The organism is Streptosporangium canum (assembly GCF_900113865.1).
Lineage (GTDB): Bacteria > Actinomycetota > Actinomycetes > Streptosporangiales > Streptosporangiaceae > Streptosporangium > Streptosporangium canum.
Map to the genome: position 1 here is coordinate 1 of NZ_FOQY01000022.1, position 110,429 is coordinate 110,429.

General features: G+C 69.3%; 110 protein-coding genes, 3 tRNA genes and 5 pseudogenes (1 of these 118 running past the window's edge). 67 read left to right on the forward strand and 51 right to left on the reverse strand.

Features of this window, described 5'->3' with window-relative positions; genetic code table 11:
- Positions 1–94: 94 nt before the first annotated feature.
- Together BM085_RS27370 and BM085_RS27380 are read left to right on the forward strand one after the other, a co-directional pair.
- Positions 95–991: an IS3 family transposase gene (locus BM085_RS27370; protein ID WP_093889771.1), complete on the forward strand. Its 897-nt coding sequence runs from the start codon at positions 95–97 to the stop codon at positions 989–991.
- Between the two features lie 353 nt (positions 992–1,344).
- Positions 1,345–1,644 carry a helix-turn-helix domain-containing protein gene (locus tag BM085_RS27380; protein WP_093889772.1) on the forward strand — a complete coding sequence of 100 codons (300 nt, stop codon included), beginning with the start codon at positions 1,345–1,347 and terminating at the stop codon, positions 1,642–1,644.
- Between the two features lie 323 nt (positions 1,645–1,967).
- Here the strand turns inward: BM085_RS27380 and BM085_RS27385 are convergent, their stop codons facing one another.
- On the reverse strand, positions 1,968–2,453 hold the full coding sequence (locus BM085_RS27385; protein ID WP_093889773.1) for a hypothetical protein: 486 nt from the start codon (positions 2,451–2,453) through the stop codon (positions 1,968–1,970).
- Positions 2,454–2,955: 502 nt separating this feature from the next.
- On the opposite strand from BM085_RS27385, the gene BM085_RS43455 reads away from it, so the two are divergent.
- Complete coding sequence (locus tag BM085_RS43455) at positions 2,956–4,335, forward strand: hypothetical protein (protein ID WP_143121092.1); 1,380 nt, start codon at positions 2,956–2,958, stop codon at positions 4,333–4,335.
- Between the two features lie 289 nt (positions 4,336–4,624).
- On the opposite strand, the gene BM085_RS27390 is transcribed toward BM085_RS43455, so the two are convergent.
- Positions 4,625–5,917 carry an NsdA family TPR-like regulatory protein gene (locus BM085_RS27390; RefSeq protein WP_093889774.1) on the reverse strand — a complete coding sequence of 431 codons (1,293 nt, stop codon included), beginning with the start codon at positions 5,915–5,917 and terminating at the stop codon, positions 4,625–4,627.
- Positions 5,918–6,264: 347 nt separating this feature from the next.
- Between BM085_RS27390 and BM085_RS27395 the strand changes: the two genes are divergently transcribed.
- Both BM085_RS27395 and BM085_RS27400 read left to right on the forward strand, forming a co-directional pair.
- Entirely contained in the window at positions 6,265–6,555 is a 291-nt protein-coding gene (locus BM085_RS27395) for a hypothetical protein (protein ID WP_093889775.1), read from the forward strand.
- A gap of 261 nt (positions 6,556–6,816) precedes the next feature.
- Positions 6,817–7,548, forward strand: coding sequence for a GntR family transcriptional regulator (locus BM085_RS27400; RefSeq protein ID WP_093889776.1), 732 nt, complete (start codon positions 6,817–6,819; stop codon positions 7,546–7,548).
- Here BM085_RS27400 and BM085_RS27405 read toward each other — a convergent pair.
- A complete protein-coding gene (locus BM085_RS27405; protein WP_177245296.1) occupies positions 7,545–8,051 on the reverse strand; it encodes a GNAT family N-acetyltransferase in 507 nt (168 codons plus the stop codon). The genes BM085_RS27400 and BM085_RS27405 overlap by 4 nt on opposite strands.
- 173 nt (positions 8,052–8,224) lie before the next feature.
- Between BM085_RS27405 and BM085_RS27410 the strand changes: the two genes are divergently transcribed.
- From BM085_RS27410 to BM085_RS27440, 8 genes and pseudogenes are all read left to right on the forward strand, one after another.
- Complete coding sequence (locus BM085_RS27410; protein WP_093889778.1) at positions 8,225–8,650, forward strand: plasmid replication, integration and excision activator; 426 nt, start codon at positions 8,225–8,227, stop codon at positions 8,648–8,650.
- On the forward strand, positions 8,650–8,922 hold the full coding sequence (locus BM085_RS27415) for a hypothetical protein (protein WP_093889779.1): 273 nt from the start codon (positions 8,650–8,652) through the stop codon (positions 8,920–8,922). Before BM085_RS27410 ends, BM085_RS27415 begins: the two co-directional genes overlap by 1 nt.
- Entirely contained in the window at positions 8,919–9,233 is a 315-nt protein-coding gene (locus tag BM085_RS27420; protein WP_093889780.1) for a hypothetical protein, read from the forward strand. Before BM085_RS27415 ends, BM085_RS27420 begins: the two co-directional genes overlap by 4 nt.
- Before the next feature lie 81 nt (positions 9,234–9,314).
- Positions 9,315–10,738, forward strand: a pseudogene (locus BM085_RS27425) (FtsK/SpoIIIE domain-containing protein).
- Positions 10,735–10,884 (forward strand): hypothetical protein, encoded by a 150-nt coding sequence (locus BM085_RS44665; RefSeq protein WP_177245297.1) that lies wholly within the window; start codon positions 10,735–10,737, stop codon positions 10,882–10,884. Before BM085_RS27425 ends, BM085_RS44665 begins: the two are co-directional and overlap by 4 nt.
- The gene (locus BM085_RS27430; RefSeq protein ID WP_093889781.1) at positions 10,881–12,542 is read left to right on the forward strand and encodes a replication initiator; all 1,662 of its coding nucleotides are present in this window, start codon (positions 10,881–10,883) and stop codon (positions 12,540–12,542) included. Before BM085_RS44665 ends, BM085_RS27430 begins: the two co-directional genes overlap by 4 nt.
- Positions 12,543–12,554: 12 nt before the next feature.
- Positions 12,555–12,761 carry a helix-turn-helix domain-containing protein gene (locus BM085_RS27435; protein ID WP_093889782.1) on the forward strand — a complete coding sequence of 69 codons (207 nt, stop codon included), beginning with the start codon at positions 12,555–12,557 and terminating at the stop codon, positions 12,759–12,761.
- Entirely contained in the window at positions 12,761–14,089 is a 1,329-nt protein-coding gene (locus BM085_RS27440; protein ID WP_093889783.1) for a tyrosine-type recombinase/integrase, read from the forward strand. Before BM085_RS27435 ends, BM085_RS27440 begins: the two co-directional genes overlap by 1 nt.
- A gap of 101 nt (positions 14,090–14,190) precedes the next feature.
- On the opposite strand, the gene BM085_RS27445 is transcribed toward BM085_RS27440, so the two are convergent.
- Positions 14,191–14,264: transfer RNA gene (locus BM085_RS27445), tRNA-Gly, on the reverse strand.
- A gap of 109 nt (positions 14,265–14,373) precedes the next feature.
- Here BM085_RS27445 and dcd point away from each other — a divergent pair.
- From dcd to BM085_RS27460, 3 genes are all read left to right on the forward strand, one after another.
- Positions 14,374–14,949, forward strand: coding sequence for a dCTP deaminase (gene dcd / locus BM085_RS27450; protein WP_093889784.1), 576 nt, complete (start codon positions 14,374–14,376; stop codon positions 14,947–14,949).
- 724 nt (positions 14,950–15,673) lie between these two features.
- Positions 15,674–16,291 (forward strand): DUF47 domain-containing protein, encoded by a 618-nt coding sequence (locus BM085_RS27455; protein WP_012887642.1) that lies wholly within the window; start codon positions 15,674–15,676, stop codon positions 16,289–16,291.
- Entirely contained in the window at positions 16,292–17,296 is a 1,005-nt protein-coding gene (locus tag BM085_RS27460; protein ID WP_093889785.1) for an inorganic phosphate transporter, read from the forward strand. It abuts the gene before it with no gap.
- Positions 17,297–17,487: 191 nt separating this feature from the next.
- On the opposite strand, the gene mshD is transcribed toward BM085_RS27460, so the two are convergent.
- Positions 17,488–18,513, reverse strand: coding sequence for a mycothiol synthase (mshD, locus tag BM085_RS27465; RefSeq protein WP_093889786.1), 1,026 nt, complete (start codon positions 18,511–18,513; stop codon positions 17,488–17,490).
- Between the two features lie 131 nt (positions 18,514–18,644).
- Between mshD and BM085_RS27470 the strand changes: the two genes are divergently transcribed.
- Positions 18,645–20,441: a bifunctional metallophosphatase/5'-nucleotidase gene (locus BM085_RS27470; RefSeq protein WP_093889887.1), complete on the forward strand. Its 1,797-nt coding sequence runs from the start codon at positions 18,645–18,647 to the stop codon at positions 20,439–20,441.
- 69 nt (positions 20,442–20,510) lie between these two features.
- Here BM085_RS27470 and BM085_RS27475 read toward each other — a convergent pair whose 3' ends face one another.
- Positions 20,511–21,224 (reverse strand): response regulator transcription factor, encoded by a 714-nt coding sequence (locus tag BM085_RS27475; RefSeq protein WP_093889787.1) that lies wholly within the window; start codon positions 21,222–21,224, stop codon positions 20,511–20,513.
- 206 nt (positions 21,225–21,430) lie between these two features.
- On the opposite strand from BM085_RS27475, the gene BM085_RS27480 reads away from it, so the two are divergent.
- The 9 genes from BM085_RS27480 to BM085_RS27515 all read left to right on the forward strand — a co-directional run bounded on the left by BM085_RS27480 (position 21,431) and on the right by BM085_RS27515 (position 26,329).
- On the forward strand, positions 21,431–21,682 hold the full coding sequence (locus BM085_RS27480; RefSeq protein WP_093889788.1) for a MoaD/ThiS family protein: 252 nt from the start codon (positions 21,431–21,433) through the stop codon (positions 21,680–21,682).
- A gap of 262 nt (positions 21,683–21,944) precedes the next feature.
- Positions 21,945–22,625 (forward strand): LmeA family phospholipid-binding protein, encoded by a 681-nt coding sequence (locus BM085_RS27485; protein WP_093889789.1) that lies wholly within the window; start codon positions 21,945–21,947, stop codon positions 22,623–22,625.
- 9 nt (positions 22,626–22,634) lie between these two features.
- Positions 22,635–23,186: a sigma-70 family RNA polymerase sigma factor gene (locus BM085_RS27490; RefSeq protein WP_177245299.1), complete on the forward strand. Its 552-nt coding sequence runs from the start codon at positions 22,635–22,637 to the stop codon at positions 23,184–23,186.
- Between the two features lie 2 nt (positions 23,187–23,188).
- A complete protein-coding gene (locus BM085_RS27495) occupies positions 23,189–23,953 on the forward strand; it encodes an anti-sigma factor family protein (protein WP_281249875.1) in 765 nt (254 codons plus the stop codon).
- A gap of 172 nt (positions 23,954–24,125) precedes the next feature.
- Positions 24,126–24,542 carry a TlpA family protein disulfide reductase gene (locus BM085_RS27500; protein ID WP_093889791.1) on the forward strand — a complete coding sequence of 139 codons (417 nt, stop codon included), beginning with the start codon at positions 24,126–24,128 and terminating at the stop codon, positions 24,540–24,542.
- Positions 24,543–24,633: 91 nt separating this feature from the next.
- Positions 24,634–24,717, forward strand: a complete 84-nt coding sequence (locus tag BM085_RS47505; protein ID WP_352036913.1) for a putative leader peptide — start codon at positions 24,634–24,636, stop codon at positions 24,715–24,717.
- Between the two features lie 63 nt (positions 24,718–24,780).
- Entirely contained in the window at positions 24,781–25,179 is a 399-nt protein-coding gene (locus BM085_RS27505) for a DUF4395 domain-containing protein (protein WP_093889792.1), read from the forward strand.
- Between the two features lie 14 nt (positions 25,180–25,193).
- Positions 25,194–26,033, forward strand: a complete 840-nt coding sequence (locus tag BM085_RS27510) for a sulfurtransferase (RefSeq protein ID WP_093889793.1) — start codon at positions 25,194–25,196, stop codon at positions 26,031–26,033.
- A complete protein-coding gene (locus tag BM085_RS27515) occupies positions 26,033–26,329 on the forward strand; it encodes a DUF1416 domain-containing protein (protein WP_086577614.1) in 297 nt (98 codons plus the stop codon). The genes BM085_RS27510 and BM085_RS27515 overlap by 1 nt, the downstream gene beginning before the upstream one ends.
- A 73-nt stretch (positions 26,330–26,402) precedes the next feature.
- Here the strand turns inward: BM085_RS27515 and BM085_RS27520 are convergent, their stop codons facing one another.
- Positions 26,403–27,407 carry a DsbA family protein gene (locus tag BM085_RS27520; RefSeq protein ID WP_093889794.1) on the reverse strand — a complete coding sequence of 335 codons (1,005 nt, stop codon included), beginning with the start codon at positions 27,405–27,407 and terminating at the stop codon, positions 26,403–26,405.
- Positions 27,408–27,467: 60 nt separating this feature from the next.
- Here BM085_RS27520 and BM085_RS27525 point away from each other — a divergent pair, with 60 nt between their 5' ends.
- Together BM085_RS27525 and BM085_RS44670 are read left to right on the forward strand one after the other, a co-directional pair.
- Positions 27,468–28,019 carry a TetR/AcrR family transcriptional regulator gene (locus BM085_RS27525; protein ID WP_093889795.1) on the forward strand — a complete coding sequence of 184 codons (552 nt, stop codon included), beginning with the start codon at positions 27,468–27,470 and terminating at the stop codon, positions 28,017–28,019.
- Positions 28,020–28,231: 212 nt separating this feature from the next.
- Positions 28,232–29,536 carry a hypothetical protein gene (locus BM085_RS44670; protein WP_177245301.1) on the forward strand — a complete coding sequence of 435 codons (1,305 nt, stop codon included), beginning with the start codon at positions 28,232–28,234 and terminating at the stop codon, positions 29,534–29,536.
- Here BM085_RS44670 and BM085_RS27535 read toward each other — a convergent pair.
- From BM085_RS27535 to BM085_RS27545, 3 genes are read right to left on the reverse strand one after another with little or no spacing between them, the layout of a single operon-like run.
- A complete protein-coding gene (locus BM085_RS27535) occupies positions 29,526–30,713 on the reverse strand; it encodes a hypothetical protein (protein WP_143121093.1) in 1,188 nt (395 codons plus the stop codon). The two genes, BM085_RS44670 and BM085_RS27535, sit on opposite strands and share 11 nt — an antisense overlap.
- The gene (locus BM085_RS27540; protein ID WP_093889798.1) at positions 30,710–31,366 is read right to left on the reverse strand and encodes a hypothetical protein; all 657 of its coding nucleotides are present in this window, start codon (positions 31,364–31,366) and stop codon (positions 30,710–30,712) included. Before BM085_RS27540 ends, BM085_RS27535 begins: the two co-directional genes overlap by 4 nt.
- Positions 31,366–32,013: a hypothetical protein gene (locus tag BM085_RS27545; RefSeq protein ID WP_093889799.1), complete on the reverse strand. Its 648-nt coding sequence runs from the start codon at positions 32,011–32,013 to the stop codon at positions 31,366–31,368. Before BM085_RS27545 ends, BM085_RS27540 begins: the two co-directional genes overlap by 1 nt.
- A 174-nt stretch (positions 32,014–32,187) precedes the next feature.
- Between BM085_RS27545 and BM085_RS46940 the strand changes: the two genes are divergently transcribed.
- The 4 genes from BM085_RS46940 (at position 32,188) to BM085_RS27565 (ending at position 39,486) form a co-directional block, all read left to right on the forward strand.
- Complete coding sequence (locus BM085_RS46940; protein ID WP_281249873.1) at positions 32,188–34,122, forward strand: hypothetical protein; 1,935 nt, start codon at positions 32,188–32,190, stop codon at positions 34,120–34,122.
- Between the two features lie 172 nt (positions 34,123–34,294).
- Entirely contained in the window at positions 34,295–37,264 is a 2,970-nt protein-coding gene (locus BM085_RS27555; RefSeq protein ID WP_093889801.1) for an ATP-binding protein, read from the forward strand.
- A 226-nt stretch (positions 37,265–37,490) separates the two neighbouring features.
- The gene (locus BM085_RS27560) at positions 37,491–38,780 is read left to right on the forward strand and encodes a MurT ligase domain-containing protein (protein ID WP_093889802.1); all 1,290 of its coding nucleotides are present in this window, start codon (positions 37,491–37,493) and stop codon (positions 38,778–38,780) included.
- Positions 38,770–39,486: a type 1 glutamine amidotransferase gene (locus BM085_RS27565; protein ID WP_093889803.1), complete on the forward strand. Its 717-nt coding sequence runs from the start codon at positions 38,770–38,772 to the stop codon at positions 39,484–39,486. Before BM085_RS27560 ends, BM085_RS27565 begins: the two co-directional genes overlap by 11 nt.
- A gap of 76 nt (positions 39,487–39,562) precedes the next feature.
- Here the strand turns inward: BM085_RS27565 and BM085_RS27570 are convergent, their stop codons facing one another.
- Positions 39,563–39,925 (reverse strand): DsrE family protein, encoded by a 363-nt coding sequence (locus BM085_RS27570; protein ID WP_086575956.1) that lies wholly within the window; start codon positions 39,923–39,925, stop codon positions 39,563–39,565.
- 67 nt (positions 39,926–39,992) lie between these two features.
- On the opposite strand from BM085_RS27570, the gene BM085_RS27575 reads away from it, so the two are divergent.
- The 3 genes from BM085_RS27575 (at position 39,993) to BM085_RS44675 (ending at position 41,362) form a co-directional block, all read left to right on the forward strand.
- Positions 39,993–40,502, forward strand: a complete 510-nt coding sequence (locus BM085_RS27575) for a heme-binding beta-barrel domain-containing protein (protein ID WP_093889804.1) — start codon at positions 39,993–39,995, stop codon at positions 40,500–40,502.
- Between the two features lie 14 nt (positions 40,503–40,516).
- Positions 40,517–40,822 (forward strand): DUF2470 domain-containing protein, encoded by a 306-nt coding sequence (locus BM085_RS27580; protein WP_093889805.1) that lies wholly within the window; start codon positions 40,517–40,519, stop codon positions 40,820–40,822.
- Between the two features lie 449 nt (positions 40,823–41,271).
- Positions 41,272–41,362: transfer RNA gene (locus tag BM085_RS44675), tRNA-OTHER, on the forward strand.
- Positions 41,363–41,448: 86 nt separating this feature from the next.
- On the opposite strand, the gene BM085_RS27585 is transcribed toward BM085_RS44675, so the two are convergent.
- A complete protein-coding gene (locus tag BM085_RS27585; protein ID WP_143121094.1) occupies positions 41,449–41,724 on the reverse strand; it encodes a hypothetical protein in 276 nt (91 codons plus the stop codon).
- Positions 41,725–41,844: 120 nt separating this feature from the next.
- On the reverse strand, positions 41,845–42,186 hold the full coding sequence (locus tag BM085_RS27590; protein WP_093889807.1) for a hypothetical protein: 342 nt from the start codon (positions 42,184–42,186) through the stop codon (positions 41,845–41,847).
- 854 nt (positions 42,187–43,040) lie between these two features.
- Between BM085_RS27590 and BM085_RS27595 the strand changes: the two genes are divergently transcribed.
- Together BM085_RS27595 and BM085_RS27600 are read left to right on the forward strand one after the other, a co-directional pair.
- On the forward strand, positions 43,041–47,150 hold the full coding sequence (locus tag BM085_RS27595; RefSeq protein WP_143121095.1) for an Ig-like domain-containing protein: 4,110 nt from the start codon (positions 43,041–43,043) through the stop codon (positions 47,148–47,150).
- Between the two features lie 77 nt (positions 47,151–47,227).
- On the forward strand, positions 47,228–48,271 hold the full coding sequence (locus BM085_RS27600; RefSeq protein WP_093889809.1) for a DUF6461 domain-containing protein: 1,044 nt from the start codon (positions 47,228–47,230) through the stop codon (positions 48,269–48,271).
- Between the two features lie 303 nt (positions 48,272–48,574).
- Here the strand turns inward: BM085_RS27600 and BM085_RS27610 are convergent, their stop codons facing one another.
- Together BM085_RS27610 and BM085_RS27615 are read right to left on the reverse strand one after the other, a co-directional pair.
- Positions 48,575–49,213 carry a maleylpyruvate isomerase N-terminal domain-containing protein gene (locus BM085_RS27610; RefSeq protein ID WP_093889811.1) on the reverse strand — a complete coding sequence of 213 codons (639 nt, stop codon included), beginning with the start codon at positions 49,211–49,213 and terminating at the stop codon, positions 48,575–48,577.
- Positions 49,214–49,333: 120 nt separating this feature from the next.
- Positions 49,334–49,843, reverse strand: a complete 510-nt coding sequence (locus BM085_RS27615; RefSeq protein WP_218158844.1) for a hypothetical protein — start codon at positions 49,841–49,843, stop codon at positions 49,334–49,336.
- 407 nt (positions 49,844–50,250) lie between these two features.
- Between BM085_RS27615 and BM085_RS27620 the strand changes: the two genes are divergently transcribed.
- Together BM085_RS27620 and ygfZ are read left to right on the forward strand one after the other, a co-directional pair.
- A complete protein-coding gene (locus BM085_RS27620; RefSeq protein WP_093889813.1) occupies positions 50,251–50,664 on the forward strand; it encodes a Fur family transcriptional regulator in 414 nt (137 codons plus the stop codon).
- Between the two features lie 20 nt (positions 50,665–50,684).
- Complete coding sequence (gene ygfZ, locus BM085_RS27625; RefSeq protein WP_093889814.1) at positions 50,685–51,671, forward strand: CAF17-like 4Fe-4S cluster assembly/insertion protein YgfZ; 987 nt, start codon at positions 50,685–50,687, stop codon at positions 51,669–51,671.
- A 123-nt stretch (positions 51,672–51,794) separates the two neighbouring features.
- On the opposite strand, the gene dtd is transcribed toward ygfZ, so the two are convergent.
- Positions 51,795–52,220 (reverse strand): D-aminoacyl-tRNA deacylase, encoded by a 426-nt coding sequence (gene dtd, locus BM085_RS27630; RefSeq protein ID WP_093889815.1) that lies wholly within the window; start codon positions 52,218–52,220, stop codon positions 51,795–51,797.
- Between the two features lie 58 nt (positions 52,221–52,278).
- Between dtd and BM085_RS27635 the strand changes: the two genes are divergently transcribed.
- A complete protein-coding gene (locus tag BM085_RS27635; RefSeq protein WP_093889816.1) occupies positions 52,279–53,220 on the forward strand; it encodes an asparaginase in 942 nt (313 codons plus the stop codon).
- Here BM085_RS27635 and BM085_RS27640 read toward each other — a convergent pair.
- On the reverse strand, positions 53,217–54,212 hold the full coding sequence (locus tag BM085_RS27640; protein WP_093889817.1) for a GlxA family transcriptional regulator: 996 nt from the start codon (positions 54,210–54,212) through the stop codon (positions 53,217–53,219). The genes BM085_RS27635 and BM085_RS27640 overlap by 4 nt on opposite strands.
- Before the next feature lie 112 nt (positions 54,213–54,324).
- Here BM085_RS27640 and BM085_RS27645 point away from each other — a divergent pair, with 112 nt between their 5' ends.
- Together BM085_RS27645 and BM085_RS46945 are read left to right on the forward strand one after the other, a co-directional pair.
- Complete coding sequence (locus tag BM085_RS27645; protein WP_093889818.1) at positions 54,325–55,200, forward strand: NAD(P)-dependent oxidoreductase; 876 nt, start codon at positions 54,325–54,327, stop codon at positions 55,198–55,200.
- 140 nt (positions 55,201–55,340) lie between these two features.
- Positions 55,341–55,667, forward strand: a pseudogene (locus BM085_RS46945) (transposase); the annotation flags it as partial.
- A 5-nt stretch (positions 55,668–55,672) separates the two neighbouring features.
- On the opposite strand, the pseudogene BM085_RS27655 reads toward BM085_RS46945, so the two are convergent.
- Positions 55,673–55,912, reverse strand: a pseudogene (locus tag BM085_RS27655) (IS5/IS1182 family transposase); the annotation flags it as partial.
- A 77-nt stretch (positions 55,913–55,989) separates the two neighbouring features.
- Positions 55,990–56,676, reverse strand: coding sequence for a hypothetical protein (locus tag BM085_RS27660; protein WP_093889820.1), 687 nt, complete (start codon positions 56,674–56,676; stop codon positions 55,990–55,992).
- A 75-nt stretch (positions 56,677–56,751) separates the two neighbouring features.
- Here BM085_RS27660 and BM085_RS27665 point away from each other — a divergent pair.
- Positions 56,752–56,979: pseudogene (locus BM085_RS27665) on the forward strand (IS5/IS1182 family transposase); the annotation flags it as partial.
- Positions 56,980–56,998: 19 nt separating this feature from the next.
- Here the strand turns inward: BM085_RS27665 and BM085_RS27670 are convergent.
- The gene (locus BM085_RS27670; protein WP_218158845.1) at positions 56,999–57,673 is read right to left on the reverse strand and encodes an ankyrin repeat domain-containing protein; all 675 of its coding nucleotides are present in this window, start codon (positions 57,671–57,673) and stop codon (positions 56,999–57,001) included.
- A 112-nt stretch (positions 57,674–57,785) separates the two neighbouring features.
- The gene (locus BM085_RS27675) at positions 57,786–58,337 is read right to left on the reverse strand and encodes a GlcG/HbpS family heme-binding protein (protein WP_093889821.1); all 552 of its coding nucleotides are present in this window, start codon (positions 58,335–58,337) and stop codon (positions 57,786–57,788) included.
- A 200-nt stretch (positions 58,338–58,537) separates the two neighbouring features.
- Here BM085_RS27675 and BM085_RS27680 point away from each other — a divergent pair, with 200 nt between their 5' ends.
- Both BM085_RS27680 and BM085_RS27685 read left to right on the forward strand, forming a co-directional pair.
- Positions 58,538–59,761 (forward strand): sensor histidine kinase, encoded by a 1,224-nt coding sequence (locus BM085_RS27680; RefSeq protein WP_093889822.1) that lies wholly within the window; start codon positions 58,538–58,540, stop codon positions 59,759–59,761.
- The gene (locus BM085_RS27685; protein WP_093889823.1) at positions 59,758–60,381 is read left to right on the forward strand and encodes a response regulator; all 624 of its coding nucleotides are present in this window, start codon (positions 59,758–59,760) and stop codon (positions 60,379–60,381) included. Before BM085_RS27680 ends, BM085_RS27685 begins: the two co-directional genes overlap by 4 nt.
- Before the next feature lie 87 nt (positions 60,382–60,468).
- Here the strand turns inward: BM085_RS27685 and BM085_RS27690 are convergent, their stop codons facing one another.
- Positions 60,469–62,103, reverse strand: coding sequence for a DUF2207 domain-containing protein (locus BM085_RS27690; protein ID WP_093889824.1), 1,635 nt, complete (start codon positions 62,101–62,103; stop codon positions 60,469–60,471).
- A gap of 215 nt (positions 62,104–62,318) precedes the next feature.
- Between BM085_RS27690 and BM085_RS27695 the strand changes: the two genes are divergently transcribed.
- Together BM085_RS27695 and BM085_RS27700 are read left to right on the forward strand one after the other, a co-directional pair.
- Positions 62,319–63,302 carry a neutral zinc metallopeptidase gene (locus tag BM085_RS27695; RefSeq protein WP_177245303.1) on the forward strand — a complete coding sequence of 328 codons (984 nt, stop codon included), beginning with the start codon at positions 62,319–62,321 and terminating at the stop codon, positions 63,300–63,302.
- Between the two features lie 305 nt (positions 63,303–63,607).
- A complete protein-coding gene (locus BM085_RS27700; RefSeq protein ID WP_177245304.1) occupies positions 63,608–64,234 on the forward strand; it encodes an SGNH/GDSL hydrolase family protein in 627 nt (208 codons plus the stop codon).
- 25 nt (positions 64,235–64,259) lie between these two features.
- Here BM085_RS27700 and BM085_RS27705 read toward each other — a convergent pair whose 3' ends face one another.
- From BM085_RS27705 to BM085_RS27750, 10 genes are all read right to left on the reverse strand, one after another.
- A complete protein-coding gene (locus tag BM085_RS27705) occupies positions 64,260–65,891 on the reverse strand; it encodes an endo-1,4-beta-xylanase (protein ID WP_093889827.1) in 1,632 nt (543 codons plus the stop codon).
- Between the two features lie 142 nt (positions 65,892–66,033).
- Positions 66,034–67,605 (reverse strand): cellulase family glycosylhydrolase, encoded by a 1,572-nt coding sequence (locus tag BM085_RS27710; RefSeq protein ID WP_093889828.1) that lies wholly within the window; start codon positions 67,603–67,605, stop codon positions 66,034–66,036.
- Positions 67,606–67,768: 163 nt separating this feature from the next.
- On the reverse strand, positions 67,769–70,285 hold the full coding sequence (locus BM085_RS27715) for a glycoside hydrolase family 9 protein (protein WP_177245305.1): 2,517 nt from the start codon (positions 70,283–70,285) through the stop codon (positions 67,769–67,771).
- A 185-nt stretch (positions 70,286–70,470) separates the two neighbouring features.
- Entirely contained in the window at positions 70,471–73,410 is a 2,940-nt protein-coding gene (locus tag BM085_RS27720; protein WP_093889830.1) for a glycoside hydrolase family 48 protein, read from the reverse strand.
- A gap of 318 nt (positions 73,411–73,728) precedes the next feature.
- Positions 73,729–74,154, reverse strand: a complete 426-nt coding sequence (locus BM085_RS27725; RefSeq protein WP_093889831.1) for a type II toxin-antitoxin system VapC family toxin — start codon at positions 74,152–74,154, stop codon at positions 73,729–73,731.
- Positions 74,151–74,396: a hypothetical protein gene (locus BM085_RS27730; protein ID WP_143121096.1), complete on the reverse strand. Its 246-nt coding sequence runs from the start codon at positions 74,394–74,396 to the stop codon at positions 74,151–74,153. Before BM085_RS27730 ends, BM085_RS27725 begins: the two co-directional genes overlap by 4 nt.
- Positions 74,397–74,630: 234 nt before the next feature.
- Positions 74,631–75,980, reverse strand: coding sequence for a serine/threonine-protein kinase (locus BM085_RS27735; RefSeq protein ID WP_093889833.1), 1,350 nt, complete (start codon positions 75,978–75,980; stop codon positions 74,631–74,633).
- A 25-nt stretch (positions 75,981–76,005) separates the two neighbouring features.
- Positions 76,006–77,010, reverse strand: a complete 1,005-nt coding sequence (locus tag BM085_RS27740; RefSeq protein WP_093889834.1) for a LacI family DNA-binding transcriptional regulator — start codon at positions 77,008–77,010, stop codon at positions 76,006–76,008.
- Positions 77,011–77,126: 116 nt separating this feature from the next.
- Positions 77,127–77,666: a GNAT family N-acetyltransferase gene (locus BM085_RS27745; RefSeq protein WP_093889890.1), complete on the reverse strand. Its 540-nt coding sequence runs from the start codon at positions 77,664–77,666 to the stop codon at positions 77,127–77,129.
- A gap of 61 nt (positions 77,667–77,727) precedes the next feature.
- Positions 77,728–78,054: a DUF2516 family protein gene (locus BM085_RS27750; RefSeq protein ID WP_031171517.1), complete on the reverse strand. Its 327-nt coding sequence runs from the start codon at positions 78,052–78,054 to the stop codon at positions 77,728–77,730.
- Positions 78,055–78,211: 157 nt separating this feature from the next.
- On the opposite strand from BM085_RS27750, the gene BM085_RS27755 reads away from it, so the two are divergent.
- Positions 78,212–78,922, forward strand: coding sequence for a VOC family protein (locus tag BM085_RS27755; RefSeq protein WP_093889835.1), 711 nt, complete (start codon positions 78,212–78,214; stop codon positions 78,920–78,922).
- Between the two features lie 150 nt (positions 78,923–79,072).
- On the opposite strand, the gene BM085_RS27760 is transcribed toward BM085_RS27755, so the two are convergent.
- The 4 genes from BM085_RS27760 to BM085_RS27775 form a co-directional block, all read right to left on the reverse strand.
- Positions 79,073–79,540: a hypothetical protein gene (locus BM085_RS27760; protein ID WP_093889836.1), complete on the reverse strand. Its 468-nt coding sequence runs from the start codon at positions 79,538–79,540 to the stop codon at positions 79,073–79,075.
- 3 nt (positions 79,541–79,543) lie between these two features.
- Complete coding sequence (locus tag BM085_RS46950; protein ID WP_093889837.1) at positions 79,544–80,071, reverse strand: helix-turn-helix domain-containing protein; 528 nt, start codon at positions 80,069–80,071, stop codon at positions 79,544–79,546.
- A gap of 64 nt (positions 80,072–80,135) precedes the next feature.
- Complete coding sequence (locus BM085_RS27770) at positions 80,136–81,062, reverse strand: M56 family metallopeptidase (RefSeq protein ID WP_093889838.1); 927 nt, start codon at positions 81,060–81,062, stop codon at positions 80,136–80,138.
- Entirely contained in the window at positions 81,059–81,415 is a 357-nt protein-coding gene (locus tag BM085_RS27775; RefSeq protein ID WP_081937863.1) for a BlaI/MecI/CopY family transcriptional regulator, read from the reverse strand. The genes BM085_RS27770 and BM085_RS27775 overlap by 4 nt, the downstream gene beginning before the upstream one ends.
- Positions 81,416–81,580: 165 nt before the next feature.
- On the opposite strand from BM085_RS27775, the gene BM085_RS27780 reads away from it, so the two are divergent.
- Positions 81,581–81,718, forward strand: coding sequence for a macro domain-containing protein (locus BM085_RS27780; RefSeq protein ID WP_218158846.1), 138 nt, complete (start codon positions 81,581–81,583; stop codon positions 81,716–81,718).
- Positions 81,719–81,728: 10 nt separating this feature from the next.
- Here BM085_RS27780 and BM085_RS27785 read toward each other — a convergent pair whose 3' ends face one another.
- The 3 genes from BM085_RS27785 to BM085_RS27795 are packed head-to-tail and all read right to left on the reverse strand — an operon-like array spanning position 81,729 to position 83,819.
- Positions 81,729–82,259, reverse strand: coding sequence for a GNAT family N-acetyltransferase (locus BM085_RS27785; RefSeq protein WP_093889839.1), 531 nt, complete (start codon positions 82,257–82,259; stop codon positions 81,729–81,731).
- A 10-nt stretch (positions 82,260–82,269) separates the two neighbouring features.
- Positions 82,270–83,079 (reverse strand): SAM-dependent methyltransferase, encoded by an 810-nt coding sequence (locus BM085_RS27790; RefSeq protein WP_093889840.1) that lies wholly within the window; start codon positions 83,077–83,079, stop codon positions 82,270–82,272.
- A 2-nt stretch (positions 83,080–83,081) separates the two neighbouring features.
- Positions 83,082–83,819, reverse strand: a complete 738-nt coding sequence (locus BM085_RS27795) for an SDR family oxidoreductase (RefSeq protein WP_093889841.1) — start codon at positions 83,817–83,819, stop codon at positions 83,082–83,084.
- Positions 83,820–83,918: 99 nt separating this feature from the next.
- Here BM085_RS27795 and mshA point away from each other — a divergent pair, with 99 nt between their 5' ends.
- The 3 genes from mshA to BM085_RS27810 are packed head-to-tail and all read left to right on the forward strand — an operon-like array spanning position 83,919 to position 86,461.
- Positions 83,919–85,202 (forward strand): D-inositol-3-phosphate glycosyltransferase, encoded by a 1,284-nt coding sequence (gene mshA / locus BM085_RS27800; protein ID WP_177245306.1) that lies wholly within the window; start codon positions 83,919–83,921, stop codon positions 85,200–85,202.
- A gap of 9 nt (positions 85,203–85,211) precedes the next feature.
- Positions 85,212–85,691 carry a type III secretion system chaperone family protein gene (locus tag BM085_RS27805; protein ID WP_093889843.1) on the forward strand — a complete coding sequence of 160 codons (480 nt, stop codon included), beginning with the start codon at positions 85,212–85,214 and terminating at the stop codon, positions 85,689–85,691.
- A gap of 26 nt (positions 85,692–85,717) precedes the next feature.
- A complete protein-coding gene (locus BM085_RS27810; protein WP_093889844.1) occupies positions 85,718–86,461 on the forward strand; it encodes a phosphoglyceromutase in 744 nt (247 codons plus the stop codon).
- Between the two features lie 175 nt (positions 86,462–86,636).
- Here the strand turns inward: BM085_RS27810 and phoU are convergent, their stop codons facing one another.
- Positions 86,637–87,296, reverse strand: a complete 660-nt coding sequence (phoU, locus tag BM085_RS27815) for a phosphate signaling complex protein PhoU (protein WP_031171493.1) — start codon at positions 87,294–87,296, stop codon at positions 86,637–86,639.
- Between the two features lie 158 nt (positions 87,297–87,454).
- On the opposite strand from phoU, the gene BM085_RS27820 reads away from it, so the two are divergent.
- The gene (locus BM085_RS27820) at positions 87,455–88,636 is read left to right on the forward strand and encodes a sensor histidine kinase (protein WP_093889891.1); all 1,182 of its coding nucleotides are present in this window, start codon (positions 87,455–87,457) and stop codon (positions 88,634–88,636) included.
- Entirely contained in the window at positions 88,633–89,322 is a 690-nt protein-coding gene (locus tag BM085_RS27825) for a response regulator transcription factor (RefSeq protein WP_093889845.1), read from the forward strand. The genes BM085_RS27820 and BM085_RS27825 overlap by 4 nt, the downstream gene beginning before the upstream one ends.
- A 147-nt stretch (positions 89,323–89,469) precedes the next feature.
- Here BM085_RS27825 and BM085_RS27830 read toward each other — a convergent pair whose 3' ends face one another.
- Positions 89,470–90,051, reverse strand: a complete 582-nt coding sequence (locus BM085_RS27830) for a copper chaperone PCu(A)C domain-containing protein (RefSeq protein WP_093889846.1) — start codon at positions 90,049–90,051, stop codon at positions 89,470–89,472.
- 262 nt (positions 90,052–90,313) lie between these two features.
- On the opposite strand from BM085_RS27830, the gene BM085_RS27835 reads away from it, so the two are divergent.
- The 4 genes from BM085_RS27835 (at position 90,314) to BM085_RS27850 (ending at position 92,091) form a co-directional block, all read left to right on the forward strand.
- Positions 90,314–90,796: a CarD family transcriptional regulator gene (locus tag BM085_RS27835; RefSeq protein WP_012887713.1), complete on the forward strand. Its 483-nt coding sequence runs from the start codon at positions 90,314–90,316 to the stop codon at positions 90,794–90,796.
- A gap of 17 nt (positions 90,797–90,813) precedes the next feature.
- Complete coding sequence (gene ispF / locus BM085_RS27840) at positions 90,814–91,293, forward strand: 2-C-methyl-D-erythritol 2,4-cyclodiphosphate synthase (RefSeq protein WP_086575889.1); 480 nt, start codon at positions 90,814–90,816, stop codon at positions 91,291–91,293.
- Positions 91,294–91,460: 167 nt separating this feature from the next.
- On the forward strand, positions 91,461–91,727 hold the full coding sequence (locus tag BM085_RS27845; RefSeq protein ID WP_093889847.1) for a GlsB/YeaQ/YmgE family stress response membrane protein: 267 nt from the start codon (positions 91,461–91,463) through the stop codon (positions 91,725–91,727).
- 97 nt (positions 91,728–91,824) lie between these two features.
- The gene (locus BM085_RS27850) at positions 91,825–92,091 is read left to right on the forward strand and encodes a GlsB/YeaQ/YmgE family stress response membrane protein (protein ID WP_093889848.1); all 267 of its coding nucleotides are present in this window, start codon (positions 91,825–91,827) and stop codon (positions 92,089–92,091) included.
- Here the strand turns inward: BM085_RS27850 and BM085_RS46955 are convergent.
- A complete protein-coding gene (locus BM085_RS46955) occupies positions 92,088–92,219 on the reverse strand; it encodes a hypothetical protein (RefSeq protein WP_281249874.1) in 132 nt (43 codons plus the stop codon). The two genes, BM085_RS27850 and BM085_RS46955, sit on opposite strands and share 4 nt — an antisense overlap.
- 319 nt (positions 92,220–92,538) lie before the next feature.
- A complete protein-coding gene (locus BM085_RS27860; RefSeq protein WP_093889850.1) occupies positions 92,539–93,867 on the reverse strand; it encodes a DUF2637 domain-containing protein in 1,329 nt (442 codons plus the stop codon).
- A gap of 116 nt (positions 93,868–93,983) precedes the next feature.
- Between BM085_RS27860 and BM085_RS27865 the strand changes: the two genes are divergently transcribed.
- From BM085_RS27865 to BM085_RS27880, 4 genes are all read left to right on the forward strand, one after another.
- Positions 93,984–94,373, forward strand: a complete 390-nt coding sequence (locus tag BM085_RS27865) for a PPOX class F420-dependent oxidoreductase (RefSeq protein WP_093889851.1) — start codon at positions 93,984–93,986, stop codon at positions 94,371–94,373.
- Positions 94,374–94,517: 144 nt separating this feature from the next.
- Positions 94,518–95,915: a cysteine--tRNA ligase gene (gene cysS / locus BM085_RS27870; protein WP_093889852.1), complete on the forward strand. Its 1,398-nt coding sequence runs from the start codon at positions 94,518–94,520 to the stop codon at positions 95,913–95,915.
- 23 nt (positions 95,916–95,938) lie between these two features.
- Positions 95,939–96,907: a 23S rRNA (guanosine(2251)-2'-O)-methyltransferase RlmB gene (rlmB, locus tag BM085_RS27875; protein ID WP_093889853.1), complete on the forward strand. Its 969-nt coding sequence runs from the start codon at positions 95,939–95,941 to the stop codon at positions 96,905–96,907.
- A 123-nt stretch (positions 96,908–97,030) separates the two neighbouring features.
- Positions 97,031–97,103 (forward strand) — tRNA-Thr (locus BM085_RS27880).
- A 655-nt stretch (positions 97,104–97,758) separates the two neighbouring features.
- Here BM085_RS27880 and BM085_RS27885 read toward each other — a convergent pair.
- From BM085_RS27885 to sigJ, 4 genes are all read right to left on the reverse strand, one after another.
- Positions 97,759–98,229 carry a hypothetical protein gene (locus BM085_RS27885; RefSeq protein WP_143121098.1) on the reverse strand — a complete coding sequence of 157 codons (471 nt, stop codon included), beginning with the start codon at positions 98,227–98,229 and terminating at the stop codon, positions 97,759–97,761.
- Between the two features lie 195 nt (positions 98,230–98,424).
- Positions 98,425–99,420, reverse strand: coding sequence for a hypothetical protein (locus tag BM085_RS27890; protein WP_093889855.1), 996 nt, complete (start codon positions 99,418–99,420; stop codon positions 98,425–98,427).
- Positions 99,417–99,956: an RNA polymerase sigma factor gene (locus BM085_RS27895; RefSeq protein ID WP_177245307.1), complete on the reverse strand. Its 540-nt coding sequence runs from the start codon at positions 99,954–99,956 to the stop codon at positions 99,417–99,419. The genes BM085_RS27890 and BM085_RS27895 overlap by 4 nt, the downstream gene beginning before the upstream one ends.
- Before the next feature lie 634 nt (positions 99,957–100,590).
- A complete protein-coding gene (sigJ, locus tag BM085_RS27900) occupies positions 100,591–101,529 on the reverse strand; it encodes an RNA polymerase sigma factor SigJ (RefSeq protein ID WP_093889857.1) in 939 nt (312 codons plus the stop codon).
- A gap of 419 nt (positions 101,530–101,948) precedes the next feature.
- On the opposite strand from sigJ, the gene BM085_RS27905 reads away from it, so the two are divergent.
- The 4 genes from BM085_RS27905 to BM085_RS27920 all read left to right on the forward strand — a co-directional run bounded on the left by BM085_RS27905 (position 101,949) and on the right by BM085_RS27920 (position 106,242).
- Positions 101,949–102,446, forward strand: coding sequence for a hypothetical protein (locus BM085_RS27905; RefSeq protein WP_177245308.1), 498 nt, complete (start codon positions 101,949–101,951; stop codon positions 102,444–102,446).
- Positions 102,439–104,067: a multicopper oxidase family protein gene (locus BM085_RS27910; RefSeq protein ID WP_093889858.1), complete on the forward strand. Its 1,629-nt coding sequence runs from the start codon at positions 102,439–102,441 to the stop codon at positions 104,065–104,067. Before BM085_RS27905 ends, BM085_RS27910 begins: the two co-directional genes overlap by 8 nt.
- Before the next feature lie 146 nt (positions 104,068–104,213).
- On the forward strand, positions 104,214–105,407 hold the full coding sequence (locus tag BM085_RS27915; protein WP_093889859.1) for an NAD(P)/FAD-dependent oxidoreductase: 1,194 nt from the start codon (positions 104,214–104,216) through the stop codon (positions 105,405–105,407).
- A gap of 157 nt (positions 105,408–105,564) precedes the next feature.
- The gene (locus tag BM085_RS27920) at positions 105,565–106,242 is read left to right on the forward strand and encodes a DoxX family protein (RefSeq protein ID WP_218158847.1); all 678 of its coding nucleotides are present in this window, start codon (positions 105,565–105,567) and stop codon (positions 106,240–106,242) included.
- Between the two features lie 118 nt (positions 106,243–106,360).
- Here the strand turns inward: BM085_RS27920 and BM085_RS27925 are convergent, their stop codons facing one another.
- On the reverse strand, positions 106,361–106,990 hold the full coding sequence (locus BM085_RS27925) for a TetR/AcrR family transcriptional regulator (protein ID WP_218158848.1): 630 nt from the start codon (positions 106,988–106,990) through the stop codon (positions 106,361–106,363).
- Between the two features lie 101 nt (positions 106,991–107,091).
- Here BM085_RS27925 and BM085_RS27930 point away from each other — a divergent pair, with 101 nt between their 5' ends.
- Positions 107,092–108,624: an FAD-dependent monooxygenase gene (locus BM085_RS27930; RefSeq protein ID WP_093889860.1), complete on the forward strand. Its 1,533-nt coding sequence runs from the start codon at positions 107,092–107,094 to the stop codon at positions 108,622–108,624.
- Positions 108,625–108,792: 168 nt separating this feature from the next.
- Here BM085_RS27930 and BM085_RS46215 read toward each other — a convergent pair.
- From BM085_RS46215 to BM085_RS27940, 3 genes and pseudogenes are all read right to left on the reverse strand, one after another.
- Positions 108,793–109,014: pseudogene (locus tag BM085_RS46215) on the reverse strand (transposase); the annotation flags it as partial.
- Positions 109,015–109,167: 153 nt separating this feature from the next.
- Positions 109,168–109,869 carry a hypothetical protein gene (locus BM085_RS27935; RefSeq protein WP_177245310.1) on the reverse strand — a complete coding sequence of 234 codons (702 nt, stop codon included), beginning with the start codon at positions 109,867–109,869 and terminating at the stop codon, positions 109,168–109,170.
- 298 nt (positions 109,870–110,167) lie between these two features.
- Positions 110,168–110,429: the 3' portion of a hypothetical protein gene (locus tag BM085_RS27940; RefSeq protein WP_093889861.1), read on the reverse strand. It continues 167 nt past the right edge of the window; the window shows 262 of its 429 coding nt (coding positions 168–429); its start codon lies beyond the right edge, outside the window; its stop codon occupies positions 110,168–110,170.

A 110,429-nucleotide genomic window follows, 5' to 3' on the forward strand; every position in this document is an offset into this window, starting at 1 on the left:
TGATCCGGCTGCGCCGAGAGGTCGCTGAGCTGGCGATGGAGCGTGATGTGCTCAAACGCTCGGTGGCCCTCTGGGTCAAGGACGCGATGGGCCGGTGAAGGTGGCCGCTTTCATCGCCGCTCAGAGGGCCGAGCACGGTGTTTCGCACGCGACCGCGTGCCGGGCGCTGGGGGTGTCGCAGGCGTGGTTCTATAAGTGGCGTGCGCGTGGGCTGTCGGCGCGTGCGGGGCGCCGGCAACGATTGGACGCCGCGGTCGCGGCGGTCTTCCGCCAGAGGGGCGGCCGGGACGGCTCCCCGCGGGTCACCGTGCGGCTGCGCCAGGCCGGATGGCGGGTGAGTGAGAACACCGTGGCCGCCTCGATGCGACGGCAGGCCCTGGCGGCTCGCCCGAAGCGGCGGCGTAAGAACACCACTCGGCCGGGCAAGGGGCGCTGGCGCGCGCCTGACCGGCTGGGGCGGAACTTCACCGCGATGGCGCCGGACATGCGCTGGTGCGCGGACGGCACCGAGATTCCCGCCGGTGAGGGCAAGCTGTATCTGGCTGCGGTCTCGGACCTGTTTTCCCGCCGGATCCTGGGTTATGCGATGAGCACCCATCATGACGCGGCGCTGGCTGTCGCGTCGCTGCAGATGGCCGTGGCCAGCCGTGGTGGCATGGTCGGCGGCGTCGTCTTGCACTCCGATCAGGGCAGTGAGTACACCGCCGGGCACTTCCGGGCAGCGTGTGAGCGGATGGGCGTCCTTCAGTCGATGGGCCGGGTCGGCTCCGCGCTGGACAACGCCGCCGCCGAATCGCTGTTTTCCAGCCTGGAATTTGAGCTGTTTCGCATCCTGGGCCCGTTCGCCACCCGTGAGCAGGCCCGCCGCGCGGTCGCGGTCTGGGTCGACGACTTCAACACGATGCGGCTGCACTCGACCAACGGAATGTGCTGCCCGGTGGAGTACGAACAACAGCAGGCCGCTACGCGGCCGACGAGGGAGGCGGCATGAGCCGCCACGACTTTCCAGCGAGCGCCTCGCAGCGTCCGGGGCCGCCTACTCCGGCGTCAAGGGGCGCTGACGCGATCGCTGCGCGACGGCCTTCGGCCGCCCTTGACCCCGGAGACCTCTGCGGCCCCGTGGGGCACGAGTGCGGGCAGGCCGGGGCCTGCCCCAGCGAGGACGCACGGCGCACTAGAAAGATCCTAAAAACGCAAGATCACCACATCGGAAGTCTCTACGGTTCGAGGGGATTGCCAGTTCCGCAAGCAGTGGATGCGCGAGTCCGCCGAGATCGAGCGTGCGTGGCGGGCCATGCAGCGGTGCATAGCTGAGGCCCGTACTGCAGATGAGGAGTGAGCGGCATGGGGGAGCGCAGGACCTGGGCCGACAAGAAGGCTGAGGTCATGAGCCGTCCTGGGGCCGGGGCGGCGTACGAGGCGGCCAGGATCCGGTTCGAGCTGGGTGAGGCGGTACGGCTGCGGTGTGAGCAGCTCGGGTTGACTCAAGCCGAGCTGGCCGAGCGCACTGGGCTGAAGCAGCCGGCGGTGGCACGGTTCGAAGCAGGGGGGACGATGCCGACCATCCCGATGCTGGAGCGGCTCGCAGAGGCTCTGGAGATGCGGCTGAGCGTCCAGTTCCAGCCGCTACGAGAGGCGAGCTGATCCGCTGGGGCGGCATTCAGGATCATGAGGCGTCGAAGTAGCGCCGAAAATGAGTAGGGCCCGGGCCGGGATCAAGCTTTTGGCCTGGGCCTTTGAAGTGGAGCGGGTGACGGGAATCGAACCCGCGCTGTCAGCTTGGGAAGCCTCTATCGCGACTGGACACTGACCTGGCGAAACGCTGACCTACGGGGGAGCGGGTCGAGTGACCGTGATTCCCCGTGAGTCCCTCTTGTTCTCCCTCCTGACGTGCACGCGACGGGCACGACATCCGGACTCGGAGTGCTCCGTGGTAGAGCTAGCTCTGTCCCTCTTATGACTGCCAATCAGCTCCCCTGCTGAAGGATCGGCCGCCAGAACTGGAACTTGTAGATATCGGCTCGGTAGATGTCGCGAGGAAAGTCGGTCTCCCGATCATTCTCCAATGTCTTGTGCTGTGCCCGAACGAGCCACGTGGCATCCCGGTGACCGAGGTCAAAAACCTCGTGCACGCCCCACTCCCCGTTGTAGAACCCCCTGAGCTGGATCTTTCCCGACCGGAAGAAGATCTCGCCGGTCCATGAGCGGTCCCAAGCCGATTTAGGTGCGGGAGGTTGATCGCTCCATAGTTCAAGCCGGACATGTGCTGTGATGTCCCGGGGAGTATCGCAGACCAGGGCATTGGGGCCGACCTCGATCCAGTCCTCATACCGCCCCCATTCCTGCTCCCACGGGGCCATCTCCTTGTGGTTGATGACCGCACCGTCGACCACCATCCAGCGCCCGGGATCGTCATGGACCTCCTCCAGCAGGTACGCGATGAGTTCTCCCATCGATCTCAGCCTCTTCTCGGTTTGATCCGTGTGGATCGATCGGTATGTCTCGACGTGGATTGAAGCAGGCGGGGACGACAGTTTCTGATCATCGATACGCGAGCCTGTACCGCCAGAGGATGAGGTATCCGGTGGGTCGGGGCTGAGGAACGAAGTCCCGGACCGTCGATCGCCCCCGACCCTGTACGGAGACCAGCCAGGATCAGGCGATCGGGAGGGCTGCATCCGGGCGGCGGTGCGGCCCTCAGTGCGGCGATGAATGGCCGAGTACGGCGGGTGGGCGGTGCGGCGGGCGGCCCGTGGTCCCGCAGCCGGCCGAGACCGGCGCCCACGCCGCACGCTCGGGCGGCGTTCGGGCGGCGGGCCGTGCGGCGGCGCGCCGCGCCGCCGCCTTGATACCTATGAGAACAATTCGGCAACAGACGTCGCTTCTGACACGCCTTTTGTCGATGATGTCCTGTAGTTGGATTGCTAACGCTTGATATAGGAAGCAGAGGGGTCAATGACTGAAGAGTCGGATTCACTAGACATGACTACGGATGATGCAGCATTTATGGAGGTAGAAGATCCACTTCCCTCAACCTCGAAACAAAAAGAGATGCTAACCGATGTGGAAAGTGAAATTAGTGCTGAACTAGCTAAGCGTGGGCTTGGGGCTATAGCGGTAAGTGGCGACGATATAGAATTGAAGCCTCTGAGCGGCGGCTTTGTTCCAAGGCGTACCATGCCGCGCTCGCACGTAGAGACACTTCGGGATCAATTAGGTTGGAGAATTGTCGACCATCCGCTTTACGTTGGATATTCAGTGCCAGATCTGGGGTTTCTTGAAGTTGCGCTAGATCTATATTCGGGAACAGGGGCAGGTCGTCAACTAAGTAAAATGATGCACAGCTCTTCGGAAGAGTGTCAGTACAGTGATGAAGCTCATCCGGTCCGAATACTCCCAGCAAGAACGCTTCATTTCTCGTCAGAATTCAAAAGTGTGCAGAGTCGATACGAAGATGCGCGGATACACCTATATGACAGGCGAGGGGATATCTGCATAGAGTTATCCAATCATACACCTTTGTTTTTAGCGCTAACGCTTAAATGGCGCAACAGAGTTAAGCTCACTCTAAAGGTTTATCTGAATGGACCTGCGGAACCTGAGGATATCGAAGCAGAGTGTGAACGCGTTCTTCACTCCTTCCTGTATGAGCTGAATACACGCAATGGCCTAGTATTTGCTATTCGGCGTCGCGAGTCTGATCAGGACGCTCGACGCCAAAAGTCCCGCCAACTAAAGTTGCAGGAGGAGGCGAGATTTCCCTCAATCACTCTTCAATCGGAAGTGGCAACGCTCTTCAATCTAGCGAGCCTCACTCCAGGTAACTATCCCCTCGCTTTCCTTTACTACTACCAAGCTCTTGAGTACTTTATGTCGAAGACTGTTAGACGTACCGCCATTAGAGACGTCCGACGCATATTGCTCGACCACCGTTTTAACGAGAGGGATGATGAGGAGATTAGCAAGTTGATTGGGGTGGTCGAAAGAGTAACAAACACGTCCGAAGGGAATCAATTTCGTGTTCTAATTTCCGAATGTGTGCGCGAAGATGAAGTTGTGGCGTTTCTGAAAAAGCCCTGGAATAATCACTTCGCCAATAAAGGGCCGATCGAAGCAGTTCCTGCTATACACCTCAACAATAAGACGTCAACAGTTCTTGAGCAAGTTGCAGACCGTGTATACAAGATACGAAATCGCATTGTTCACGCGAAAGACGATCCGCGTTTTGGGGACGCTCGCGTACTTCTTCCTCAAAGCGGTGAAGCTGAATCGCTGGGTCCCGATGTCGAACTGGTTCGACTGTTGGCAATGGAGGTGATTTTGGCGAATCAATGACTGGGTTCTTTTCTTACTGTCGTCACGGCCCGTGAAGGTCGACCTGGTCGGAGGGCGGGGAACACTCCAGGCGGACCTACGGCTCCACCCAGCCGAGCTACTCCACGTCGACTGTGTTCAGTACGCCTGGCGCGTTGGGGAGAAGCAGGCCCGCCAGCTCTAACTAAAATAACTTTTAATATAATTCCTGTCTTAGCTAATAAATCCGACGCCAATTAGAGACTGCTTACATAGAGGGCACATCTACAATTCTATTAATTATGATTGTTGTGACGCTGATATTTTAATATCAGTCGAGCAGTTCAGGGTGGCGCGTGCTAAGGATTCGACGGGCAGCGATGAAGCGCTCGTGAAATTCCTCAGCAAGTGCTTCGCGTCGGTAGCGTTGTCGTAGCACGCGGTCGAGGTCTCCGGCTCGATTGACAAGGTCGGTTAGAGATCGGCGTTCGATGTCGAACGCGGCCATGCCCTGTTCCACTGCAGCATCGAGGTCACCGCGTCGGGCGTGGACGATGCCGAGGTCTATGCGGGCGTCGGCCACGCGCATGGGGGCATTGGAGGTGCCGTCCGGACGAGTGTGCATCTGGATGGTCTCCAGAGCGTGTTCTTCGGCCCGGTCGTTGTCTTCGAGCCAGGTGTAGGCGGTGGCGGCGTAGAAGACCCACTTGGCGTGGTCGAACACGAAGTGGTGATCCGGGGTTCCGGGAAGTGGAAGCTTGGCGAGGGCATCAGCTCCGCGGGTGAGGGCCTTGTCGGCTTCGCGGCGGTCGCCGATTCGGGCCAGTCCGCGGGCCTCTTGCAGAGTGAGTTGAACCTGAGCGCTGGATTGGCCGGCGACGGCCTGGCCCATGCGGGCGGAGGTGACGACGTCCTCATAGCGGCCCTCGACCAGGGCGAACCACGCGGACATCTCGTAGGCCCAACCCATGAGTTCGCCGTGTCCGACCTGGCGGCCCATCTCGTAGGCGGCGCGGCGGGCGGTCTCGGCCTCCTCACGTTCTCCCAGGTCGTAGTGAACGCACCCGAGCAAGGCCGTCAGCCATCCCGTGATGACGAGGAGTTCGCGGTGCTGGGCGAGGGTGATCCGTCCACCAAGTAGGCCGTTGACCTGGGCGAGACGTTTCTGTGTGCGGTCGCGCAAGGTGGCGGCTGAAACGACGGGGTAGGCGCGGCAGAGTAGATCCACGGCCTCGGCGAGGGCTTCAAGCGTGCTGGTTCCGACGTCGGACGCCTGGAGCTGCTGGGCGAGTTCCATGGTGCCGTACAGGTCGGCCTCGGCTCGCAACGCGTCCATGGGAATGATGCTGGTGGCCTCGATGAGCTGGCCGGCTCCGCGCCTGTTCGGCCGGAATCCCAGGTCTTCGGGCTGAAGTCCGGTCAGCTGGGTGATGGCGATCCGGTACGGAGAATGGGGCCACCTGACCTCCCCGGCCTCCCAGCGTCGAATGCGTTCCTCATCGCACGCCAGGGACTCCTTGATACCGATCGGCGTCGTGTTGATCCGGTCGGCCAGTTCGGCGCGCGTCAGGCGGTGCTCATTGCGCCATGCTCGGAGTTGGACATTCGGGATGTTGTCTGGCATCTCGGGTCTTCCTCGCGGCTGGGGGCTCAAGAGGGGGAAAGAAGGGGGGCTTTTCGGGGGTCCTGCCATTCGTGAATTGCCGGTGGACTTGCCATCAAGCAACCACGGTACGTCAGCCCGCCTTCCGCCGCAGGGAGCGCGGATCAAAACGAGGAGATGGCGACGGTGACCCGGCCAGACGAGACCAGCGAGACACGCCCCTGCCCCGCGTGCCGGGGACGTGGAACCAAGCTGCGCAGCTCGCGCCGTGCCCTTCTCCTCGGCGAGAGCAGCGATGACCACGAGACGTACGGAGAACAGCAATGTCTCGACTGCCTCGCAAGCGGCCGGGCCGAAGGGAACGTGAGATGAATCCGATCATGCAGGCGGCTGCGGCCCATCTGTCCGAACGGCAGCAGCAGAGTGAGGCTCTTCTCCTCGCTCTCCTACGTGATGCGCTGCTGCCGCTCGGGGTCCGGGCGGAGCTGCGCGACAACGACAGCGCGCTGATGATCCCTCGGCCGCAGGTGGGGCTTCCGGTGTGGGTGTTCGTCGGTTACGGCGGCGCCTACTTCTCCTGGCAGTCCGCGGAGAAGCGCCACCCGGTGAGCGACGTGCCGGGCGCTGCTCAGATCTTGGCCGACTACGTCGGTCTGTAGGCGGGCGCGGCGGGGCGGTGAGCTTCCCGGTCAGGAGGGGTCCGGGGAGCGTTACCCCTGCCCCGTCGCGCCTTTCATCTCCCGGCAGGCAGACAGGCCGGTGCGTGCAGCCCGCCCCCGTAGCGCACGCCTTCCCCCGCTGTCTGCCTGCCGGGCCTCTTGTTTTCTCCGGTCTGCCTGTCGGCGGTGGCGTGACAGGTGAGGAAAGCCAAGTTACGCTCTAACTTGGTAAAACAACCTGTCGGGTGATGGACGGTCGTAATGTCGCTAGAGTCCGTACCGCCGAAGTACGCACAGCTCGTGCAGGCGCTGCAACGGCGCATCGAGTCGGGGGACTACCCTCCGGGTTCGCTGCTGCCCAGTGAGAACCAGCTCATCAACGAGTTCGGCGTCTCCCGGCCCACCGTCGTCGCCGCCCTCCGGGTCTTGCGGGAACAGGGCTGGATCGACTCCCAGCAGGGCAAGGGCCGGTTCGTGCGCGGCCGACCGGCGATGGCCTCGGCCGAACAACCCCGCCCCGGACAGGCCTACCTGACCGCCCCGGAGACCGCGTCGGCCGGTGAGGTGATCGAAGCGGCGGCCGTAGCCGCACCCAACCGCATCGCCGCCCTGCTCGGCCTCGCTCCGAAGACCAAGGCGTTCCTACGCCGGCGCCTGGTCAGCCGGGACGGCGAACCCACCGAGGTCGTCTCGGTGTGGATGCCGCTGGAGCTGTCCGAGGGCACCGACCTGACCAGCGCCGAACCGCTCCCGCAGGGCCTTCGCGAGCACCTCCAGTCCCGCAAGGGGGTGCGCTTCGACCACATCGTGGAGCAGATCACCGCCCGCATGCCCGCCACCGAGGAGGCCAGGCAACTCGGCATGCCGAAGAACACGCCGCTGCTGGCCGTCTACGGCGCGGTCCGAGACGCCTCCGGTCAGACCCTGGCTGTGGTGGAGGTCCTGCTCCCCGCTGACCGCCATGAGCTGGAGGATGCATACCCGCTGAGTTAGGCCAGTTCGGGCCGGGCCAACGCGAAGCCGAGCATGGGCCAAACCACGCCTTTGGCCTCTTGGCGACCGTCGCGCTGTGGATCACGCCGATAACCCGCGCGTAGGGCGACTTTCTGCGATGCCACGTTGTCTTGATGCGCGCGCAGGCGGAGTTCGGTCAACGTGGTGTTCTTGAAGATCCACGCAGTGAACAAGACCAGAGCTCGGGTCGCTACTCCCTGCCCCCGGGCCTCGGGCGCCAGCCAGTAAGACACCTCTCCTGCCTGCCCGTCATGGGTCAAGGCGATGTTGCCCAGAGGCGCGCCAGACGCCGCGTCACGGATGAGAAAGCCCTCTTCCTTGTCGGCGCTGCGCAGGCGATTGATAGCGGCTTGGACCTGTGCGGCGTCCAGAGTCGGCGAGTCGGTAGTGAAGCGCTGAATCTCTGGGTCGCACACAGTCTCCGCATACCAGGCCGCTTCCTCATCGCCCCACGGCTCCAAGCGCACAACCCCGTCGTCCACGGCTCCAGTTTTCCAGTGCGACGTCTGGGGCGGAAGGCTCTTGATGTACCTGTCGCAACAGTTAGAGGGGTGTTCCCTGCTCCTAGGCACTTGACCTAGCAAGTTTCGCGGCCTACTCTCAGAGCATCACTTGATAGGTTAAGTGCCTGTCACTCGGCAAGAGGAGTGCCATCATGGCTCTGCAAGGACCCATCCCCGTCAGCTTCGACCAGGTCTTCCCACACGGCTGCTACGTCGTGGGGGAGGTCGAGCCGGTCAAGGACTTCGACGCCTCCACCAACGGCCGGTTCGTCCAGGCCCGCGACAAGACCACCGGAGAGCTGGTGTGGCAGGTCGCGGTCATGGACGCCGACCCCACCGTCAAGCCCGGACAGAAGACCGTGGCCGTCAAGATCCTCGCCCCGGTCCAGCCGGTGCCCCCGGCCCCGATGCCGGGCCTGCCCTTCACTCCGGTCGAGTTCGACCACCTCACCGTCACCCCCTACGTCAACGGCACCGGACGCCTCGCCTACTCGATCAAGGTCCGCGCGATGCGCGCTCCCCGCACCGGTACCGCTCCCGCTAAGAACACCGCCACCCCCGCAAAGGACGTCGCCTGATGACCCGTCGCAGAAACCACCGCGTCAGCATCATCAACCTCAACACCGGTCGCGGTGCCCGCGCGACCAGCCACCCCTACCCAACCCGCACGCCGGTCCTGGCGCTCGACTTCGGAGCCGTCTCGGTCCTGGTCACTACCTCGGCCGGTGACTTGGTGACCGCCGCCGACGTCGATTTCGCCCGCCAACTCGCCCGCGAGGCCGACCAGTTCGCCCGCTCGGTCGAGCGCTCCTTTCACGGCCTGCCCAACGGACAGGGCGTGGCGGCATGAGCGAACGCAAGCCGTCCACCCACGTCACCGCAGCGATCCGAGAGGGCGTCACCCGGCTCGACATCGCCTTCTACACCCCATACCTCCAGGTCATGGTGCTGGGCGTCGACAGCACGCGGCCGACCTTGGACTTCTACAGCCCCGAGGGACAGGTGTCGATCTCCACCACCGGAGCCGGGCCGGTCACCGCAGAAGACGTGACCCTCGCCCGGGAGATCGCCGACGCCGCCGCACGCTACCTGGCCGAATGCGAACGCCTGCACACCGAACAGCCGACTCACCCCGACCAGGCCGACGAGAGCGCGGCCTGACATGAGACGGGGCCGCTGGAACTGGTCCTTCCGGCGGCCCCTCATCTCCCCGGATGCGAATCAAGAGAGGGCTCAAGCCTAATGTTCAAAAAACTGCCCGGCGACGAGGCACACCACCTCGTCTCCACCACCCCCGACACCGCCGTCGTCTTCCGCCCGGCTGTCCTCCAGACCCCGGCCATTCTCACCGTCGTCATTTTCGTCTGGCGGTTGTTGGCCGGCGCCGTACGGCTGCTCTGGCGCCACCCGATCGCCTCGGCCGTCGTCGCCGTTCCCGGCGTGATCTGGACCCTGTACGGCTGGCGCGTCGCCCTGGCCGTGACCACCCTCCCCGTCTCGACCCTCATCCCCTGGGCGTTCTTCGACCGGGCCTCGTTCAACCACTGGATCGGTTGGCGGCTGCTGGCCTGGTGGCGCCTGGTCTGGGTCTACCGCGGCACTGACAACCCGTAATGATCATCTCCGGTCTCGGACGGCACGTGCGCGGCCGGGACTACCTACCCCGCCTCGTCGGGGTCTCCTGCACCTCGTGGGCCGATGTGGTCGCGGTGAAGATGCTCAGCGGGCAGGCCGTCAAGGACTGGGCCGACCGGACCGAACACCTCGCGCACGGCTTCGGCGCCGTCTCCTGCCGGGTCACCGTGGCACGTGCCGGCCGGTTGCTGCTCACCTTTCCCCGGTGCGATCCGCTGGCCGTACCGCTTCCGGCCGTCTCCGTTCCCGAGACACCGTCAGTCGGCCCGGTGGAGATCGGCATGCAGGAGAACGGACAGCCATGGCGGCTCAAGGTTCACGGGACTCACGTCCTGGTCGCCGGGGCCACCGGGGCAGGCAAGGGGTCCGTCATCTGGTCGGCGATTCGTGGGCTCCTCCCCGCCGTCCGGGCCGGGCTGGTGGAGCTGTGGGCACTTGATCCCAAGCTCATGGAGCTGTCCTACGGCCGGGCCATCTTCGGTGGCCGGTACGCGGCCTCTCCCAAGGAGTGTGCCGACCTGCTCGACGAGGCGGTCTCGGTCATGCAGGAGAGAGCGGCCCGGTTCGCCGGGGTTCAGCGCAACCATGTCCCGACCGTGGAGGACCCGTTCGTCCTGGTGATCGTCGACGAGGTGGCGTTCCTGACCGCCTACCAGTCCGACAAGGGGTTACGGCAGCGCATCACGGCCGTGCTCGCCACCCTGACCACCCAAGGCCGGGCGGTCGGCGTCGGCGTCCTTGCGGCTCTGCAGGACCCGCGCAAGGAGGTCATGAACATCCGGAACCTGTTCCCCGACAAGATCGCGCTCCGGCTCGACGAGTCCGAACAGGTGGACATGGTCCTCGGCGACGGAGCACGCGACCGGGGAGCACTGGCCGATCTCATCTCGCCACGTCCTGAGGTCGGCGCCGGGGTCGGGTTCGTCCGCCTGGAAACCAGCCCCGACCCGATCCGGGTCCGCGCGGCCTACGTCTCCGACGAGGACATCCGGCATATGGCTCGCGCCTTCGTCGGGGGTGAGGCTGCATGACCCTGGCCCACTTCCTCGACAACCTGCGCTGCTCGGTCTGCGGCACCCTCAACGCGCTCTGGCTCGACCCCGTGCGGGGCCTGGTCGAGTGCCGGGAGTGCGGACAGCGGGCGCTCGCGTTCCCGGAGATCGGAGAGTGCGAATGACCGAAGCTCAGACCACGCTCCCGGAGTCCCCGGCTCGGCTGGTGAAGACCGTTCTACCTTCCGCCCTGGAGGTCCTGGAGGCAGTGGCCGTACAGAACGGCGTCTGCGTTCGGCCGGTGCCGCTCAAGCGGATCGACCTCGCGACCGGCAAGGCGGAGATCGTCGACGTGCCGTGTGGCGCGACCCTGGAGAGCAAGTGCCCGAGCTGCGCCAAGCGCAACCGGCAGCTCCGCATGGCCCAGTGCCGGGAGGGCTGGCACCTCGACAACGAGCCGGTCGTCGTCAAGAGCGGCCCCGACGAGGAACAGCGGCGGCTCGTCGAACAGCGGGCGGACCTCCAGGCGGCACGTGACCGGGTCGAGAAGGCCGGAGACTCCACCGCCGAGATCGACGCGGTCATCGCCGACCTGGACGCCCAGATCAGAGCAGTCGGGGTCCGGGGCGATGTCCTGCCCGACGACAGGCCCAAGCGCACGCGGTCCACACGACGTCGGCAGGATGCTCCCGACCTTCCCAAACGGCCCCATGAGGCGCGGACGGTGGGGCAGACCTACACGGCCCCGGACGGCACGACCTACCGGCCGTCGCTGTTCGTCACGCTCACCTTGCCCAGCTACGGCAGGGTGCGGAAAGACGGCACACCCGTCGACCCGAGCACCTATGACTACGTCCGGGCGGCACGGGACGCTCTGCACTTCTCCAAGCTCCTGGACCGCTTCGTGCAGAACCTCCGCCGTGTGGCGGGCTACGACGTGCAGTACTTCTCCTCCGTCGAACCACAGCGGCGGCTCGCCCCGCACCTTCACATGGCCGTCCGGGGAACCCTGCCGCGCAAGGAGGTCAAGGCCATCGCCGCCGCGACCTACCACCAGGTGTGGTGGCCCTCGGTCGAGACGGTCGTCTTCGAGGGCGATCACCTGCCCGTCTGGACGGACCGACCCGAGCACGCCGAGCCGTACCCGGACCGGCAGGCCGGCGACTACCTCGACCCGGTGACGGGGGAGCTGCTGCCCACTTGGGAACAGGCCCTCGACCGGCCCGACACCGACGAGGAGGCCGAACCGTTTCACGTGCTGCGCTTCGGCGTCCAAGTGGACGTTCAGGGCGTGCTGGCCGGGACCCCGGACGCCGACCAGTGCATCCGCTACCTCGGCAAGTACCTGACCAAGTCTGTCGGTGACTGCCACGCTCCCGAGACCGAGACCCAGCGTCGCCACGTGCAACGCCTGGCCGACGTCCTGCGCTACGAGCCGTGCTCGCCGACCTGTCCGAACTGGCTGCGGTACGGCGTGCAGCCGAAGAACGCCAAGGCGGGCATGAGGCCCGGTGCCTGCCGGTCCAAGGCTCACAAACCCGAACACCTCGGCTACGCGGGCCGTCGCGTCCTGGTCTCCCGCAAGTGGTCCGGCAAGACCCTCCGCGAGCACAAGCAGGACCGGCGGGCCTGGGTGATGGAAGTCCTCGGCCTCACCGACGAGCGGCCCGCCGACCAGTACGCGTGGCGGCCGGTCCAGGCCGGTGATCCCGACCTGTTACCCCGTGCCCGTCGTCTGCTCAACCAGATCGCCGAACGCCAGCGATGGCGCATGGCCATGCAGCAGGCAGAGGCGAGAGCGACAGGACAACCAGATCTTTCGGCAACTTCACTGGCCGCCTGACAGGAGAACGCATTGGACGAACTACTCAAGGCCCATGAGGCCGCCGCACTGCTCCACACCTCGGAACGCTTCGTCCGCCGCCTGATCGCGGAACGGCGGATCGAGTTCGTGAAGGTCGGCCGACACGTCCGCATCCGGGAGTCCGCGCTGCTCGCCTTCGTCGTCGCGGGGACGGTCGAGCCCCTGACGACCCACGATGTCACCGGAAAGGCGGCCTGATGGCCAACAGGGATGGTCACCGACGTTTCGGCAGTATCCGCAAGCTTCCGTCCGGACGCTTCCAGATCCGGTATCCCGGCCCGGACGGGCGGATGCGGACCGGCTCCGACACCTACGAGCGCAAGAGCGACGCCGAACGGGCGCTGTCGCTGATTGAAGCGCAGATCATCAAGGGGGAGTGGACAGACCCTGATCGCGGGAAGGTCAAGCTTCAGGACTACGCGGACACCTGGATCTCCCAGCGTGCGGGCCTGCGTCCACGCACTGTCGATCTCTACCGTTGGCTTCTCAAGAAGCACATCACGCCGTACCTGGGTGGGGTCCAGCTCGGCAAGCTCTCCACCGCGATGATTCGGCAGTGGCGGGCCGATCTGCTCGGCAACGGCGTCTCGGTCTCCATGGCGGCCAAGGCGTACCGGCTGTTGCGGGCTGTACTGATGACGGCTGCGGAAGAGGATCACATCATCTCGCGCAACCCGTGCCGGATCCGCGGGGCAGGCGACGAGCACGCCCAGGAGCGCCCGGTGCTCACCGTGGCCCAGGTCTTCGAGTTGGCCGACTTTGTGGGCCGTCGTCCGGTGGGCAACGTCCGCAAGCTCAAGGACAACGCCTACCGGCTGCGCTTCCAGCGGCACGGCGAGATGCGCACCCATCCCGAGGTCTTCCCCACGCGAGCAGAGGCCGAGCGGACGCTGTGGAAGATGGGGATGGACGGCCGGGCCGACTGCGTCCATGACCGGCGCTTCCGCGCCCTGGTGCTCCTGGCCACCTTCGCCAGTCTGCGATGGGGTGAGGTGAGCGCGCTCCGCCGCAGTGACATCGACCTCGGCGCTGGGACGGTGCGCATCCGGGCGGCCTTCGTCGAGCGCTCCACGGGTGAGCTGGTCCTCGGCCCGCCCAAGTCCAAGGCGGGCCGGCGTATCGTCGGCATTCCCCAGGGCGTCATTCCGGCGCTGCGGGAGCACCTGGCCACCTACGTCCAAGACGATCCCGGCGCGCTCGTCTTCCCCGGTGCCAAGGGCGGGCCGCTCCGGCGCAGCGGTTTCAACACCCGTACGCGCTGGGTGGACGTGGTCAAGGAGATGGGTCTCCCCGGTCTCCACCTCCATGATCTCCGCCACACGGGTAACATGCTCGCCGCAGAATCCGGTGCGGGGCTCAAGGATCTGATGGCCCGGATGGGACACGACAATGTGCGCGCGGCGATGATCTATCAGCACGCCGTACGGGGCGCCGACAGGACGATCACGGACGCGATTGACCGGCAGATCATCGAACATGGGGACGACGAGGACGGCCCGGCTGGAATGCTCACCCCGGTGAGCTGATCGAGAGCTAATGGCACGCTAATGGCACGCGAAGATCAACCATCCCAGAAAACAATCAAGGCCCGGGCCGGGAATCAATCCCTGACCTGGGCCTTCGAACATGGAGCGGGTGACGGGAATCGAACCCGCGCTGTCAGCTTGGGAAGCTGATGTTCTGCCATTGAACTACACCCGCAGCGGTCTGCCGCGTCCACCACTGTAGCGGAAACTCGGGCCACTCTCGCAGTCCGCGGAGCGGAGTTTCTCGGTCTGCCGGGGGGCGCGGCGTTGGTAGGTTGCCTCACGTGCTGCTTTCCGATCGTGACATCGTCGCCGAGATCGAGTCCGGCAGGGTCAGGCTTGACCCATTCCAGCCGGAGATGATCCAGCCTTCCAGCGTCGACGTGCGTCTGGACCGTTATTTCCGGGTCTTCGAGAACCACCGGTACCCGCACATCGACCCGTCGATCGAGCAGCCCGATCTCACGCGGATGGTCGAACCCGAGGGTGACGACCCGTTCATCCTGCATCCTGGGGAGTTCGTGCTGGCCAGCACCTACGAGGTCATCAGCCTTCCGGACGACATCGCCTCCCGGCTGGAGGGGAAGAGCTCGCTGGGGCGGCTCGGTCTGCTCACCCATTCCACCGCGGGCTTCATCGACCCGGGGTTCAGCGGGCATGTGACGCTTGAGCTCTCCAATGTCGCGACGCTGCCGATCAAGCTCTGGCCCGGTATGAAGATCGGTCAGTTGTGCATGTTCCGGCTCAGTTCGCCGGCCGAGCATCCCTATGGCTCGCAGAAGTACGGCTCGCGGTACCAGGGGCAGCGCGGACCCACGCCGAGCCGTTCCTACCTGAACTTCCATCGCACCCGCATCTGACGCACCCGCATCTGAGCGCACTCGGGCCCCAGGAGGCCCACAGAGGGCCTGTGGGAGACCCCGCTCACCTGAGCGGGCTTTCGGCTGTGAGGGCCGTGAGGGCCCATCTGGGGCGGGCGGGGGCCAATCCCGGGTCCGGGTTCAGGCCGGGTGAGGGTGGCGGCCGCCCCTCAAGTTCAGGGCGGGTGGATATGGCGGCCGCCCCTCAAGTTCAGGACAGGTGGATATGGCGGTCGCCCTTCGAGGTCGTCCAGGCCGTCCCCGGGCGTCGTGACGGAAATCACTGTGGCGTCTCGGGAGCCCGTCCTCGGCGGTGGTGTCGTATCCCGGGGGCCCGAGGTTTCCGGGCGGAGGGCGGCGTCCCGGGTCGCGGTGGGTCCGGAGACCGTCGCGGGCCCCGTGTCCAGCGATTCCTGGCATTTGGCGGGCCCTGGAGGTCGGCGGATGCGGCGAGGTACGGCGAGCGGGACGGGGCGGGGCCGGCGACACGTCGATCATCGCGCCGGGCAGGGGCTCATACGTGACCAGTTTCGGCATAACATGGCCAAAACCAGCAAAACGGTCATCGGAAAGATGCCGCCAAGGCTCCCTCAAGCTGAGTGTCGCAAGGTATATGCCGGGTAGCGACAACTGGAAGAGTAGGCGTCTAGCGGGTGAAGTTCGTATTTCCGCTGGTAACCCGTACCCTTCTCTGCGGACCATCCCCGCACATCTGGAGAACGACGTGCGCCTGCGTCTCACGCCTAGTGAGGACAGCTACTACGACTTGTTCGCCGACTCGGCGAACAACCTCGTCACAGCGTCCCGTCTGTTGGTAGAGATCATCAGCGACGGATCGGACAGGGAAGCCCTGGCCGAAAAGATGCGCGCCTGTGAGCACGCCGGTGACGAACGCACACACGCGATCATGAACCGGCTCAACGAGAGCTTCATCACGCCCTTCGACCGCGAGGACATCTACCGTCTCGCGTCGAACCTCGACGACGTGATGGACTACATGGAGGCCGCCGCCGACCTCATCGTCCTGTACCAGATCGACCACCTCCCCAAAGAGGTCGTCCGGCAGGTCGAGGTGCTGGAGCGGGCCGCCGAGCTGACCGCCGAGGCCATGCCCCGGCTGCGCTCGATGAGAAACCTGAACGAGTACTGGATCGAGATCAACCGGCTGGAGAACCAGGCTGACCAGGTTTACCGCCGCCTTCTCGCCAAGCTCTTCGGCGGGGAGTACGACGCGTTGACCGTCCTCAAGATGAAGGAGGTCATCGATCAGCTCGAGATGGCCGCCGACGCCTTCGAGCACGTGGCCAACACGATCGAGTCGATCGCGGTCAAGGAAAGCTAAGTGGACCTCACGCTCGCACTCGTCATCGGCGTGGTGGTCGTGGCGTTGGCGTTCGACTACACCAACGGCTTCCATGACGCCGCCAACGCGATCGCGACCTCGGTCTCGACGCGCGCGCTGACGCCGAGGGCCGCCCTCTTCATGGCCGCGGCCATGAACTTCCTGGGCGCCCATCTCGGCACGCAGGTGGCGGCGACCGTCGGCAAAGGCATCATCGACGCCCCGAAAGGCAGCCATGGGCTGGTGATCGTGGGTTCCGGCCTGATCGGCGCCATCGTCTGGAACCTCATCACCTGGTACTTCGGTCTGCCCTCCTCAAGCAGTCATGCGCTGATCGGCGGTCTGGTCGGCTCGGCGCTGGCCTCGTCGAGCGTCGTCCACTGGGACGGCGTGGTGGAGAAGGTCGTCATTCCGATGGTCCTCTCCCCGCTGATCGGCTTCACCCTGGCCGCGATCATCATGATCGCCATCCTGTGGGGTTTCCGCCACTCCCAGCCCGCGAAGACCAACCGGGGTTTCCGCCACGCGCAGACGGTCTCGGCCGCCGCCATGGCTCTCGGTCACGGTCTGCAGGACGCGCAGAAGACCATGGGTGTGATCTTCCTGGCGCTCGTGGTCGGAGGTTTCCAGCACGACGGCGATCCGATCCCGCAGTGGGTCATCCTCTCCGCCGCGACGGCCATCTCCCTCGGCACCTACGCCGGCGGCTGGCGGATCATGCGGACCCTCGGCCGCCGGATCATCGCGCTCACCCCTCCGCAGGGGTTCGCCGCGGAGACCGCCGCCGCGACCGTTCTCTACACCGCGGCCATCGGCTTCGGCGCCCCCATCTCCACCACGCACACGATCACCAGCGCGATCATGGGCGTCGGTGCCACCAAGCGGCTGTCAGCTGTGCGCTGGGGCGTCGCGGGCAACATCGTGACCGGCTGGATCCTCACGATCCCGGCCGCCGCGCTCGTCGCCGCGCTGTCCTACTACGCGCTCCACTGGATGGTCGAGTGATCACGGTCGGGTGATCACAGGTGAGTGGTCACCGTGGAACGCCGGCCGGGGTCTCCCGGCCGGCGTTCCGCCGTTTCCGGCGCGAGGCGTCATCTCCGACGTCGTTTCCGGCGTCAGGCGTCACCTCCCACGTCGTTTCCGGCACCGGACGTCATCTCTGGCGCCATTCCCGGCGTCTTCGGCACCGGACGTCACTTCCGGTACATGACGTCGACGTCCCAGCGGGTGAACCCCAGCTTCTCGTAGAGGCGGATCGCCGCGGTGTTGCTCTCGTCCACGTACAGCATGACCTGGGCCAGGCCCCGTGACCTCAGGTGGGACAGGCCCGCCAGGGTGAGCGACCTGCCCAGCCCGCCGCCCTGCTCGGCGGGGTCGACGCCGACCACGTATACCTCGCCGATCGGCTCGTGCCCGTGGCCGCCGTCGCCGTGCACCTTGGTCCAGTGGAAGCCGATGAGCCGGTCCCCGTCCGCGCTGCCGCCCTCACCCTTGAGCGCCCCGTCCGCAGGCCCGCTGTCCGCAGGCCCGCCGTCCGCGGTGCCCTCGTACGCCGACCCGCCGTCACCCTCCCCGACGGGTCCGGCGAGGCGTTCCGCCAGAAAGAAGCCCGCGGGGTCGAACCACGGCTCCTGCTCGCGCCGCTCCAGGTCCTCCAGCGTCCACGCGCCCTGCTCGGGGTGGTGGGCGAAGGCCTTGGCGTTGAGCGCCACCCAGTCCTCCTCGTCGGGGGACCCGGGCTCGAACGTGCGCAGCCGTACGCCGTCGGGCAGGTCGAAGCCGGGGATCGCGGTGAACAGCGAGCGGCGCATCTGCCACAGCGATCTGATCTTGGTGAAGCCCGTCGACAGGGCGAGGGCCTCGGCCCCCGGGTGGCCGCCGTGGGCCCACAGGCGCAGCCGTCCCCCCGTCCGGTCCAGTACGGCCTCCAGCAGGCGCCGCCCGTGGCCCCGCCCCCGGAAGGCCGGGTGGATCACCAGCTCCCCGCTGGGTCCTTCGACCGGGTCCGTCGGATCCACGTGCGCGTAGCCGGCCAGGTCGTCCCCGACGTACAGGAGCACGGCCCCCGCACGCTCGTCGCCGCCGTAGCGCAGGTGCAGCATCACGTGTTCGTTGAGCGGTCTGACCCCGTCTGCCTCCGTGGCGGCCTCGACCACCGTGAGTACGGCGGCCACCTCTCGCTCGTCAAGTCGTCCCCGGTGTTCCACACGCGCGTTCATGTTCTGGACTCTAGGCGGGCCCGGACACCATCGGATCATCGGGGACTGGCAAAAGCCGCCATCTTCTGGACGGATTAATCGTTACCTCTCGGACATTCCTTGCATAGATTGCCGCTTTAATGTCGTGGTTCATGATGTCTCGTTCCTTCCAGCGGTTGGCCATGGCCGGCGTCCTCGCCGGGGCCGGTCTCGTGCTCGCGATGGGACCCGCCGAGGCGGGCAACAAGCCCGCCAAGACGGTGCCGGTCCGCCTGCTCTCCCTCAACGACTTCCACGGCAACCTGGAGCCGCCGACCGGTTCCTCCGGCCGCATGGTCGACGAGAACGGCGCCACGGTGGAGGCGGGCGGCGCCGCCTACGTCGCCACCCACCTCAAGCAGCTGTCGGACAACAACACCCTGAAGGTCGCCCAGGGGGACCTGATCGGCGCCACCCCGCTGATCTCCGCGGCCTACCACGACGAGCCGTCGGTCGAGTTCCTCGGCAAGCTCGGCGTCACCGCCTCGGCGGTGGGCAACCACGAGTTCGACGAGGGCTACGCCGAGCTCCGGCGCATCATGCGCGGCGGCTGCCACCCGGTGGACGGCTGCTCGCCCGCCGGCGAGTGGAAGGGCGCGGACTACAGCTACCTCGGCGCCAACGTGATCTTCAAGCGGCCGGACGCGTCCGCCGAGAAGGAAGCGCTCGCCGCGCTCGGCGGTCAGAACACGAGTTCGCTGCGCGGGCTGCTGAGGGAGTACGGCATCCCCGCGCTGCCCCCGGTCACCGTCCGCTGGGTGAACGGCGTGCCGATCGGCTTCATCGGCCTGGTCACCCAGAGCACCCCGAACATCGTCACCTCCGAGGGCATCAAGGACCTGGAGTTCATCGACGAGGTCAAGGCGGCCAACGTCGCCTCCAAGCTGCTCAAGCTGGTCGGCGTCAAGGCCCAGGTCGTGCTGGTGCACGAGGGGGACCAGGTCACCGCGGGCCAGTCGCCCGACGCCTGCAGCGCCCAGCCGGGAACGGGCAACCGGATCGCCACCCAGGTGGACGCCGAGATCGACATGATCCTCAGCGGCCACTCCCACCAGGCCTACCTGTGCACGGTCCCCGACCCCAAGGGCGGCGCGCGCCTGTACAGCCAGGGCGGCTCGTTCGGCCGTGTGATCACCAAGGTCGACTTCCAGGTGGACGTCAGGACCCGTGACGTCGTGCGCTCCTCGGTCGTGGCCGACAATCAGGTCGTGACCCGGACCGTCATCCCGGACCCGGACATCTCCACGTTCGTCCAGACGTGGAAGGACCGCGTCGCGCCGGTGGCCAACAAGCCGATCGGCAGGATCACCGCCGACATCACCAACACCGGGTCCCCGTCCGGCGAGTCCTCCCTGGGCAACCTCATCGCCGACGGCCAGCTCGCCGCCACCAAGACCGGCGGCAACGCCCAGGTCGCCCTGATGAACCCGGGCGGCGTCCGCACGGGCCTGACCTACGCGGGTTCTCCCGCCGGTGAGGGCGACGGCGTGGTGACCTACGGCGAGGCCTTCACGGTGCAGCCGTTCAACAACCTCATGCAGGTGGTCACGCTCACCGGTGCGCAGCTCAAGACCGTTCTGGAGCAGCAGTTCACCGGCGGTCCCAACGCCCAGCCCTTCACCAAGATCCTGCAGCCGTCGTCGAACCTCACCTACACCTACAGCACGGGCGCGGCGTGGGGCTCGAAGGTCTCCAACCTGAAGATCGACGGCGTCGACGTGACGGACGGCCAGAGCATCCGGGTCGCCGCCAACAACTTCCTCGTCGGCGGAGGCGACGCCTTCCTGGCCTTCAAGGACAGCACGGACCTGTGGAGCGGGCCGCTCGACATCGACGCCTTCGCCGCCCACTTCGCCGCGAACCCGTCGATCACGCCGCCGGTCCCCAACCACATCACCGTCGTCCCCTGACCCGGCTCCTTCCCGGCCCGTAGCGGAAGGCTCAACGCGGAAGGCCCACCGGACCGGCGCCCGGTGGGCCTAGCGGCGGGCGGGCTCGCGCTCCTCGGCGGCCTCGTTGCCGCGCTCGGGGACGAAGCGGTAGCCGACGTTGCGCACGGTGCCGATCAGTGATTCGTACTCGGCGCCGAGCTTGGCGCGCAGCCGCCGGACGTGGACGTCCACGGTCCGGGTGCCACCGAAGTAGTCGTAGCCCCACACCTCCTGCAGGAGCTGGGCGCGGGTGAAGACCCGGCCGGGATGCTGCGCCAGATACTTCAGGAGCTCGAACTCCTTGAAGGTCAGGTCCAGCGCGCGGCCGCGGAGCCGGGCGGTGTAGGTGGCCTCGTCGATCGACAGGTCGCCGCTGCGGATCTCGTCCGGGACCTCCTCGGCGGCCGACATGTTCAGCCGGCCCACGGCGAGCCGGAGCCTGGCCTCGACCTCGGCGGGGCCGGAGCTGTCGAGGATCACGTCGTCGGCGCCCCACTCCGCGGTCATCGCGGCCAGCCCGCCCTCGGTGACGATCACCAGGAGAGGACAGGCGATGCCCGTGGTCCGCAGCAGCCTGCACAGGCTCTTGGCGTGGACGAGCTCACGGCGCGCGTCGACCAGGACGGCGTCGGCCGGCGGGGCGTCGATCAGCGCGGCCGCCTCCGCCGGCGCGACCCGGACCGAGTGCAGCAGCAGCCCCAACGCCGGAAGCACCTCGGTCGAGGGCTCAAGGGCGTTGGTGAGCAGCAGGAGATTGCTCACTATGCCTCCTTCCCGCGTCATGCCGGCAATAGCCGTACAAACACGTAAGGACCCGGGGGCTACGTCGCCCAGGTCCCGTAGTAGGTGAGGATAGCCCACAAGGATGAAGCGTCCAGTGAGCGTCCACGTGGTGAACACGCGTTTCCCTGGTGGATTCATCGTAATGGCGCGGTAACTGTGCGTGTGTCAGAGGGGTTGGTGCACAGATGGCAAGGGGCACGATCCGCTACTGGGCGGCTGCGAAGGACGCCGCGGGCGTCGCCGAGGAGCCCTTCGAGGCGGCGACGCTGGCCGAGTTGATGACGAACGTCACAGTCGGCCGCGACAGGCTGAGTCAGGTGATCCGGCGCTCGTCCTTCCTGGTGGACGGTGATCCGGTGGGCAAGCGGGCGCACGACACGATCGTCTTCGCCGACGGGGCGACGGTCGAGGTGCTGCCCCCCTTCGCGGGGGGCTGACCACCGTGGCGGGCGGATCCGGGCAGGGCCGGCGCGGAGGGCCCGGCGGGGAAGGGCGGGTGCGGCGCGGAGGGCCCGGCGGGGAAGGGCGGATGTGGCGCGGAGGGCCCGGCGGGGAAGGGCGGGTGCGGCCGGGCGGGAAAGGACGGATTCTGTGAGATTCCGGATGGACACGGCCGCCGTCGGGCGTTTTGGAAAACATTGCCGGGGGATGTGCTGCGATGGCACGCTGGCCGGATCAAGGGAATGAACAGGGAGTCGGATGCGAAAGCTGGCCGCTTTTCTGGTTTTGCTGCTCGTTCTCCTCGCGGTTCTGGACAGGGTCGCTGTCACCGGGGTGCAACGGGAGATCGCCACGAGGGCGACCGCCAAGTACGACCTCGCCACCCCGCCCGAGGTGACCATCCTCGGCATCCCCTTCCTGACCCAGGCGGTCGCCGGGCGGTACGACGAGGTCAAGGTGGCCGCGGGCGCGATGAACCTGGCCGGTGTCGAGCTGTCCAGCGTGGACTTCACCCTCTACGGGGTCACCGCGCCGCTGGAGGACCTGATGCTCCACGCCGATCAGGTGGACATACGCGCCCAGCGCGTGGCGGGCGTCGTGGTGGTCTCCCTGAAGACGCTGAACCAGAGGGCCCCGCGCGGGATCAAGGTCGCGGTCGACGGTGACGGTCTCGACGTCACCGGCGAGATCACCGTGCTGGGCCGGAAGGTGCCGGCGAAGGCCAAGATGAAGATCGAGCTGATCGAGGACGGGGTGCGGTTCGTCCCCGAGCAGGTCACGCTGGGCGGTGGCATCCCGGTGCCCCAGCCGGAGCGGTTCATCTCCTACCGGATCCCGATCAAGAACCTGCCGTTCAACCTCAAGGTGACCGGCGTGAAGATCGTGCCCCAGGGCCTCCAGGTCTCCGGCGAGGCGTCCGACGTCCCGCTCCACGGCTGAGACGCTCCCATGTCCGAACCGATCCGGCCCGCCGTACGTCGTGAGGATGTGAGTCAAGCCGGAACCGCCGACGAGCAGCTCGTCAGAGCACTCTTCGACGAACACGGCGGGCCACTCTACGGCTACGTGCTGCGGCTGACGGGTGACCCGGGGAGAGCGGAGGACGTCGTGCAGGAGACGCTGTTGCGGGCCTGGCGGCATCCCGACGCTCTCAGCGGGCGCCCCATCCGCGCGTGGCTGTTCAGGGTGGCCCGCAACCTCGTCGTCGACCAGCACCGGGCGCGCAAGTCGCGTCCGCCGGAGACGGGCGCCGAGGCGCTCGCCGTGCTGCCCGCCGACGACGAGCTGGAGCGGGCCGTGGAGTCCTGGGCGGTCGCCGAGGCACTGGCCACATTGCGGCCCGAGCACCGCGAGGTGCTCGCCGAGGTCTACTACCAGGGGAAGTCGGTCAAAGAGGCCGCTGAGGCGCTCGGCATCCCCGCGGGAACGGTGAAGTCGCGCACGTATTACGCGCTTCGGGCACTCAAGCTGGCGCTGGAGGAGCGGGGGCTCGCGCCATGATGATGACGACCTGTGACGAAGTACGGATGTCGCTCGGAGCGTACGTGCTCGGGGCCCTGGAGCCCGAGGAGTGCGTGCTCGTCGAAGCGCATCTCGCCGGGTGCGCCGGCTGCCAGGCGGAGTTCGAGGAGCTGACCGGGGCGGCCACGTTCCTCGGACGGGTGTCGGAGGAGGACGTGGCCCAGGTGGGCAGCCCACCCCAGGCGGTGCTCGACCGGCTGCTCAGCGCCAGGGTCAAACGCCGCCGGATGACCCGGGTGCTGCTCTCGCTGGCCGCCTCGGTCCTGCTGGTCGGGCTCGGCGGGACCCTGTGGTCGGTCACCCAGTCCCCCCGGTCCGCCCAGGACGCCGCGGTGTCCGCGCCCCGGCCCAGTCTCGCCGAGGAGGTGTCCCCCTACTCCGCGAAGGAGAGGGCCGCCCCCTCGTCGCCCGACGGCGACGCGCGGCTCCTGCTGGGGGACGCCGCTGAGCGGACGGCCAGGGGGGACAACGACTCCGTCCACGCCACGGTGACCGCGTCGCCGGGGGAGAAGGCGACCACGCTCAAGGTCGTGCTCACCGGGGTCGCCAAGGGCACCCGGTGCCGGCTGGACGTGATCGGCGTCGGCGGGGCCCGGGAGACGGCCGGGAACTGGATCGTCGACAGGGCCGCCTACGACAGCTCCGGGGCCTTCACCGGCACCACCACGATCCCTCCCGCGGGCATCTCGAAGTTTGAGATCGTCACGGCGAAGGGGCGGATGCTGGTCACCGCGACCTTCCGCTGAGCACGGGCCCGTCCGAGCCGCTGAGCGCGGGTCCGTCCGAGCCGGCCGGCGTGGCCTTCCCCCGGACGCGTCCGCCCGGAGGCCGGGCGCGCCCACGAGAACGGCGCGGTGCGGCAGTGGCGGGCGAGCCCGCCTGGGAATGGCGCGGTGCGACCGCGTGTTGTCGTGCTCTGTGACCGGATTGACGGTGGTGCTCGTCACGCTCGTCGCGGCGACGCTGGCAGGCGTGGTGCTGCGGCGGCGCAGCGGCGTGCCACGCGAGGTGAGGGGCGACGTGGAGCGGCTGACGTCCGGCGATCTCGAAGCCGACCTGGGCGAGCGGGCCACCCTCGTGCAGTTCTCCAGCGCCTTCTGCCAGCCCTGCCGGGCGACCCGCCGGGTCCTGGCCGAGGTGACGGAGATGGTGCCGGGGGTGGCGCACGTGGAGATCGACGCGGAGTCGCGCCTCGATCTGGTCCGGTCGCTGAACATCCTGCGCACTCCGACCGTGCTGGTCCTCGACGCGTCAGGACATGTTGTGAAACGTGCCTCCGGTCAGCCACGGAAGGTTGATGTGATCGGCGCCCTGGGTCTCGCGGTCGGCGAGTAAGCGGCGAACCCTACCGCCCATTGAGCAATTTTGTCTCAGGAATTGGACAGGGATGTGACAGATCCCGGAACGTCGGGGTAGTGTCATCGACATGAACCCCACGACAGAGCTGCTGACGAAGCGGCGCGCGGTTGATTTCTGCCGCGTGACCACCGCGCTCTGTCGCGCTTCCTAAAGGGCGATCTCAAGCGGCCTCCGAGCCGCACCGATCTGCACACCCCTTCAGGAGCATCAAGCGATGCAGGCTGATCCCCGGGCTCTCCGCTTCGCGGCGGTTGTGACGACCATCGTCCTCGCGCTCGTCCTGGTCACAGGAAGCGCATGGCTGCTGGCCGCGCAGGCAGTGGTGTTCGCACTGAGCATCTTCGGCGTCTCGCCGTACGGGATGGTTTTCAAAGGGATAGTGAAGAGCCCTCCCAGGGAGCTGGAGGACGCCGCCCCGCCGCGCTTCGCGCAGGGGGTCGGACTCGCTTTCGCCCTGGTGGGCTTGGTCGGATATGTCACGCAGATCACGCCGCTGGCCCTCGGCGCAACCGCCGCGGCTCTCTTCGCCGCCTTCCTCAATGCAGCCTTCGGCTTCTGCCTCGGCTGCGAGATGTTCCTGATCATTCGCCGTTTACTGCCCGCCGCAAGATAATCCCGGAGGATCCCATGAGCCGCTCCGCCGCACTGGTGGACGCTGACTGGGTCGAGGCCAACCTCGACACTGATGGCATCGTCCTCGTCGAGGTCGACGAGGACACGAGTGCCTACGACAAGGGCCACATCCGTGGCGCCGTGAAGATCGACTGGAAGCAGGACCTCCAGGACCCGGTCCGCCGTGACTTCGTGGACCGCGAGGGCTTCCAGGCACTGCTGTCCGCCCGGGGGATCGGCAACGACGACACCGTGGTCCTCTACGGTGGCAACAACAACTGGTTCGCCGCCTACGCCTACTGGTACTTCAAGCTCTACGGCCACGAGAACGTCAGGCTCCTCGACGGTGGCCGCAAGAAGTGGGAGCTCGACTCCCGCGAGCTGGTCAAGGACGTTCCCTCGCGCACCGCGACGGAATACAAGGCCACGGAGCAGGACCACTCCCTGCGCGCCTTCCGCGACGACGTCCTCGCCGCGATCGGCAAGCTCAACCTGGTCGACGTGCGCTCGCCCGACGAGTTCACCGGCAAGCTGCTCGCCCCCGCGCACGTCCCGCAGGAGGCGGCGCAGCGCGGTGGCCACGTGCCGACCGCCCGCAACATCCCGTGGTCCAAGGCGGCCAACGACGACGGCACCTTCAAGTCCGACGAGGCCCTGAAGGCCCTCTACGAGGGCGAGGGCGTCGACTTCAGCAAGGACACCATCGCCTACTGCCGCATCGGCGAGCGCTCGGCGCACACGTGGTTCGTGCTGCACGAGATTCTCGACCAGGCAAGTGTCAAGAACTACGACGGATCGTGGACCGAGTACGGCTCGCTGGTGGGCGTGCCGATCGAACTGGGAGAGGCTCGATAATGACTCAGGGTTGCGCTGCTCCGGAACAGACGATTGCTCTTCCGGCCGGGATCGACCTTTCGACCCAGGCCGTCATCCAGGGAGTGGTCTCGGGCGCGGGCACGGCCTACGCCCGGCTGCTGGACCACTCCGGCGAGTTCACCGGCGAGGTCGTGGTGTCCGACGAGGGCATCTTCCGCTTCTTCGCCGCTCCCGGTGACTGGACCGTCCGCATCATCGCGGGCGGCGGCGTCACCAAGGACGTCAAGGCCCAGGCCCGCCTGGGCGAGGTCACCCAGCTCGCCGTGGCTGTCTGACCCCTGTCACGGCCGAGGGCCGGCACCCCGTCGCGGGTGCCGGCCCTCAGCCGTTTCGGATCCGGATCCGGTTTCACGGGACCCGGCTCTCGACGCGATGGAGCGCGTCGGCGTAGCCGGGGTCGGCGGACATGACCGCCGCCAGCCGAAGGTGTGGCAGGGCCTCGGCGTGGCGGTTGGCCCGCTCCAGGGTCCTGCCGAGCAGGAACCTGGCGTAGTGATCGCCGGGCGCGCGATCGATCAGGGCCTCCAGGGTCTCCCTCGCCCGGTTGAGCTGGGCCGAGCCGAAGTAGGCGCGGGCGGCCAGCAGCCGGACGGCGGAGTCGTCGCCGTGGTCGGCCAGCAGGGGCTCCAGGGTCCGCAGCGCGCCCAGGGGGTCCCGGACGTCCAGCAGGGACTCGGCCTGGCGCAGGAGCCTGACCTCGTCCGGGAGCTCGCGCTCGGGGGCGGCCTGCCGTACCAGGTCCCGGAGGACCTCCGGCGACTGCGCGCCCGCGACCGCCGTGCCGCCCACGACGTAGGTCGGCGAGGTGGCCACGCCGACGGCCTTGCCGCGCAGGAGCCGGGAGCGGACCTCGCTCGCCCCCTCTCCCGCGTCGAGCGCCCCGGCCATGCCGTCCAGGCCCGCCTCGGCGGCGAGCGCCACCAGGGTGGCCCGGTCGCCGATGTCGGAGGCCTCGACGAAGTGGGCGCGCAGGATCCGCTCCACGACGGCGTCCTGCAGGGCCGGACCGCCCCGCTGGTAGGCGAGGGCGATGACCCGGTGGGCGTCGAACGTGTTCGGACGCCAGACGGCGCCCCAGGGCGGGCCGAGCCCTTCCTCGGCCGCGACGAGCGAGACACGGACCCGGTTCTCCGCCGGGGTCAGGTCGGGGTGGCAGGCCCGCAGGGCCCCGTCGGCGACCGGGTCGCGCAGTGCCTCGTACAGCGGCTCGGCCGGGGCCGGAGCCATCGGGTCGATCTGGAAGGGGCGCCAGACGATCTCCACGTCTTCGCCGAACCCGGCCTTCTCCAGGCGTCGCTTGCCGATGTAGGCCCAGGCGCAGACCATGTCGGCCCAGACTTCGATGCGCTTCATGACCGGTGTAACAAACGACACCCGTCGTTTATTCGACAGTTGTCGCTTAGCCTTGTGGGCATGACTGCCGACGATCCGAGGATCCGCCGGACCCGCGCCCGCCTGCGGGCCGCTGTCCTGGAGCTCTCCGCCGAGCGCGACCCCGATTCGATCACGGTCGCCGAGATCGCCCAGCGGGCCGACGTCAACCGGGCCACGGTCTACGTCCACTACCGCGACCGCGACGACCTCGTGCTGGACGCGATGGAGGCGGCCGTCGGGGAGCTGGCGGCCGAGGCGGCGCGCTGTCCCTACCGGGAGGCCGGGCCGGTCCCGGCGTCGCTGGTTGCCCTGTTCGAGCACGTCGGCGCCCGTGCTCCGCTGTACCGGCGGATGCTCGGGCCCTACGGCAGCGCCCGCTTCTGCGCCCGCCTGCGCGAGGCGCTGGTCGTGGAGCTGCGCGGCCCGTTCGCGGCGGGCTCCCGCCCCCCGGGCCACGACGACGTGCCGCCCGAGATCCACGCCCACTACCTGGCGGGCGCGCTCATCGGGGTCGTCACCTGCTGGCTGGAGGAGCACCCGCCCCGCCCGGCCGGGGAGATCGCCGCGATGACGTGGGGTCTGATCCGCTGAGCCCGGCGGGAAACGGCCGGAGCGGGCGAGGTGTGCGGACGTGGGTCGGATCGTGTGGACGTGGGCCGGACCGTGTGGACGTGGGCCGGATTGTGTGAACGTGGGCCGGACTGTGCGGACCTGGGCCGGAGCGGGCCGGACGCGTGGACCTGGGCCGGATCGCGTGGGTGTTTCGCTGTGGCCGGTGACGGCGGGTCGCTACGATTCATCGGGTGTCCGGAACGTCTGTCATGCCGCCGCCCTCGCCCCCGTCGCAAGCCGCCGGCCAGGCGCCGGCCTCGCTCTCGGTCTACACCCTGCCCCTGCACACGCTCAGGATTCTCGGCGCCTGCGCGATCTCGCTGGTGCTGTGGTTCTCGGCGGGACGGGCGGTCCGCGCCGCTCTGATGTGGCTGGGCCCCGAGATCACCCGCGGTGACTACCAGCAGCTGCGGTACGTCCTCACGATGCTGATCTTCACGTTGATCGTGCTGAACGAGCTCGTGGTCATGGTGGGCATGCTGCACTCGGTGCGCGGAGCGCTCTGGGAGATCCGGGCGCGGCGGGAGGGCGGCGAGGCCGACGAGAGCATGTTCGGCGCGCTCAACCGGGCCACGCTGGTCTTCGCCACGATCTATCTGGCCTGGAGTTTCCACCGCGAGGACGCCCGCGAGTTCGCCATGTTCGACCTCACGGCGCATGCCGACGAGGATCTCCAGGGGACCCTCGCCGAGACCCCGGCCCAGGGGGCAGGCGGGCTCGTCGGGCTGGACGTGCGGATCTCCTTGGGGATCGCCGTGGCCGCCTACCTGCTGAAGACGCTGTTCGGCTGGTGGCACGCCAACGGCAAGGTCAGGGGCAGCGGCGTGCTCACCACCTTCTTCGAGCTGGCCTTCGCCTTCTACGGCCTCAACGCGACGATCGCCTTCGTCGGCGCGCGGTCCGACTGGCTCTCGCACCGGACCGTCACGACCATGGTCGCCGGCTGGATCGAGCAGGCGGAGAAGGCCATCCCGTGGTGGAAGGGGTTCTGGGAGTCGGTCGGCGAGGTCTGGCCGCACATCGTGGACGGCCTGATCGTGCCGCTGACCTGGCTCACCGTCGCCTCCCTCGTCTACGGGGCCTTCGCTGAGGACACCCGGGCGGTCGTGCGGGGCACCCGGCTGGACACCGTGGCCGACCGGATGGAGCAGACGCACTCCCTGACCCGTACCACCATGACGCGGGCCACGACCGGATTCCAGGAGCGCTGGGTCCCGCCCGCGAACGCCTTCCGGCTCGCCGCACGGGGCGGCGCCGCGCTCTTCGGCATGTTCTGCCTCTGCTACGTGGCGCTCCGAGTGGGGACCGACTACGCCGACCGCGGGGTGCGGACGCTCATCGGCAGCGAGGAGCCCTTCCTCTGGGTGGTCATCGCCCCCTCCCTGGAATTCGTCGAGGATCTGCTCGTGGCGGTGCTGACGACCTGCCTGCTGGCGGCTACGTTCGACATCGCCGCCACCCGCGGCCGCGAGGCGGGGGAGGCGGTCACCGCCTGAACAGCAGCACCTGGTCCTGGGGCTCGGTCTTCTCCGTCCCCGCCCGCTTGAACAGATCCTCCACCGACTCCTCCTCCAGCGGCACCCGGATCGTGCTCGGCAGGACCTCGACCTCGACCTCGCCGGCGACCTGCTCGGGCACCAGGCTGACCACGTTGTAGTCATAGCCGACGCCGACCTTGTGGTCCTTGACCTCCACCGGCAGGCTCCTGTCGACGACCTCGGTCTGCCACGCGCGGCCGTCGGGGTGCTTGACCTTGATCTCGGGGTCTCCCCGCCGGATGACGCCCTCGGTGTTCAGGGACGTCCTGGTCACCTTGATCTTCAGCCACCGCTGGTCGGCCTTGATCGGGCGCGCGCCCGGGAGGCTGTCGGTCTGCTCGACTCCGACCTTCCAGGCCACGTTCATGAGCGTCCCGGTGCCTCCGGCGGCCACGGTGTGGACCTGGTAGGCAGGGTTGCCGCTCCGGTAGAAGACGTATCCGTGCCAGGTGGGGATGCCCATGGCCACGGCCACGGCGAGGACCGCGCCGCCGACGCGCAGTGCCGTACGGCGTCGCGGCGGTGGGACGGGGGCGGCCGCGGCGGCCTCCCCCGGCGTCGCCGGGGCCCTGTCTCCGGGCACGGCCTCCGCCGCGGTCCCGGTTCCCGTCGCGGCTCCGCTCCCGGCGCCGAGGACGCCGGGGGTGACGGGTCTGGGCAGCGGCGGCCCCGGGACGGCGGGGAACGGCTGGGTCGAGGCGCCCGGAGGTTCGCCGGCGGGCTTGGGCACGGGCGGCCAGACCTGCTCGTCGGAGAAGGTCCGCCGGGGACCGGGGGTCCAGCCGGCGTCGACCGGCGCCTGCGGGGGCGGAGTCCCACCCGAACGTCTCCGGGGAGCCTCCCGGCGTCTTCCGGGGGTGCGCGCGGGAGCCGGCCGGGCGGGGGCGGGGGGACGGTTCTCGGGCATGGGGGGACGGCCGCCGGGGACGGGCGGTGGCCCGGTGTGCGCGCCGGACGCGGGCGGCCGTCCGGAGTGCGCTCCGGGGGTGGGAGAGGGGGAGCTCTCCGCAGGGGGCCAGGTCTCCCCGGCGGGCCAGGTCTCCGCAGGGGGGCGGGGCTCCGCGGGGGAGCGGTTCTCCTGGGGGGTGAACCAGTCGGGACGGCCCTCGTTCTCCGGGTGCGGCGTGCCCGTCACTTCTTGCTCGCCAACTGGTAGACGTCCTTCGCGTTCGAGATCAGGCGCCCCGCGGTGGCCTCGTCGAAGCCCAGGTCGATCTCCACCTCGGGCAGCAGCGCCTCTCCTATGAATCCGTTGCGCGGCGCGAGCACGAGCCGCGATCCGGGCAGTGCCGCCGCCGGAACCTCGAACACCGCCACGCTCCCGACCCACCAGCCCACCTGGATGAAGGGGTTGGTGATGGTATGGGAGGCGTCGACCTTGTCGGTGGCCGCGTAACGCCTGCCGTCCCCGGTCAGCAGGGCCGGGGTGCCGAACTTCTGCGGCTCCCGGTTGGCCGTCGCCTCCACCTCGGCGATCACGAAGACCCCGGAGGTGGTGGCCTGCTCCACCTTGCCGTCCAGCCCTGCGCTCTCGACGGCCTTGGCGACATGTACGGCCTTGACCCGGGCGGAGAACCGGGAGGCGGAGACCTGGTCCCCCACACCTCCGGTCCAGGTCAGGTGGGCCGTCCGCGCCTCCCGGTCCAGGCCGGTCGTCTGCAGGCCCACCGCCGCGACCGCCAGTGCCGCACCGGCGGCCAGGACGCCCGCCCGGCGCCATCGGCCCGGAGCCGCGGGCGCCCGGCGGCCGGCGGCCGTCTCGGGCCGGGCCGGGGTCACGGTGCTCATCACAGGGTTCCCCCCTGATTGACGGGGAGGGTGACCTGCGCCGCCACCTTGGGCGGGGCGTCGTCGGCGTCGCCGTCCTTGACGAGGACCCAGCCCAGGTCGATGTTGAACGTCTCCGGCTCCTCGAAGACGCCGACGTCAAGTTTGATCTGCTTCGGCGGGCGGTCCCCCGCGGGCAGCTCGTATCTGACCACGACCGTGGAGGTCATCCCCGGGTGGAGCTGCCTGCTCGGCACGCCCTCGTCCGGGACGGAGACGGTCGGGCCGAGGTCGCCCCCGATCTCCGGGTCCATCTTCAGCAGGGACTGCGCGAACATGAAGCCGGGCGTCTTGCCCCTGCCCGGGGCTCCCACGCCGGTGGTCTCGTCGCTCTTGTTCGTGACCTCAAGCTCGATCTCGAGGAAGCGTTTGCCCTCGCCGCCGAACGGGTCGCGCTGGAACAGGGATCGGGCCTCGGTGAATTTGGTGGTGAACTCGCCCTGGTCCAGGCTCGAACCTGGGCCGAGCTGCTGGGGAGGTGCTTCGGAGGCCTCGGCGAATCCGCCGAGGGCGGCGGTGATTCCCAGGCCGGTGGCTATGACCAGGGCGGCGACCGGCACCGCGATCGGGCGCCGCTTGCCGGTTTCGCCACCGGGGGGAGACGTCATGACAAAGGATGGTAATCGCTGACCTCCACCCCATCCGACTCATTCATCCCGTGAGTGTCATTGAACATGGGGAAAATGCAGCAGATTGGCGGGAACGCTGCCCGAATAGGAGGTCCAACTCTTACGCTGTCACCGAGGCGGCGAGAGCCCTATGGCGGAGGTTCCGTGGCGGACGTGCATCCCGAGCATGCGCAGCTCCAGGCGGACCGGATCTACCTGGGCTGGCAGTATGCCCTGTTGCACCCTGATCCGGGTCCGGCGCCCAAGCGCCCCTCCCCCGCCGAGGACTCCGCCGACCCGGTCGATCCCGAGTGGGTGCGCAGGGAACGGCTCAACGAGGACCTGCTCAACCGGCCGGTGAAGATCTTCAGGATGTTCGTGACCGGGCTCGTCGTGCTGATCCTGCTCCTGGGTGTCACCGAGCTGCTGAGCTGGTCGTTCGCCGCGGTGGGGCTGATCGCCACCGGCGGGGTCGCGGCCTTCTGCACCTACGCGATCCGCCAGGGCGACCGGGCGGTCCGCCACCGGATCCGGGAGCGCCAGGCGGTCGGCGACCGGCAGCGGGAGGAGCGCGACAGGGACCTGTTCCAGGCCCAGGAGGAGCACGCCGTCCGCTACCGGGAGTGGGCGGAGAAGAAGGAGCGCCACGACCGCCAGCTCACCTGGTACGCGGTGGCCGTGCCCGACGAGATCGACCGGATCGACGTCGCGGGGGGCACGCTGCCCGGCTGGTCGGCGCTGATCACCCTGCTCGGCGCGACCCGGCTCTACAGCGGAGGCCACCTGACCGTGCTCGACCTGTCCGAGGGCGCGATCGCCAAGGACCTGGTCGAGCTGGCGCGCAGGGGCGGCGACGACCCGCTGGTCTGGGTGCTCCCGGTCGACCTGCCCAAACTCGACCTGGGCGCGACGCTGGCCCCCGAGGCCTTCGCCGACGTGCTCGCCCACGTCGTGAGCGTCAGTGAGGAACACCGCACGACCAGGGACCTGTCGTTCGACAACGCGATCCTGGAGCGGGTGCTGGAGGTCCTCGGCGAGAACGCCACGATCAACCAGGTCACCGCCGCCCTCCGGGCACTGGCCCAGGTCGGCGATCCGCGCGACGACCTCAGGTTCGGCCTGATCACCGCGGCCCAGCTGGAGCGCATCGGCACGCTGTTCGGCCGGGGCGTCAGCGACCGGGTGGTGATCGAGCGGGCCTGGGCGCTGGAGTCGCAGCTGCGCAAGCTGGAGACCCTCGGCTCGGAGGCGGTACGGCTGCCGCCCGCCCGCCTGCGGGTCGTGTCGATGGACCGGCAGGCGGGCGTGTTCGGCAACCGGGTCCTCGGCACCTACGTGGCCACCGCGCTCACCCACATCCTGCGCCAGTCGCCCGCCTCCACGCGGCCGTGGTACCACACGATCATCGTCGCGGGCGCGGACAAGCTCCGCGGCGACGTGCTCGACCGGCTGATGGACGCCTGCGAGACCTCCAGGACCGGGCTGGTGCTCACCTACCGGTCGCTCACCCCGACCGTTCGGGAACGGCTCGGCCGGGGGCACGCGGCGGTGACGTTCATGCGGCTGGGCAACGCCGAGGACGCCCGGATCGCCAGCGAGCACGTCGGCACCGAGCACCGCCTGGAGCTCGCCCAGCTCACCGAGACGATCAGCGCCGCCGGGGCCGGGCTGGAGGGCGGCTACGTCTCCACCGTCGGCCAGACGGAGGAGGGCGAGGACGAGCGGGATGTGAGCCGTACGGACCTCAAGGAGGACATCACCGAGTCCACCGAGTGGGGCCGCCGAGCGAGCAAGGCGATGGGGGAGACCGAACGGGTGCTGCACCGGTCCCGGGAGTTCCTCGTCGAGCCCCACCAGCTCCAGCAGCTCCCCACCACCTCGGTGATCGTCACCGACGCCACCGCGGAGGGACGCCGGGTCCGCCTCGCCGACGCCAACCCGGCGATACTGACCTTCCCGAAGACGACTCTGGGGGAGTTCGACGAGATCAGGGAAGCCGCGCTGGACCGCGGCCCGCGGGAGGAGCCCCGCGAGCCGAGCCCCTTCGAGGACGCGCCGCCGAACCTCGGTCCGCCGCCGCCCAGGCTCGACTGGCGCAGACGCCAATGAAGCGTCCGTTTGTGGTAATGGCCTGGCCAATGCGGGGGTGCGATCCCCTCGGAAGGTTCGACCTTGGTTGTTGGGGTGACCTGCCCCCGGTACCCCGTCGCCCGGTACGGCGGGGCTGTCCGTGAAGCGTCGACCCCCCGGCCTCGGGCCGGGACCCCTGGGTGGAGACCAAATGCAGCCAAGCGTGTCCCGTCCGCCGACCAGCCTGACCGGTCCCTGGTACCGGATCCAGGCGATCGCGGCGCCATCACGCAGTTCGTCGGCGGAATGGGACTTCGTCACCGTCCTGCCCGCGGTGCTCTCCGCGGCCCAGCGCAACCGGCCCTTCGTGGCGGGCTGGCTCTCCCGGGGCTCCGGTGCCCCGCTGGAGCTCATCACCAACGCCGGGCCGCTGACGCCGCCGCGCCCGCCCCGCCGGGCCGCCGTCGAGAGCGAGCAGGTCCCCACCGGTCCCGAGCCGCTGCTGTTCCCCAGCGGCGCACGCGGGGTGCGGATCGGCGACGAATGGCTCCGCGACCTGTCCGACCTGGCCTGGACCATCTGCCCGGGACGGCAGGCCCCGCCGCTCGGCGGCCGCCGCGAGCCGGACGCCGACGAGATCAAGCGGCCCACGCTCTTCGAGTCCACGCTGGTCACGCTCATGTCCCGGCCCTTCGCCTGGCTGGTCGTGGCCGAGCAGACCGACCTGCTGGACGCCGAGGTGGCGCACCTGCGGACCCAGCTCAACGTGCTGAGACAGTACGGCGACGCCTCCGAGCGCTCGCGCTACGACGCCGAGCGGGCCGAGCGGCGCATGCAGGAGCTGGACGCCTTCCGCGAGGCCGGGCTCTGGAGCGTGCGGGTGCTGGCCGGCGCCGCCGGCCCCGAGGAGCTGCGCCAGATCGCTCCCGTGCTGGTCGGTTCCGCCGAGATGAGCCACCATCCCTACCGCCTGCGCAGCGCGCTGTCCGGCCCGGTGTACGGCTTCGCCGACGCGCTCTCGGTGACCCTGCAGGACCCCGCCGACGGCACCGCCGCTCCGTTCGCGGCCACCGCCGGGGCGCTCGCCGCGCTCGCCGGGCTGCCCCGGCGGGAGGTGCCGGGGGTCCGGGTGCTCGACGCCGGCTTCTTCGACGTGACCAGCGAGGCGGACGTCACCCCCGGCGCCATGACCGTCGATCTCGGGTCGATCCTGGACGGCCAGGACAGGGCGGTCGGCTCGTTCAAGGTCCCGCTCGCCACCCTGAACCGGCACGCGTTCATCACCGGGGCCACCGGCTCGGGCAAGTCCCAGACCGTCAGGCACCTGCTGGAGCAGCTCACCGGCGCCGGCATCCCGTGGCTGGCCATCGAGCCGGCCAAGTCCGAGTACGCCGCGATGGGCGGCCGGGTCGAGCATCTGGCCCCGGTGACCGTGATCAACCCGTCGGCCCCGGACAGCGTGCCGTTCAGCGTCAACCCGCTCGCCCCGGAGCCCGGCTATCCGGTCCAGGCCCACATCGACATGGTGCGGGCGCTGTTCATGGCGGCCTTCGACGCCGAGGAGCCGTTCCCCCAGATCATGTCGCTCGCCCTGCAGCGGGTCTACGAGGCCAACGGCTGGGACGTGGTCACCGGCTGGGCGGCTCCCGGCGCGGCCGTGCGGCCCGCCGTACCGACTCTTGAGCAGTTGCAGCAGCACGCGATGGACGTGATCAAGGAGATCGGCTACGGCAGGGAGGTCCAGGCAGACGTCGAGGGTTTCATCTCGCTGCGGCTGCGGTCGCTGCGGGTCGGCTCGGCGGGCCGCTTCTTCGAGGGCGGTCACCCCGCCGACATCGGCGACCTGCTCCAGCGCAACGTGGTGTTCGCCATCGAGGACGTGGCCAACGACGAGGACAAGGCGTTCCTGATGGGCACGCTGATCATCCGGATCGTCGAGCACCTGCGGATGCGGGCCAGGAAGGAGCGGAGCAGCGGGCTCCGGCACGTCATCGTGATCGAGGAGGCGCACCGGCTGCTCCGCGACCGGGGCGCCGGACGGGCCAGCACGCACGCGGTCGAGCTGCTGGCGGGCATGCTCGCGGAGATCCGCGCGTACGGCGAGGGCATCGTGGTGGCCGAGCAGATCCCCACCAAGCTGGTCTCCGACGTCGTGAAGAACACCGCGCTGAAGGTCGTGCACCGGCTCCCGGCCGAGGACGACCGGCAGCTCGTCGGGGCCGCGATGAACCTGAGCGAGGAGCAGTCCAGGCAGGTCGTCTCGTTGCAGCCCGGGGTCGCGGCGATCTTCGCCGACGGGATGGACCGGCCGCTCCGGGTCCAGGTGCCGCTGGGGGAGGACCGCGAGCGGCTGATCCCCGGTCACATGCCGCCGATCTGCGGCCGCCGTTCGGCGGCGTGCGGCCAGGAGTGCAGGACGGGCCGGGCGTGCACGCTCGTCGAGCTCCGCGAGGCCGACCTGCTCGCCGACGCGCCCGAATGGGCCTGGCTGCGGATCTGGACCGACACCCTGGTGCTGGCCTTCTGCACCGACCGGCCGGTCCCGGGGGTGCCCCGGGTGCTGGCCGACCTCTGGGCCGAGCTCCCGCTGCGGCGGCGCGAGTGCCTGCTCGCCACGGCGGTGGAGCGCGGCGTGGGCCGCCGTGCGTGGTCGCTGCGGACCGTCAGCGACCCGCTGAAGCTGACCGAGCAGGTCGCCATGGCCGCGACCCGGTTGCTGGGACCCGACCGCGAGGTCGGCGAGCGGCCCGGTCCGGCCTGGGTCATCCCGCAGGTCCGCTGGCTGCACGAGGTGGACCGGGTGTTCCCCTACGGGCAGCCCGCGCCCAACCCGCGCGGTCCCGCGCCGGTCATGGAGTACGCGCTGTTCAGCCGGCCGGCCAACGGTGCCGAGCTGCTCGGCCACCGGGCCAAGGCGCTGCGCCATCACCCGCTCTCCATGGAGGTCGACCGCAACCGGGCGCTGGCCTGGCGCGTGATCCTCGGTGACGACGAGCGCGAGGGGGTGGAGCGGGACATCCTCATGGTGACGATCGGCGTCGACCCGGCCGAGCGGCTCCGGCACGTTGCTCAGACGATGGGCGCGGGATGGATGGAGAGTGTGCTGTCCTGGCCGCACCGGTTCGTGCTGCCGTTCGACGCGGCGTCACCGGAGACCGCCGAGCTCGCTTTCAGTGAGTAGTGGGAGGCCCGCGCCAGGAACCGGGGCTGTGGGGATTGCCCCGGCCGCCGGTGCACGGCCCGCGTCCCACCTGAGCCGGCGCGGGGCGTCGCCGGAGGGCGGCACCGGGCGTTGCCGGACGGTGCCAGCGCCCAACCACGGCTAGGATCTGCGGCATGAACGATTCGGCGAACCAGGTCCGGATCGCTGAGTCGTCCTGCGACAGGCGGCTAGGCGAGGAGACGGCATGACTCAGCTTCCGCTGCGGGCACAGCTCGCGAGTGCGCTCGGCCGGACGGCCGCCACCCTGTCCCGGGCGACCGGCCGAGGCGACGGATCGGTGATCGGTGGCCGGGTCGGCCTGGCGCTGGAGCCCGACCTGCTGCGCAAGCTCGCGCAGGACCGCAAACTGGCCCTGGTGAGCGCGACCAACGGCAAGACCACCACCACCCGCCTGATCACCTCCGCGCTGCAGGAGCTCGGCGACGTCGCCACCAACGCCTTCGGCGCCAACATGCCCGCCGGGCACGTCTCGGCGCTGTCGTCGGCCAAGCACGCCCCCTACGGCGTCCTGGAGGTCGACGAGAAATACCTGCCCGAGGTGATCAACACCACCGGCGCCGGTGTGATCGTCCTGATGAACCTCAGCCGCGACCAGATGGACCGGGCCGGCGAGATCTGGCTGCTGGCCCAGAAGTGGCGCCGGGCGCTCGCCGGAAAGAACACCCACGTCATCGCCAACGCCGACGATCCGCTGGTGGCCTGGGGCGCCTCCACGGCCGCCAGGGTCACCTGGGTGTCGGCCGGGCAGCCGTGGAAGGAAGACTCCTGGTGCTGCCCCGAGTGCGGCGGCCCGCTCGACCGCAAGGGCATGGAGTACACCCCGCCCGGCGGTCACGTCTCGGGCATGGTGACCTCCCGCACGGCCGAGAACGACTGGGCCTGCCGCGAGTGCACCTTCCGGCGGCCCGAGCCGTCCTGGTTCCTCGACGACGACGCGGTGATCGACCCGCGCGGGCAGCGCTGGGTGCTGGACATCCAGCTCCCCGGCCGGGCCAACCGGGCCAACGCCGTGGTCGCGCTGGCCACCGCCGAGACGTTCGGCCTGCCGGTCCAGCGCGCGCTGCCCCGCCTGCGCGAGGTCACCTCCGTCGCGGGCCGCTACACCACCGTGCAGCGCGACGGGCGGCACGCCCGGCTGCTGCTCGCCAAGAACCCGGCCGGCTGGCTGGAGGCGTTCGACGTGCTCGACCGCTCGCTGCCGGTGATCCTGTCGGTGAACGCCCAGGGCCCCGACGGCCGCGACACCTCCTGGCTGTGGGACGTCGACTACCGCGTCCTGCGCGGCAGGCCGGTCTACGTGGCCGGGGAGCGGCGGCTCGACCTCGCGCTCCGGCTGGACGTGGCGGGCGTGCCGTTCCAGCTGGCCGACTCCTTCGAGCAGGCGCTCGCCGCGCAACCGCCGGGCAAGGTCGACGTGATCGCCAACTACACCGCCTTCCAGCAGATTCGATCGGAGTTCGGTCGTGCAGTCTGACAGCGCCCTGCGACTCGTCTGGATCTATCCGGACCTGTTGAGCACCTACGGGGACCAGGGCAACGTCCTGGTCCTGGAGCAGCGCGCCCAGCGCCGCGGCATCCCGGTCGAGACCGTTCACGTGCGCTCGGCCGACCCGGTGCCCGAGGGCGGCGACATCTACCTGATCGGCGGCGGCGAGGACCGGCCGCAGATCCTGGCCGCCGAGCGGCTGCGCCGGGACGGCGGCCTGCACCGGGCCGTCGCGCGCGGCGCCGCCCTGCTGGCCGTCTGCGCGGGTTACCAGATCATGGGCACCACGTTCGGCGGCGAGGAGGGGCAGCCGGTCGTCGGCATCGGGCTGATCGACATCGCCAGCGGCCGCGGCGAGGGCCGCGCGGTCGGAGAGCTGGCCGGTGAGGCGGACCCGGCGCTCGGCATCCCGACGCTGACCGGCTTCGAGAACCACATGGGCGTCACCCGGCTGGGCGCCGGCGTCCGTCCGCTGGCCCGTACGGCGATCGGCACCGGCAACGGCGACGGCACCGAGGGCTGCCACATCGGCAGGATCGTCGGCACCTACCTGCACGGCCCCGCGCTCGCCCGCAACCCCGGCCTCGCCGACCTCCTGCTGGGCTGGGCGGTCGGCGCCCAGCTCCCGCCGATCGACGACACCTGGTTCGAACGGCTCCGCCAGGAGCGGCTGGCCGCGGTGCTGCCCCGCTGAGAGCGGACCGGCCGTCAGGGTCGCACCCCTTCCGGGAGCGCGGCCCTGGCAGCCGGCGGACGAGTGCCGGGCTCCGTCAGTAGACGAGCGCCTGGACCCCCTCGCCGAGGACCTCCTCGACGAAGGTGGGGGCGCCCGCGATGCGCACGCCCTCGATCACGTCGTCCACCTTGATGTCGCGCCGGGAGGCGCACTGCGTGCACAGCGTCACCCGGCCTGCCGCCAGCACCGCGTCGAGCAGGTCGCCGAGCTGGGCGGCGTGCGGCAGTGTGAACTCCTTCGCCCGTCCGGGAAGGGCGAACCATGATGACTCGCCGGTCAGCCAGAGGGAGACGGGAACCCCGCTCGCCAACGCCGCCGCGGCCACCGTGAACGCCTGGTTGCAGCGCTCGGGTGCGTCCTCGCCGGCGGTCACCTTGATCACCAGTGATCGTGCCATGCCTGAAGCCTATGCGGGTCCGTGTCCCGGGCGCGAGCCGTGCCGGGCCGGCTCTAGGCTCGGATTCATGGACGTTCCCGAACTGCATCCCGACCTTGAGCCGATCGCCTTCCTCGTGGGCCGGTGGGAAGGTGCCGGGGTGGGTGGATACCCGACGATCGAGAGCTTCAACTTCGGCCAGGAGATCGTCTTCGGTCACAACGGCAAGCCCTTTCTGACCTACACCAGTCGCACCTGGCTGCTCGACGAGGCGGGCGCCAAGGTCCGCCCGCTGGGCACCGAGACCGGTTTCTGGCGCCAGTTGCCCGACCGCCAGTTGGAGGTGTGCCTGTCGCATCCGACCGGCATCGTGGAGATCTACCTCGGCGAGGTGGTCTTCAACAAGATCGAGCTACGGACCGACGTGGTCGCGCGCACCGGGACCGCCAAGGAGTACACCGCCGGTCACCGCCTCTACGGCCTGGTCAACGGCAACCTGATGTGGGCCTACGACATGGCGGCGGTGGGACAGCAGCTCCAGTCGCACATCTCCGCCGAGCTCAAGAAGGTGGCCGACTTCGTGCCCGAGGTCGACTAGCTACGATCTGGGGCATGAATTCCCCTTTCACCCCCGAAGTAGTCAACGCCATCAAACGTCATATGAACGACGACCACGGTGATGACGCGCTACTGATCTGCAAGGGCCTCGGCGGGCAGCCCGAGGCCACCGGCGCGACGACGACGGGGGTGGACGCGGAGGCGATCGAGTTCGCCGCGGTGGTGGGCGGTCAGGACGTCGTGGTCCGGGTCCCGTGGGGCACCACGCTGACCGAGCGCGCCCAGGTGCGCACGGAAGTGGTCCGCCTCTACCAGGAGGCCTGCGCCGCCCTCGGCGTCCCCGCCCGCGGCGAGCACTGACCGCCCGCGGCGGGGCCTCCGGAACCGGAGGAGATCGCGGGAGGGGCCTTGGCGGATAAAGGGGCCTCGGAAAGGGAGGGGCCCGGAAAAAGGGAAGAACCCCGGGCCTGCTCCTCCTGCCGTGCAGGAGGGCCAGATGGACCAAAGGCGGGATAAGGGTTAACCCGTCTTCTGGCAGCCCGGGGTTCCGGTGATTGTCGTGGATTCGCCGAACGTCGCCAGACGTCCGGACAGAGTCCGGAGCGACGGCGTCCTAGCGGACAGCCACCTCGCTAGCCCAACTATGATCAACCATTGTTCGGACCACCTCCTTTCGGCGTGCCCCGAGACTACGTTCCCAGCTCGGACCGGGCAAATGATTTTCCGCCCCATCCGGCGACCTCGCCCCGGGCCCCATTGAGACCCTGCTCAGAGGGCCGATGGGAACAGAAGCGGTACAGCGCCGGGACGCTCTTGCCGTCTAGTGGCCCAAGATCGGCGCATCCCCTGGCAGCATCTGGGGAGCGCCGGACGCCGGTTCGAATCCGGTCGAGAGCACCACACCCTCGCCGCCCACGGGCGGCGAGGGTTTCTTTTCCGTCTCATGCCCGCATTCGCCCTCGTGGATCGTTCCCACCCGTTGAAGCTCAAGGGATGTACACCTCGTAGTAGAAGCCCGCCGGATAAGGGCCACCCCCGCGGAACCAGTGACAGTAGGCGAGCCCGGTGTATTGACCGTTCTGCGCAGCGTCATCGTAGGCGAGGTCGCAGGCGGCCAGGGTCTGGTAGGGGCCCTGCAAGTACCAGTCCGGTGTCGGCCAGGTCCCGGCGGCCACGGCCGCGCTGGTCTGGGTGGCGGCGAAGGCGGGGGTACTGGCGAGGACACTGGCGCCCAGCGCCACGGCGAGTACAGCGGAATGCAATCGGCGGATCTTCATTGTGGGTGACTCCTCGCATTCGGGAAGGAGAACACCTTCAGATGAGCGCCGGCTACCGGGCTTGAGGAGATACCGGTTCTCCATATTTCGGCCATGATGGCACTTTTATATTTCGGCCATGATGGGGGTGATGTGTCGCCTGTGAGACGGCTGCCCTGGGCTACTGGTTGGCCGGTGAGCGTGGATCCGTTGGGGCTCCAGGGGGCAGCTGGTGCGGTACTCCAGCCATGCCCGGCCGACCTCTGCTGCGTGGGCGCGCGAGGCGCGGATGCGCTCGGGCCCGTTGCGGGCCACGTACTCCCGGAACAGCGACCACACGGCCGCGAGGTCGGTGACCGCGGTCTCAGGGGCGGCCTTCCACGCGGGCGCCTGCTCGGTGGGTGCCTCGGCCTGCTCCGGCGTGTGGTCGGGGAGGATCAGCCGCGGGATCAGGAGAGCGGTCTCCACCCGGGCGGCGCCCTGGCTGGCGAGCCCTCAGTCGATGAGCCGCACCCCGCGGTCGCTGACGAGCAGGTTGCCTTCGTGTAGGTGTGCTGGGCCAGCAGCCACGCGGCATGCGCGCCTGTCTCGCCGACCATGTCCTTGCCTGGCCACCCGCGTTCGGCGATCACCTTTTTGAGGAATGCGGTGTTGCCAATGTCGACGGCATCCCACTCCTCTGCCAATTCCCGAGATAGGGGCTCACCGGCCGGCGCCCGTGATGATGACCTCGCTCACGACTGCAGCCCCTCAAACCATCTGACGATGACGGTGTTCACGGTGCCTCCTCGTAGTAGGCGGTGCGGCCGTCCACCCAGGCCAGCATGGCGTGTCCGGCGATCCTTTCCCTGTCGATTCCCTCGACTGGTATTCCGGCCATTGAGTGTCCTGCCGGTTCGTCCTTTAAGGCAGGAGTAGGCGGGGCATATTGTCCGACCGGTCAGTGCCGCTGTCCCAGAGGCGAACAGGACCGCCCCCGTCGTTTAGGGGCTGGAGCTGGTCGAACACTGAGTTGCCGATGCGGTCTGCGGCGACCTTCTTGTGCTGAGGTCACGCTGAGCGACGCCTTACGTCCTTAAATGATCTTTACTTTTACTTCGACCTTGTGTAAAGATCACCCGGTTTGCTACAAACGTTCGAGAAAGGTCGGAGTGAACACGCAGAAATCGATGTCCGGTGTGTTAGCCCGCAGCTACCGCCGTACCTCTCTAATAGCCGCCCTCGGGCTATCAGCCTCCCTGCTGGCCGCACTACCCGCCGCTGCCGCCCCCACCTCTACACTCTCCACTCCCAAGACAGCCGCACCAACCGCCCCCCCTCCAGTGAACGCTGCACAGCAGGAGGCCAAGGAGCAGAACAAACGCGTCGAGATCGAGTCGTTGCGCTCGGAGAGCGCGACCTACTTCGCCAACCCCGACGGCAAGACTCTCACCACCGAGTTCTACACCGACCCCATCCGCTTCAAGCGGGACGGCGTCTGGCAGCCGGTCGACACCACGCTGGTGGCCGACAACGGCACCATCAAGCCGCGCGCCACCAAAGCCGGTCTCACGCTCTCACCTGGTGGTGGCACCGACCTGCTCACCGCGGCGAGCCAGCGTGACGGGTCGACGATCAAGATCTCCGCTCCCCAGAAGCTGCCCGCGCCGAAGCTGTCGGGCAACAGGGCCGAGTACGCCAACGCCTATGGTCCCGGCGTCGACCTCGCCGTCATCGCGACGCCGACGGGATTCCGGCAAGAAGTGATCATCAGGGAAAGACCGGTCAACCCGCTGCAACTCTCGGTCCCCGTCCAGTTGCCCGCCGGCCTTTCCTTCGGCGAGACCTCCTCGGGAAAGCTGGCCCTGCATGACAGCGATGCCAAGACCAAACGCCGCGCAACCGAGATCCCGGCCCCGCTGCTGACGGACGCCGACGCAAATCTCAGCGTTGGCGAGGAGGGGCGAGTCGGCAAGGTGGCTGCCGCGGTGGAGAAGACCGCGGCAGGGCAGGCGCTCGTGTACAAACCCGACGTGAGCTTCCTCGCCGACCCGGCCGTCACCTACCCGCTCAGCCTCGTCGTCGCCAGCACCGACTGGATGCAGCTGTCAAACGCCAATGACACGTTCATCAACAACTCCGCCTACCAGAACGGCTACGCCAACAGCGGCGCCTACCATCTGCAGGCCGGTAAGACCAACGAAGGAACTGTACGCTGGCGCACCTATATCCGCTTCGACGACATCACTGAGGACTCCCCCCTGCGCGGCGGGCGGGTGACCAACGCCGACCTTATTCTCTGGAACATCGACTCCAACGACTGCGGTGAGGTCGTCGGCTCTGGCATCACGGCGCGTAGGATCACGCAGCGTTGGGACGTCTCTACGCTGACGTGGAGCAACCAGCCGACGGTGACCAGCGATGGCGCCGACACCGAAAACGGTGCGTATAAGCCGGGATGCAGCCGCGGCTACATGAACTATGAGCATGACCTGATCCACTACGTGAACCCGATCGTTCAAGACTGGGCCGATGGCGAGCCCAACTACGGATTCCAGCTCACCGCCGGCAACGAATCGGACTACACCAACTGGCGCGCGTACCGCTCGAAGGAGTACATCTCCAGCGGCGACGCCCACGGCCCCAAACTCGTCATCGGTTACGAGCCAGCGCCGCAGCAAGTGGAGGAACACACCTTCATCTCGCGCGAACCGATCGATCTGGAAAACATGACCAATACCGAGGCGGCCCAGCTGGTCACTCAGGTATCCCCGGTCAAGCCCGATATTCCGGCCACGACCATCGAGGAGGCGGCGGCAGTCCGGACCCAGGCAGCAGACCCCTTCGAGGTTCTACCGGAGGGCTCGCTGCCGCTCGACGGTGAAAACCCGGAGGAAGAGGATCCCAGCCCCGACGAACCACCGAGGGTGGATCAGCATGGGCCAGACGCGAACGCCACCGGTGTCACCCCAACCATGCCGATCGAGGTCCTGTTCAACGAGCGGGTAACTGACGCGCAGATCACCCTGAAGGACGAGTCGGGCGCAGTGATCAACGGGACGCTTCCGGCAAGCGCTGACACCAGGCTGGTGACCTTCACATCGGCGCAGCCGCTTGCGCCGACCACCGTTCATACGGTGGAGGTGACCGGTGCCACCGACATCGCCGGAAACACCATGTCGCCGTACTTCTGGTCGTTCACCACGGGCGAGCCGGACGCCACCCCGCCTTCCGTCACCGGCACCGCCCCGGCCGACGCGACGACTAACGTTCCTGTAGGCACCAGCGTCACGGCGACGTTCAACGAGCGGGTCTCCGGCGTCCAACTCCTGCTCAAGGACGCGGCCGGCACACAGGTCCCCGGCCAGATGACGATGGACGCCGCCCAGACCACCGCCGTCCTCGTCCCCGCCTCACCCCTCACAGCGAACGTCGTCTACACAGCGGAGGTAAGCGAAGCCAGGGACACCTCGGGAAACCGGATGCCCGCACCGCACACCTGGTCATTCACCATTGGCGATGAACCTGCCCCGACCCCTACCCCGACGCCAACGCCGACTGTTTGTGCGGAGCCTGCATGGGCACCTGCTGAGGAGTATTACTACGACGCCAAGGTGTCTTGGAAGGGGCACGTGTGGCAGCTCACTCACGAATGGGCTGAACCCGGCGAGGAGCCCGGAGTGTATGCGGGCTGGAAGGACTTGGGAGCCTGTGGCGGCGGCTCAACCCCTACCCCGACGCCAACGCCGACTGTTTGTGCGGAGCCTGCATGGGCACCTGCTGAGGAGTATTACTACGACGCCAAGGTGTCTTGGAAGGGGCACGTGTGGCAGCTCACTCACGAATGGGCTGAACCCGGCGAGGAGCCCGGAGTGTATGCGGGCTGGAAGGACTTGGGAGCCTGCGGCGGCGGCTCAACCCCAACGCCAACGCCAACCCGGACCTACGACCCGCTGTGCGCTCGCAGCCCGAAATGGACCCGAGGCACCACCTACAGCGAAGGCACCTATGTCACGCACAACGACTATGTGTGGGCAGCACTGAAGCTCGGAACCGGGGAGACACGAGGTGAACCGGGGGCGGACTCCAAGGGCTGGGAATCTCGCGGATACTGCTGGAGCACTGTTGCAGGCGAGCGCCCCTCGGACATCCTCGCCAAGACGCGGAACCAGGCAAAAGAGCAGGCCGACTCCGGAAAGGCGAAGGTCACAACCGCCGCGCCTCAGGACGCGCAGGCTCAGTTCGCTCCGCCGGACTTTCCCTACGACCCGATCAACTTCGCCCAGTGCTGGGAAAAGATAAACCTGGCCAGCAAGCCGGGGGGTTATACGAAAAACTCATTCAACTGGTGCGGCTCCTGGTACATGAGCCAGTCACGGGAGAAAGGCGGGAAGATCGGGATAGTCGAGGTCGAGGCCACCACAGGTTACATGCAGTGGCGGTTCAGCTACGCTATCCGCACTGTAGTGGGCAACAAGGTAAGCAAGAGGAAGGGCATGACCCAGGCCCAACTGGACGCGGCGAAGGCGAAGGCTGAGGTCGGGGCCAGGAACGTCGAGGTCTGGGCGTTCATCGACAAGGTGACGCCCAGCCGTAGAATGCCTGACTCTGACGGCATGTTCAAAAAGTCAAAACTCGCCATCGACTTCGAGGTGAAGAGTGACCCCGGCGGCGCCTGCAAGCCGCTGGCAGGCCATGACAACTCGGCGCAAAGCCGAACCTTTGAGCAGTGGGATACAAACCCCCAGCACCACTTCCGCTTCACCTCGGATAAATTGTCGTCCAAGGGCGTCAATCGCGTGGCGACCTGCACACTCATTCCCCGCCTCTACTACGATGGTGAACTCGTGGGCGAGGACGATGAATATATCTACAACAAGCCCCATGAGAAGGTCGCGCTCCAGAAGAGTTTCCGCTGCGACACCTCGGACCTCAACCTCATGCACTACGGGGGGTGCATATTCGATAACGTCACCCCGACGTTGGGGCTGAGCACGGCCGACAAGTTGGTGTACAAGGGCAAGACCATCACCAACAATATCAAGGATCACGCGGCGCATATCAAGAAGGCGATGACCTCTGGCAAGAAGATTCCTGGCAGCCCGGACCGGATCATCCAGAATCCGCTCAGCCCGACACCGCTCACTAGGTCATGGCCGGGAAACCACGCCGGCGACACCGAGTACGAGAACAGGAAGGTCGTACAAGCTGCATGCGATCATGCCTACGGTGCAGACTACTTCCAAAGAACGAAGAAGCAATGTGACGAGTACCCCTTCGCCAACACGCTGGAGGGTGCGGCGAATGATACATTCGACTACTCGATCGAGTTGATCCCGGTGACACCGAACACCGCAGCAGGAGCGACACAGAGCAATTTCTGGCAGCGATATCGGGTCCTCCCCGGAGACACCTTCTACGTGAAGATCTACAGCGGCCAGCCTCCCCAGTAGAGGTCGGCGCGTGACCGGCGGGCGCTTTCTGCTTCTGCGAGCGCCCGCCGGCTCCGTCTTCTGCTGGACAATGGAGCATGCTGCAGAATGACTTCGCTCATTACGGTGAGCTTGTCTCGGCCTGGTTCGCCGAGGACTCCACCTGCCTGACCTGGTCGGATCTGCCGGACTTCGACGCGGTGGCGCGAGCATTCGGCGCTGATCCCGGCTTGGGGGAGGCCATGAACGTCGAAGACGCCCAGATCGAGCAGCACAGCGCCGACATCCCCGGCGTGCTGCCCGTGCTGATCGTAGGCGTGGTCGGCCGGTGGACCCTTGTGGTTGAGCCCAACGGAGCCGAAGGGTCCAGGCCGGAGGTCCTCCGAGCGCTCGCGGCGGAGGGCCGGGCGGTGAGCGTCCTGCTCAACGGTCCCGGCATCGACCTGCTGTCCTACGTTGCAACTGGCGCACCGGCCATCACCTGCGATCTGGGCACCGAGCCCGGCGAGAAACTCGCCGCCCTGCCTGTGGCGGACGCGGCATCGATCATGGCCGCGGCCGGAGACGACGACCGCCTGGCCCGCCAGGCCGCCGCTTTGGTCCTCGTTGAGCGCATCACGGGCGAGCGCCTCACCGAAGAGTGGCTCCTGGACACCGGCCATGTCCGCCTGCTCGTCACGTCCCCGCTCCCTGATGACATCATCCCCGAGCAGTACCGCGACCACCCGATACTGCGAGACCCGGAGATCAGCGCGGTCGTGCGCGATCCGTCCCCGGCGACGATTCCGCAGATCCGCTACCTGCTGGTCCGGTTGGTCGTTCAAGGCTCCGATCTGGACCATCCTTCGGTGGAGGAGGCCCTGGCCATTCTCTCCGGCGACGGCGATAGCACCGATGCCGTGGGCCGGCGGATCCAGGCACGCCGCCGCGTTGGGGCGCTCCGCGATGACCTGCGGCACAGCCCTCACCCGCAGGACGCTTCTCGCCTGCACGCGGCGGAGGTGGTCCTGCATGGGTTAGAAAGTGATCTCGCGGAATCCTCGCGCAAGGTTGCTGAGCATGCCTATATGGGATACCTCGCCGACGCTCAGAAGGCCGCCGTCGTCATCCTGGGTAATTGCCTGCACCGGATCCTTGATTGACCTGGAGCAGCCGGTCCACCACGCTACGAAACACGAACGCCCTCACCGCAGGTGAGGGCGTTCGGCACGTTGGACGGCTACTGCTCGGCGTGCTCTTCCTCGGCGGCCTTGGCGGAGCTGCTCCAGCCGTGGTGCGAGGGTGGCCATGATGCGGTCATGGAGCCACTCCGGCGGCTCATCGGCCGGCGGATCCTCGGGGAGGTCTGTGGTCATGCCGCCCATGTTCGCCGAGCGGGGTGATCGTGCGCAGGCGGGGGTGGCAACACCCTCACCACATAGGCCGCCGATACGGAGACCCCGGCCTCAGAAGGCGGCGATGGTGGCCGGGGCGCGCTCGGCGCGGCTGAGCGCCCGGAGGACGTCGATTGGGCCGTGGCGGCGCACGGCCAGGCGGGCCAGTAGGCCGATCACCGTATTGACGGCGCCAGGCGGGAGCGTGGGTGCCGCCATGCCCACGCTGACCGCCAGGTCGTCGGAGTGGACGGCGAGCTCCATCATCCGGGTGATCAGCATGTCGTCGAGCACCAGTGACCACGGTCCCCACAGCGAGATGCGCACCGGCCGGTTCGTCGCCGAGACGAGGGAGCCGTCCAGTTCTCCGAGGGCCAGATCCACGCGCGCCACCAGCGCCGCGTGTCCTTCGGCCGAGATCTCCTGGCCGCCTCGCCGGATACGGACGTTGATGTCGTCGTCGAGGTCCGCGCCGATCCAGCGCACCCGGCTGTAGTGCTCCAGCAGGGCGACGGTCTCCTCCTGCGGCACCGGGCTGGTCAAAAGCTGTGGGATGACCAGGATCTGGTAGGCCAGATGCCCCGCCAGAGCGGCCACACTGAACTCCGGCAGTGCGCTCGGCCGGCTCCAAGCGGCGGCGACCGCCGAATCGCGCAGCAGATCCGCAGCCGAGCGGGCAGTGGACAGGAAGTCGGCTCTGGTGTCGGTCATTTCCCTACTCCTTCCAGTGAATTCCAGCTGTGCGAGCCAGACGGCATCCGCCGTCGGCAACGGTTGCGGACAGCAGGGTACGGCCCAGCGGCCGGACGGGGCGGGCGAGCCGTACCCCTGTCAGAGGGCTGAGGTTTCGTTCTTCTCTGCCAGCAACTCCTCCTGGCGGCGGGCCCATGCCATCCCCGCTCGGCACGCCTGCACGTACGCCAGATCCTCAGGCGTCGGCACCGGAACCTGCGTGTCGCCGCGCGCCGCGAGTTCCTGGCACGCCTCGATGTTGTCCAGAGTGTCACCCCAGTCGCTGCGGAGGTGCCACAGTGCCTCCAGCAGCTCTTCGGTGGTGGCCCAGCCGGGATCGTCGGCGGGCAGGTCCATGCTGAGCTTCGCCATAGCTCTCACCTGCTCGTGGAGGTTCAGTGGGCTGGTGAGCGCGGTCTGGGTGGGGACGTCCTCGCCTATGGCTACGCGGGGGCGGCCCCGCTCGTCCAGCAGGTATTGCCCTTGCTGTGTCCATCCGCTGGGCAGGGTGGTTTCCCATTGGCCGCTGGGTTCGCGGGTCGGGGTGAGTCCGAGTTCGGGCAGGATGTGCTCCTGGCCGGGCCTGGGGGGTGGCATCGGTACACGCATGAGGTCTCTTCCTAGGGGTGAGGATCAGTGGGCGTCCTGACCTACCGGTGGGGACGAAGTGAGCGTACGGCGGGCCGGTGACAGGCCGCCGGGTCGAGGGGCGCAAGATCACTGGGACGTGCGGATAATCCGAGCTGTCGGCCAGTCGGCGGGTGGCCACAAACGTTCGACTGCGGACAGGTGGACACCGGCGGCACCTGAGGACGCTTGGGGGCACTTCGGTGGATTACGCGCGTACGGCTGAGCGTGGGATGCACGCGCGAAAGTTTTTAGCCTTGAGCTGTGCGACAGATTTCGGTCCGGCAAATGAATATTCGCCGGACCATGTCCCGCAGGTGGGAGCGGCTCCGCGAGGTTCGTCCGCGAGCAGGACCCCCATCACGGCGGGATGCTCTTAGACTCTGGACATGACCGAGACGTCGTGGCATGAGCAACTGCGGGCGCGCGGTTACCGGGTCACCCCGCAACGCCAGTTGGTGCTTGAGGCGGTCAAGGCCGCGGAGCATGCCACTCCCGAGGAGATCTGCGCCCGGGTGCGGGAGACCGCCCGCGGGGTGAACATCTCGACCGTCTACCGGACCCTCGAACTGCTCGAGGAGCTCGGCATGGTCACCCACACCCACCTCGGGCACGGCGCCCCCACCTACCACCTGGCCGCCGACTCCGACCACGTGCACCTGGTCTGCCACGAATGCGGGGAGATCGACGAGGCCCGTCCGGAGGTGGTGCGGGACTTCGTCGCCAAGCTCGACGAGGAGCTCGGCTTCGCCATCGACGTGCACCATCTGACCGTCTTCGGCCGCTGCCGTAACTGCCGCTGAGGCCTCGTAGGCTTGGACCCATGCGAAGCCCTCTGCTGGACACTCCCGGCGCGGTCGCGGCCGAGACCCCTGACGCCGACGTCGCCGGACACTACGGCGACCCGTTCGCCGAGCAGCGTGCCTTCCTCGCCGGCGAGGCGATGGTCGACCGCAGCAACCGCGAGGTCGTCCGGGTCTCCGGGCCCGACCGGCTGAGCTGGCTCAACAGCCTGAGCTCGCAGAAACTCGACGACCTGAAACCCGGCCAGGCCACCCAGACGCTGCTGCTGGACGCCCAGGGCAGGGTGGAGCACCATCTCACGCTCGTCGACGACGGCGAGGCCGTGTGGGCCCATGTGGAGCCGGGCACGGCGGCCGAGCTCGTCGCGTTCCTGGACAAGATGCGGTTCATGCTCCGGGTCGAGGTCGCCGACGTGACGGCCGACTACGCGGTGGTCTCCGTGGCCGACGCCGCGCGGCTCACTCCGCCCGCCGGGGCCGTTCCCGTCGGCGACGACGTGCTGCTCCCGCGTGAGCTGCTCGCCGACCGGCTCGGCGGCCTGAAGCTCGCCGGGCTCTGGGCCTACGAGGCGCTGCGGATCGAGAGCCACCGTCCCCGGCTGGGCTTCGATACCGATCACAAGACGATCCCGCACGAGGTGGGCTGGATCGGCGCCGCCCTCCATCTGAGCAAGGGCTGCTACAAGGGCCAGGAGACCGTGGCCCGGGTGCACAACCTCGGCCACCCCCCGCGCCGTCTGGTCTTCCTGCACCTGGACGGCAGCGTGGACACCTTGCCGAAGCACGGGGCCCCCGTGGTCCACGACGAGGTGGAGGTCGGCTTCGTCGGCAGCTCCGCCCGGCACCACGAGCTCGGCCCGATCGCGCTGGCCGTGGTCAAGCGGACCGTGCCGGTGGACGCCACGCTGCAGGCCGAGGGGGTGGCGGCGACCCAGGAGGTCATCGTGCCGCCGGACGCCGGACGCAACGTCTCCATCGACCCGGCCCTGCGCCGCCGCATCCGCTGAGCCCACGCCGCCCGCGCCGCCGCACCGGATGACTGTACGGCGGCGCGGGCGCGATCAGCCTCCGGACGGCGCCGTAGCGCGGCGAGGAGGCGTCGTCCACCGTGAAGGTGGGCGGTGACGCTGTCAGATCTCCAGGATCAAGGTGATCGGGCCGTCGTTGGTCAGGCCGACCTTCATGTCGGCCCCGAACACCCCGGTCTCCACGTGGGCCCCCAGGCCGCGCAGCTCGGTGCAGACGGCCTCCACCAGCGGCTCGGCGACCGGTCCGGGAGCCGCGGCCTGCCAGGTGGGGCGGCGGCCCTTGCGCGCGTCGCCGTACAGGGTGAACTGGCTGACCACGAGCAGCGGCGCGCCGATGTCGGAGCAGGACTTCTCGCCGGACAGGATCCGCAGGCCCCAGAGCTTGGCGGCGAGCCTGGCCGCCTCCGCCGGGGTGTCGGTGTGGGTCACCCCCACCAGCACCAGCAGTCCGGGCTCGTCGATCGCCCCGACCGTCGTACCGTCCACCGTCACAGAAGCGGAACTCACCCGCTGAACAACCGCACGCATGCCCCCCATCATCCCGTGATCCCCGGCCTCCCTAGAATCCTGGCGAAAGGAGACAAAGGTGTCTGCTGAGTCGTTGGTTGTCGAAGTCGTCCGTTCGGGGTTCGTGGAATCCACACATCGGGCGCGGATGCTGGCCGTCGGTGCCGACGGTTCCCCGGTGAGGGTGCACGGGGCGGTGGACGCGCTGGTCTCCCCCCGTTCGTCGATGAAGCCGCTGCAGGCGCTCGGCATGGTGCGCGCCGGGCTCGCCCTGGAGGGGGAGCTGCTCGCGCTGTCGTGCGCCAGCCACGCGGGTGAGCCGTTCCACGTCGAGGGGGCCCGGAAGATCCTCTCCGGAGCGGGGCTGGACGAGGGCGCGCTGCGCTGCCCGGAGGACCTGCCCGAGGACGTCGTCTCCCGGGACGAGGTGCTGCGGTCGGGGGGCGGGCGGGCCAGGATCTACATGAACTGCTCGGGCAAGCACGCGGCGATGCTCGCCACCTGCGTGCTCAACGACTGGCCGCTGGAGACCTACCTCGATCCGGCGCATCCGCTGCAGCGGGCGATCCGTCACACGGTCGAGGAGCTGACCGGTGAGCGGGTCGCGGCCACGGGGGTGGACGGCTGCGGCGCCCCGCTGTTCTTCGTGTCGATGGTGGGCGTGACCCGCGCGTTCCGCTCTCTCGTCCAGGCCGAGCCCGGCACCCCCGAACGCCGCGTCGCCGACGCCTTCCGCGCCCACCCCGAGTGGACGTCCGGCACGAACCGGCCCGAGGCCCGGCTGATGCGCGCGATCCCGGGGCTGATGGTCAAGGCGGGTGCCGAGGCGTTCGACGCCTTCGCCTCCGCCGACGGCCGCGCCGGAACCGTCAAGATCGAGGACGGCGGTCAGCGGGCCCGGGTCCCGGTCACCGTCGCGGCGCTGCGTGCCCTCGGCCTGGAGGCTGACGGGCTCGACGAGCTCGCGACCGGCGTCCTGCTCGGCGGTGGCCGCCCCGTCGGAGAGATCCGCCTGCGTTAGCGGACGGCGAGATGGGGGCGTTGGAAGGCGCGGCGGTAGTCGGTGGGGGTCACGCCGATGTTCAGGGCGAAGTGGCGGCGTAGGTTGGCCGCGGTGCCCAGGCCGCTGCGCTCGCTGACCTGCTCGACGGACAGGTCGGTCGACTCCAGCAGGGACTGCGCACGGGCCAGCCGCTGGCCGAGGAGCCACTGCAGCGGGGTGGTGCCCGTCACGGCCTGGACCTGGCGGAAGAAGGTGCGCGGGCTCATGCCGGCGCGACGGGCCAGGTCGTCGACCGACAGTGGCCGGTCGAGGTGCTCGACGGCCCACTGGAGCATGGGGCCGAGGCTGTCATCATCGGTGACGGGGACGGACAGGTCGATGAACTGCGCCTGCCCCCCGGACCGGTGGGCGGGGATCACCATGCGCCGGGCGAGCTGGTTGGCGACGTGCGCGCCCAGGTCGCGGCGGACCAGGTGCAGGCACAGGTCCAGCCCGGCGGTCATGCCGGCGCTGGTGAGCACGTCGCCGTCGTCGACGTACAGCACCGAGTCGTCCACCCGCACCTTGGGATAGCGCCTGGCCAGGTCGTCGGTGTGCATCCAGTGCGCGGTGGCTCGGCGGCCGTCGAGGATCCCGGCCTCGGCGAGCGCGAAGGCGCCGGTGCACAGGGACACCATGCGCGCTCCGGCGTCGGCCGCCCGGCGCAGCGCTCCGACCAGCTCCGGCGCGACGGGCTCTCCCTCGGTGACGACGGCCTCCGGCACCGAGGGGACGATCACCGTGTCGGCCTCGACCAGGCTCTCCAGGTTATGGGAGGTCCGCAGGGAGAACCCGCGGCCGGGCGGCGCGGTCTCCGCCTGGGGGGAGCACAGCCACAGGTCGTACCACGTGTCGGCCAGGTCGGGCTGCGGCTGGCCGAACACCGAGCAGGCGATGCTCAGTTCGTACAGGTCCCACAGCTGCATGTCGGTGTCGCCGACCACCGCGACGGCGACGGATCCAGGATTCATGGCAGGAGCCTACGGCAGGAATTTTGCGAAGGTAGTCACTCCTGCCACTGTCCGGCCTTTCCGGCAGCTGCGAGCGTATTCGCCAGACAGCGGAAACGAACGGGAGCACCATATGCGCGACACCGATGTGACGGTCCTCGGCCTGGGCCTGATGGGACAGGCACTGGCCGGAGCGTTCCTGAAGGACGGCCACGCCACCACGGTCTGGAACCGCTCGGAGGGGAAGGCCGGGCGGCTCGCCGAGCAGGGTGCCGTCCTCGCGTCCTCCGCTCGCGACGCGGCCGAGGCGAGCCCGCTGGTCGTCGTCTGCGTGTCGGACCACGCGGCCGTGCGGGCGGTTCTCGACCCGCTGGGCGACGTCCTGGCGGGCCGCGTCCTGGTGAACCTGACCTCGGGCACCTCCGATCAGGCCCGCGCGACCGCCGAGTGGGCCGCGGAGCGGGGGATCACCTACCTTGACGGTGCGATCATGGCCATCCCCCAGGTCGTGGGTACGGCTGACGCCTTCCTGCTCTACAGCGGGCCGGAAGCCGCGTACGAGGCGCACGAGCCGACGCTGAGGAGCCTGGGCGCGGGGACGACCTACCTGGGAGCCGACCACGGCCTGTCCTCCCTGTACGACGTGGCGCTGCTGGGCATCATGTGGGGGACGCTCAACAGCTTCCTGCACGGCGCCGCCCTGCTCGGCACAGCCAAGGTGGAGGCCACGACGTTCGCCCCCTTCGCCAACAGGTGGATCGCGGCCGTGACCGGCTTCGTGTCCGCCTACGCCGACCAGGTCGACCAGGGCGCCTACCCCGCTCTGGACGCCACCATCGACACGCATGTGGCCACGGTCGACCACCTCATCCACGAGAGTGAGGCCGCCGGCGTCAACACCGAACTGCCCAGGCTCGTCAGGACCCTGGCCGACCGCGCGCTGGCCGACGGGCAGGGCGGCCTGGGGTACGCGGCCATGATCGAGCAGTTCCGCAGGCCCTCCGCCTGAGCCGGGCGCGGTCCGCCTGGACGGGGGAGCCCGCGTCTGAGCAGGGGGCAAGGTCCGTCTGGGCGGGAGCAAGATCCGCCTGGGCGGGACGCGCTCTAGTAGGACTTTGTTAGTTCGAGATTGTTTGGCATCATTCTCGGTTGACTCCGGCTGAGTTGGCTGATGTACGAGGTCGTCTTGAGGATTTCGCGGGCGAGATGTCTACCTCGTTCGCCCGTCGGGAGCAGCGCTCCAACGGCGGGTTGTACCTGCGGGGGCTGATGCTGGACGGCCGGCGCAAGTCGATGGTGCCGACGGCCGAGCGGCTTCAGGTGGATCATCAGCGGCTGCAGCAGTTCATCACGTCCTCGACTTGGGATTATGTGGCGGTGCGGCGGCGCCTGGCGCAGCGGGCGATCGCGGTGGTGGCGCCCGAGGCGTGGGTGCTGGACGACACCGGGCACGTCAAGGACGGGGACGCCTCCCCTCATGATCATGTGACTCGTGTGAGGCCCTTGATCCAGGTCATGGAGACGGGGAGGTGGAGGCCGGCTTGGTAGCTTTCGGGGGTCTTGTCGTAGCGAGTAGCGATGCCGCGTCAGGCTTTTAGCTTGTTGATCAGGCGCCCGGCGGTGTTCCTTGCCTTGTAGAGCTCGGCGTTGCGACTGAGGGGCCGACCGCCTTGGCGGCCCTCCTTGCGGTTGGCGGCCTGGCCCTTCTTCTCCGGGATGACTTTGTGCTCGACGCCCTTCAGCGCACCGAGGGTCAGCCACACGAGTTCTCGGACGTTGGCGGTGTGCTGCGCGTCAGCTATGGCCACGACGTCGGGGGTGGGCCAAATGCGCGACGACCGGCCCTCACAGCCAGAGTGGCGATGGCAGCGTTGGCGCCACCACCAATCACAGCGCCGATACCGAACGGTGCCACTCGACCGAGAACGATGATTCCCTGCTTGGTCCCGTACTTCGTGACGAAGTTCCTCCCCAAGATCCTGTTGATCTGACGCAACGTCTCGACAGGCACCTTGGCGACAACCTGACGTCCCCAGTGTTGCCCCGTACGCTCGGCGACGCCGGCAATGGTGGCGGAGCCGGTCCCGCCGAGCATGATTCCCAGCACGATCGTTCGGCGGCGCTCGATCTCGTCGATGGGGACTCCGTGGACTTCGGCGATCGAGAGCGCGAAGAGGGTGCTCAGCTCAAGAGATGAGAGAGCCTCGCCTGCCGACAGCGCCAGTGCGACTCCCGTGCCGACGCCGGGCGCGGCTGCAGCTCCTCCAACTGCAGCACCTGTCCCGGTCGAGGCGCTGACGTACATCCGCTCCAGATTGCGGATTACCTGTGCTGGTGTCGCCTCTGGGTTTCGCTGGCGGGCCCGGGCGATGTTCTTGCGCACCAGTGGGCTCTGGATGCCGATTGCCTTATCCAGGAGGTCGAGGACTCGCTGCCCACGTACGGCTGCTGCCGGAACCGGTCCGTCGAGGGCACCTGTTGCCATGCCTTGAACTCCTTAGGCCGTCACGTCCTAACCGAATCTCCCATTCGACCAGCCGAGCGGACCTTGCGTCAGACGAACCAGGCAGCCGATCGCAAGAAGAAGGGCCGCCAAGGCGGCTGGCTCGTCAGTCACGACGCCGAGCTCTACAAGGCAAGGAACACCGTCGAGCGTCTGATCAACAAGCTGAAGGCGTGGCGCGGCATCGCCACTCGCTACGACAAGGCCCCTGCCAGCTACCACGCCGGCCTCCACCTTCGAGCCTCAATGATCTGGATCAAGGACCTCACTCGAACCACTCCTTGATCACGACTCGATACGCGGCCTAGTGGGCTCCGGCGGCGCGGAGCAGGGCGGCGACCTCGGTCTGGCCCTTGGCGACGGCGTGCCCGAGCGGGGTGACGCCGTCGCGGTCGGCGAGGTCGACGTCGGCGCCCGCCGCGATGAGCAGGCCGACGATCTCCTGGTGGGGGACGCCGCCGTCGCCGAGGATGACCGCCTCCAGCAGGCCGGTCCAGCCGAGGTCGTTGACGTGGTCGACCTTGATGCCGGTCTTGAGGACCTCGCGGACGTAGTCCACGTGCCCGCGCTCGCAGGCCGGGATGAGGGAGACGCCTCCGTACCGGTTGCGCGCGGTCAGGTCGGGGGCGGCCGGCAGGAGGGTCCTGAGCATCGCCACGCTGCCGGTGACGCCGGTGACCAGCCAGGGAGTGTCGCGCTGGAAGTCCGGCGCGTCCGGGTCGGCGCCGGCCGTGACCAGTACCTCGGCCGCCTCGACGTGATCGGCCGCCGACGCGAGCAGCAGGGCCGTACGGCGCTGCCCGTCGCGGGCCTCGACGTCGGCCCCGGCCTGGAGCGCGTCCCGGACCGCGGCGGCGTCCCCGCGCGCGGCGGCGGTCAGGAGTCGTTCGTTGAGCATGCTCGATCCTTTCATCCCGGGACCGCCGCACGCCGCGAGCAGCAGGCCCAGCCCGGTGAGCAGGAAGGCTCGCCGTCTCATCGTCCGTCCGTCTCCGCCGGGCCTTTGCAGGCCGGGTCGCTCCGTCTCCGTCTCCGTCTCTGTCGCCGGGCCGCTCCGCCTCCCTCGCCGGGCCGGGTGCGACGGGATCCTCTCAGCCGAGCTGCCCGGCGACCGCCTTGAGTCCTGCCCGGGCGATGGCCTCGTCGATGTCGCCGCCGGGCGCGCCGCCGACGCCGATGCCCGCGATGGGGGCGCCGCCGGAGGCGACGGGAACGCCGCCGCCGAGGAAGAGGGTGCCCGGGATGTCGGCGATGGTCGGGCCGTCGCCGGAGGCGCCCTTGGCCAGCTCGCTGGTCGCCTTGCCGAAGGAGACCGCGGTGAAGGCCTTGCGCCGTGCCGACTCCTCGGTCTGCGGGCCCGCGCCGTCCCCCTTCAGCACCAGCCGGGTGGCGCCGGACCGGTCGACGATCACGACGGTGACGCGCTGCCCCTGCTTGACGGCCTCCTTCTGCACGGCGTCGGCGATCTTCAGGGCGGCGTCGGCGGACAGCACGCCGGTCTGTACGACGGCCTGCGGGGCGCGCACCGCCACGGCCTGGGCGGGGGCGGTCTGGGCGGCGGCCACGCCGGTGGCGCCGGCCACGATGGCGAGTCCCGCGAGGGAGCCGGCGATCGCACGGGTGCGGGCGGAAAGGGCGGTCATCGTGTCTCTCCAGTTCGGTGCGGTGGAACCTTGCACCCACAAGGCTGCCCGCGGCGTCGCCGTACGCCATCGGGAGCACGGTCGAGTTCCGGACGCCGGACGGGCGAGGCGGAGGTCAACCGATCGGTTGATGCGCCGCCCCTCGGGAGGCGTCATCCTCGGCGGGGGATAACGTCGGAGAAGACCGGACGGGGGCGGTGATGAGGGAGCACGGCTGGCTCAACTGGGCCATGCACCTGGGGTTCTACCTGCTGCTCGCGGCCTCCGCCTCGCGGTTGGTCTCCCGGCACGGGATGGATCCGCGGACCGTCGCCTCGCTGGCCGTCTGCGGCCTGCTCGCCGTGGTGTACGCCGCCGGCGTCGTCCTCTGGGGCGACCTCGGCCGGGGGCGCCTCGTCTGGCTGGGGGCCGTGATCGCGGTCTGGCTCGTGCTGGTGGTCCTCGCGCCGTCGTTCAGCTGGTGCGCGGTCCCGCTGCTCTTCCTGTGCCTGCGGCTGCTGAGGCCGCGCGGGTTCGTGGTGGCCACCGCGGCGCTCACGCTCGTGGTGATCGCGGCCCAGCTCAAGATCGCCCAGGAGGTCGACCCCAGCCTGATCCTCGCGCCGATCGGCGTCGCCACCATGACCGCGGTGATCTTCTGGGAGCTCCAGCGCGAGAGCGCCGCCCGGCAGCGGCTCATCGACGACCTGATCAGCACGCGGGGCACGCTGGCCGACTCCAGGCACCGCACCGGCGTCCTGGAGGAGCGCGAGCGGCTGGCCAGGGAGATCCACGACACCCTGGCCCAGGGACTGACCAGCATGGGCATCCTGCTCCAGGCAGCCGACCGGATGTGGGCGGCCGACCCGGAGCGGGCCCACGCCCACGTACGGCGGGCCGCGACGGCCGCGGCGGAGAACCTGGACGAGGCCCGGCGGTTCGTCCGGGACCTGCAGCCCTCCGGCCTGGAGGGCGTCCCGCTGCCCGAGGCGCTCGCCCGGCTGTGTCACGGGTCCGGCCACGACACCGGGCCGGCCGTGCGCTTCCGGCAGGAGGGCGAGGGATACCCGCTGGCGCCGGAGGTCCAGGCGGCGCTGCTGAGGGTGGCGCAGGGGGCGCTGGCCAACGTCCGCGACCACTCGGGCGCGGAGACGGCCATGGTGACCCTGTCCTACCTGGACGGTGAGATCACCCTGGACGTGTTCGACGACGGCGCCGGATTCGCCGAGCCCGCCCCCGCCCCCGGCCGGGGGTACGGGCTGCGCGCGATGCGTGACCGGCTGGCGGAGGTGGCCGGCTCCCTGGCCGTCGAGAGCGTTCCGGGTGAGGGGACGGCCGTCGCGGCCAGGGTCCCCGCGGGCGGGGCGCTCGCGGCGCCGCTCCCCGCGCGGGAAGCGCGGGCAGAGAGCCCGGACGCCGCGGCGGGCGGGACGGAGGGTCGATGAGACTGTTCCTGGTGGACGATCATCCGGTGGTCCGGGCCGGGCTGGTGGCGCTGCTCGGCGGCGAGCACGACATGGAGGTCGTCGGCGAGGCCGCGGACGGGGAGGACGCGCTGCGGGGCATCGCGTCGCGCGAGCCGGACGTCGTGCTCATGGACCTGCAGCTCGGCGACGGCATCGACGGGGTGAAGGCCACCCGGCGGGTCCGGGAGCTGCCCGCACCGCCGCAGGTCCTGGTGCTGACGACCTACGAGACCGACGCGGACATCGTGCGGGCCATCGACGCGGGGGCCACCGGCTACCTGCTCAAGGCCTGCCCGCCGGAGGAGCTGTTCCAGGGCATCCGGGCCGCGGCCAGGGGCGAGACCGTGCTGTCGCCGAGGGTGGCGACCCGGATGATGAGGCGGATGCGCGACCCGGGCCCCGCACTGAGCGCCCGCGAGGTCGAGATCCTGGAGCTGCTGGCCAGCGGGGCGGGCAACCGCGAGATCGCCAGGCGGCTCTTCATCACCGAGGCGACGGTCAAGACCCACCTGGTGCACATCTACGGCAAGCTGGGCGTGGACACGCGCACCGCGGCCGTCACCGCCGCCGTCGAGCGGCGTCTCATCCGGCTCGCCTGAACGGGCTCGACGGGTCACCGGCCCCCGCGGCACGACCGGGACCGGGACCGCCGGGGTCACGGGGCGGGTCCTCCCCGCCCGGCCCGCCTAGAGGGAGCGGAACTGGCGGGTGGAGGAGATCGCGCCGGAGGTCGTCATGGTGAACGTCCGCATCGAGTCGGCGAACCTGGACAGGTCCCATTCGGCCGGGCCGTGGTACCAGTACAGGTTGTCGGCCTGCTGGCCGTTGCCGGTGACCGAGGAGACCACGCGGGCCCAGCGCTCGACGCTGTCGAAGATCACGGCATAGGGCAGGTAGCGGGAGAACAGCTCCACCCGCTGGGCCGGGGGGATGTCGCCGCCGATGTCGCCGGAGGCCAGATACTCCCGGAAGCCCAGAGTGTGGGCGAGGGCTCCCGCGCCCTTGGAGGTCTTGGCCGGCATGTACTGGCCGCCGACGGCCATGGCGGCACCGGCGATGATCAGGGCCAGGCCGAGCAGGCCGTAGGTGGTGAACCAGGCCAGCGCGACGGTGGCGACGACTCCCGCCACGGTGAGCAGCACGCCGATGGTCGTCCAGCGGGTGCGGACGGTGTCGGGGCGGCGGGCGAACCAGCCCTGGGTGACCACGTCGCGGTAGAGCGCGTCACGGACCTTGCCGAGATTGGCCGCGAACGAGCCCTGGAGGTGGGAGAGCAGGACCCCGTCGCGGCCGTCGAAGATGGCGTCGTAGAGCGCCCGCTCGTAGGACAGCAGCTCGGCGATCGGGGCGCCGGGCATCCGGACCAGCATCCAGTCGGGGGAGTCGTAGGCCTGCCGGGGCTGCTCGTCGATCCGGATGTAGCCGCGGACGGCCAGGTCCACGATCGTGGCGGTCACGTCGACCACGTCGGCCTGCTCGTCCATGAGCGTGCCGATCTGGCCGGGGCGCACGCCGTCCGGCGGGGCGAAGTGGCCGTTCTCGACGGCGCTGAGCGAGCCGGACTCGTGGCCGACCACGCGGGCGTCGCGGCCCCGCGTCCAGTAGAGCAGGCCCAGGCCGCCGAGCATCAGGACCAGCAGGCCGGCCAGCGCGCCGCCGGTGACGGTGTTCAGGGTGAAGGCGTTGGACAGCTCGAAGCGGCGCTCCAGGACCGGGGCGCCCTTGGTGGCACCCGTCGGGTAGCCGACGACCACGGTGAGCACCTCGCCCGGACCCAGCTCCTGCTGCTCGAACTCCGCCGTGGTCCCGGTGTGGTCCGGTGACGCGGTGGTGCAGCCGATCGCGGAGGTCAGCACGCCCGCGAAGCAGGACAGGTTCTGGAGCTGCGCCGGGCCGCTCACCGTGACCTTGGCCTGGACGACCGGGACCGACCAGGCGCCCACGGCGTACCACCGCAGTTCCTGGGCGTCGGCCAGCGGAGTCACCGCGCCCTTGACGTCGTACTCCAGCGTGGCGGAGCCCGTGCCCTCCTTCAGGGTGACGGTGTCGCCGGTCAGCGTGCCGTCGCCCTTGAAGCCGGTGATCTGGTAGAGCCGGTCGCTGCCGTCGTCGTAGCGCGTCCGGTCGATCAGCTTCCGCGTCGGCGGGCTGCCCTCGAAGGTGACGGTCTCCGTGACGTGCAGCACGCCGTCCTGTCGCAGTTCGAGCTTGACCGTGTCGTCGGTCACCTTGCCCGCCTGGGTCGACGCCGTGCTCGCCGTACCGGCCGCGAGGGCCGGGGGGACGCTCAGGGCCAGCGCAAGAGTGGCAACCGCGGCCATGCTCCCGGCCGCTCGATGCAATGCAGATCCCGCCATGGCTCGGGAGCCTACCGAGAACCGCCGATGGGTGAATGCCACCCTCCATCCCTATTTTTCGGTCAATAAACGTACATGAGTAGATATCCGCTAGATTGCCGCCCGGAGATCCATTCCATGGAGAAGGCGGTCGTATGCGCCCACGCGGATCGAGTCCTCTGGCCTTTGGTGTCTTCGGTGTGCTCGCCCTGACGTTCACCGCGGTCGTCGTGCTCGCGGGCCTGGCGGGCGGTGACGGTGCCGAGGTTCCGGCCACCCCCGGAGTCGGTCCCATAGCGACCAAAAATGCCGAACTCCCGCCGACCGAGCGGGCGGAGGCCACGCCGCCGAGCTTCGGGCCGCCGCCGAAGCTGGACCTCGGCTCCATGGGGGAGTCCGAGATCGCGCTGGCGAACCGGCAGATCATGGGTGTCGACCTCCGCCGGATGCTACGCTCCGACACCACGGCCCGGCTCAAGCGCAACCCGCTGTACGGCACCGGCACGATGCGGCCCACCTCCTGCCGCGCCCCCCGGCCCTCGACCCGGCCCGACGACATGCTCGACTACCTCAACGCCGTCACCGGCTGCCTGGACCGGGCCTGGGCCGGGAAGTTCTCCCAGGCCGGAGCGGTCTTCCAGCAGCCGCGCCGGGTCTACTGGTCCCGTCCGGGCCGCGGGCCCTGCGGCACCTATCCCAACCCCCGCTTCGCCGCCTACTACTGCCCGTCCAACCGGGGCATGTACATCGGCCTGACCCACCTCGTCCAGCAGTCCGGCCAGGTCGACCCGGCCGCCAACCACGTCCCCTATCTGGCCGTGCTCGCCCATGAGTACGGGCACCACGTGCAGAGCATGGCGGGGATCGGCGGCGCCTGGTGGTGGGAGGTCTCCAGCAGGTCCAAGGCCGCCCAGGACTCCCACTCGCGCCGGAACGAGCTCCAGGCCCAGTGCCTGGCGGGGGTGTTCATCCGTACCGTGCGCAACCCGCTCGGCGTCACCGGCGGCCGCTGGAACGAGGTGCTGCGGACGGAGTACGGCCGTGGCGACGACCAGGGCGGCAGCGGCGGCGCACGCGACCACGGCACCGGCGACCACTACGCCGGATGGCTCCACCAGGGCTGGAAGTACGCCAGGATCGGCTACTGCAACACCTGGGCGGTCCCCGCCTCACAGGTCAGCTGACCCTCCGGGAGGAGAACTCCCCAATCCGCCGGCCGGCCGCCCTCACCTGGGTAGAATGCCGACTTGCTCAAGACGATCCCGTCGGGCGACGACGCCGGGACCACCGCCTCGAAGGAGCGGAGGTTCCGGCCGGCGAGTTCGAGTCGCCGCGCGCGTCCGTACAGGTCCGTACTCCTGTCGGCAGCCTAGAGCCCCGAGGTGGCATGCGCGGGTCCGTGCAGATACGACCCCGAGCGTGGCCCCCCGCACTTCTTGTAGCGATTTGTTGCCTTATTTCAGGATGTACTGCGACGCCCGGCGCGGGCGTGCCGGAGAGCGGCGTCATCGTGGCCCGTCCGGACCAGGCCTCCTCCGCCCCGGCCTCGCCCGCGCCGCTCCCGGCCCGGGCGCCGCTGGTCATGATCGTCGGAGACAGCTTCACCGTCGGGTCGGGCCCGGTCGAGCGGTGGAACAGCTACGCCGCCAAGGCGGCGCGCGAGCTGGGCTGGCAGCTCGTCACCGCCGGGGCGGCCGGGACGGGCTTCGTCAACCCCGGGCCGGTGAACCGGACCTTCGAGAGGTCCTTCACCGAGGAGCTCGCCTGGCGGCCGGCCCCCGACCTGCTGATCGTCTCCGGCGGTCACAACGACCGCCGCACCAGGGCCGGCCGGGTCAACAGGGCCGCCAAACGCCTGCTGGAGCTGGTCCACGCCCGCTGGCCGCACACCAGGGTCGTGGTGATCGGGCCCATCTGGATGACGCGGGCCCCCCGATGGGCCTACCGGGTCAGGGACGCCATCGCGGTCGCCGCCGACGAGGAGGAGGTGACCTTCCTGGATCCGCTCGGCGAGCGCTGGAGCCGCCGGCTGGTCCTGCCCGACGGCGTCCACCCCACCCCGGCGGGGCACGCGCGGCTCGCCCGCTGGCTGGTCACCGCGCTGGGCGGGCGGTGAGCTCCGGCCACCGCCCGCCGTACGGCTAGGAGATGACGGGGGTGGGCGGGGTGCCGGAGCCGGTCCAGGAGCCGATGAAGCCGAAGGTGGCCGAGCCGCCGGCGGGGACGGCGCCGTTCCAGGCGGCGTTGGTGAAGGTGAAGGCGGTGCCCGAGGCCGACAGGGTGGAGCTCCAGGACTGGGTGACGGTGACGCCGGCGGGGTAGGTGAGGGTGGTCTTCCAGCCGGTCACGGCCGTGGCGCAGGTGACGGTGACCTCGCCCTGGAAGCCGCCCTGCCAGGAGTTGACCGTCTTGTAGGTGGCGGCGCAGCCGCCGCCGGGCTGCCCGGCGGAGGTGGTGAAGCTCGCGGTCCCGGAGGCGGCGGAGAGGTTGCCGGCGGCGTCGCGGGCGACGACGTGGACGGTGTAGGCGGTCTGCGGGCTGAGACCGGTCAGGGTGAGGGGGCTGCTCGCCGAGGAGCCGAGTCTGACGGTGCCGGCGTAGACGTCGTAGCCGGTGACCGCGCGGTTGTCGGTCGAGGCCGCCCACGTCAGCGTCGCCCCGGAGGCGGTGACGGCCGACACGGCGGGCGTGCCCGGCGCCGTCGGCGGCGTGGTGTCGGGTGTGGTGCCGCCACCGGCCAGGGCGTCGTGGACCGCCGTGTAGGCGGGCTTGCGGTTGTAGCCCTCGTCGTAGATCAGGGCCGCGCCCTGGCCGGGGAAGGTGTCGGGGACCCAGGAGTATTTGTCGGTGAAGCCCCAGATCGTGATGCCGGAGCACCGGCTCACCGCGAGACAGGCGTTGACCATGTTCGTGTAGTAGGTGGCCTGCTGGGCGTCCTTCGACGCGTCGCGGGGGGTCTGCAGCCGGATGTCGAGTTCGGTGACCCTGACCTCCACGCCGAGGTCGGCGAAGCGCTGCATGTTCTGCTGGACCTGGCCGGGGAAGCCGTACTGGATGGCCAGGTGGCTCTGCAGGCCCACGCAGTCGACCGGCACGTTCTGCGCCCGCAGCGACTTCACCAGGTTGTACATCGCGGTGCTCTTGGCGTTGACGCCCTCGACGTTGTAGTCGTTGATGCAGAGCCTGGCGTCGGGGTCGGCGGCCCGGGCGGCCCGGAAGGCGTCGGCGATGTAGCTGTCACCCAGCTTCTGGTACCAGAACGAGCCGCGCATGTTGCCGCTGTCGTCGAAGACCTCGTTCACGACGTCCCAGGAGACGACGGCCGGGTTGGCGGCGTAGCGGCCGGCGACCTGGGCGATGTGGTTGCGCATCGCCGAGCGCAGGGCGTCGGCGCCGAGGTTCTGCACCCAGTTCGGCGTCTGGTTGTGCCAGACCAGCGTGTGCCCGTGCACCTGCTGGCCGTTCTGCGTGGCGAAGTTGACGATCGCGTCCGCCGCGGACCAGCTGAACTGGTTCTGGCTCGGTTCGGTGGCGTCCCACTTCATGGCGTTCTCCGCCGTGATCTGGTTGAACTCGGTGCCCGCGATGGCGCGGTAGGCCGTCTCGCCGGCGAGGGGTGAGGTGGCGAGAGCGGCGCCGATGAACTTGCCGCGTGCCGCGGCGTGGTCGCGCAGGGAGTCGGCGGCGTGGGCCGGGGCGGCCGGGAGCAGGGCCGCGATGATCGGCAGGACGGCGAGCGCCCCGGTGGAGATCGCTCTGCGGAGGCTGAGCATGGGATTCCTCTCTTGCTGATCGATCGTGCTGATCGTGCCGGGTCGGCGGGATGGGCAGAAACTTGCGAATATTCATCGAAAGTTTCAGCGGCGGGCCCAGAGAAGGGGGTACGGCCCGCGAGCCGTACCCCCTCCGGGGGAGTCAGGAGATGACGGGGGTGGGCGGGGTGCCGGAGCCGGTCCAGGAGCCGAGGAAGCCGAAGGTGGCCGAGCCGCCGGCGGGGATGGCGCCGTTCCAGGCGGCGTTGGTGAAGGTGAAGACGGGTGGGGCGGCCGAGAGGGTGGAGTTCCAGGACTGGGGGACGGTGACGCCCGCGGGGTAGGTGAGGGTGGTCTTCCAGGTGGTGACGGCCGCGGTGCAGGTGACGGTGACCTCGCCCTGGAAGCCGCCCCGCCAGGAGTTGGTCATCCTGTAGGTGGCGGCGCAGCCGCTCGGCGGGGTCGCGGTCGTGGTGAACGACGTGCTGTCGGAGGCGGCGGAGAGGTTGCCGGCGGCGTCGCGGGCGATGGCGTGGACGGTGTAGGCGGTCTGCGGGCTGAGGCCGGTCAGGGTGAGGGAGGCGGTGGCCGAGGAGCCGAGTTTGACGGTGCCGGCGTAGACGTCGTAGCCGGTGACCGCGCGGTTGTCGGTCGAGGCGGTCCAGGTCAGCTTGGCCCCGCTGGCGGTGATCTCGGAGACGGCGGGCTTGCCGGGCCTGGTGGGCTTCTCGGTGTCGGGCGTGCCGCCGCCGCCGTAGATCGCGGCCTCGACGGAGGTCTGGGCGATGCCGTTCGGGCCGTTGAAGAGCCGCTGGCCCCAGGTGGTCAGGGCGGCCGCGTTGAAGTCGGTCACCTGGTCGAGGTATTCGACGCCGCCGCCGTTGCCGCTCCAGGACCAGCCGAGGTAACCCACGCCCCGGGCCTGTGCCTGGGCCATGATCGTGTCCTCGTCCGGGTCGCCGTCGGAGTGGTTGAACCCGAACTCGCCGATCACCAGGGGCAGCCCGGCGGTCTGGAACCGCTGGAGGTAGTCGGTGACCTCGGCGGCCGTGTCGAACACGCCGTACATGTGGACGGAGAAGACCGTGTTGCGCTGCGGGTCGGCGGTGAAGACCGCGGCCGCGTTGTCGCGCATGGTGAAGCCCCAGTCCTGGCCCCAGTTGGGCGCGTCCACCATGATCAGGTGCTGGAAGCCGGCGCCGCGCAGCCGGGTGATCGCGGCGGAGGTGGCCTGGGTCCAGCCCGGGGTGGTGGCGTTGTTGCCGAAGGGCTCGTTGCCGATGTTGAGGACGACGTAGTCCTCCTGACCGGCGATCGCGCTCTTCACGCTGATCCAGTAGTCGACCGCCTGATCGAGGGTGTAGGCGCCGCTCTGCTCGCCGTACCCGGTGGTGTCGTGGTTCTCCAGCACGCAGATGAGCTTGTTCTGCTTGCACAGCGAGACGACGTTCGCCACGTCGGCGGCGCCGTTGGCGGTCCAGCGCCCGCCGCTCAGCACCACGCGCACCGTGTTCGCGCCGAGGGACTTGATGCCGGCGAACGACGCGGTCCGGCTCGGGTACCAGGTGTGGGCGTGGCTGGTGCCGCGCATGACGAACGCGGTGCCGCCCGCCTCAAGGATCTTCGTGCCGCTCACGTGGAGGCCGGTGGCGGCGTGGGCGGACGGCGTCGAGACGGAGAGCGGCAGGAAGAACGACAGCAGGAGCGCGACGAGCGTCGCGAGTCGGGTTCTCATGATCTACCTCGGTTGGGGGATGACCGGCCGGGCGGGAGGGGGCGTCGCGCCCGGCCGGGGAGGAGGAAGCGCCGCGCTCGCGGTCTCACGCCGGAGATCCGGAGCGTGGCGCGGGGGGTGCCGCGCCCCGGTGGGGACCCGGAGCGCCGCGCCGTGCGGGGTGTCAGCTCGCGGTGCAGGCCACCGGGGCGGGGACGCCGTTGGCGCCGTTCTGGCTCGCGGTGAAACCGAAGGCCGTCGAGGCGTTGGGGGCCAGGCCGCCGTTCCAGCCCACGTTCCTGACCGACACGTCCGCTCCCGTCTGGGTGTGCGTGCCGTTCCAGAGCTGGCCGACCGTCTGCCCGTCGGGGAACCTCCAGGTCACGGTCCAGCCGCTGATGGCCGAGGCGCCCTCGTTCCTGACGGTCACCTCCGCCTGGAAGGCGCCCTGCCAGGAGTTGGTCACCTTGTAGACGGCGGTGCAGCCGCCGGCCGGAGCCTGGGCCGTGGTGAAGGCGGTGCTCTCGGAGGCCGCCGAGGAGTTGCCCGCCGCGTCCCTGGCCACCACGTGGACGGTGTAGGCCGTCGCGGGGGTGAGCCCGGTGAGGTCGAAGGCGGTGGACGGGGCGGTCCCGACCTTCGCCGTGCCCCGGTAGACGTCGTAGCCGCTCACGCCGACGTTGTCGGTGGAGGCGGTCCAGGTCAGCCTGGCGGTGCTCCCGGTTATGGCGGAGACGGCCGGCCTGCCGGGCCTGGTCGGGGCGACCTCGTCCTCCGTCGGTGGCGGTTCGTCGCCCGGCGGGTTGCCCCAGATCTTCGCCGTGCCCGCGTAGAGCGTCATGTTCGAGACACGGACCGGGGTCGCGCCGGGAGTGGTGGCGACGTCCTTGTACGACCAGTCGTTGGACGGGTCCCACGTGCCCGAGCTGGCGATGCGGAACTGGACCTCGCGCCGGTGCTGCGACTGGCCCGCGGGGGAGATCGGCGTGCCGGAGCAGTCGACGGTGACGTAGTAGGTCTTCCCGGACAGCAGGGTCGGCCCGGCCGGCGTCTTGCACTGGTTGTAGCTGGAGGTGACGGTGACCTGGCTCGCGGTGGTGTCGCCGTCGAGGGTGAAGTAGTAGCGGAACGAGCCGTTGGTCAGCGGGCGCGCGGGCCACGCGGACTGGTTCCTGACGATCGTCTTGATCTCGGTGAACGTCGGGCCCGAGGCGTTCACCCCGGCCTCTACGAAGATCTCCGGGCCGTCGGGGGTCTCCGGGGCGGGGAAGTTCGCCGCCGGCGCTCCGCCGTACTCCTTGTAGAGGCGGGCGAGCGCGCTGGTGAAGCCCGCGTTGTAGTCGGTGGCGACCTCGTTCATCACGTAGTCGTCGCGCCTGTCGGTGTATTTGTCGTCGGGGTCGGGCGGGCCGCCGACGAGCGCGCCGTACAGGGTGTGGCGGGTCTCGGCGGGGTTGGTCATCTGGTCGGTCCAGGAGCCGTGCGCGGTGCGGTGGTGCGGGTTCCTCGGCGGGTTGACGCCGAAGCCGATCATGTAGGAGGAGTTGCGCGGGTTGTCGCCGAGCGCGTAGTCGATCTGCCTGACCGCGAAGTCGTGATATCTCGCCTTACGCGTCGCGTCGGTGATGGAGTCCGAGTGGACCAGCGCCGCGAACGAGGTGTTGGCCGCGTAGCGCAGCGACCCCCACCGGTCCAGTACGGCCTGGCCGCCCGGCGAGTACCTCACCCGCTGCCCGTTGACCCCGACCGTCCAGTAGTCGAGCCAGCGGTTGGCGTCGTCGAGGTACTTCTGCTTGCCGGTCAGCTTGCTCAGCAGCACGTAGGCGCCGTAGGACTTGTCGTCCCACGCGATCGTCCACTTGTAGGACCGGGTCGTGGACTGCGGCTCGGTGCCGAGGCTGTCGTAGTAGCTCTCGGCCTTGGCCAGGTAGGAGGCGTCCTGGGTGGCCCGGTGCAGCCAGATCGCTCCCCAGACCAGCTCGTCGTTGTAGCCGCTCCAGGAGTTGTAGTAGCCCTGGGCGTCGGAGATGCACTCGCTGTACTTCTTCCGCACGGTGTCGGCGAAGGAGTAGAGCTGCCTGGCGTGCGTCACCAGCGTGTCGGCGTAGGACGGGTCCGTCGGGCGGAAGACGATCGACGAGGCCGCCATCGCCGCCGCGGTCTCCCCGGCCAGGTCCGAGCCGCCGCAGGAAGCGTCGATCTTGTAGGCGGGCCGTTCCATCTGCATCGCCTCGGCCGGCCCCCACCAGGCGTGGTCCTTGCCGCCGTTGCCGACCTGCCCGTAGAGCACGTTCGGCGACGGGTGGGCCCTGACGAAGTAGTCGTTGACGAACTTCAGGTTGTTCAGCAGGTGGGGGAGCTGCCCGGAGGAGGCGTAGGCGTCGCGGTACTCCACCGCGCCCCAGGCCAGCATCGTCGCGCTGGCCGCCATCGGCAGGCCGAACTTGACGTGGTCGCCCGCGTCGTACCAGCCGCCGGTCAGGTCGAGCCCGGCGTCCTTGCCGTCGTCGAGCCCGGAGTCGCCGCGCCAGCCGACGCGGTTCCAGCTCGGAAGCCTCCCCGACTGCTGGGCCTCGTAGAACCACAGGGACTTCTGCAGCGCCTCGCCGTAGCCGAAAGCCGGTGCCGCGGCGGCGGAGGCCACGGGCACGGGCACGGCGACCAGGGCCAGCAGGGCGAGCACCGCCAGGGATCTCTTCATCGAAACTCCTTGAGCGTGGAGACTCCGGGCGTCAGCCCTGGGGAGGACGTCAGGAGGGGTGCCTGTCGGAAGGTGGTGCTCGGGGCGCGGTAGCAGGTCAGGGGTGCCGCCGCGCCCCGAGGTCCTCGGGGGAGGAACCGGCCGGCCGGTCGGTCGGCGGGCCGGCCGGTCAGCCGGTCAGCCGGTCAGGGGAAGAGCCGGCCGTACTCGGCCAGGGCGACGGCCACGTCGACCTGGGCCCAGAACCGGTGGTAGTTGAAGGACGGCACGGGACCGGTGCCCTTCAGGTAGGCGTCGACCTTCGGCCAGTCCGGGTCGTTCTTGTAGAAGGACCGGATCGACATGAAGGTGGAGTTGGAATCGATCACGTCGCCGTTGGGCATCTTGCCGGTCCAGCCGGGCGGGACGTAGACCGGGTCGTTGAGGCGGTTGTAGTCGGCCTTGGTCTCGGGCACCGATACGCCCTTGGCGTCCTGGTTGTTCTTCCAGATGCCGTCGAGCAGGCCCTTGGCGACGGCCTTGGCCGTGGCGTTGCCCGACTTGGCGGCGTAGTAGGTCAGCACCTTGGCGTAGGAGCCCGCCACGCCGACGTCGCTGGTGTAGTCCCGGATGCTGACGTGCAGCCCGGCGTTGGGCCCCGGGTTGCCCGCGTTCCAGGTGTCGGGCTGGCCGGTCCACACCAGGGTCGAGGGGATCCGGAAGGTCCCGTCGGCGTTGACCGTGGTGTTGTCGGTCGCCCACTTGACCCACTTGTCCAGCACCAGCTTGGCGTCGGCGTTGCCGGTCGCGTAGTAGAGCTCCGCGACCCGCTCCATCGACCAGGCCTGGAAGCCGAACCACTGGTTGGACGGCGGGTCGTGGTAGACCGGCTGCCAGTCGTAGGCCATGCCGTAGAAGGTGGGCAGCGTGGACGGCGGGGCCGCGTAGTGGCCCTGCCAGCTGTTGGTGGCGCCACCGGCGATCGCGCCCTCGCTCGACTGCAGCCAGCGGTAGAACTCAAGCTGCCGCTTCAGGCTGGTGCTCCAGTCCTGTACGGCGGTCGCGCCCTTGGGCTTGAGCGCGTCCACGCTCGACAGCGCCCAGGCGGCCATCGGGTTCTGGTAGCCGGAGTGGTTGTGGCTGGAGCCGATCCGCCAGGCCCAGCCGGCGGAGGTGTCGTTGGCGCCGCCCCAGGCGTAGTACCAGCTCAGCAGGTAGGCCGAGCTGTCCTTGCCGGTGCCGGCCGGGCATGTGGTGCTCGTGCAGCCCTGCTTCTTGAAGTACTTGTCGTACATCGCGTAGCGCAGGTAGTCGCCCATCTTGGCGGCCTTGGTGACCGAGGCGGCGACCTGCGCCTCCTTGCCCTGCTCCTTGGCCCAGGTGTGCGCCCAGTAGGCCACCTGGACGGCGCGGGCGTCGGCGTCGGGGGCGTTGGTGTACTTCCACTGCTTGGCGTAGCTGCTGTCCCCGGTGAACAGGTCCAGGTAGCCGTTCTTGCCGCCGTGCTTGAAGGTGTCGCAGGAAGGCTGGGGGATGGTCTCGAAGACCGACTCCTCCGGGCCGCGCTGGTAGGTGTTGATGTAGGCGGGCTTGGTGGTGCCGTCGCCGCAGCGGCCGAAGCCGTAGGTGTTGTCCACGTCGAGCAGCCAGTGCATGCCGTACACGTCGTTCGTGTTGTAGGCGGTCTTCAGCTCGTTCGCGATCGGGTCGCTGCCGACCGAGACGCCGCCGTCCAGCCTGGAGGGGTACTGCTTGATGTCGTCCCACTCGCCGGCGTAGGTGGCGGGCTTGGACGGGTTGTAGAAGGAGTTGGTCGGCTGGTCCGCGGTGGCCGGGATGATGTACTTCTCCATCGAGGCCCAGGCGTCGTTGAACCTGCTCCAGTCGCCGGTCACCTTGCCGTAGGCCGCCTCCAGCCACAGGTAGTAGCTGTAGGCCTCGGAGGTGGTCTCGTGCCCGTGGTCCGGCGCCTCGACCATGAAGGTCTCCACCGAGTGGTACGGCACGCCCTGCGGCGAGAAGTAGCCGTTCGCCGGGTCCTTGAGCTTGTTGTACATCGTGGTGAACCGCTTGACGTACTCGTTGTCGCCGCCCGTGGTGTCGTTGTCCACCTCGGTCGCGGTCGCCTTGGCCGAGGTGTGGCCGGTGGCGGTCGAGGTGAACTCCGCGCTGCCCGAGGTCTGGTCGGCGTCCTCGGCGGCGGCGATCCTGACCGTCTGGGCGGTGTTCCAGTTGGCGGGGGTGAAGGTCAGCGACCCGCCGGAGGCGACGGTCAGGTCGGCGTCGCCGCTCGTCCTGGCGGTCGTCACGGTCACGTTCGCGGACGGGGCCTTGGAGAGCCTGACCGACAGGTCCGCGCCGCCGCCCTCGGGGACGGCGAGCGTGGCCGGGGTGAGGAGCACCGCGGGGGCGGAGTTAGCCTGGACGCTGATCCCGACCGGCGCCGAGGTGGTGGCCGAGCCCTTGTCGTCGGTCGCCCTCGCGGTGAGGGAGTAGTCGCCGGCGGGCACGGCCGCCCAGCTGTAGGCGTAGGGCGCGGTGGTGTCGGTGCCCAGCAGCGTGGTGCCGTTGAAGAACTCGACCTTGGCCACCGTGCCGTCGCCGTCGGCGGCGTCAGCGGTGATGTCCACCGTGGCGGGCGCGGTGAAGGTGGCTCCCGCGACCGGCTTGGTGATCTTCGCGGTGGGGGGCTGGTTGACCGGCCCGGTCCCGCCGCAGGCAGTGCCGTTGATCGTGAAGGCGGTCGGCTTGGGGTTGGCCCCCGACCAGCTCCCGTTGAAGCCGATGCTCGTCGAGGCGCCCGTGGCCAGGTTGCCGTTCCAGTCGAGGTTCCTGGCGGTGACGGCCTGGCCGCTCTGCGACCAGGTGGCGCTCCATCCCTGGGTGACCTTCTGCGCGGCGTCGGGGAAGGTGAAGCCGAGCGTCCAGCCGTTCAGCGGGTCGCCCAGGTTCTTGATCGACACGTTGGCGGTGAAGCCGCCCTGCCAGTCATTGGTCGCGTAGGTCACCTCGCAGGAGACCGCCGCGAGGGCGGGTGAGGCCGCCAGCGCGGTGGTCGTCCCGGCCGCCAGGCTGAGCAGCGCCAGCGCGGCGACCCGTTTCCGGAAACGTGGGAGCGCTCCCGCTCTGATGGGGAATCGAGACATTGAAAAGGTCCTCCAGGGTGGACTCGTCGAGAAACCGCTGGTAGAGGCTTCGTGTCGGACTGAGTAAAGGAGAGAGGGGGTGGGAGCGCTCCCAAATAGGATTCTGGGGGCCGTCCGGTGGATGTCAATGGCATGCGTCCCCGGTTACGCCCACGTTTCGTACGGCACGCCGTCAGGCTGCTGCGATCCGCGCGGGCGGATTCCCGGGTCGTGAAAGTTTCAAAGTTCCGCCGATATCCGGCCGAGCGCTTGTTCCAGCGGTCTGGTCCGGGGGGGACCCTGGGGTGACGGGAATCGAATCACCCACTCGACCAACTCTCAGACAAGCACCTCTGGCAGCAACCTGAACGCCGATACGTGCCGGGGACGAATGAGCGTGAAGTCCCGTCGGTCGATCGTCGCGATCTGTGTGATGCCCAGACGCTCGGCGACGGCGACCACGGACACGTCAGCCGGGTCGAGCCGAGCATCCTTGTAGAGCCGGACGAGTTCGGCCATCCGCCGCACATCCACAGGAAGCAGATCAACCAGCTCGAACTCTTCGGTTACGAGATCAAGAAACTGGGCGTGTACGGCAGGCCCCATATGCCTATTGATCGTCCAACCGGCTTCAATCAAGATCGTCGACGGAAGGAGCAGCGGCCCCTCCAGTTTTTCAAGAAGCCGTACACATGAGACATGGTGCCTGTCATCTCGATCGACGACAGCGATCAAAGGGCCGGTGTCCAGAAGCGTGGCGGTCACACCGACCGATTGAACCGCTCCGCCAGCAGATCTTCGACCCGTTCCGACAGATCTCCCTCACCGGATGCGCCGATCCCGGCGATCGACAGCCGACGACGCCGAACCGGCTCGGATGGCTCCTCGTCGGCCGCCTCAGCCAGTTCTGGATCTGTCTTGACCAAGCGCAGGAGCCGACGCGCCTGGTCCGGCGACAGCCGATCCACCAGGTGATGAAGCTCCTCATGCGCATGCCCGGCGCTCATGGCCACGAGTCTACGCAAGCCGTTCCGCCTGCGACAGCGACACCACACCCAAGGGCTTCAGCGTGACCGGAATCGCCGCCCTTCGGACTTTCAAAAGTCTCTCGACATCGAGATTTCATGCCAGACGCGTGTCGACCCCGGCGGGAAACCACGGTCACTCAGGGGGGCTCACAGGGACTCGTCCCACCCTGCTCTCCCAGTTCAGGACAGCAAGATCAATATCCGGCTCCCATGCTATCCGGCGAGTGCGATCGCCACGAGCTGGAGCTGTGACTCCAGCGCCACGCGGAACTCGCCGGACAGGGAGCCCTCCCGGTGCCGGTCGGCGATCTTCCCTCGGACGGAGGTGAGATCGCGGGAGCAGCAGACGCTGTTGGCCAGCACCTGCCGCAGGTCCAGCGCCACGTCGGGGCGGATCCCGCCCCTGTCCTCGCCCTCGGCCAGCAGCGCGTTGAAGCGCCGCACGCTCTGGCTGAGGCTCGGCATCGACGATCGGATCACCTTCACCCAGGGAGGCGTCCGTGCGGCGTCCTCCGTCCGGACCGCCCGCGGGGTGGACAGGTCACGGCCGCGCCCGGGGGTCATGGCCGGCGTGGGGCGTGCGGTGGGGACGGGAGTGGCGCTGGGCGCGAGGGCGGAGGTGGTGCCCAGGGCCGTGGCGGGGGGTGGCCGCCGGTCCGGGGCGGCGGTGATCTGGTGCCACGCCGGCACCCCCGCGACCAGCGCGGTGGCCACCGCGACCGCCATCCAGCGCATGGCCACGGTGCCCGGGGCCGTCCGGGCTCCGGCGAGGGCCGCGGTGAGGCCGTCGGCCAGCTTCTGCGCCTTCGGCCGGGCCTCGGGCCCGTGCGACAGGCAGTCCCGGCAGAGCGCGGCGATCTCGGAGGGCAGTCCCGGGGCGCAGACGGCGGGCGGCGGTCCCACCCGCCGGACGTTCTCGATCTCCTCCCAGGTCCGTTCCGGGTACGGCGTGCCGCCGGTGAGCATCTCGAAGAGCAGCACGCCGAGCGCGTAGACGTCGCCGGCCGGGTCGGCGGTCATGCCGGTCAGCCGTTCGGGGGCGACGTAGGGCGGCGTGCCGTAGTCGGAGGCGCGGTCCTCGCCCTCCTCCCCGATGAACGTCGCGATGCCGAAGTCGAGCAGCTTGGCGCCGTCCGCGGTCAGCAGCACGTTCTCGGCGGTGACGTCCCGGTGGACGATGCCCCGCCCGTGGGCGGCGGCCAGCACGTTGGCCAGCCGGGCGGCGATCAGCGCCGCCTCCGCCCACGGCAGCGGGCCCTGCGAGATCCGGTCGGACAGCGGGCGCCCCTCAAGCAGCCGCATCACCACGTAGGCGGCGAGCCGGCCGTGCGAGGTCACCGTCTCGCCGTAGTCGTAGACCTCGATCGCGTCGGGATGGATGAGCCGCGCGGTGGCACGTGCTTCACGGCGGATGAGCTCGCGGCCCCCCCGGTCGGCGCCGATCTCGCCGTCCAGCAGCTTGACCGCGACCAGCCGCTGCAGGGATTGGTCGAAGGCCCGCCAGATGACGCTCATGCCGCCCCGCGCGATCGGTTCGAGCAGCAGGTATCTGCGGGCGAGCACCTCTCCCGCGCGGAGTCCGCCAGGCTCAGGCGGACTCACGGACCACCAGCTCGGTGGGGAGCATCGGGTTGTTCCTCACGGTGTCGGCCGAGGTCATCGAGAGCAGCAGCAGCCGGGTGGCGAGCGCGGCGAACTCCTCCACGGGCTGGCGGACGGTGGTGAGCGTGGGAGAGATCCGCCGGGCGATGGGGGCGTCGTCGAAGCCGATCACCGCCACGTCCTCGGGCACCCGGCGGCCGGTGCGGCGCAGGGTCTGCACGGCCGCCGCGGCCATCACGTCGGAGGCGGCGAACACGGCGTCGACGTGCGGCATCCGGCGCAGCAGCCACTGCGTGCCGTGCACCCCGGAGGAGTGGGTGAAGTCGCCGTAGGCCACCGGCACACCGGTCATCCCGGCCAGGGCGAGCGTCTGCACGAAGCCGTCGAGCCGGTCCCGCGACGCGGGCAGGCCGGGCGGTCCCGCGATGACGCCGACGGCCCGACGGCCGCCGAGGAGGAAGTGCTCGGCGGCCTGCCTGCCGCCGTCGCGGTTGTCCATGTCGACGTGCGGGAGGTCGATGCCGTCCGGTGGGCGGCCCGCGCTCCGCACGGGGATGCCGGACGCGGCCAGGGTCACCGCGAGGGGGTGCCGGTCCCGTGCGCCGATCAGCAGGACGCCGTCGACTCCTCCGGCGACGAGCGGTGGCGTGGCGATGGTGGAGGTGGCGGCGGTGGCCGTCATCACCGCCAGCGGCACGCCGTGGCCGGTGAGCACCTCCTCCACCGCGGTGATCATCCTGGCGTAGAAGGGCTCGGTGAACAGCCGGTGTGCGGGCTCGCAGACCACGACGGCCACGACCTGGTCGGATCGGCGGCCGGCCCCGCCCCGGGGCGCGCGGTGCCGTACGTAACCGAGACGCGAGATCGCGTCGTGCACCTGCCTGCGGGTCGATGTGCTGACCCTGACCGAACCGGTGAGTACCCGGGAGGCGGTGGCAGGGGAGACCCCTGCTTCTGCCGCGACCTGGGCAAGTGTGGGTAGATCAGACATAACTTCCTCCACACCAAGATTCCGCACAGGTGGGAGCGCTCCCAGTGAACGTAGCATTGTTTCGGAAGTGTCAAAAGATGTTTCCGAAAAATCACCAGATGTATGTCAAATTTGCCTTACAGCCTGTCAGAGGCGAGCACCGACATCATGATCGAATGGTGCCACTCACCGTCCCGGCGCAGGACGTCGCGGCGCACGCCCTCCTCGACGAACCCCACCTTGCGGTACACGTGAAGGGCCCGGTCGTTGAAGTCGAAGACCTCCAGGCCGACCCGGTGGAGCTCGGTGGTGGCGAAGACGTGGTCGAGCACCAGCCGGATCGCCTCGGTGCCGTAGCCCTTGCCGAACGCGCGCGGGCCGATCAGGGCGATGCGCAGGTTGCAGGACAGGTTGTGCGTGTCGAGTTCGTTGAGCACCACCTCGCCGACGTAGGCGTCGTCCCCGGCGGTGCAGATCGCCAGGTCCAGCCGGTCGTCGTGGTCGCCGCGCGAGCCGTACCAGATCTTGGCCGCCTCGCGGTCGATCTTTCCGTGGGAGCCGGTGAGCCGCATGGTCTCGGGGTCGTTGACGAGCTCCCAGAGGCCGTCGACGTGCTCGGGGCCGACGGGGCGGAGCGTCACGCGCTCGCCGGACAGGGTGGGCTTGTTCGCGAACATCACCCGGAGTGTCTATCCGCCCGGCCGGGCGCGGGCAAGTCGGATTACTCCGCCGGAGGCTCTACCAGGGACCGTAGGGGCCCTGGTTGCCGCCCTTGCCGATCTCCCGCACGGCGGGTCGCACGTCCGCCAGGTAGATGGACGAGGCGATGACGGACGCGATCGTGAAGATGCTCAGCACGCTGAGGTACTGCACCGCCGCGGCGAACCCGAACAGCGTCGCCAGACCGAGGATGATCAGCCAGAGGTTCTTGCTCTGCTTGCCGGTGACCGCGAACGCCCGCGCCGGGGTCCGCAGAGCGTGCACGAGAGCCCAGGCCGACAGGGCGAAGACGCCGATGGCCAGGACCCAGAAGATCAGGTCCAGAACGCCGTGGATCTGGAACATCGTCTCTCCAAAACGCTCGCTTCACTGGTGCCTGCCAGCCTAATGCCGAAACTCCCCTCCGCGTCGTCCTCGGCCCCGTATGTGCTCGCCGTACGGCGGCGCGGGCGGATGCCGGAGAACAGCGCGCCCGCGCCGGGGGCGCTGCGATCATGCTGACATGACACAGAATGCTCCGGACGCCGGTGGAAGGCTGACCCGGCGGGAGATCTCCGAGGCCGTCGGCGACCTGGGGTGGCGCTACGTCCTGGGCCTCCTGCGCGCGTCGGTGACCGTGACGTCGCTGGCCCAGGCGGTCGACGTCGCCGCGCGGGTGGCGGCCGCGGCCGGTGACGACGGTGACGGAAGCCTGTCGATGGACGCCCGCCGGGACCGGCTGGTCCTCAGCCTGCAGTCGTCGGCCACCGGCCTGGTGACACCGCTGGAGATCGGGCTGGCCCGCCGGATCTCCGCGGTCGCGGGCGAGCTCGGCCTGCGCACCGACGCCGGGGCCGGCGGCCGGGAGTCGCGGTCGGACCAGGTCGTCGAGATCGCGATCGACGCGCTCGACATCGCCGCGGTCCGCCCGTTCTGGAAGGCGGTGATGGGCTACGCCGACGAGGCCGGCGCCTGCGGCGCCGAGGACCCGGTCGTCGATCCCGTCGGCCAGGGGCCGGCGATCTGGTTCCAGCAGATGGACGCGCCGCGACCGCAGCGCAACCGGATCCATTTCGACATCTCGGTCCCGCACGACGAGGCGCCCCACCGCATCGCGGCCGCGCTGGCCGCGGGCGGGGTGCTGCTGTCGGACGTCCAGGCACCCGCCTTCTGGGTGCTGGCGGACGTGGAGGGCAACGAGGCGTGCGTCACGACATGGCAGGGCAGGGACTGACCCCGCGAAGGGCGGGAGCCGGATCACGGCCGAGGTCCGGTGCGAGGTGGCCGCCGCCGTGGGACCGACCCCGCGCGGGAGCCGGCCCGCGAACGACACCGGGACCGTGAGGCGCGCCGGGCCCCCGTCGGGGGTCCGGCGCGGACGGTCTCATGCCTTCGGGGCGGAGCCGGTCTTCGGGGTGCGGCTGTTCTTCCTGGTGGCCTGGGTGGCGACCGCGGGCTCGGCGGCCTCGGAGACCTCCTCCAGCTCCAGGGCGGCCTCGCCGCTCGCCTTGGAGACGACCTTGCGGCCACGGCTGGCGAACTCCTCGTAGAGCTCGACGGCCTTGCCGGTGAACTGGTCGGCGTAGCCGCGGGCCTTCTCCGGGAAGTCCTTGGCGTAGCCCTCGGCCTTCCCGCTGAAGTCCTTGGCGTAGACCTCGGCCTTGCCGGCGAACTCCCGGGCCTTCTCCGGGAGGTCCTTGGCGGCCTCGCGGAACTCCTCGCGGCGGCCCTGCAGCTTCTGGATCTGCTCCGGGAGCTCACGGAGCTTCTCGACGGCGAAGTCTCCGGCGCCGGCGACGGCGTAGAACGGCTTGGACTCGGCGAGCTTCTTGACTTCGGTGGCGAGAGTCATGGGTTAACCTTCCTTGGTTTCCGGTGTGACGTTGCCGTTGCCCGCGGGAGCCGCGTAGGGCCTCAGTGCGGCGAGATACCCCTCGGGCAGTGGCACCTCGTCGTTCGGCGAGGAGACGACGTCGCCCCCATGGGGCTCCGGTGCGGGATGCGCTTTCTGGGAGGTCTGCGCGTCCTCGTCCGGGGCCCCGGCCCGGTTCTCCTTGCGGAACGACTCGTAGATGTCGATCAGCACCTGGCGCTGGCGCTCGGTGATGAGGTGATCGGCTCTGATCGCGGTCAGCACGTCGCTGTCCGGCTCGCGCTCCTCGATGAGGCCGGCCTGGACATACAGCGCCTGTGAGGAGATGTGCAGGCCCTTGGCGATCTGGTTCAGGATCTCCGCGCTGGGCTTGCGCAGTCCTCGCTCGATCTGGCTGAGATAGGGGTTGGAGACCCCCGCCGCGGCGGCGAGCTGGCGCAGGGAGATCTTCGCGTGCGTGCGCTGCTCGCGGATGTACTCGCCGATCGAGCCGACCTTGGGTAGTGCCATGCCTTCAGTCTGCCCCACGGTGCTTGCAATTGCAAACGGAGCGGCTAACAGTTGCAAGCACCGGTTAGTGCGGCACCAGCCAGAGCAGGGGGGCCGAGGCGGTCAGCGTGACGGAGAAGGCGACGATGCTGTAGCGGACCCCGCGGGACAGGACCGGCCCTGGAGTGACGAGGCGCTCGACCCGGGCCATCACCGCGGAACAGGAGCCCGCCGCGCCCATCGCCCCGTTCGGGGTCGGTACGGCGCCCGCCGTGCCGAAGCGGAGCAGGGCGGTGGCCAGCCGGCGGGGCGAGCAGTAGCGGCGGGCGACGTCGTCGGCGGCCATCTCCACCAGCAGGCTGACCTCGGCCTGCACGTTCGCGACCAGCCGTGACCAGGGCAGTGCCCGGCGCAGCGCGGCGAACGGGAGCAGCACCAGGTCGTGCCGCTCGCGCACGTGGGCGGTCTCGTGGGCGAGCACCGCGCTCAGCTCGGCGGGCGAGAGCAGCTTCAGGGTGCCCGCGCTGACCACGACCTGGGACCGGAGCCCCGGCACGCAGTAGGCGGTGGCGCCCGGGTAGTCGACCACCCGCACGCCGGGGACCTCGGGGTCCTCGCGGGCGATGAGGGCGAGCAGGGTGCGGTGGCGACGGCGGGCGCGCAACGTCTGCGCACCCGCGATCAGGAGCACCACGACGAGCACGACGAGCGCGGTCAGCCCGGCGATGAGGGCCACGATCCTCGGCAGGTCGTACGGCTCGGCCGGGCCGTACCCGCCGCCGAGCGCGGAGGCGGCGAAGGCGGCCAGACCGTGCAGCACCCCCTGGCCGTAGGGCTCCAGGGCGTAGGCGAGCAGCGTGCCGGTCCCGGCCAGACCCCAGGTGACGCCGAGCGCCTGCCACAGGACGATGGCCACGTGCGGGGCACGGTAGGTCCATCGGGCCCGGGTGAAACGCCAGGCTCCGACCGCGCAGACCAGGGCGAGTGTCGCCAGGGCTGCCGCGGTTATCACTCGTCCTCCAGCTCCGTCAGGGCTCTGCGCAGGATCTCCGCCTCGTTGCCGGAGACGGCTTGGGCGAATCGGGTAAGGGCGGCCGACCGGTCTCCGGTCAGGTCGAGTGCTTCCAGCATAAGCTCCGCGATGTAGGAGTCGCGGCTCTCGGCGGGTTCGTACCGCCATGCGCGCCCGTCACGGGTCCGTACGAGGAACCCCTTGCGGGTCAACCGGTCGAGCACGGTCATCACGGTCGTGGGCGCGAGATCCCGGTCGGCGATCAGGCGACCGACCTCACGCGCCGTCACCGCTGATGGCTGTGCCCAGATGATGTCCATGATGCTGCGTTCAAGCTCGCCGAGACCCTTCACATGGACAAGCCTAACTCCCGCACCACGAGGGGTAGTACTACGGGTTGTCGAGTCGGGTCCGGCCGACGGCGCGAGTGGCCGCCGCGGGCCGTCCCGGCGACGGGCGCCCGGCCGGCGACGGGCGGCGTCAGAGGCGCGATCTCCACCGGCGTCTACGGCTGGCCGATGGACGACGGCGCCCGCGTCGCGCTGTCGACCGTGCGGGGGACGCCCACGAGCGTCGTCGAGGTCAGGTTCGTGCTGTTCGACGCGGCGGCCTACGCCGTCTTCGAACGGGCGCTCGGCGAGGCGCCGCCCGGGTGACCGCTGCCGCTCAGGGCAAGGGGGAGAGGTGGCTGACCATGTAGATCTCGTCGCGGTCGTCGCCGGGGGCGACCCGGATGGCCCTGGGAATGCGGCCGACCTCGGTGTATCCCAGTCCCATGTAGAAGCGCTCGGTCCCGGTGCCGCCGCGCACGGTCAGGTGCAGCGCCTCGACGCCCATGGCGCGGGAGGCGTCGGCGGCGGCGCGCATCAGCTGGGAGCCGTAGCCCCTGCCCTGGTGCTTGGGATGGACCATCACGCGCAGCACCCAGCGCCAGTGGGCCCGCAGCCACGACCCGGCGTCGCCCAGGATCAGCCAGCAGGCCGCCCGGCCCTCGGCGTCGAAACCGACCAGCAGGTGATCGAGGTCGCCGCAGCGGGCGAAGGCGGCGTCGGCCGTCTCCCGGATGTCGGCGGCGGTCACCGGGGGGACGAAGCCGACGGATCCGCCCGCGTTGCTCACGTCGGTCCAGCAGCCGACGAGCTCGTCGATCAGTTCGGGGGTGAGCTCGGGGTCAGTGACAAAACGCAGTTCGGGCATGGAAACGACCTTAACCGGACCGGCCGACAGGTCCGGGGGCGACGGCCGCCCAGGGGAGCGTGACCTCGCCCAGCCGCCAGCGCGACCGGCCGCCGAGCGGGGGGTGCGCCGCCACCGGCCAGGTCCCGGAGAGCGTCCGCACGGCGGCCATCCAGCGCTGGCGGGAGCCGTAGGCGGCGAGCGGGGCGTTGACCGCCCAGGCGTGGTCGAAGTCGCGCAGGAAGGCGTGCACGGGCTCGCCGGGGACGTTGCGGTGGATCAGCGTCTTGGGCAGGCGATCGGCGAGGTCGGAGGGGCGGTCGAAGGCGTCGAACCGGGCGGAGAAGGTCAGCGTCCGCGGGCCGGAGGCGTCGAGCCCGGCCCAGACCGCGCGGTGGCCCACCTCCGAGCAGGTGCCCTCGACGATCACCCCGTCCCGGGCGATCCTCCCCCGGAGCATCGCCCAGTAGTCCCACGCTTCGGCCTCGCCGTACTGCCTGAGCACGTTGAACGCCCGGACCAGCAGGGGCGGCCGGCCGACCGGCAGCTCGAAACCGCCGAGCGCGAAGGACAGCCCCGGCCGTTCGTACGGCTTCGCCGCCGCCACCCTGGCCGGGTCGATCTCGATGCCGACGACCTCGACCGAAGGGCAGACCCGCCGCAGCCGCAGGAACAGCTCCAGCGTCGTGGTGTGCGAGGCCCCGTAGCCGAGGTCGACCACCAGCGGCCGGTCCGCCGAGCGCAGCAGGCGGCCGTGGACGGCGGCGATCCACCGGTCGGCCCGCCGGAGCCGGTTGCGGCCCGTCGTCCCCCTGGTGATCTCCCCGATCGGTCTCCGCACGGTCAGACGCGGTGGATCTTGTACTGGGCGGCCTGGGCGCGGGGACGGATGACCAGGCGGTCGATGTTCACGTGGGCGGGGCGGGTGACGCACCACGAGACGGCGTCGGCCACGTCGTCGGCGGAGAGCGGGCCGGGGACGCCCTGGTAGACGCGGTCGGCGGCGGTGGAGTCGCCGCGGAAGCGGTTGAGGGCGAACTCCTCGGTGTGGACCATGCCGGGGGCGATCTCGACGATCCGGACCGGCTCGCCGCACAGCTCCAGCCGGAGCACCTCGGCCATCGAGCTCTGGGCGTGCTTGGCCGCGTTGTAGCCGCCGCCGCCCTCATAGGAGACCAGCCCGGCGACCGAGGTCAGCATCACCAGCACGCCGTCGCCGGACTCGACGAGACGGGGCAGCAGCGCCTGGGTGACGCGGAGCGAGCCGAGCACGTTGACGTCGTACATCTTCTGCCAGTCGGCCACGTCCCCGCTCGCCACCGGCTCCAGCCCGACCGCGCCGCCGGCGTTGTTGACCAGCACGTCGCAGCGGTCCAGGGAGGCGGCGAGCGCGTCGACCGACTCCTGGGAGGTCACGTCCAGCGTCACCGCGCGGATCCCGGGCACCTCGGCGGCCAGCTTGTCCAGCCGGTCCCGGCGCCGCGCCGCGGCCACCACGTCGAAGCCCTCCGCGGCGAGGCGGCGTGCCGTCGCCTCGCCGATCCCGCTGCTGGCACCCGTCACCACTGCTGTCCTGTTCATGGCCCTCAATCCTGCCAGGACCGCCCGCCACCGATCCCAGCGCGTCCATCCGAAGGGAATGTTGCGAACTATTGGTTGGTTATATCCCTTTCGGAGGTGGTGTCGGTGAGGCGACGGCGGGTCAACCGGGTCGCGACGATCAGCATGCACACGTCCCCCCTGGATCAGCCGGGCACGGGAGACGCGGGCGGCATGAACGTCTACATCGTGGAAGCGGCCAGGCGCCTGGCCCAGCTCGGGGTGGAGGTCGAGATCTTCACCCGGCAGACGTCCCGCGACCTGCCACCGGTCGCCGAGATCACACCGGGGGTCTCGGTCCGTCACGTCACCGCCGGGCCGTACGAGGAGCTCGACAAGGGCGACCTGCCCGGCCAGCTCTGCGGTTTCCTGTCCGGCGTGCTGCGCACCGAGGCCATGTACGAACCCGGCCGCTACGACGTGATCCACTCCCACTACTGGCTCTCCGGCCAGGTGGGCTGGCTGGCCAAGGAGCGCTGGGGCGTGCCGCTGGTGCACACCATGCACACCATGGCCAAGGTGAAGAACCTCCTGCTCGCCGAGGACGACAGGCCCGAGCCGACCGCCCGCGTGCTGGGCGAGGAGCAGGTCGTCCAGGTGGCCGACCGGCTGGTGGCCAACACCCCGACCGAGGCCCAGGAGCTCATCGACCTGTACGGCGCCGCCCCCGGCCGCGTCGAGGTCGTCAACCCCGGGGTGAACCTCAGCGTCTTCCAGCCCGCGTCCAGGGGCGCGGCCCGTCACCGGCTCGGCCTGCCGCAGAACGCCCACGTGCTGCTGTTCGTGGGCCGCGTGCAGCCGCTCAAGGCCCCCGACGTGCTGCTGCGCGCCGCGGCCCGGATGCTCATCGACGACCCCTCGCTCCGGTCGAGACTCGTCGTCGTCTGCGTCGGCGGTCCCAGCGGCAACGGCCTGGCCCGGCCCTCCTACCTCACCGACGTGGCCGTCTCGCTGGGCATCTCGGACGTGGTCAGGATCGTCCCCCCGGCGCCCCAGCACGAGCTGGCCGACTGGTACCGCGCGGCCGACGTGACGGTGGTCCCCTCGCACAACGAGTCGTTCGGCCTGGTCGCCCTGGAGTCCCAGGCCTGCGGCACGCCCGTCGCCGCGGCGTCCGTGGGCGGGCTGCGCACCGCGGTGGCCGACGGCGTCTCCGGCGTGCTCGTCGAGGGGCACGACCCGCAGGACTGGGCGCGGGTGCTCAGCCGGTTCGTGAACCGGTCGGCCTGGCGGGACGCGCTCTCGGAGGGGGCGGTGGCCCAGGCCGCGGCCTTCGGCTGGTCGGCCACCGCCGCCCGGCTCGCGGAGGTCTACGCCGGGGCGATGGCGAACCTGCACCACGTCCCGATCGCGGTCAGCTCGTAGGCTGAGCGTATGCGTGAAGTGATCGAGGCCGCGCTCAAGGGCGCGGAAGTCTCCTACGAGGAGCCCCGGCCGGGGGCCTTTCTGGCGAAGCTCCCCGGCCAGCACAAGCTCGCGACCATGACGTGGCTGATCGTGGGGGACCGGGTCCTGCACGTGGAGGCGTTCTTCTGCCGTCAGCCCGACGAGAACCACGCCGAGTTCTACCGCTGGCTGCTGACCAAGAACGGTTCCACCTACGGCGTGCACTTCGCCCTCGACCCGGTCGGCGACGTCTACCTCATCGGCAGGGTCCCGCTGGCGGCGGTCTCCGAGGAGGAGATCGACCGGCTCCTCGGCTGCGTGCTCACCTACTCCGACGAGGGCTTCGACCGGGCGCTGGAGCTGGGCTTCGCCTCCTCGATCCGGCGGGAGTGGGAGTGGCGCGCCAAGCGGGGCGAGTCGCTGGCCAACCTCCAGGCGTTCGCCCGGTTCGCCGACCCCGAACGCTGAACGGACCGCCCACTAAGCTTGTCCGCATGGCGACTTTGGTGCTGCTACGGCATGGTGAGAGCGAGTGGAACGCTAAGGGTCTGTTCACCGGATGGGTGGACGCGGGGCTCTCGGCCAAGGGCGAGGAGGAGGCGCGGCGCGGCGGGCAACTGCTGATCGACGCGGGGGTGCGGCCCGACGTGGTCCACACCTCGGTGCTGACCCGGGCCATCCAGACCGCCAACCTCGCGCTCGGCACCGCCGACCTGCTCTGGCTGCCGGTCACCCGCTCCTGGCGGCTCAACGAGCGCCACTACGGCGCGCTGCAGGGCAAGGACAAGGCGCAGACGCGCGCCGAGTTCGGTGACGAGCAGTTCATGCTCTGGCGCCGTTCCTACGACACCCCGCCGCCCCCGATCGCCGACGACGACGAGTTCTCGCAGATCGGCGACCAGCGCTACGCGGCGCTGCCGGACGAGCTGCTGCCGAGGACCGAGTGCCTCAAGGACGTCGTCGAGCGCATGCTGCCGTACTGGTACGACCAGATCGTGCCGGACCTGTCGGCGGGCAGGACCGTCCTGGTCGTCGCGCACGGCAACTCCCTGCGCGCGCTGGTCAAGCACCTGGACGGGATCGGCGACGACGAGATCGCCGGGCTCAACATCCCCACCGGCATCCCGCTCCGCTACGAGCTCGACGCCGACTTCCGGCCGGTCACCAAGGGCGGCCTGTATCTCGACCCCGAGGCCGCCAAGGCGGCGATCGAGGCCGTCGCCAACCAGGGCAAGTAGGTCCCGGACCCGGCGGACGGACGCCGGGGCCGGCACCGAGCACGGGAAGGCTCGGGTCGGAACGGGCCACAGCGAGAAGGAAGGGCCCGCCGATCGGCGGGCCCTTCCTCGTCCGCTCTCCCTCCCACCGTTCCCGGATCACCGTGATCGAGGGGACCGGCGCGGGTCCGTGGGCCTACCGGAGGTCGGCGTCCTGCGTGCGGGAGCCGGTGACCAGGTAGACCACGTCCTGGGCGACCCGGACCGCGTGGTCGGCGTAGCGCTCGTAGTAGCGGCCGATCAGCGTCACGTCGATGGCCGGCTCGACGCCGTACCTCCAGTCGTCGGCCATCAGGATCTTGAACAGCCTGCGGTGCAGCCTGTCCATCGCGTCGTCGTCCGCCTCCAGCTCCAGGGCCGACTCCACGTCGCGCGAGGCGATGCAGCTGCCCGTCTTGGTGATCAGGCGCTCGGCGATCTGGCCCATCTCCAGGATGGTGGAGCGGATCTCCGGCGGGATCGCCGACTCCGGGTGGCGCAGCCGGGCGACTTTGGCCACGTGCTCGGCCAGGTCGCCCATCCGCTCCAGGTCGGTGCCCATCCGCAGGGCCACGACGATCGTGCGGAGGTCCACGGCCACCGGCTGCTGCCTGGCCATCAGGTCGAAGATCGACGCCTCGATCTCCGCGAAGATCCGGTCGACCTCCTCGTCATGGGAGATGACGCTCTCCGCGAGCTGGAGATCGGAGTCGAGCAGGGCGGTGGTGGCCCTGGAGATCGCCGACCGCACGAGGCGGGTCATCTCGACCAGCCGGTCGGTGAGGGCATCGAGTTCTTCGTGATAGGCGTCGCGCATGGCCCTCAACGTACGCGCGCGACAGTGAACGAACCCCGACCGTAAAGTGAACTTTGCGGGAAAGGCGATGGTCGTGCCCTCATGAGCTGCCTGAACGGCGAAACTCACGCCTACCATCAAGGGCGTGAACCCGACAGGAGGACCACGTGAGTGAGCTGATGGCGAGCCTGGCCGCGCTGGCCGGTTTCGTCGTGGGAGCGCTGGCCGTGATGGTCGTCCGCCAGAACATGGCACAGCGACGGATGATGACGCCGGTGGACGACGTCGAGCCCGGCGCCCTGCCCCATGGGGTCGCCTCGGTGCTGGCCGTACTGCCGTCCTCGGCGGTCGTGCTCGACAAGGAGGACCGGGTGCTGCGGGCCAGTTCGGCCGCGCGGGCGTTCGGTCTGGTCCGGGGGGACCACCTGATGGCGGCCGAACTGCTCGCGCTGGCCAGGCAGGTGCGCAGGGACGGCGAGATCCGTGAGAGCGAGATCGAGGTGGCCGGGCACAAGTTCGGTCAGGAGTCGACCAACTTCGCGGTCAGGGTCGCCCCGCTGGGATCGTACGGTCAGGTGCTGGTGCTCGCCGAGGACCAGACCGAGCACCGGCGCGTCGAGGCGGTGCGCCGCGACTTCGTCGCCAACGTGAGCCACGAGCTCAAGACGCCGGTGGGCGCCCTGTCGCTGCTGGCGGAGACCATCCAGGACGCCGCCGACGATCCCGAGGCGGTCACCCGCTTCGCCGGACGCATGCAACACGAGGCCGCCCGCCTCACCTACCTGGTCCAGGACCTCATCACCCTCTCCAGGATCCAGGGGGCCGAGCCCATCCCCACCCCCGGCCCCGTCCCGATCGACGAGGCCGTGCACGAGGCCATCGACCGCTGCAACACCACGGCGGCGGCCAAGGACATCACCCTCGTCGCCGGCGGCGCCGAGGGGCTGCAGATCTGGGGCGACGACGAGCTCCTCGTCACCGCGCTGCGCAACCTCATCGACAACGCGGTCGCCTACAGCCCCGAGCACACCCGGGTCGTGGTCAGCGCGCGTGCGGCGGGCGCCCACATCGAATCCGTCGAGATCAGCGTGAGCGACCAGGGGATCGGCATCCCCGAGAGCGCGCAGGAGCGGATCTTCGAGCGCTTCTTCCGCGTCGACGCCGCCCGCTCGCGCGCGACCGGTGGCACGGGCCTCGGCCTGGCCATCGTCAAACACGTCGCCGCCGCCCACAACGGCGCGGTGACGGTGTGGAGCAAGGAAGGCTCAGGCTCCACCTTCACTCTCCGCCTGCCCGCCTTCGGCGGCATGGCGGTGGCCGTACCCGGTAGCACCACCATCCCCCAGGAGGCCGCGCAGTGACTCGCGTGCTTGTTGTCGAGGACGAGGAGTCGTTCTCCGACGCTCTGTCGTACATGCTGCGCAAGGAGGGTTTCGAGGTCGCGGTCGCGGCCACCGGCCCCGAGGCGTTGGACACCTTCGACCGTAACGGCGCCGATCTGGTGCTGCTCGACCTGATGTTGCCCGGCCTGCCCGGCACCGAGGTCTGCCGCTCCCTCCGCCAGCGCTCCAACGTCCCAGTGATCATGCTCACCGCCAAGGACAGCGAGATCGACAAGGTCGTCGGGCTGGAGCTCGGCGCGGACGACTACGTGACCAAGCCCTTCTCCTCGAGAGAGCTGGTGGCCCGTATCCGCGCGGTGCTGCGCCGCCAGGGAGACGTGGAGGAGCTGGAGCAGGCCGTGCTGGCCGCCGGCCCGGTCCGGATGGACGTGGACCGGCACATCGTCGCGGTCCGCGGCCAGCAGGTGCAGCTCCCGCTGAAGGAGTTCGAGCTGCTGGAGGTCCTGCTCCGCAACGCCGGCCGGGTCCTCACCCGAGGCCAGCTCATCGACCGCGTCTGGGGCGCCGACTACGTGGGCGACACCAAGACCCTGGACGTGCACGTCAAGCGGCTGCGCGCCAAGGTCGAGTCCGACCCCTCCAACCCGCGTTGCATCCTCACCGTCCGCGGGCTGGGCTACAAGTTCGACCCCGCGGAGGACTGATCCGCCCCGCGACGGACTGATCCGCCCGCGACGGACTGGGAGGCGTCCGGCGGTCCCGCCGTGCCCCGCCCCGCGCGGCGGAGCGCACGCGCGGCACGCGAAAAGGGGGTGTACGGCCCGCGGGCCGTGCACCCCCTCCGGCGTCCGTCAGTGGTCGCCCTCGGCGTGCTCCGCCGTCGCGGAGGGCGTGGGCGTCGGCGTGGGAGCCGCGGTGGCGCCCGGAGCCTGCGGTAGCTGGGTGAACTCACGGCTGCGGGTGATGACCGGAATCGTGAGGGGGACGATGCCCGCGTTGGCGAACTGCAGTTGCACCGAGATGCTCTCGCCGCCGGAGAGGGGCTTCTTGAGCCCCTCGATCAGGACCGTGGGCGTGGGCTTGCCGACGCTCACCAGTTGCTGGACGGGGAGGTCGACCGGCGCGGTGACCTTCGCGGTGCCCAGGGCCGGGTCGACGCCGACGCCGAGGAGCCGGTCGGGCCCCTGCCCGGTGTTCACCATGGACAGGTAGAGCGGCGTGGCCCCTCCCGACGGGAGCGTCGCGCCGGAGTCCGGGCCCAGGAAGAAGGCCTGGGAGATGTCGATCCCCCGGACCTTGGCGGTGGTCGCCTCGGTCGGGGAGTAGGGCTGGCTGGTAATCGCGTCGAATCCGGCACCACAGCCGGTCAGGACCGGGGCGGCTGCGAGGAACGCGGCGGCGGCGATCGCCCAGTGACGGCTGTTGCGGGTCACGGTGCGAGTTCTCCTTGTCACACAGGATGCAGGGCGGAGACCAACCCTATCCGTGAGCTTTGCCGGGTTTTCCGGCACCCCACCTGATCGTCGGGAGACGGGGAGTGCAGGTCATAGACGTTTTTCTCACCCTTGATTCATAGAGTCGAGCCCTTGTCAAGCCTTAATATGCCGCTTTGACCTGCAGTTATGGTGATTTCACTGTTCCGGGAGGCTGTGGATACGTGGTACTCTTGAGTACAGCGGAAGGGGTACTTGTCACATGACTTTCCAGGTCGGCGACACTGTCGTCTACCCCCACCACGGGGCTGCTCGGATCGAGGCAATCACGACCCGAACCATCAAGGGTGAGGAAAGGACCTACCTGGTTCTCAAGGTCGACAAGGGCGACCTTACCGTCCAGGTGCCGGCTGACAACGCAGAACTCGTGGGTGTTCGCGATGTCGTCGGTCAAGAGGGCCTTGAGCGCGTTTTCGACGTGCTTCGCATGCCTCACACCGAAGAGCCCACGAACTGGTCCCGCCGCTACAAGGCCAACCTCGAGAAGCTGGCGTCCGGTGACGTCAACAAGGTGGCCGAGGTCGTTCGCGACCTGTGGCGACGAGACAAGGAGCGCGGACTCTCCGCAGGAGAGAAGCGGATGCTGGCCAAGGCCCGGCAGATCCTGGTCAGCGAGCTCGCGCTCGCCGAGAAGACCAACGAGGACAAGGCCGAGGCCCTGCTCGACGAGGTTCTCAACTCCTGAACACGACATTTCCACGGGTGGGCGTCGGAGTCGACGTCCACCCGTTCGCATCCGGGCGCGAGTTGCATCTCGCGGGTCTGCACTGGCCGGGTGAGACCGGCCTCGACGGGCACTCCGACGGCGACGCCGCCGCCCACGCCGCCTGTGACGCGCTGCTGTCCGCGGCGGGTCTCGGCGACCTCGGCGGCCTGTTCGGCACGTCCGATCCCCGCTGGGCAGGGGCCTCCGGCGTCTCCCTGCTGGAGGAGGCCGCCAGGAAGGTGCGCGCCGCCGGCTTCGAGATCGGCAACGTGGCCGTCCAGGTGATCGGCAACCGGCCGAAGCTGGCGCCGCGCCGTACCGAGGCCGAGAAGGCGCTCAGCGCGGCCGTGGGCGCGCCCGTGAGCATCAGCGCCACCACGACCGACGGCCTGGGGCTCACCGGGCGTGGCGAGGGCGTGGCGGCCGTGGCGACCGCGATCGTGGTGAACCTGCCGCCGGTCTCAGGCGTCTCTTAATACGGAACGCGAAAGCGTTCCGGCGGGCGGCGCGGAATGCCCGCCGATACATTCGAGGCGGTGGCCCGTTTCCTGGCGCGGTACGGGCCACCCCTTTTTTCGAATGATCTATGAATGACCTGGGTAGCTCCCTATTGACCATGTCTCGTCACCGGGGGGAGCAGGGCATGATTGGATCGATTGTCTCCGCGATCGTCATCGGAGCCATCATCGGGGCACTGGCACGGCTCATCATTCCCGGACGCCAGAATCTCTCGATAGGGCTGACGCTCATCGTCGGTATCGTCGCCGCTCTCATCGGCACGCTCATCGCGGCTCTGCTCGGCATCGCGAACACGCGGGGAATCGACTGGTGGGAGCACATCATCCAGCTCGCGCTCGCCGTCATCGGGGTGCTGCTGGTCGTTCAGATGCGCGCCGGGAAGGCGCGCTGAACCGAAATTTTGTCATTGCCAGGAATATCCCTGACGTAGGGGGTATCCACCTCCCTGTGAGAGTGAAGGGCTCACCTCACTTCATTGGGAGGTAGACATGACTATCGAGTCCATCCTCGGGGCCATCGTGATCGGCGCCGTCATCGGCGCCATCGGTCGTCTCCTGCTTCCCGGTAGGCAGGCGATCGGATGGATCCTGACCATCGTGGTCGGCATCGTCGCCGCTCTCATCGGTACCGCGATCGCCCAGGTTCTCGGCGTCGCGACCACCAACGGCATCGACTGGATCGAGCTCGTCATGCAGGTCGTCCTGGCTGTCATCGGTGTCGGCCTGGTCGCCGGCCTGAAGCGGTCCAGGGTCTAGACAGCGGGGTGCGCCATCCCGACGGCCTCACCGAGGCTCAACCGGACACCCTCCGGCCCGGAGACGGACGCGGTGACGCACACGACGTCCCCGCCCTCCAGGAAGACCCGTTCGGTTCCGTCAGGCATACCGAGCGGGTCCCGGCCGTTCCAGGCCGGTTCGAGAAACGTGCCGAACCGGCCTCCGGCCGATCCTGACACGGGCCCGGAGGTGAGCAGATCGCCGGTCCGCAGCGGGGCGCCGCTCACCGATGTGTGAGCGAATAGCTGCGGGCCGGTCCAACACCGGGCGGAGAACGGCGGCCGGGACCCGGCCCGGCCGTTCGGCGCCCAGTGGGTACGGCGGGGCGGACGGGACGCCGGCCACGTAGCCGATCCCGGCGGACACGTCCGGCCGGGGACACGGCCCGCAGGCAGGGCCGGCTCCTCTCGCGGCAGGGGGCGAGTCTTATTCTTCCGGCGGCGTGGGCGTGCTGCGCATACGCCCGGAGGGCGGGGCCGTGGCCTTCTCATCCTTTTCGCCCGACTCGTTCCCAGCCTCCTCCGCCCGAGGCCCGGAGGTCGCCTCCGCGGGGTTCTCCTCGTGCGTCCCGTGGCGGGCCTCCTCCGCGGGGTTCTCCCGGTGGGGCTCGTCCCGGGCCGCTTCCACGGCGCTCTCCCCGTGCGGTCCGGAGGCCGCCTCCGCGGCGCTCTCCTCGCGGTCGGCCACCTCGGCTCCGTGCGCCGGGTCCGGGGACGGCCCCCCGGACATCGCCCGGATCGGCTGGGTGTCGGCGTCGCGGTCGCCGACCTCGGTCTCCCGCTCCCGCAGGGGCTCCGCGTCCGCGTCCCAGGTCTCCACCCGTTCGCTGACCCGGCTCTCGGGTCCGGGCTCGGGCTCCCGTACGGCGGCGCGGGGCGGGTGGACGAGCAGGTCTCCCTGGCGGGGCCGGACCAGGTCACCCCAGCGCACGGGCTTCTCCGGACCGGGGACCGGTTCGAGGAAGGGCTCGGGAGCCGGCCCGGGGACGGCGGGGGGTTCCGGAAGTCTCCCGATCTCGGGCGTCTCCGGGGCCGGGGTGGGGCCGACCACCGGAACGCCGGCCGGGAGGTCGTGGTGCGGGGCGGACTCCAGCGGAGGGGCGGCCTGCGGATCGAGCGCGACCTCGGCCACGGGATGCTGGACGGGGTGAACGGGGTGGCCAGGTCCGGCCGGCCGGACCGGGTATTCCGCGGTCGGCAGGTCGGCGGCCGGGAACGGCACGATGTCGCGGCCGTGGCCCCTCGGTCTCGCGTCGGCGGCGGCCCGCCGGGCGGCGGCGTGCTTGATCAGCAGGAGCCAGAGCCACAGGGCGAGGAGCAGCATCACCCAGGGGGCGACGGCCACCACGACGGCCGCCTGCCGCGTGTTCACCGTGGCCCGCGTGGCCGTGGTCACCTCGGCGGCGGCCGCGGCGGCGAACAGCAGCGTCAGGACCACCCCCGCCTGCAGGCGGACCGGCCACCACCCGCCCCGCAGCAGCAGCACGCCGATCATCGCGATGGCGAGCAGCGCGTCGAAGGCGGCCGGATAGAGATAGGCGAGCCTCTGGTCGGCCTCGCCGACGATGGCGAGGACACGCAGGTCGTCGAAGGAGAGCACACACGCGGCGGCGGCGAGCGCGGCCACGCCGACTCCGGTGACGGCGATCCCTGCGCGGCGCAGGGCGACGGCGGCCCGGCTCGGCTCGGCGGACGGGGGCACGGTTGCGGAGGGGCGGGAGATCGAGTCTGCCGCCGCGGGGGATTTGACGTCCATGGCGCTTCGAGCCTACAGATCGAAGCGCTCCCCATGGCTGAAGCCAGGGGTCCGCGCCCGCCATCTCCGATCGCACCTGACATGATCGATGGAGTGAAGCGGGACCGAGGAGAGCCATGAGAGAACTGACCGCGGACGTGCGCACGCTGTTCGACGGGGTGAACTTCGCCACCGTGACGAGCCTGAACGCCGACGGCAGCCCGCAGGCCAGCGTGGTCTGGGCGAAGACCGACGGGGACGACATCGTCTTCTCCACGGTCAGAGGGCGGCGCAAGAACCTCAACTTCGCGCGTGACCCGCGGACGGCCATCGTGGTGGTCGACCACGTCAACCCCTATCGTTACGCGGAGGTGCGGGGGAAGGTCACGGTGAGCGAGGACCCGACGGGGGCGCTCATCGACGAGCTGTCGCACAAATACACGGGTAAGTCCTGGGTGGAGGCGCACGCCGGGGCAGAGCGGCTGATCGTGCGCGTCATCCCCGAGCGGGTCTACCTGCGCGGATGATTTCCCGCGGACCCTCATGACCGTCTGATCGATCAACGGGTACGGGCGGCATTCGCCGTTAATGACTACAAAAGACACCCCTGGGCAACTTCAACGTCTCGTAACCCGGCTTGTGAGGTGAGGTAAGGCGTTAGCCTTTCCTTCGTGAGCCTGCACCTATACGACACCAGCGTACGTACGGTCCGTGAATTCGTTCCGGTCGAACCCGGCCGGGCGTCGATCTACCTGTGTGGTGCCACCGTGCAGGCTCCCCCGCATATCGGACATATCCGCTCCGGCGTCAACTTCGACGTGCTGCGCCGCTGGATGGTCCGTTCGGGTTACGAGGTGACCTTCTGCCGGAACGTCACCGACATCGACGACAAGATCATCCGAGTCGCGGCGGACGAGGGCGTGCCGTGGTTCGTCATCGCCGAGCGTAACCAGCGCGCCTTCACCTGGGCCTACGAGGTGCTCGGCTGCCTGCCGCCGACCGTCGAGCCGAGGGCCACCGGCCACGTGCCCGAGATGATCGAGCTGATGGAGCGGCTGATCGCCGCCGGCCACGCCTACGCCTCCAGGGGTGACGTCTACTTCGACGTCATGTCCTACGCCGATCGGTACGGCTCGCTGTCCAACCAGAGGCTTGAGAACATGCGGGCCGCCGGTGACACCGACACCGACTCGTGCAAGCGGGACCCGCGTGACTTCGCGCTGTGGAAGGGCGAGAAGCCGGGCGAGCCGACGTGGCCGACCCCGTGGGGCCGTGGCCGCCCCGGCTGGCACCTGGAGTGCTCCGCCATGGCGACGAAGTACCTCGGGCCGACCTTCGACATCCACGGCGGCGGTGTCGACCTGATCTTCCCGCACCACGAGAACGAGCTGACCCAGTCGCAGGCCGCCGGTGACGGCTTCGCGCGCTACTGGATGCACAACGGCATGCTCAAGATCGGCGCGGAGAAGATGAGCAAGTCGCTCGGCAACTCCCTGCTGATCCCCGAGGTGACCAAGAAGGTCCGTCCGGTTGAGCTCCGTTACTACCTCGCGGCCCCGCACTACCGCTCGTCGATCGACTACTCCGAGGAGGCACTGGCCGAGGCCGCCTCGGCCTACCAGCGCATCGAGGGCTTCGTCACCCGGGCGGCCGAGGTCATCCACGACGTGGACGCGCACGCGCCGCTGCCCCAGGCGTTCGCCGACGCGCTCGACGACGACCTGGGCACCCCGCAGGCGCTCGCCGTGGTCCATGAGGTGGTCCGTGAGGGCAACGTCGCACTGGCACAGGGCAACAAGGAGCAGGTCGCCAGATTGCTGGCCGAGACGCAGAACATGCTCGACGTGCTCGGACTGGACCCCCGCTCGGAGCAGTGGCGCTCCTCAGGCGGTGACGTGGGCCTGCGCTCGACCGTGGACGCGCTGGTCAGCGTGGCTCTGGAGCAGCGCCAGGCGGCCCGGGGCCGCAAGGACTTCGCGGCGGCCGACAGCATCCGCGACCAACTCGCCGGAGCCGGGATCCTCGTGGAGGACACCCCCCAAGGTCCTCGTTGGGAGCTGTCGCGGTAAAAGCAGGCCGTACCCTAGACAGCATGGCTGGTGGGGGTAAGGGGTCCGGGCGACCCGCGAAGAAGAAGAGTCCGACCAAGGGCACGGGCGGCAACGTCCGCCGTGGCCTGGAAGGCAAGGGGGCGACCCCGCCGGCGCACATGCGGCACTGGCACAAGGACAAGGCGCGCACCGAGCGGATCGAGCGCGAGGACAGGACCGGCAGGCCCTCCTCCCCGCGCACCCCGATCCGCGGCAGGCGGAGCGAGGACGCCCCGGAATACATCGGCGGCCGCAACCCCGTCCTTGAGGCGCTGCGGGCCGGTGTGCCGGCGAGCACGCTCTACATCGCCCTGCGCATCGACAACGACGACCGGGTCAAGGAGTCGGTCCGGATCGCCGCCGACCGTGGCATCGCGATGCTGGAGGTCGGCAAGGAGAAGCTGGACCGCCTCACCGAGGGGGCGATCCACCAGGGCATGGCCCTGCAGATCCCGCCGTACGAATACGCCCACCCCGAGGATCTGATCGGCCTCGCCCGGGACGCCGCCGAGGTGCCGCTGATCGTGGCCCTCGACAGCGTCACCGACCCGCGCAACCTCGGTGCCATCGCCCGTTCGGCCACCGCCTTCGGCGCCCACGGGCTGGTCATCCCCTCCCGTCGCTCGGCCGGAGTGACGGGAGGCGCCTGGAAGACCTCCGCCGGCACGCTGGCCCACCTGACGGTCGCCCGCGCGGCCAACCTGACCGCGACCCTGCGCGAATACCGTGAGGCCGGCCTGTTCGTGATCGGCCTGGACGGCGAGAGCACGGTCGACATCGGCGACGCCAACCTCCTCGACGGCCCGCTGGTCGTCGTCGTGGGCTCGGAGGGCAAGGGCCTGTCCCGCCTGGTCCGCGAATCCTGCGACCTGGTCGTCCGCATCCCCATGAACGCCGCGGCCGAGTCCCTGAACGCGGGCGTCGCCGCTGGCGTCGCCCTCTACGAGGTAGCTCGCCACCGTCGCCGCTGAGGCCCGCTCTGTGGATCCTCGCCGCGATCGAGGATCCACAGAATCCGCCCCGATCTTTCCGACTCGTCCCCTCGGCTCGGTGACGTCCGGGGCGTAAGCCGACTACAATCGGCAGGCGACCATGCCGACGTAGCTCAATCGGCAGAGCAACAGTCTTGTAAACTGTAGGTCAGGGGTTCGATTCCCCTCGTCGGCTCGCAGTGCAAAGGCCCAGGCCAGGGAGATGATCCCTTGACCTGGGCCTTCGTCGTTCCTGGGCCTTCCACCGGCTGCGTGCCACCAGCGTTTTCGATCTTCGTTTCCCGTGCCGCTCTGAGCGCGCTTCCGAGTGTCTGAGCGATGGTTCTGTCGCGGTCCTGGCTCGCGTGCCGGTAGATCAGGGCCACTCGCGTGGAGGAGTGCCCCCGTGCGGGACATCAACTCCTTGAGGCTCGCCCCGGTGGAGGCCGCCAGGGTGTTGCCGACGTGGCGAAGATCGTGGAAGTGGAGATCGGGAAGTCCGACGGCCGAGCGGGTCCTGTTCCACGTCCGGCGGAATCCGGAGTGCTTGAGCGGCCCGCCCTTGGGGCCGGTGAAAACACGCCCGTTCTCTCCCGGCTCCGCGAACCTCTCCAGGCGGCGGCGCGGCGCGCCGCCGCACGGCCCGCCGCCCGAACGCCGACCGAGCGTGCGGCGTGGGCGCCGGTCTCGGCCGGCGGCGGGACCACGGGCCGCCCACCGCACCACCCGCACGCCGTACCCGACCATCGACCACCGCACGGGGCCACACCGCCGCCTACAGGTTTCCTTGACCAGCAGACCGAACGCTTCGCAGCTCTTCCGGTATCTGTGACCTTGCTTCGGCCGGCTCTCTACTTGTTCGACTTCATCGAGGACCACACCACAGTCACCACGGAGATCCCTGTCACGGTGAAAAGCAGGATCACGGGCAGATGCCCGATGATCTCCATGCCCCAGCCGAGCGGCCCGGTTTCATATGAGCCGGGCTCGATCGCAGACCTGAGAGTCACAGAAATCGCTAAGAGCCCCATCAGGGCAATGCAGAGTCGGAGCGCCGAGGACACCATCGTGCGCTTACGCGGTCCGTCAGGTGCTTCCCCCGGCAAGGGTTTGGGGTACTCATGCCTGCGCACTTTGGCCACCCCCCGCACACCGGCCGCCAGGTACGGCGTCACGGCGAGAACACCGATGACGACGAACACCCAGTCAAAGGTTTCGCGCAGGGTGCCAGCTGCCCCAGAGGCCAACGTGACGATCTTGACCGCCAATGCCAGCACCATCAGGGCCAGCGCCAACTTGGACCACACCGGCATCTTGGACACGCAGTGATTATGGAGCCGGCAAGTCCTCAGAAGAAACCCCACAGCCCTGCCTCTCCAGCTCGACCCTGTCTCCAGATGGTGGCATCGCATCGCACCGCCGCGACCAGTACCGCCCTGACGATCGCCTGATGCGGGCTGATCTCCGTACGAGGTCGGGGACGATCGACAGTCCGGGAGTTCGTTCCGCACCCCGGCTCACCGAAGAACCTGGCCGGCCTGTCGCCGCAATGCTCGTATCATCCAGACAACTGCGACAGTCATCAGTGCCGCGACAGCCAAGATAAGAAACTTAAACCAGCCTGACCCACCCATGCGCGGATGGTTCATTGGCCAGGATGCGACGGAGAGTATTACCGAGTTCTTGTGGTGACCGCTGAACGCCTCATGCACGTACCAGAAGTCGGAGACGCTTTCCGGCTGGAGAACAGCCTGCCTGTTGTAGCGGTACTCGACTGTGACGTTTCGCTGCCGCAGTAAGAGCTTGACCTCGGCAACCGTCTGATTCGCCAGGTCTACGCCCTCCAGAATTTCACCGTGCGCGGTCGCATCTCCTGCGACTTTGTACCGTTCGCCGGGCCGGGCGGCTCGACCAAAAGTGATCTCAACAGGGCCGCGCAGTTTGAGGGGAATGCTAACTCCGGCCTTGCACCAAAAGTTTCCGCACTCGGTCCCCTTGATGGATTTGATCCAGTCGCTGCCGTGTTCACCCTTGATCTCGAATCCATCGGGGTGGAAGACGGTCATCCGTTGCGGGGAGGATATGGAGATCATCGTGCCGACGAGACTTGGCGATGAGGGCTCCATCTGCAGGTCGACCTTCAGGCCGTGCGCCGCGAAATCCTCGCGGTAGCGCTGGGGGTCGGCGTCAGGGTCCACAATCCGGACATCGATGTAGTCGCCCTTCTTGGCGAACGCCAGTGCTTTAGCCGGCCCCAGGACGAGGGGACCTCCGTCACCGGGCTGCATGACAATCGGCAGCATGACCGCCGCGCCCACCAATACGGCGGTGACCGGAAGAAGAGTGAGCAACTTCCGCCGGGGCCAGTGCCACTTTGCCGCCCGAGGGATCCGAATGGCGTTGCTGATGATGTCGTCCAGAGTGGCAGACAGCGCTACCGGGTCAGCGCGTACGTTACTGGCAGGATCGTGTCCCCGGAGCAAGCTCGTGAGTTGCTTCAGATCGTTGGTCATATGACGCTCCTCCCGAAAGACGGCTGCCGGTCGGTGATGGGCTGCGACTCCTCCACGAGCAGGTGCCGTAATCGTCTGCGTATGCGGTGTAGGCGCATCGCGGCCGTTGATCTGGAACAGCCCACAACCGTTGCGGCCTGTCGGAGATCAAGTCCCTCCCAAGACATCAGCAGCACCAACTCCCGATCGCGTTCACTCAAGCTGTTCAGCGCGGCAAGCGCCGCTTGACGAGAGGCAACTGTGACAGCGTGGTCCTCTTCAGTGCCGCGGCTCGTCAATAACTCGCTCAGCGAGTCGGTGAGCGCGTCTCGCCGATTGCCCCGCCTGATCAAGTTCAACGCGAGATTCCGGGCGGTCGTATACAGCCAGGGCAACGGCTGAGCGTGCGGCACCTTGTCGTACTTCTCCCATGCGACCTTGAACGTCTCAGCGGCTACGTCCGCAGCATCGGCAGGACCAACTCGCCGCCACGCGTACCGCAGAACCGACTCGTAGTGCTCTTCGAACATGCTGGTGAAGCCGACCTCATCACTCACACTCCATCCCCCCTTCAATGCGCCAATGCGATGTGCATTTACTTGGTAGATGTCGCGAAGCTCACGAATGTCACCGCCAGTGCAAAACTGATGCCGTGGCCCACGATCCGCACAGCCCTGCATCCTGATCCACGCCGGATAGCATGATCACCATGCGTGAGACGCGGCCACCCGTTGGAGCGGCGCGTGTCATCGAGGTCATACCAGCCGTGGCGACCCGATCCTTAGTCGCACCGTGCGGGACATCGACTCCTTGAGGCTCGCCCCGGTACAGCGCCGCACGAACAGGCGGCCCCTGGCCACCCCACCCACCCCTCGCCGTGCTTTTGATCTTCCACCCGGTACGGCGTCGCGCAGGTGGACGCCTCCTGGGGCGGGGCGGCGGTGAACGGGAGCCGTTATTGCTGTCCGCCACCGGCGGAACCCGTACACCGCATCCGTGGACGCGGCCCTCCGGCGCTGCGTGAGCGGACACCATAGATCATCGAACCGGGCTGCGTACTCCTTCAACGGGCCCGGCGACCGGTGGACACGGACGCCACGCGGTCACCACCACGCCCCCCGAACAGCACCGATCATCCCTGTCCGCCGGTTTGCTGCGGCATCAACCCCACGTCAGCAAACCACCGCAGTGCTACGGTCCTGCCGTCCACGACCGGAGCTTGTCGGGGTTGCGTACCGCCCAGATGTGCTTGATCCGGTCGCCTGCGACCTCGAACGCGTACACCGACACAGTGACGCCGTCTTCCTGGGCGATCAGGCCGGGCCGGCCGTTGACCGTACGCTCCAGGAATATCAGGCTACGGAGCCTGCCTTCGAGATGGACCAGGGAGCGCACGATCTGCTCGACGCCTTCGACCGGGCGGAGCACGGCGCCGACGACGCCGCCCCCGTCGGCGGTCGCCGTGACGTCGGGGTCGAGCAGGGCGATGAGGGCGTCGATGTCCTTGGCCTCCCAGGCCCGCTTGAAGTCCCTGACGATCCGGGCCTGCCGGGCCGCCGGGGTCGTAGACGCCCGCGCGGCGCGGATGCGGCGGCGGGCCGAGGAGGCCAGCTGGCGGCAGGCCGCCGGGGTACGGCCGACGATCTCGGCCACTTCGCCGAAGGAATACCGGAAGACGTCGTGCAGGATGAACGCGACGCGCTCGGCAGGGGTCATCGAGTCAAGCACGACGAGGAAGGCCATGTTGACCGACTCGTCGAGAGTGACCCGGTCGGCCGGGTCGACGGCGATGCCGTCCGGCCGCCCGCTGATCCACTCGGTGGGTTCGGGCAGCGGCTCGGGGATCCACTCGCCCACGTAGGTCTCTCGCCGGGCCCGTGCCGAGGAGAGCACGTTGAGGCAGATGCGGCCGGCGACCGTGGACAGCCATGCGCCGGGGGACGCGATGGCGTCCTGCTGCTGCCGGGACATGGCGTACCAGCGGGCATAGGTCTCCTGGACGACATCCTCGGCCTCGGACAGCGAGCCGAGGAGCCGGTAGGCGAGATTGATCAGCCGACGCCGCTCGCCCATGATCGCGCTCAGGCTTGGATCGAGCCGGCCGCCTCCTGGCTCGGGCTGGGTGGTCATGGTGTCCCCGACTTCTTCGGTCGCAGTTGCTGTCAGTAGGACGACAAGACAGCCCTTCGAAATGTGAGGTTGACGCGTCGCCTCACATTTCGAGGGGCTGTCTTGTCGTACCAGTCAGACCAACGCCTTTCCACTGGTCGTCTCGCCAGGCGGCGCACCAGCCCTGCCACGGCCCGGCTCCAGCGGCGCCAGGAGAACGCGGAAAGAAGCAAGTCGATCACGGAATTCGTCAGCGTGGAGAACCGGTCCCACCGGGTCGCGAGCCTCGGACACCACTGATCCTGAGAAGGGAGGACCTCCCCATGTCCACTCCCACGACGACTGTCCACTCCCACGACGACCGAGCAGGACGATCTGCGGTCGCGGCCGGCGGGCTTGTCGAGAACAGAGTGTCGAGAACAGAGTGAGGAGAACGCTCAATGGTTACCGCGGCCAACAGGCTCCGCGCGGCCATGTCGGCCCGATCCGATGCCACGCATCGGACGAGGCCCGCCGACTGGGTGCTGCGGGCCATCGTCAGCGCGCACGTGGTCGCGATCGCCGGTCAGCCGGTGTTCGCCGGGATGTACATGAGCGGTGACTACGACGGCTTGCGCCGGCATGCGGCCGGCGCCGACGTCGTCACCTCTGTCGGCCTGGTGCAGGTGATCGTGGGGATCGTGATCTGGGTACGGCTGCGCCAGGCCTGGCCGTTCCTTGCCGCGTCAGCTCTGATGGCGGCCGAGTCGGTGCAGTACTTCGCCGGGCTGGACGGTGCCCTGTGGTTGCACTTCCCGCTGGGGGTGATGACCGTCGTCGCGCTCGTCGTGCTGTTCATCGCCGTGTGGAGCCGGCCCCTCCGGCGGCGACCGCACCCCCGGCGCGAGCGGGTGCGGAACGCGCGGGAGCCGGAGCGGCAGGGAGCGGGCGATGCGTGAGCCGTATGACGACCGATCCGGCCGTGCCCGTACGGTGACCAGGCGTCAGGCACTGGGCATCGGCGGGGCGCTCGGTCTGGTGGCGGCCGGCGGGCTGTCGGCCTCGGCCGCGCTGGCCCGCCGTACGCCGTTCACCGGTGCCGAACTGCGCAGTGCCGTGCCGCTGCCGCCCGCGTTCCAGGTGCCGTTGCCGCTTCCCTCCGTGCTGGCGCCGGTCAGCAGGTCGGGCGGGGCCGACCGTTATGAGATCACCCAGCGCGAGGCGACCGTGGAGATCCTGCCCGGTGTCAGGACGCCGCTGTGGACGTACGAGGGTGCCTTCCCGGGGCCGACGATCGAGTCGCGCCGCGGTCGGCCGGTCACTGTTACGCATCGCAACGACCTTCCCGTGCCGACCGTCGTGCATCTTCACGGCGGCCGAACCCCGGCGGAGTCCGACGGGTATCCGACCGACCTCGTCCTGCCTGAGGGCTGGCCGGACGCCGCCCACGTCACGCACACGGGCGCGGGCGGGCCGGGGCATGTCATGCACGATCCGCGGGCGGTGCTGACCAAGCTGTCGCGGGACTACACGTTCCCGCTGGACCAGCGGCCGGCGCTGCTGTGGTATCACGACCACCGAATGGACTTCACCGCCCCCGCCATCTGGCGGGGCCTCGCCGGGCTGCACATCGTCCGCGACGATGCCGAGGACTCGCTCGGCCTGCCCGCCGGGCGGCGCGAGCTGCCTCTCATGATCGCGGACCGTGCGTTCACCGCCGACGGCGACCTCGACTATCCCGCCCTCGATCCCACGTCGCGGGAGCGGCCGGGCGTGCGCGAGCCGTACCTCGCCGGGGTCCTCGGTGACGTGATCCTGGTCAACGGCGCCCCGTGGCCCGTGTACGAGGCCGACGCGGCCCGCTACCGGCTGCGCATCCTGAACGCCTCCAACGCCCGGCACTACGAACTCGAGGCGATCACCGACGACGGACGCCGGCTCGACCTCGTGCAGATCGGGGCCGACCAGGGACTGCTCGCGGCACCGGTCACCCACCGGCTCCTGCCGATCGCGCCGGCCGAACGCTACGACGTGATCATCGACTTCTCGGGCGTTCGGGTCGGCAGCCGCGTCAGAGTCGTCAACCGGCTCGGCTCCGGCCGCACCCGCGACGTGATGGCCTTCCGGGTCGCGCGCGAGGTCACCGACGACAGCCGCATCCCGCGTGTCCTTTCCACCGATCTCCCGACCTGGCGCCGGTCGGACGCCGTCAGGGTGCGCGACTTCTCCTTCCGTGCCGGGCGCATGCACGGCGGTCACGGATGGCTGATCGGCGGCCTGCCGTTCGACCCCGCCCGCTCCGACGTCACCGCCGGATTCGGCGACGTAGAAGTGTGGCGGCTGATCGCCGACGTTCACCATCCCGTCCACCTGCACCTGGTCGGCTTCCGGGTGCTCTCGCGCCGCGGCCGGCCGCCGCTGCCCCACGACGCCGGCCTGAAGGACACCGTCTCCCTGCGGCCGGGCGAATCAGTGGAGATCATCACCCGCTTCGACGGCTACCGCGGCCGCTATCTCTTCCACTGCCACAACGCCGAACACGAAGACATGGGGATGATGGCCAACCTCGAAATCATCTGACACCACCGCGCCGCGGAAATCGCCGTCGAGGATCTCCGGCCAAACACGTGATCGTCCGTGCGGCGGCCACTCCGTGACGGAAGACCGACTCCGCCGGCTCGCAAAGCCTCAAGAACCGCTTGAAGTTGAGAAGGGAAGGCCTCGCCATGTCCACGCACGAAGTCCACACCCCCAGCAAGGTCGTCGTCATCGGCGGTGGTTACGCCGGGGCACTCGCGGCCAACCATCTGCGGATGCGCGCCGACGTCGACATCACTCTGGTCAATCCCCGCCCGGATTTCGTCGAACGGATCCGGCTGCACCAGTTGGCGGCCGGCACCGGCGAGGCCACGGTGGACTACGGCACACTGCTGGGAGAGGACATCCAGTTGGTGGTCGACAGCGCCACGCGCATCGACACCGCCGCCCGCACAGTACGGCTGGCGTCGGGGCGCGCGCTGGTCTACGACTACGTCATCTACGCGGTCGGCAGCATCGCGGCGATACCGTCATCGATCCCCGGAGCGGCCGAATTCGCTCTCCCCATCGCTGAACTCGAATCCGCACAGCGGCTGCGCGCCCGGCTGGCCGAGTTGCCGTTCGATGCTCCGGTCACTGTGGTGGGCGCCGGATTGACCGGTGTCGAGACGGCCGCCGAACTGGCCGAACAAGGACGCGCGGTCACGCTGGTGTGTGGCCGGACCCTGGCGCCGTCACTGAGTGCGCCGGGTCGCCGATCCGTGGCCAGGTGGCTGTCCCGGCACGGTGTCGTGGTGCTCGAGGCCGCCGTGGTGAGCGAGGTCCGGCCGGACGCGGTCGTCTTCGCCGACGGTGGGGTGCGTGCCAGTGCACTGACCATCTGGACGGCCGGCTTCGGCGTGCCGGACTTGGCGGCCGCGAGCGGGCTGCGGACCGACGCGCTCGGCCGGCTGCTCACCGACGAGACGCTGACCAGCGTCGACGACGACCGCATCGTCGCGGCCGGCGACGCCGCCGCACCGTCGGGCCAGCCGCTGCGGATGAGCTCCCAGGCTGCGCAGCCGCTCGGGGCGCAGGCCGCCGACACCGTGCTGAGCCGCATCGCGGGAACCGAACCGGCGGTGATCGACCAGGCCTTCACCGGATCGTGCGTCAGCCTCGGCCGGCGCGCCGGCATACGACAGCTCGCCCGCAAAGACGACACGACGGTGAACCTCTACATCGCCGGGCGCATGGCCGCGGTGATCAAGGAGGCGACCTGCAAACTCGGGGTGTCGAGGATCCGCCGTGAGGCCCGCAAGCCGGGTTCCGGCTTCTGGCCCAAGGGCGGCCCGCGTCCCGAGCAGCCGGCCTCCGCTCCGCGAGGGGTCGCGTCCCCGTGACCACCGGCGAGCATGCCGGACGGTTCACGGGGGTTGACGAGCACGCGGGCGGAAGGCGCGTTCAGCGGCCCTCGGCCCTGGCCGGCCATTCCATTGGGGAATCGATCGCCACCTGCGAATTCGCACCGAAGTCGCGCACAACGCGAGGAGAAATCTCATGAACATGCCAGATCGCTTTGACGAGGAGGCTGCGATGCAAACTCAAACGACCACGACGTTTCAGCACGCGACGGGCGGGAAGTCGGCCGCCGTCGCACGGAGCGGCTGGGATCGGGGCCGGATCCGCCCTGTCGCCTTTTGGGCCACCACGTTTGTCATCGTCTTCGAGTTGATTGCCGGATCGGTGTGGAACCTTGTGCCGATCGAATGGGTGGAAGCCCAGTTACGCCACCTGGGATACCCCCATTTCTTCGCCTATGTTCTCGCCGCGTGGCAGGCCGGTGCGGCCATCGCGATCATCGCGCCCGGGCTACCGCTGATCAAGGAATGGGCGTACGTGGGTGCCTTTTTCCTGTGGTCGAGTGCCGTGGCGTCGCATCTGATAGTCGGCGACAGTCTTCAGACGTGGGGGGTGCCGCTGGTGTTCGGGGCGTGCGCCATCGCGTCGTGGGCGTTGAGGCCCGCCGACCGCCGGCTCCCGGCGACGCGGCTCCGGCGGGAGCGCCGTGCCGACGCTGGACAGGATGGGGCCGGTCCGCCGGAAACCCGTCCTCGCGCTTGGGCCGTTCCGATCGGGCTCCTTGTTGTTCTGTACGCCGTTTCATTCCTCACGCTGCCCGCGGCCGAAGCCATGACGCACGGGTGGGCGGTCGAGCTCGGCTGGATCGACGAGTAGCGGCCTGGTTCCGCGGCACCGTTGCGGACGACAGCCACCCGCCCACACGCTCAGAGCAGTTGGCGCAGCCCGGTGCGCAGAACTTCGGGCACCGGGTTTCTGGCACGCACAGGGACCGTCATCCCCGCACACCACGCCTGTCGCCGGCGCCCAGGCAGAGCGGAAGCGCCTGGATGATCAGCTTGCTCGTCGCTTCGACGTAGGAGTCGTCGACGTTCTGGCCGGTGTTGAGGACACGCCACTGCGTGAGCCCGACCAGTAGGTCGAGGGCCAGGTCGAGGTCGAGGTCGGCGGGCAACTGGCCACGCTCCACCGCGCTCCTCAGAAAGCGCTCGCACGCGGTCCTGCGCGGTTGCCGGATCGCGGTGTCGAATGCCTCGGAGAGCCCGGGGTTGCGAGCGGCCTCGGCTGTCAGATCGAGCACGATGCGCATGACCACGGGATCCGACAGCGTATCCGCCACCGCTCGGACGTAGGCTCGCACGTCGCCACTCAGGTCACCGGCCCCGCCTGCCGGGACCTGCCGGGAGGCGAAGACGTCGATGAGGTCGACCACCATCGCCTCTTTCGACGGCCACCGCCGGTAGAGCGCGGCCTTTCCCGTACCGGCCCGCCGGGCCACCGCGCCCATTGACATACCGGCGTAACCTGTCTCCGCCAGCTCGGCGACCGCCGCCGCGACGATGGTGTCGGTGACTGTCTGGCGCAGCACGGCGGCGCCGCGACCACGCGGACGGATCTCGGTCATATCCGCGATGGTAACACGAGACGGAACGGTTGCGTCCCGACTTCAGGGCCGCTTATCCTCCAAATGGAACGGATAGGTTCCGTCCTGAACTGAGGGAAGACATGACCGACGTAGACGTACTCATCGTCGGAGGCGGACCGACCGGGCTGACGCTGGCTTGCGAGCTGGCCCGGCGCGGCGTCACCTTCCGAGTGATCGACAGATCTCCCGAATTCCACCACCAGTCCCGGGGCAAGGGCATACAGCCGCGCAGCCTGGAGGTGTTCGACGATCTCGGCGTGGTCCAGGACTTCCTGGACGCGGGGGCATCCGAGATGCCGGCGCGGATCTACATGGACCGCCGGTTCGTCGCGGAGCTGCACCTCCTGGCCGGTGTCCGCCCGCGGCCCGATGTGCCGTACCCGACGCTCGTCCTGCTGCCGCAGTGGCGCACCGAGCAGATCCTCCGCACCCGCCTGACCGAACTGGGCGGCCAGGTGGAGCGTGGCCTGCGACTGGCCGGCATCGAGCAGTCCGACAGCCAGGTCGTCGCGCAGCTCGCCTCGGGTGAGGTGATCCACGCCTCCTACCTCGTAGGCTGCGACGGCGGCGGTAGCGCCGTGCGCGAGGCCGCCGGGATCACCTTTCCCGGGCTGGTGTCGGAGACCGAGCACTACCTGCTCGGCGACGTGGAGGTGGACGGCCTGCCCCGCGACGGCTCCTATGTCTGGTACGCAGCCGATGAGTCCTCCGTGGGCCTCGCGCTGCTGCCCGGTACGCTGTCGTGGCAGTTCGGCCTCACCGTACGCCCCGGCGAGGAGGGTGCCGGCCAGGAGCCCTCACTCGAGCTTTTCCAGCGTCTGTTCGCGCAGCGCACCGGCCGGACGGATGTGCGCCTGCACAACGCCACCTGGCTGTCGCACTTCAGCTACAAGGTACGGCTCGCCGACCGTTACCGTGCCGGCCGCGTCTTCATCGCCGGAGACGCCGCCCACGTCCACCCGATCGCGGGCGGGCTCGGCATGAACACCGGCATCCAGGACGCCTACAACCTCGGCTGGAAGCTGGCCCTCGCGGTACGCGGCCAAGCCCCCGACAGCCTGCTCGACACGTATGAGCGGGAGCGCCGCCCGGTGGCCGAATCCGTGCTCAAGACCAGCGGCGTCGGCATGACCGCGCTGTTCTCCACCAAGCCTCTGATGACCTTCCTCCGAGACTGGATCATCCTGCCGCTGATGCGCAGCCCCGCGGTGACCAAGGCGATCGTGAGCAAGACCTCCCAGCTCGGCGTGGACTACCGCGACTCCGAGCTGTCGGTCGGCGACAAGGGCAAGGTCCGTCCCGGCGACCGGGCACCCGACTCGCCGTGCCGGCACCCGGTGACCGGCGAGCAGTCGCGGCTGTTCGACCTCTTCCGCGGCACCCACTTCACGCTGCTCCAGTTCGGCGCGGTGGCGCCGGATCTGGCCGAGCGCCTGGACGGACTCCACGGCGACGACATCCGCGTCTACCAGCTGGAGCCAGGGCCCCCGAGCAAGCGCTACGGCGCCGGCAGGGGCACACTCGTCCTCGTCCGGCCGGACGGCTATGTGGCCGTACGGACCCGGTCAGGCGATGCGGTGGTCGACTACCTGAGGACAATCTCGGTCGCCTGAGCCGGGACGAGCCGCTTCCAGCGCGCTACTGCCAGATCCGCTCCAACTCGGCTCGCCCGGCCACGACTTGTCCGGCGGCGGGTAAGAAGACCTCCACTGCGGCCGGAGCCGGTCACGTCCAGCGGAGCTGGTGGATGAGTTGATCTCCGCGTGCTCCTGAGTTCCGCGGGTTAAGCCGATCGCTGCGACCAGCCCGGCGTGGGCGTCGGAGATGACCGACCGCACCCCGCCCAGCCCACGGGTGACCAGGCCGCGCAGGAACGCCGGTCAGCCGGCGCCGTCCTCGGCGGAGGTGACCTCCAGGCCGGGGGTCTCCCGCCGGCCATTGGCGTTGGCCGCTGTGGCCACCGGCACACGCACATTGATGATCCGCCCGCCCTCACGGATCTTCTGGGTCGGTGCGCCCAGGCGCCGGCTCCAGAACCGGCGAAAACGCTCCAGCTGGATGCCGACCTCCCCGAGTGGCGCGGAGTTGACGCCGTACGGGCACCGGAGGTGCCGAGCGCGCCGCCGAGCACGTCGAGCGCGCACGGGCCAACAATCTCAGCCACTATTTATATAACTTAAGAATGATAAAGTCGGTACGAGCCCGTGACCGGGCGGCTGAGGGGTGTGCTCGCGGGCGTCCTCGACGCGCATGATGACGTCGGCGGCCGGCGATTCCTCGTCCTCCGCCACGACCGGGAAACTGAGCGGGTGGCGCAGCTGCAGGGCGGTGATGGCCGTCGCGCCGAGCAGGCCGATCAGCACGACGACGGCCGGCTGCCGCAGGGTGGGGTCGGGAACGGCCAGGGCGCTTGCGGCCGGCACCAGCGCACCGGCGAACGTGGCGACGGCGAAAACGGCGTACGGCCGGCCGAGCACGGCCTGCCGGCCGGGCTGGATCGTATGGGCGGCCCTGCGTGACGGCGTCGCGCCCGCCCGCTGGTCGACGCGTCGCACCCACCGGTCGATCAGCGACTGTGCCGGCAGTAGCCCGGCCACCGACGCGGCCAGGGCCAGCAGCGGGCGACGCGGCTGGAGGCCGCCGAAAGCGGAAGTGGCGGCGAGGGCGCTCACGATGATCAGCGCGGCCAGGATGACGTAAGTGGCCAGGCGGGCGCGTCTGCGGACCGCCAGCCGGCTGGCGAGCAGCGGGGGCGGGTGGGTGTCGGCCAGGTCGTGGCGGGCCGGCCACTCGCCCGCCATGCGCAGATCGGTCGTGCGCGTCGGCGGGCCGGTGTCCGGTAGCGGTTCGCGGGTCACAGTGCCTCATTTGCCGCAAGCTTTGTAGCAATAGGATGCGTCATTGGTTGCGACAAAATCAACGTCCGGGGCTCTCGTGGTCCCGATGATGCAAGCCCCGGCTCAGCGGTGGCCGTCGTCCAGGCATGCGCGAACACTCGCAGAGCGTGAAGGCGATTACTCTCAGCTGCTTTGCGGCTCGCCGTAGCTTTGGGAGTACTGGGCCGTCAGGGGACACCGGCTGGCAGCCGTCGTGGGGCCGGGCGATGCTCGTCCTGGGGGCGAGGGGCCGGGGGTGGCCCCGGCGCTTGAGGTCTCGCTATCCGCAGTTGCCGAAGGTCTTGCGGCCGCCGGTCGCCTCGGCGTAGTCCAGCCGGGTGTCTCGGGTGCTGCCCCAGTACGAGACGCACTCGCCCCGGGCCTTCAGCTTGACCGGCCCGGCGTAGTACTTGAACTTGCCCGCGTCGGTCTTCGGCTTGCCGCCCTTCACCGTCAGGGTGGCGGTGGTGTAGGTGGCGGTCCGGTAGAAGGCGGTCTTGATACTGACCACGCAGTTGTAACCGGTGCTGCGGTTGTACATG

Excerpts from the sequence above, each read along its gene's own strand:
- BM085_RS27690 (WP_093889824.1), bottom strand. The coding sequence starts at position 62,103 with ATGGCCGCGGTTGCCACTCTTGCGCTGGCCCTGAGCGTCCCCCCGGCC.
- BM085_RS27485 (WP_093889789.1), top strand. The coding sequence starts at position 21,945 with ATGCGAAAGCTGGCCGCTTTTCTGGTTTTGCTGCTCGTTCTCCTCGCG.
- BM085_RS47505 (WP_352036913.1), top strand. The coding sequence starts at position 24,634 with ATGAACCCCACGACAGAGCTGCTGACGAAGCGGCGCGCGGTTGATTTC.
- BM085_RS46955 (WP_281249874.1), bottom strand. The coding sequence starts at position 92,219 with ATGCCTGACGGAACCGAACGGGTCTTCCTGGAGGGCGGGGACGTCGTG.
- BM085_RS27910 (WP_093889858.1), top strand. The coding sequence starts at position 102,439 with ATGCGTGAGCCGTATGACGACCGATCCGGCCGTGCCCGTACGGTGACC.
- BM085_RS27705 (WP_093889827.1), bottom strand. The coding sequence starts at position 65,891 with ATGCTCAGCCTCCGCAGAGCGATCTCCACCGGGGCGCTCGCCGTCCTG.
- BM085_RS27810 (WP_093889844.1), top strand. The coding sequence starts at position 85,718 with ATGGCGACTTTGGTGCTGCTACGGCATGGTGAGAGCGAGTGGAACGCT.
- BM085_RS27745 (WP_093889890.1), bottom strand. The coding sequence starts at position 77,666 with ATGTTCGCGAACAAGCCCACCCTGTCCGGCGAGCGCGTGACGCTCCGC.
- BM085_RS27400 (WP_093889776.1), top strand. The coding sequence starts at position 6,817 with ATGTCGCTAGAGTCCGTACCGCCGAAGTACGCACAGCTCGTGCAGGCG.
- BM085_RS27545 (WP_093889799.1), bottom strand. The coding sequence starts at position 32,013 with ATGACGTCTCCCCCCGGTGGCGAAACCGGCAAGCGGCGCCCGATCGCG.
- BM085_RS27720 (WP_093889830.1), bottom strand. The coding sequence starts at position 73,410 with ATGTCTCGATTCCCCATCAGAGCGGGAGCGCTCCCACGTTTCCGGAAA.
- phoU (WP_031171493.1), bottom strand. The coding sequence starts at position 87,296 with ATGCGCGACGCCTATCACGAAGAACTCGATGCCCTCACCGACCGGCTG.
- BM085_RS27860 (WP_093889850.1), bottom strand. The coding sequence starts at position 93,867 with ATGGACGTCAAATCCCCCGCGGCGGCAGACTCGATCTCCCGCCCCTCC.
- BM085_RS27580 (WP_093889805.1), top strand. The coding sequence starts at position 40,517 with ATGAATTCCCCTTTCACCCCCGAAGTAGTCAACGCCATCAAACGTCAT.
- BM085_RS27675 (WP_093889821.1), bottom strand. The coding sequence starts at position 58,337 with ATGACCGCCCTTTCCGCCCGCACCCGTGCGATCGCCGGCTCCCTCGCG.
- BM085_RS27805 (WP_093889843.1), top strand. The coding sequence starts at position 85,212 with ATGCGTGAAGTGATCGAGGCCGCGCTCAAGGGCGCGGAAGTCTCCTAC.
- BM085_RS27480 (WP_093889788.1), top strand. The coding sequence starts at position 21,431 with ATGGCAAGGGGCACGATCCGCTACTGGGCGGCTGCGAAGGACGCCGCG.
- BM085_RS27415 (WP_093889779.1), top strand. The coding sequence starts at position 8,650 with ATGACCCGTCGCAGAAACCACCGCGTCAGCATCATCAACCTCAACACC.
- BM085_RS27905 (WP_177245308.1), top strand. The coding sequence starts at position 101,949 with ATGGTTACCGCGGCCAACAGGCTCCGCGCGGCCATGTCGGCCCGATCC.
- BM085_RS27925 (WP_218158848.1), bottom strand. The coding sequence starts at position 106,990 with ATGACCGAGATCCGTCCGCGTGGTCGCGGCGCCGCCGTGCTGCGCCAG.
- BM085_RS27510 (WP_093889793.1), top strand. The coding sequence starts at position 25,194 with ATGAGCCGCTCCGCCGCACTGGTGGACGCTGACTGGGTCGAGGCCAAC.
- BM085_RS27385 (WP_093889773.1), bottom strand. The coding sequence starts at position 2,453 with ATGGGAGAACTCATCGCGTACCTGCTGGAGGAGGTCCATGACGATCCC.
- BM085_RS27490 (WP_177245299.1), top strand. The coding sequence starts at position 22,635 with ATGTCCGAACCGATCCGGCCCGCCGTACGTCGTGAGGATGTGAGTCAA.
- BM085_RS27750 (WP_031171517.1), bottom strand. The coding sequence starts at position 78,054 with ATGTTCCAGATCCACGGCGTTCTGGACCTGATCTTCTGGGTCCTGGCC.
- BM085_RS27410 (WP_093889778.1), top strand. The coding sequence starts at position 8,225 with ATGGCTCTGCAAGGACCCATCCCCGTCAGCTTCGACCAGGTCTTCCCA.
- BM085_RS27715 (WP_177245305.1), bottom strand. The coding sequence starts at position 70,285 with ATGAAGAGATCCCTGGCGGTGCTCGCCCTGCTGGCCCTGGTCGCCGTG.
- BM085_RS27440 (WP_093889783.1), top strand. The coding sequence starts at position 12,761 with ATGGCCAACAGGGATGGTCACCGACGTTTCGGCAGTATCCGCAAGCTT.
- BM085_RS27515 (WP_086577614.1), top strand. The coding sequence starts at position 26,033 with ATGACTCAGGGTTGCGCTGCTCCGGAACAGACGATTGCTCTTCCGGCC.
- BM085_RS27620 (WP_093889813.1), top strand. The coding sequence starts at position 50,251 with ATGACCGAGACGTCGTGGCATGAGCAACTGCGGGCGCGCGGTTACCGG.
- BM085_RS27380 (WP_093889772.1), top strand. The coding sequence starts at position 1,345 with ATGGGGGAGCGCAGGACCTGGGCCGACAAGAAGGCTGAGGTCATGAGC.
- BM085_RS27495 (WP_281249875.1), top strand. The coding sequence starts at position 23,189 with ATGACGACCTGTGACGAAGTACGGATGTCGCTCGGAGCGTACGTGCTC.
- BM085_RS27755 (WP_093889835.1), top strand. The coding sequence starts at position 78,212 with ATGACACAGAATGCTCCGGACGCCGGTGGAAGGCTGACCCGGCGGGAG.
- BM085_RS46950 (WP_093889837.1), bottom strand. The coding sequence starts at position 80,071 with ATGGCACTACCCAAGGTCGGCTCGATCGGCGAGTACATCCGCGAGCAG.
- BM085_RS44665 (WP_177245297.1), top strand. The coding sequence starts at position 10,735 with ATGACCCTGGCCCACTTCCTCGACAACCTGCGCTGCTCGGTCTGCGGC.
- BM085_RS27890 (WP_093889855.1), bottom strand. The coding sequence starts at position 99,420 with ATGACCAACGATCTGAAGCAACTCACGAGCTTGCTCCGGGGACACGAT.
- BM085_RS27680 (WP_093889822.1), top strand. The coding sequence starts at position 58,538 with ATGAGGGAGCACGGCTGGCTCAACTGGGCCATGCACCTGGGGTTCTAC.
- BM085_RS27785 (WP_093889839.1), bottom strand. The coding sequence starts at position 82,259 with ATGCCCGAACTGCGTTTTGTCACTGACCCCGAGCTCACCCCCGAACTG.
- BM085_RS27645 (WP_093889818.1), top strand. The coding sequence starts at position 54,325 with ATGCGCGACACCGATGTGACGGTCCTCGGCCTGGGCCTGATGGGACAG.
- BM085_RS27575 (WP_093889804.1), top strand. The coding sequence starts at position 39,993 with ATGGACGTTCCCGAACTGCATCCCGACCTTGAGCCGATCGCCTTCCTC.
- BM085_RS27850 (WP_093889848.1), top strand. The coding sequence starts at position 91,825 with ATGACTATCGAGTCCATCCTCGGGGCCATCGTGATCGGCGCCGTCATC.
- BM085_RS27780 (WP_218158846.1), top strand. The coding sequence starts at position 81,581 with ATGGACGACGGCGCCCGCGTCGCGCTGTCGACCGTGCGGGGGACGCCC.
- mshD (WP_093889786.1), bottom strand. The coding sequence starts at position 18,513 with ATGAACGCGCGTGTGGAACACCGGGGACGACTTGACGAGCGAGAGGTG.
- ygfZ (WP_093889814.1), top strand. The coding sequence starts at position 50,685 with ATGCGAAGCCCTCTGCTGGACACTCCCGGCGCGGTCGCGGCCGAGACC.
- BM085_RS27390 (WP_093889774.1), bottom strand. The coding sequence starts at position 5,917 with ATGCCAGACAACATCCCGAATGTCCAACTCCGAGCATGGCGCAATGAG.
- BM085_RS27685 (WP_093889823.1), top strand. The coding sequence starts at position 59,758 with ATGAGACTGTTCCTGGTGGACGATCATCCGGTGGTCCGGGCCGGGCTG.
- BM085_RS27555 (WP_093889801.1), top strand. The coding sequence starts at position 34,295 with ATGCAGCCAAGCGTGTCCCGTCCGCCGACCAGCCTGACCGGTCCCTGG.
- BM085_RS27395 (WP_093889775.1), top strand. The coding sequence starts at position 6,265 with ATGAATCCGATCATGCAGGCGGCTGCGGCCCATCTGTCCGAACGGCAG.
- BM085_RS27670 (WP_218158845.1), bottom strand. The coding sequence starts at position 57,673 with ATGAGACGGCGAGCCTTCCTGCTCACCGGGCTGGGCCTGCTGCTCGCG.
- BM085_RS27570 (WP_086575956.1), bottom strand. The coding sequence starts at position 39,925 with ATGGCACGATCACTGGTGATCAAGGTGACCGCCGGCGAGGACGCACCC.
- BM085_RS27930 (WP_093889860.1), top strand. The coding sequence starts at position 107,092 with ATGACCGACGTAGACGTACTCATCGTCGGAGGCGGACCGACCGGGCTG.
- BM085_RS27820 (WP_093889891.1), top strand. The coding sequence starts at position 87,455 with ATGGCGAGCCTGGCCGCGCTGGCCGGTTTCGTCGTGGGAGCGCTGGCC.
- rlmB (WP_093889853.1), top strand. The coding sequence starts at position 95,939 with ATGGCTGGTGGGGGTAAGGGGTCCGGGCGACCCGCGAAGAAGAAGAGT.
- BM085_RS27865 (WP_093889851.1), top strand. The coding sequence starts at position 93,984 with ATGAGAGAACTGACCGCGGACGTGCGCACGCTGTTCGACGGGGTGAAC.
- BM085_RS27845 (WP_093889847.1), top strand. The coding sequence starts at position 91,461 with ATGATTGGATCGATTGTCTCCGCGATCGTCATCGGAGCCATCATCGGG.
- BM085_RS27915 (WP_093889859.1), top strand. The coding sequence starts at position 104,214 with ATGTCCACGCACGAAGTCCACACCCCCAGCAAGGTCGTCGTCATCGGC.
- dtd (WP_093889815.1), bottom strand. The coding sequence starts at position 52,220 with ATGCGTGCGGTTGTTCAGCGGGTGAGTTCCGCTTCTGTGACGGTGGAC.
- BM085_RS27795 (WP_093889841.1), bottom strand. The coding sequence starts at position 83,819 with ATGAACAGGACAGCAGTGGTGACGGGTGCCAGCAGCGGGATCGGCGAG.
- BM085_RS27920 (WP_218158847.1), top strand. The coding sequence starts at position 105,565 with ATGAACATGCCAGATCGCTTTGACGAGGAGGCTGCGATGCAAACTCAA.
- BM085_RS27540 (WP_093889798.1), bottom strand. The coding sequence starts at position 31,366 with ATGAGCACCGTGACCCCGGCCCGGCCCGAGACGGCCGCCGGCCGCCGG.
- BM085_RS27660 (WP_093889820.1), bottom strand. The coding sequence starts at position 56,676 with ATGGCAACAGGTGCCCTCGACGGACCGGTTCCGGCAGCAGCCGTACGT.
- BM085_RS27835 (WP_012887713.1), top strand. The coding sequence starts at position 90,314 with ATGACTTTCCAGGTCGGCGACACTGTCGTCTACCCCCACCACGGGGCT.
- BM085_RS27420 (WP_093889780.1), top strand. The coding sequence starts at position 8,919 with ATGAGCGAACGCAAGCCGTCCACCCACGTCACCGCAGCGATCCGAGAG.
- BM085_RS27600 (WP_093889809.1), top strand. The coding sequence starts at position 47,228 with ATGCTGCAGAATGACTTCGCTCATTACGGTGAGCTTGTCTCGGCCTGG.
- BM085_RS27470 (WP_093889887.1), top strand. The coding sequence starts at position 18,645 with ATGATGTCTCGTTCCTTCCAGCGGTTGGCCATGGCCGGCGTCCTCGCC.
- BM085_RS27505 (WP_093889792.1), top strand. The coding sequence starts at position 24,781 with ATGCAGGCTGATCCCCGGGCTCTCCGCTTCGCGGCGGTTGTGACGACC.
- BM085_RS27610 (WP_093889811.1), bottom strand. The coding sequence starts at position 49,213 with ATGACCGACACCAGAGCCGACTTCCTGTCCACTGCCCGCTCGGCTGCG.
- BM085_RS27430 (WP_093889781.1), top strand. The coding sequence starts at position 10,881 with ATGACCGAAGCTCAGACCACGCTCCCGGAGTCCCCGGCTCGGCTGGTG.
- BM085_RS27710 (WP_093889828.1), bottom strand. The coding sequence starts at position 67,605 with ATGAGAACCCGACTCGCGACGCTCGTCGCGCTCCTGCTGTCGTTCTTC.
- BM085_RS27615 (WP_218158844.1), bottom strand. The coding sequence starts at position 49,843 with ATGCGTGTACCGATGCCACCCCCCAGGCCCGGCCAGGAGCACATCCTG.
- BM085_RS27730 (WP_143121096.1), bottom strand. The coding sequence starts at position 74,396 with ATGAGCGCCGGGCATGCGCATGAGGAGCTTCATCACCTGGTGGATCGG.
- BM085_RS43455 (WP_143121092.1), top strand. The coding sequence starts at position 2,956 with ATGACTGAAGAGTCGGATTCACTAGACATGACTACGGATGATGCAGCA.
- BM085_RS27525 (WP_093889795.1), top strand. The coding sequence starts at position 27,468 with ATGACTGCCGACGATCCGAGGATCCGCCGGACCCGCGCCCGCCTGCGG.
- BM085_RS27740 (WP_093889834.1), bottom strand. The coding sequence starts at position 77,010 with ATGTCTGATCTACCCACACTTGCCCAGGTCGCGGCAGAAGCAGGGGTC.
- sigJ (WP_093889857.1), bottom strand. The coding sequence starts at position 101,529 with ATGACCACCCAGCCCGAGCCAGGAGGCGGCCGGCTCGATCCAAGCCTG.
- BM085_RS27640 (WP_093889817.1), bottom strand. The coding sequence starts at position 54,212 with ATGAATCCTGGATCCGTCGCCGTCGCGGTGGTCGGCGACACCGACATG.
- BM085_RS27760 (WP_093889836.1), bottom strand. The coding sequence starts at position 79,540 with ATGACTCTCGCCACCGAAGTCAAGAAGCTCGCCGAGTCCAAGCCGTTC.
- BM085_RS27520 (WP_093889794.1), bottom strand. The coding sequence starts at position 27,407 with ATGAAGCGCATCGAAGTCTGGGCCGACATGGTCTGCGCCTGGGCCTAC.
- BM085_RS27560 (WP_093889802.1), top strand. The coding sequence starts at position 37,491 with ATGACTCAGCTTCCGCTGCGGGCACAGCTCGCGAGTGCGCTCGGCCGG.